The sequence below is a fragment of the Klebsiella sp. 2019SCSN059 genome (assembly GCF_021739525.1).
Classification (GTDB): Bacteria; Pseudomonadota; Gammaproteobacteria; order Enterobacterales; family Enterobacteriaceae; genus Klebsiella; species Klebsiella quasipneumoniae.
In genome coordinates this window covers 1-114,911 of record NZ_JAKKOM010000013.1, presented here as the reverse complement: position 1 = coordinate 114,911, position 114,911 = coordinate 1, and the positions used below count along the sequence as shown (strand labels likewise).

Sequence of the window (114,911 nt, the reverse complement as noted above, 5' to 3'; positions counted from 1 at the left end):
CGCGTGTTCAAAAAATGCACCGGCGCCAGCCCGAGCGAATTCCGCGCGGGATGTGAATAAAAAGTAAAGAAAGTGAAATGATGACCCGCTTAAATGTCACAGCCAGTAAACTATTAAGACAATTGGTGGCTTGACGACGGCGCGATGGCTTCGGAGAATCCGGGCTTCGTTTTTTAACCGGGTACATTATGCAAGCATTGCTCGAACACTTTATTACCCAATCCACGGTCTACTCGCTGTTAGCCGTGATGCTGGTGGCCTTTCTCGAGTCGCTGGCGCTGGTGGGGCTTATCTTACCCGGAACGGTGATGATGGCCGGCCTTGGGGCGCTGATTGGCGGCGGTGAGGTTAACTTCTGGCAGGCGTGGCTGGCGGGGAGCGTGGGCTGTCTGCTGGGCGACTGGATCTCATTCTGGCTCGGATGGCGCTTTAAAAAGCCGCTGCACCGCTGGTCGTTCATGAAGAAAAACCGCGCCCTGCTGGAGAAAACCGAGCATGCGCTGCACCAGCACAGCATGATCACCATCCTGATTGGCCGCTTTGTCGGGCCGACGCGTCCGCTGGTGCCGATGGTCGCCGGGATGCTCGACCTGCCGGTGGCCAAATTCGTGCTACCAAATATTATCGGCTGCCTGCTCTGGCCGCCGCTCTATTTCCTGCCTGGCATTCTCGCCGGGGCGGCGATTGATATTCCGGCCGATGAAAACAGCGCCAGCTTTAAATGGCTGCTGCTGGGGGCGGCGCTGCTCGCCTGGCTGGCAGGGTGGCTGTGCTGGCGGCTGTGGCGGAGCGCGAAAACGTCTGGCGATCGGCTGACCCGCTGGCTGCCGCGCGGGCGTCTGCTGTGGCTGGCGCCGCTTATGGTCGCGCTGGCGGCAACGGCGTTAACGTTTGTCTTCCGCCATCCGCTGATGCCGGTCTATCTGGCGATCCTGCACAAGGTTATTGCGCGCTGATCCCCATCAGATAAGAGGCGCTGCTGTGGCCGCTTAACAGCTCGGCGGTAGCGCCATCCCAGACAATGCGCCCTTCGGCGACCACAATCGAGCGCGGCGCAATGCGCGCGGCATCTTCCACGCTGTGCGAGACCATCAGCAGGGTGAGCTGCTGCTGCTCGCAGACATCAGCCACCAGCGCCAGCATCTCCTGGCGCAGCGCCGGGTCGAGCGCTGAGAAGGGTTCATCCAGCAGCAGCACCGGCTGCTGGCGCACCAGACAGCGGGCCAGCGCCGCGCGCTGCCGTTGACCGCCGGAGAGCTCTCCCGGCAGGCGTTCAAGCAGGTCATCAATTCCCATCTGGGCGGCAATCGCCACGACTTTCTGCTGCTGTTCGCGGCTCAGTTTCAGGCCAGGGTGGATCCCGAGACTGATATTCTGCCGAATGGTCAGATGGTTAAACAGGTTATTCTCCTGGAACAGCATCGAAACCGGACGCTGCGCCGGCGGCGTCGCGTGATGCGTCTCGCCGTTAATCTGCAGGCTGCCGCTGGCGGGCGGCAGAAAACCGGCGATCAGATTCAGCAGGGTGCTCTTTCCGGCGCCGCTGGGGCCGAGCACCGCGATGCGCTCGCCGCGCGCGACGTCGAGAGTAAAGCGCATCGGCAGATGCTGGTACAGCCAGGTCACATCATTGAGTTTTAGCATCACGCCCCGGAAGTTTTTCAATCAGCGTAAATAATAAGAAACAGAGCAGCAGCAGAAGCAGGGCGGTGACGGCGCCGTCCTGGCTGCGGTAGGCGCCTATCTGCTGGTACAGATAGAAAGGCAGGGTGCGGAACGCCTCGTTGCCGAACAGCGCCACCACGCCGAAGTCGCCAATCGACAGCACGCAGGCGAAGGCTAACGCCTGGGCCAGCGGGCGCCGGAGCGCGCGAAGTTCGATGACCCGCAGCCGCGCCAGGCCTTCGATCCCCAGCGACTGGCAGAGCATGCTGTAGCGGACGGCAATGTCGCGCATCGGGTTTTCCAGCACTTTAAGCGCGTAGGGGATCGCCATCAGAGCATTGGTAAAGATGACGATGCCGTCGGCGGACTCCGGCAGGCCGATGCTGTTATTGAGCAGCAGGAAGAAGCCGGTAGCCAGCACAATGCCCGGCATGGCAAGGACCAGCATGCCGCTCAGCTCCATCGCCTGCCCGGCCAGCGGCCGCTGACGGGCGCGCAACTCGCGACTGCTCCATAGCAGCATCATCGTCAGGGTCACGCTCAACAGCCCGGCGGCAATGGCGATGCGCAGGGAAGTCGTCAATGCCTGCCAGAGGGCGGGCTGCGCCAGCACGTCCAGCATGTTGCGGTTGATCCCGTCGACGATGACCGCCAGCAACGGCGGCAGCAGAAGCAGCAGGGCGGCGCCGATCAGCAACCCATCGCTCAGCCGGCTATGCAGGCGATCGTCAGGGTCGCGCCAGCCGCGGACATGGCTGACGCCGATAGCCACCGCTTTACTGAGACGCTGGCTGAGCAGCACCAGCCCGAGGCAGCAGAGCATCTGGATCAACGCCAGCATCGCCGCTCGCGCCGGATCGTAGTCAAAGCTCAGCGCCTGGTAGATAGCCAGCTCAATGGTGGTGGCCTTCGGGCCGCCGCCCAGCGACAGCACGGTGGCGAAGCTGGCAAAGCAGAGCATAAAAATCAGCGCGGCGACGGCGGGAATATGCCGGCGCATCCATGGCCATTCGACGAGGCGGAAGAAGGCATAGCCGCGCATGCCAAGCTGGGCGGCAATTTGCCGCTGCTCGCCGGGAATGTTCTCCAGCGCCTGCAGCAGCAGGCGGGTGGCCATCGGCATATTGAAAAAGACGTGCGCCAGCAGGATGCCCTGCAGGCCGTAAGGCGAGAAATCCCACTGCCAGCCGAAAGCGTGAAACAGCGAGGCCAGCCAGCCCTGGCGGCCATAGACGCTGAGGATGCCGAACACCGCCACCAGCACCGGCAGGATCAGGGTCATCGCGCACAGGCGCAGCAGCAGGGTGCGGCCGGGGAAGCGACGCCGATAAAGCGCGCGGGCGAGAAAGACGGCCGGGCCCACCGAAAGCAGCGCTGAGAGCGACGCCTGCCAGAAGGAGAAGCGCACCACGTGCCAGAGGTAGCTATCGCTGAAGATCGTCTGCCAGCCCGTACCGGGCGCGCTGAACCACAGCGCCAGAAACGCCGCCAGCGCGACGGCGCAGAGCAGCGTGGCGGCGAACAGGCCCGGCAGCAGCCCGCTAAGGTTTAGCGGCTGACGGCGCGTTGCCATGCGCTAATCCAGGTCTGACGCTCGCTGGCGACCTGCTGCGGGGTAAACGTCAGCGTGGTCTGCGGCTTCACCAGGGTTGCAAAACCGGCCGGCAGCGCGACCTGGGTCACCGGATACATCCAGTTGCCGGTGGGGATGGCGTTCTGGAAGCCAGGAGATACCATAAATTTGAGGAATTTTTCCGCCAGTTCCGGCTGCTTGCTGGCGGCGGTGCGGGCGGCAACTTCGACCTGCAGATAGTGGCCTTCGGCGAAGTTCGCCGCCGCATAGTGGTCTTTTTTCTCTTCAATAATGTGGTAGGCCGGCGAGGTGGTGTAGCTCAACACCAGGTCGCTTTCGCCTTTCAGGAACAGACCGTAGGCTTCGCTCCAGCCCTTGGTGACGGTAACGGTCTTCGCCGCCAGCTTCTGCCAGGCCTCGGGCGCTTTATCGCCATAGACTTTTTGCATCCATAGCAGCAGCCCCAGCCCCGGGGTGCTGGTGCGCGGATCTTCATAGATGACGCGCCACTTCTGCGGGCTCTCGACCAACTCTTTCAGGCTTTTCGGCGGATTGGCCAGTTTGTTTTTATCATAGACAAAGGCGAAATAGCCGTAATCGTAGGGGACAAAGGTGTCGTTATCCCAGCCGCCCGGCACGCTGACCGCGCTGGCGGGAACGTGGCTTTTAGCGAACAGCTGACTCTGCGCCGCGGCTTCCAGCAGGTTGTTATCCAGGCCCAGCACGACGTCAGCCTTGCTGTTCTTGCCTTCCATGCGCAGACGATTCAGCAGCGAAACGCCATCTTCCAGCGCGACGAACTTCAGCTCGCAGCCGCAGTCCGCTTCAAACGCTTTTTTGACCGCCGGGCCGGGGCCCCAGTCGGCAGAGAAGGAGTCATAGGTATAGACGGTGAGGACAGGCTTAGCCAGAGCGGGCATGGCGACCAGCGCCAGCAGCGGGAGTAATTTTTTCAACACTTTGCACCTCAGAAAAAAGGGGTGGCAAAGGATTTTGAGTGAGCCTCAAATCCCTTCGCCGGCGTTATCCGGATCAGGTTCGACGGGTATTTTCTCAGCCCATACGCTTCATCCTTCAAGCCGCATCTGCGTTAGCTTCGCGCGTTCACCCCAGTCACATAGTTATCTATGCTCCAGGGGATTCACCCGCTTGCTGCCTTGATGCAACTTGAATGATATTGCGTATGTTTATTAGCACCCCGTTGAGAACGGCCTTAGTGTAATGATTTTGTCAGATGACGGAAAGCGCTTACGGCTCCGGCGGCGCAAACCATGCGGATTTAAAATCGAACCAGCCGAGGGTGTTCATCCGCACGCCGCGCATACTGCGCTGCCCCTGAATCATCAGCCAGTGATGGATCAGCGGCACGATATGCTGGCTGGCCAGCAGGCGCTGACTCCAGGTAGCCGGATTAAACTCTCCCGCGCGCCAGCGGCTGGCGTCTTCCTGCCAGTCGATGGGGATGCAGCGCTGAATCAGCGGGACTTCGTACAGATAGGCGAATAGCGAGAATTCGATTGGCAAGGTGAAGTTAACGCTGTTGAGCCAGATATCGCTGACCACCTCGCCGCGATGCCAGGCATCGTACTCCAGCTCCTGGATCTCCAGCTTCACCTGATGCGCCGCCAGCAGGTCGCGCATGATCCCGCCGATCACCCGATGTTCGACGTGATCGCGGTAGTAGGTGAGGGTGACCGTCTCCAGGCCCGCCGGCTTGTCGCAGGCGTGGTTGCTGGCGTGATGCCAGCGCGGCAGCAGGCCGTAGGCGGGAAACCAGTTGCCCTGGTAAAGCTCGCCCGCGTGGTAGAGCAGGTTCGCGGGCTGAAACAGATAGCTTAACCAGCGGCGCACCGCCTCGTTGGCGCCCAGCGGGCTTCGCGAGTCGAACAGCAGGTAGTAGCACCCCTCTTCCAGACGACTCTCCACCGCCTTTTCGCTTTCGGTATTGCCCTGCAGCGTCAGGCCGCCGTTGGGCTCTTCGCTAATTTCCGGTAGCACCCAGACGTTCACCTCATCGATCAGCGCCCGGTAGCCAAAATAGTCCTCAAAGGCGTGGATCTTGAGCTGGTTCTGATTGTTGCGCACCACCGCATACGGGCCGGTGCCGACCGGCATCGAAGAAAAGTGGTTCATGGTCCGCCACTCCTGCGGCAGCACCATCGCCGGCACCTGGCCCAGCAGCCAGGGCAGCCAGCGGTCGGGCTGGCGCAGATGAATATCCAGGGTCCAGGCGGTGGGCGACTCAATGCGTTCGATATGCGAATAGAGCGGCAGGGCATTGCTGCGCTGCAGAGAAGCGATCACATCGGTCATCTCCAGCTCACGGCCATGGTGAAAATGGATGCCTGGCCGGAGGAAAAAGCGCCAGTGGGTGGGCGTCAACTGCTGCCAGTGGTGGGCAATATCGGCTTCCAGTTCCCCATTTTCCTCATTTACCCGCGTCAGAGCGCTGAATATTTGCCGGGCGATATGGGTTTCCGAACGCCGCAGCGCGCTGCCGGGCAGTAAATTCTTCATTGGCCGGTAGTAGAGCACGCGCAGGATGTGCCGCCCCTGGCGGAAGCTGCGCCCGAGATGCGAGACCAGCATCTGACGGACGGCGGCTTTATCGCCGACCAGCTGTACCAGCTGATCGATGCGATCCTGTTCAAGCAGATCTTCGGCACGCTGCTGCTGCAGGGCGAGGCCGGTATAGAGAAAGGTCAGCCGCGAGCGTTTTCCGCGGCCAGCCTCCGCCTCCCAGGTCAGCCAGCCGCGGGACTCCATCATATTGAGCAAGGTGCGCATGTGGCGGCGCGAGCAGCTCAGCATTTCCGCCAGCTCGTTGAGGGTGGTCTCCTGCGACTTGCCGTCGCAGCACTGCCATAGACGGATGAACTGTTGTTGCAGACGGCCGGAAGACATAAAAGGGGAACTCCTGCGCAAAACTCAGCAATTTATTACTCCCCATATTAAGCCAATAATGAATCCCGATGAAGCGAGGAGGTGAATATGATGAGGTCTACCGCAAAATCGTTCTACCAGCGCTACTTTTCTGCGACGCAGGAAGCGTCCTGGCTGGCCCGCCTGATGGCAGGACGACAGCAGGAAATTCTGGGTGAACTGATGCAGTGGGGAGTGACGTCAAAGACCTCGGATCATTGACTTGCAGACATCATGTGTGACTGAGTATTGGTGTTATACTCGTCGTTTTTCAAGCTGCAGGTGCGCGCGCTCGCCCGGGTCTATCGCTGTCGATACTCCCAGAGCCCTATGTTCTGGCCGCGTGAATCGCCCCTACGGGACTCACCCTTTCGGAGCCAGCGCAAAAACGGTTAACCGTTTGTCCTGCAACGTGAATTCCACAGAGTATAGAATCACCCGCCAGCAGAAAGCCTCTGCTGGCTTTTTTCGTTTACTTCGCGTGTGTTAAGGACATTTCATGCTGTGGTTGATGACGATGGGACGACGGCTAAACGGCGTCTATGCCGCCTTTATGCTGGTTGCTTTTATGATGGGCGTGGCGGGCGCATTGCAGGCGCCGACGTTGAGTTTGTTTCTCAGCCGCGAAGTGGGGGCGCAGCCGTTCTGGGTGGGCCTGTTCTACACCGTGAATGCGATAGCCGGGATCCTGGTGAGTCTGGCGCTGGCCAAGCGCTCCGATAGCCGCGGCGACCGGCGGCGGTTAATTATGTTCTGCTGCCTGATGGCGGTAGGCAATGCGCTGCTGTTTGCCTTCAACCGCCACTATCTGACGCTGATCACCTGCGGGGTGATGCTGGCATCCATCGCTAACGCCGCCATGCCGCAGCTCTTTGCCCTGGCGCGGGAGTATGCCGACAGCTCGGCGCGGGAAGTGGTGATGTTCAGCTCGGTCATGCGTGCCCAGCTGTCCCTGGCGTGGGTGATTGGCCCGCCGCTGGCCTTTATGCTGGCGCTCAACTATGGCTTTACCACCATGTTCTCCATTGCGGCGGGCATCTTTGTGATCAGCCTGGCGCTGATTGCCGTCAAACTGCCCTCGGTTCCGCGCGTGGAGCAGCCCTCGGAAGAGGCGGAGGCGCTGGCGCAGGCCGGCGGCTGGCAGGACAAGAACGTACGCATGCTGTTTATCGCCTCCACCCTGATGTGGACCTGCAACACCATGTATATCATTGATATGCCTCTGTGGATCAGCAGCGATCTCGGGCTTCCCGACAGCCTGGCCGGGATCCTGATGGGCACCGCCGCCGGGCTGGAGATTCCGGCGATGATCCTCGCCGGCTACTACGTGAAGCGCTTTGGTAAACGTAAAATGATGGTGGCGGCGGTGGCGGCCGGTGTGCTGTTTTATCTGGGGCTGATCCTGTTTCATGGCCGTACGGCGCTGCTGGCCCTGCAGCTGTTCAACGCCATCTTTATCGGCATTATCGCCGGGATCGGCATGCTGTGGTTCCAGGATTTAATGCCGGGGCGCGCGGGGGCGGCGACCACCCTCTTTACCAACAGTATTTCCACTGGCGTGATCCTGGCCGGCGTGATGCAGGGGGCGCTGTCGCAGAGCTATGGCCACGCCAGCGTCTACTGGACGATCGCCGCGATTTCGCTGGTGACGCTGTTTTTAACCAGCAAGGTAAAGGATATCTGACCGTCCTCTTCGCCCCGGCGTGCAATTCGCCGGGGCCGCCGGGTTTACTTCAGTTCGATTCGCTTAATGTCGCCGATGATAAAGATGTAGGCAATCACGCCGATCAGCGCCGTCAGGCCGACGTAGATCAGTGCGTAAAAGAAGTTACCCGTAGCGGAGATAATCACGCCAATTATCAGTGGGGCTATAATCGACGCCATATTAGCGCAGAAATTAAATATACCGCCGGTCAGGCCTGCCATATTTTCCGGGGCAATATCAGAAATTAACGTCCAGCCCAGGCCAACCATTCCCTGGCCAAAAAACGCCACCGACATGATAATAATAACGGTGCTGTTGGCGCTCACCCAGTTCGCCGCAATAATACAGCTGGAGAGTAATAATCCGGAAATTATTGGTAACTTCCGACTGATGTTGACGGAGCCGGTTCGCTTCAGCAGTCGGTCCGAGATCCAGCCGCCGAAGAGGATGCCGATGGCGGCGGCGAGGAACGGCCAGGTAGCGAAGAAGCCAACGTGCAGCCAGGGAAGATGGCGCTCGTTGGCCAGATAGCTGGGAAACCACGTCAGGAAAAACACCAGCGTGGTGTTGCCGGCAAACTGACCCAGACTGGCGCCGAGGATCTGGCGACAGCCCAGCAGGCGCCTGGCGTCACGCCAGTTAAATGGAACGTTCTGGATTTTATTGTCAATGCCGTTTGCGCCGATATAATCCAGCTCCGCTTGATTAGCCGTGCGCGATTCATGGGGTTCGTGATAAAAACGCCACCACACCAAAGTAAATAAAATACCTAATCCGCCGGTGAGGAAAAAAAGCGTTCTCCAGCCATGATGTTCGAGGATTAAAAATAACAGCGGCGAGAAGGCCGCCAGTCCTATATATTCACCAACCGTATATGTTGCCGTCGCGCGCGCGCGCTCATGCTGCGGGAACCAGGTGCTGACGATGCGGCTGTTGGCCGGGAAGCAGGGCGCTTCACTGACGCCGAGTCCCAGGCGCAGAAGCAGCAGAGATTTAAGCCCGAGGGTGAAACTTTGCAGCAGGGTAAACAGCGACCAGAAGAAAATTGACAGGGCATAGGTCAGTTTGTTGCCGAAGCGGTCTAAAAACATGCCGCCGGGGATCTGCGCCAGGGCATAGGTCCAGGCAAAGGCGGAGAAAATGATGCCCATCATCGCCGGATCGATATGAATTTCCTGGGTTAACTGTGGGGCAACGATACCGAGGATGGTGCGGTCGAGATAATTGATCATCGTTCCGACGGACAACAGCAGTAAAATAACTATCCGAACGCGGCTTCTTTTTTTCGTCCCCGATGAGGAAGTGAGGACTTCCTGAGAGTTTGACATACTCATAGTGAGTTCCTTTAAAGTTTAAAATATTTTTGCATATATTTGTATATGCAAAAATATCTCCGGGAACTATAGGTAGTATCTATGAATGGCAACGCTTTGTGGCACATTCATCCGCTTCAGAAAATAATATTTGATGCACCGCCAATATTTTCCCGCGCGTGCGCATTATTGGTGGCTTGCATGGTATATTAGCATCAGTGGATTTATTCTTATATTATACGGGCAAAAATAATGAACCTAAAGCAACTTTATTATTTTAAACGTCTGTCTGAAACTGAACATTATACCGAAGCAGCCTCCAGTCTGTGCATCACCCAGCCTTCGCTAAGCCATGCGATATCAGAGCTGGAGAAGGAGTTAGGGGTCGCGCTGTTCGCCAGACAGGGACGGAACGTTAAAATTACGCAAAACGGCAAGCGTTTTCTGCCGTATGTCGAAGATGCGCTGGCCTCACTGGAAAATGGCCGCACAGTTTTGCAAAAAAACGGCGCTGAAAATAAAGAAAACATTCGTATCGCCTTTATTTACACGATGGGCGAATATGTTGTTCCGCAGTTAATTAATAAATATTCTCTTTCACCTGAATTTCACAACGTGACTTTTTCTTTTACTCAAGGGACCTCGCTGACGCTGTTGCAGGAGCTGAAAGCGGGAAAAGTCGATCTGGCGATCTGCTCTTATATTGCCGATGAACCCGATATCGATTTTATTCCGGTTATTCAGCAGGAGCTGGTGGTGGTGACCGCCAGGGATCATCCGCTGGCCCGGCTGTATGAACATGAAGTCGACCTCGTGGAGACGATTCATTATCCCTATATCTATTTTTCAGAAAATAGCGGCTTACGTCCGTTTATCGATAATGTATTTATGCAGCAAAAGCTGGTGCCGGAGATTGCCTGCTACGTGGAAGAGGATACCGCGATGGCCGGGCTGGTCAGCATTGACTACGGGATCGCGATCATGCCGCGGATCTCGGCGCTCTCCCATTACAACGTCCATATCCTGAAGATTAAAAACACCCTCCCTCCGCGCTATATCTATCTGGCGACCATGAAAGACCGCGGACTTTCCCCTGCGCTGCAGTCGTTTAAAAATGTGGTCATCCACGACAGCCAGAAGATCTGTTAGCAAATAGCCCGGAGAAGTCCTCCGGGCTAAGGGGTTATCAGGAGAGAATATCCATCACTTCACGCAGCTTGTCGATGGCGATCTGTCCCGGCGCGGAAGCCTGACCCACCGTACCGAAGGTCATGGCTGAGCCAAAAAGACGTCCGGTCACCCGGCTGACGCCGCCCGATTTTCCCATCGACATGGTGATCAGCGGGCGGGTGGCATACTTCTCTTTCATGGTCAGCGTGGCGGCGAGCAGGGTCAGAACGTCCTGCGGCGATTGCGGCATCACCGCGATCTTCGGCAGATCGGCGCCCAGATCCTGCATGCGGCGCAGGCGATAGATGATATCTTCCTGGGCGGGGGTCTTATGAAAATCATGGTTACTCATGATCACTTTGACGCCCGCGGCATGCGCATCGTCAACCAGCGCGCGGATCTGCGCTTCATCATTGAACAGCTCGATATCGATGACATCAACCAGGCCACTGTGCGCCGCTTCGCGGTTGAGCGCGAAGTAGGCCTCGTCGCTGAGCTCGGTCTCGCCGCCTTCTTTCTTGCTGCGGAAGGTGAACAGCAGCGGCAACGCTTTCAGCGCGCCACGGATTTCCGCCAGCGCGGCCATCACCTGAGCCATCTCTCTCACCTGAGTAAAGTGGTCAACGCGCCATTCGATGATATCGGCGCCGGCGTCGACCAGGCCGTGGGCGTTACCCAGTATTTCATCCAGCGTTTTGCCGATCAGCGGTACACAAATTAAGGTTTCCCCTTCCTGGAAGGTGATGTTCTTTACGGTAACTGCATTTGTCATGTAGGCATCCATTATTATTCGCGTTGAACCTCAGGCGGTGACTGCGGTGGGTGATACTTTTTGCGCCGCCCGAGCCTGCAGTTGACGATAGCCGATGTACAGGGCGATCACAAAGCCGATCACGGCGATCGCAAAATCAAACCACATAATGCTGGCAATACTGATCTGCGAAAGTTTGGCGGTGATCAGCGGGATCGTGAAGCTGGCGATACTGCCGGCGGTGTAGAAGATGCCGGTTGCCTTGCCTTTCCCGTTCGGGAAGCTCATCGCCATGATCGTCGCTCCCAGCTGTAGCACTCCGCCCGCGGCGGCAAAGCCGATGACAAAGGCGAAGCCGGTAACCATCATCGGCGTCGGGAACAGGCATACCAGCAGCAGCGAGACCATCGACAGGCCAGTATAGATGATCATGGCGACGGCGGAGCTGAACACCTCTTTGACGAAGGCGGCGGTCACGAAGACGCAGACCAGCGACCCGACGGTATAGATGCTGAGCAGCTTAATCGCCGAGGCATAGGGCAGGCCGACCACGAACTGACCGTACTGCGCCAGCCACTGGCTGACCAGATAGAAGGTCGCCATGCCGATGTAGCCGTACAGGGTGAAGATCACCATATCCAGTTTGTTGGCCTGCGGACGGGCGGAGGTTTCCGCCTGTGGCCCTGGGGTGGCCTCTTTTTTCGCCGCCTGGCTATCCGGGAACGGCATTTTGAGCAAATAGAGGCCGCTCACAACAAACAGCGCCGCCGCAATCACGAACGACCAGCCGAACCACAGATTCGCCCAGATCAGGAAGCTGATAATGAACGGCAGCAGGAACTGTCCGGCGGAGACGAAGGCTTTGATCAGCACGTTGGCCCGGCTGGCGGAGTGCGGGAAAGATTCCATCAGCGCGGGATAGGTGCCGGAGTCGAGGAAGCTGTTCGCCAGGCCCGCCATAATGCCGAAGACATAGGCCAGATAGATATTTTTGGTCAGCAGAATGCCGATAAAAAAGATCAGATAGCTGAGGATCCCCAGATAGATAAAGGGCTTACGACCAAAGCGATCCGACAGAAAGCCGGTCACGATGGTCGCCAGTTTGCCGATCCCTAACGAGGAGATCACCACTGATACGCCGGCAGCGTCTGTTCCCCACTGCTCCTGGAGATGGGCCATGTTGAGGGTGATCAGCAGCACCCCCATGCCATGAATCAGGTAGTTGAGGTACAGCCCTGCCGCGGTAGGGACGTATTTATTTTTCATCGCTTGCCCCTTAGAACAGGATGCTTTTGATGTAATCAACCGGCATCTGTTTACCCGTCCAGATTTCGAACGCGCGCGCGCCTTGCCACAACATCATCCCGAGGCCGTTTAGCGTACGGCAGCCTTTTTTCTCAGCCACTTCCAGCAGGTGGGTTTTGCGCGGGTTGTACACGACGTCGGAGACGATCAGGTCCGGACGCAGGAAGCTGTCGTCCGGGAGCAGCATCTGGCCTTCGAACGGCTTCATGCCGACCCCGGTGGCATTGGTCAGGATCACGCTGCTGTCGATTTCGGCACGCAGTTTGTCATGATCGTCGAGATCGAACAGATGGATCTCGCAGCGCGTGTTGTTGCGGATCTTGGCTACCGTTTCTTCGGCGTTGGCGAAGAATTTATCGCGACGGTTGAAGATCGAGATCGCCTTCACGCCATCCAGTGCCGCCTGGACGCAGAGCGCGGTCGCCGCGCCGCCGGCGCCGAGCACGGTCATCTTCTTGCCAATAATATCGATACCCGCTTCGCTAAGGGCGCGCATATAGCCGGTGCCGTCGGTAATATGCCCGGTCAGTACGCCGTCGTCATTGACCACGGTATTCACCGCCCCGACCAGCTGCGCCGCCGGCGAGAGCTTATCAAGATACTGGCAAATCTCGGTTTTGTTCGGCATAGAGACGTTAAAGCCGCGCAGCTTCAAAGCCCGGAAGCCCTGCACAACGTCTTTCAGCTCCTGATTACCGACTTCAAAAGCCAGGTAGACGTAGTCCAGCCCGAGATGGGCGAAAGCCTCGTTGTGCATGGTGGGCGACATGCTGTGGCGAATCGGGGTGGCGATCAGACCAATCAGCTCAGTGTGTCCAGTAATACGTTCTGCCATGACAAAAATCCTCAATAAGTTAGAAAGGGAATTCGTTGTGCTTCGCGGCTGCCCAGCGCACCCATGTCTTCGAGGGTGTCCAGCACGTTGCGGCCTTCGCGGATGCCGTCGATAATGCGTCGCGCCATCACGCTGTCGCCGATATTCATGATTTTGACGTTATTGGCATTGGCCCAGCGCTCGATCTCGTCGAGACCCGTCCGGTTGGCACGCATCCCCAGGCAGACAAAGCCGTAGTCGAAGGGGATATCGAAGGTATGCTGTGTATTTTTCACCTGGAAATGGTCGGCAGCCACCGCCATCAGTTGCGTATTCATGTGCTGTTCGACCTGGTGCTCGTCGAGCATGGTCAACATGGCATTCCTGGTAATGATGTCGAGATCGCGACCGGCGGCGTCCTGCATTTCGATTAATACCGCTAGCGCGCCGCGAGCGGTAAAGTATTCGATGACGTCAAGGCCAACGGCGCCCGCGCCGACAACGGCGATGCGTTTGCCCTCGACATGGGTAAATTTCGCCAGATTGTCGATCATGCCGGTAATGGAAAAGACCTTGCCTTCCTCGGCGTCAATATTCTCCCGCAGTCCTGCAATAGGCGGCAGCAGGGGGGTTGAGCCGGTGGCATTGACGATCAGATGCGGACGCAGGGCGGAAACCGAGGCCACGTCTGCCCGTTTGCCGACCTGCAGCATCAGGTTATCCAGCGCGGCGATGCGGTTTTTCATAAACTGCGGGAAATCCGCGATGCGTTTTTTCTCCGGCAGACGGGCGATATCGCTGGCGAGACCGCCGACGTGATTTTTCGCCTCCAGCAGCCAGGTGTGGCAGCCGACTTCCGCCGCGGTGCAGGCGGCCTCCATCCCGGCAGTGCCGGCGCCGATGACGACCACGTTCGTTTCGCGATTAACGCGCCGCGTTTTGTAGGTATCGCCGTGAATGATGTCCGGGTTAATTGAACAGCGCAGCGGGCGCGAGCGGGCGATGCGATGGTCGGCGCAGCCGATGTTGCAGGAGATGCATTTGCGCATCAGGCGTTCTTTACCGCTTTGCACCTTCTGCACCCACTCCGGCTCGGCAATCAGACCGCGACCAATGGCAATGAGATCGGCATCGCCGCTGGCGAGGATATCCTCGGCCACCTGCGGGGTACGGATATTGCCGGCGATGACCGTGGGCTTATGGAATTTATCGCGCACCGCGCGGGAGAGATAACGCTTCCAGCCATCCTCCAGCGACATCTGGTCGATTTGCAGATTCAGGTTGTCGTTCTGCGCCGCCGAGACGTTGATGATATCGACCTTCTCCTGGCAAAGCTCAAGGATGCGCAGAGAATCTTCGAGGGTATTGCCGCCCTTGAGGAAGTCGTCGGCGCTAATGCGCAGGCTGACCGGAAAACGCGGCCCGACGCAGGCGCGAACTTTATCGACAATCAGACTTAATATCCGGGTGCGGTTTTCGACGCTGCCGCCAAATTCATCGGTGCGCTTGTTAAATAACGGCGATAAAAACTGGCTAATTAAATAGGAGTGGCCGGCATGAATTTCGACGCAGTCAAAACCCGCGCGACGAACGCGCTCTGCGGCGTCACCGAATTTTTCCACCGCGTGATAAATTTCCTCATGGGTCATTGGCCGCGGAATATTACCGTGCTTTTTCGAGGGCGTCGTCGAGGAGGAGAGCGGTGTCTGACCTTCGAGGCGGTAGGCATAAGCCGAAGCGCCTGCGTGATTTAACTGAATGGATACGCAGGCGCCATGTTTATGCAGGGTCTCGGTTAATTTAAACAGCCGTGGGATATATTGATCGTTATCGATCCGCAGCTGGGTGGTGCCGTTGGAGGCGAAAGGAAAATCAATACAGATGTTTTCGATGGTGATAAGCCCGGTGCCGCCTTTGGCCCGCAGTTCGTAGTATTCCAGCTGTTCCTGCGAGACCTCGCCATTGAGCGTGGCCATATTGGTGCCCATCGGGGGCATAATAATGCGGTTTTTTAGCGTCATGCCGTTGATGGTCAACGGACTGAAAAGGTGCGGATAGTGGCTCATCTCTTCTCTCCACAGGAGGCCGGGAAGCCGCTATGCGGGGGCCCGGGCGTGTCCTTAGTTAATATTTCTCTGTGGGAAAAGATAGCGAGGCGAAAAACCGAAAAATAATGCTTTTTTTTGCTGTGAGCTATAGGGGTTCTCTATGAGATTAACGCTTTTTTTACATTGTTATATTTTTATATTAAACACTCGTACCTTATTTTTACTTGCAGTGAAGGGATAATACATAAACCGCGCAGGTCAGGGGGAGGAAAGCGGAATCATTCGTCTTTATCGCGTGGGGCAGGCCAACGTCATGGGCTGACGATCGGCGAAGCAATATTGTTTTTTGTGCGTGAGATCGCAATTTTCTGCCGCAATAAACTAAAAAGCCCGGTCAAATGACCGGGCGCGAAGATTAATTCATAAACGCCGGCAGCTTGTGCTCATAGTCGGAAATAGCCGCTTCATGTTGCAGCGTCAGGCCGATGCTATCCAGGCCATTGAGCATGCAGTGGCGACGGAAATCGTCGATCTTAAAGCTGTAGGTTTTATCCCCCGCTTTAACCACCTGCGCTTCCAGGTCCACTTCAAACGTAATGCCCGGGTTGGCCTGCACCAGTTTGAACAGCTCGTCGACCTGCTCATCGCTCAACGTCACCGGCAGCAGCTGATTGTTGAAGCTGTTGCCATAGAAAATATCGGCAAAGCTTGGGGCGATAACGACTTTAAAACCGTAATCGGTCAGCGCCCACGGCGCATGCTCGCGCGAGGAGCCACAGCCGAAGTTTTCCCGCGCCAGCAGGATAGATGCGCCTTTGTACTCAGGAAAGTTCAGCACGAACTCCGGGTTCGGCTGTTGACCTTTATCGTCGAGGAAGCGCCAGTCGTTGAACAGGTGCGCGCCAAAGCCGGTGCGGGTCACTTTCTGCAGAAACTGCTTGGGAATGATCGCGTCGGTATCGACGTTTGCAGCATCCAGCGGAACCACCAGGCCGGTATGTTGGGTAAATTTCTCTGCCATGATGGTCTCCTTACTTCAGATTACGGATATCGGCGAAATGGCCGGTCACAGCTGCCGCCGCGGCCATTGCCGGGCTCACCAGGTGCGTGCGTCCGCCGCGGCCCTGGCGGCCTTCAAAATTACGGTTGCTGGTGGAGGCGCAGCGCTCGCCCGGGTTCAGGCGATCGTTGTTCATCGCCAGACACATAGAGCAGCCCGGTAAGCGCCACTCAAAGCCGGCTTCGATAAAGATCTTATCCAGGCCTTCCGCTTCCGCTTGCGCTTTCACCGGACCGGAACCCGGCACCACCAGCGCCTGGACGCCCGGCGCCACTTTACGCCCTTTGGCGATTTCCGCCGCCGCGCGCAAATCTTCGATACGCGAGTTGGTACAGGAGCCGATGAATACTTTATCGATAGCCACTTCCGTCAGCGGAATGCCGGATTTCAGCCCCATATAGGCCAGCGCTTTCTCGGCGCTGGCGCGTTCCACCGGGTCGCTGAACGACGCAGGATCGGGGATATTATCGCTGACCGAAATCACCTGGCCCGGGTTGGTGCCCCAGGTCACCTGCGGGGCAATCTCAGCCGCCTGCAGCGTCACTACGGTGTCAAATGTGGCGCCGTCGTCGGTTTTCAGGGTTTTCCAGTACGCCACCGCATCGTCAAAATCTTTGCCTTTCGGCGCGTGCAGACGGCCGCGTACGTAATTGAAGGTGGTTTCATCCGGCGCGACCAGGCCCGCTTTCGCGCCCATCTCGATCGCCATGTTGCACAGGGTCATGCGGCCTTCCATGCTCAGATCGCGGATCGCTTCGCCGCAGAACTCCACCACGTGGCCGGTGCCGCCGGCGCTGCCGGTTTTACCAATGATCGCCAACACGATATCTTTGGCGGTGATGCCCGGCGCCGCTTTGCCTTGCACTTCGATTTTCATGGTTTTCGCACGACCCTGTTTCAGGGTCTGGGTCGCCAGCACATGCTCCACTTCGGAGGTGCCGATGCCGAAGGCCAGCGCGCCAAAGGCACCGTGGGTGGCGGTATGGGAGTCGCCGCACACAATGGTCATCCCCGGCAGGGTAACCCCTTGTTCCGGGCCCATCACGTGAACGATGCCCTGGTACGGGTGGTTCAGATCGTACAGCTCAACGCCGAACTCTTTACAGTTCTTAATCAGCTCCTGCATCTGAATGCGGGCCATCTCGCCGGACGCGTTAATATCTTTGGTCTGCGTCGAGACGTTGTGATCCATGGTGGCGAAGGTTTTACCCGGCTGGCGCACCTGGCGGCCGTGGGCGCGCAGGCCGTCAAAGGCCTGCGGGGAGGTGACTTCATGCACCAGATGGCGGTCGATATACAACAGCGGAGTTTCGTTTTGCGCCTCATACACCACGTGCGCATCAAACAATTTTTCGTATAACGTCTTCGCCATGATTACACCCCTTCTGCGACATAGCGGGCAATGATATCGCCCATTTCATCAGTGCTGACCGCTGCCGTGCCGCGCGCTAAATCGCCGGTACGAACGCCTTCCTCCAGAGCGCGGTTAATCGCGCTTTCAATCGCGCTCGCCGCCTCGTCAGCGTCGAGGCTATAGCGCAGCAGCAGCGCCAGGGAGAGGATCTGCGCGATCGGGTTAGCGATATTTTTGCCGGCGATATCCGGCGCCGAGCCGCCTGCTGGCTCGTACAGGCCGAAACCTTGTTCGTTGAGGCTGGCGGACGGCAGCATGCCCATCGAGCCGGTGATCATTGCGCACTCGTCGGAGAGGATGTCGCCGAACAGGTTGGAGCACAGCAGCACGTCGAACTGGGACGGATCTTTAATCAGCTGCATGGTGGCGTTATCGATATACATATGCGCCAGCTCAACGTCCGGATACTCCTTGCCGATCTCGGTGACGATTTCGCGCCACAGAATGGACGACTGCAGGACGTTGGCCTTATCGATGGAGGTCACTTTGTGACGACGTTTACGGGCGGATTCAAACGCGATGCGCGCGATACGTTCGATTTCAAAGCGGTGATACACCTCGGTATCAAAAGCTTTCTCATGCTGACCGCTGCCTTCGCGACCTTTCGGCTGGCCGAAGTAGATGCCGCCGGTCAGTTCGCGAACGCAGAGAATGTCGAAGCCGTTGGCGGCGATGTCGGCGCGCAGCGGGCAGAACTCTTCCAGCCCCTGATACAGTTTGGCCGGGCGCAGGTTGCTGAACAGTTTAAAGTGTTTACGCAGCGGCAGCAGAGCGCCGCGCTCTGGCTGTTCTGCGGGCGGCAGGTGTTCCCACTTCGGGCCGCCGACGGAGCCGAACAGGATCGCGTCCGCCTGCTCGCATCCGGCGACGGTCGCCTGCGGCAGGGGAGTTCCCTGACGGTCGATGGCCGCGCCGCCGACGTCGTACTGGCTGGTGGTAATGTGCATGGCAAAACGTTGGCGCACGGCTTCCAGTACTTTCATCGCCTGGTTCATCACTTCCGGGCCAATGCCATCACCCGGCAAAACGGCAATATGGTAATTCTTCGACATTACACGGTTTCCTTATTGTTCTCTTTATTCTGAGCTTTGCGTTGCAATTCTTTTTCGACTTCGGCGGCGCGCCAGATGTTGTTCAGCACGTGAACCATCGCTTTGGCTGACGACTCTACGATATCCGTTGCCAGACCAACGCCGTGGAAACGGCGGCCGTTGTAGTCAACGACGATATCCACCTGGCCCAGGGCGTCTTTGCCGTGGCCTTTCGCGCTTAAGCCATATTTCACTAATTCAATGTTGTAATCGGTGACGCGGTTAATCGCCTGGTAGATAGCATCAACCGGACCGTTGCCGTTGGCGGCTTCCGTTTTGATCTCATCCCCGCAGACCAGTTTGATCGAGGCGGTCGCGATATCGCTGGAGCCGGACTGAACGTTGAAGTAATCCAGGCGGAAATGCTCCGGCTCTTCCTGCTGCTTGTTGATAAAGGCCAGCGCTTCCAGATCGTAATCGAAGACCTGGCCTTTTTTGTCCGCCAGCTTCAGGAACGCGTCGTACAGGTGATCCAGGTTGTAATCGCTCTCCTGGTAACCCATCTCTTCCATCCGGTGTTTCACCGCCGCGCGACCGGAGCGGGAAGTCAGGTTCAGCTGTACCTGGTTCAGGCCGATGGATTCCGGGGTCATGATTTCGTAGTTTTCGCGGTTCTTCAGCACGCCGTCCTGGTGGATACCGGAGGAGTGGGCGAAGGCGCCGGTGCCGACGATGGCTTTGTTCGCCGGGATCGGCATGTTGCAGATCTGGCTGACGGTCTGGCTGGTGCGCCAGATTTCATGGTGGTTGATATTGGTGTGCACGTTCATGATGTCTTTGCGCACTTTAATCGCCATGATGACCTCTTCCAGCGCGCAGTTGCCGGCGCGCTCGCCGATACCGTTCATCGCGCCTTCTACCTGGCGGGCTCCGGCGTGGACCGCGGCGAGGGCGTTGCCGACGGCAATACCCAGGTCATCATGGGTATGGACGGAGATAATGGCTTTGTCGATATTCGGTACGCGCTCATACAGGCCGCTGATAATGTTGGCGTACTCGAACGGCATGGTGTAGCCGACGGTATCCGGAATATTAATGGTGGTGGCGCCAGCGTTAATCGCGGCTTCCACGACGCGAGCCAGGTCAGCAATCGGCGTACGGCCGGCGTCTTCACAGGAGAACTCGACATCGTTAGTGTAGTTGCGCGCCCGCTTCACCATATAAACCGCACGCTCAATGACCTCATCCAGGGTGCTGCGCAGTTTGGTGGCGATATGCATCGGCGAGGTGGCGATGAAGGTGTGGATACGGAACGCTTCGGCCACCTTTAAGGATTCCGCCGCCACGTCGATATCTTTCTCGACGCAGCGCGCCAGGGCGCATACGCGGCTGTTTTTGATGGTGCGCGCGATGGTCTGCACGGATTCAAAATCGCCCGGAGAAGAAACCGGGAAACCGACTTCCATCACGTCAACACCCATGCGCTCAAGGGCCAGAGCAATCTGCAGCTTCTCTTTGACACTCAGGCTTGCCTGTAACGCTTGTTCGCCATCACGTAAGGTCGTATCGAAAATAATGACTTGCTGGCTCATGGTTTGGATCCTTAGTCTGTGTCCTGGCGCCTTGTTGACGAGCATAAAAAAACCCGCGCCAAGGCGCGGGTTTTATAGTCTTGCTGGAAGATGACTTAACGCTGAACGTCGCCCAACAGCCTACCGCGCAAATGGCATGCGTTTAGTAGTAGTAGGCTGGTGATGCGAGTGGTGCGAATCATTGCGTCAAACTCCAGATGAAATCGTTATGCTTTTAGAGTTACTGGATAGCCGTTTCAAAGTCAACCCCTGGCATGGAAAAAGCGTTTTTGGTCCGCAGCGTGAATTAGCTAATTGTGCTGATGTTAGCCCTTTTTTGCCGAAGATCCTATTTTGGACCTGCGGGGGCGCACAGGGATATGTTTCATTTGAAAATGTACTTTGCATTAAAGGCCTCGCTCACGATGCGCCGCGAGCGAAGCGGTCAAAAATCGCTATCTGAATGAAATAATTATATTTATTTTTCGTGTGAATATGTCTACCCCTTAGCGGATCTTTTTTCAATGATAAATAGTTGTTAATTTTATGGGGTGGAAAATAAAATACTTTATTATTGCTTAAGTTACAGTTAACCATTGGTGTTGTTTTTATTTTTTTGGATTATGGTTAGACTCATCTTCATTAAGTAACTCATATTGTTTGAGCAGTTTATTAATTCCGGTGGTACCGGTTTGACACTGCCACTCATAGCCTTGATATATTCCTAAAATACACCTTTGCTATTTTGCAAATGTCATTGGCATGATAAATGATATTTTCGGCGCTAATTATAGCGGTTTAGTAAAGGGAATTCATCGTGACGGCGGAACTAGATATGTTAATTGAAAGTCCAGAATATAAATCAGCCCCCGGACAGGAAGTCGTAAAACCTCAACTACGGATGGTTGATCTCAATCTGCTTACCGTTTTTGATGCGGTTATGCAGGAACAGAATATTACCCGTGCCGCCCATACGCTCGGCATGTCTCAACCGGCGGTGAGCAACGCGGTTTCACGTCTGAAAGTGATGTTTAATGATGAGCTGTTTGTACGCTATGGCCGCGGTATTCAGCCGACGGCGCGGGCCTATCAGCTGTTTGGCTCAGTGCGTCAGGCGCTGCAGCTGGTACAAAACGAATTGCCAGGCTCCGGTTTTGAACCCTTGAGCAGTGAGCGTGTTTTCAATCTGTGCGTCTGTAGCCCGCTGGATAACATCCTGACGTCGGTAATTTTTAATAAAGTCGCCGAAATCGCGCCCAATATTCATTTAGTCTTTAAATCAGCGCTTAATCAAAATACGGAACATCAGTTACGTTATCAGGAAACGGAATTTGTGATCGGTTATGAAGAGTTTCGTCGTCCTGAGTTTGCCTGTGTACCGCTATTCAAAGATGAAATGGTTCTGGTGGCTAGTCGCAACCATCCGCGTATCTCCGGACCGGTGATGGAGGCTGATATTTATCGCGAGGAGCATGCCGCGGTGGCTCTCGATCGGTATGCCTCATTCAGTCTGCCGTGGTATGACACGGCCGATAAACAAGCGCGCATCGCATATCAAGGTAATGCGATGGTCAGCGTATTAAACGTGGTGTCGCAAACGCAGATGGTGGCCATTGCGCCGCGCTGGCTGGCAAATGAGTTTGCCGATAAGTTAGCGCTGCAAATATTACCTCTGCCGCTGAAGGTGAATAGCCGGACCTGCTATCTCTCCTGGCACGAAGCGGCGGGTCGCGATAAAGGTCATCAGTGGATGGAAGAGCTGCTGGTGGATATTTGTCAGCGCTGAGCCGATGGCAATAAGCATGAAAGGGGCTTCGGCTCCTTTTTTTATATGATTTAATTACAATAATGCAGAATTTTATGCTGTTTACCCTTTCGGTTGCTCTCCGCCCGTTAACAAAAAATGGATCAATTCCTGCTATCGCGCCTTTTCTCCGAGTATTTACTATTCTCTTTTCTTATATCTGAAGCATTCCACCATATTTTCCTCTCTCCGCTTGTTTTTCTTCTTATTCTACTTAGAAAGCATCTCCGGTGGCGAATTGCCTGCCTGCTGGCGAGCAGTTATGGTAGTGGCATGCAGTCCATTCACCTCAGTGCGGAGGGGTACTCCTTCGCATCGTGCGAGCGCGCGGAAATTGAGTTCCGCTGTCGTAAAACAATAAGCCTGGAGGCAAACCATGGAGATGTTGTCAGGAGCCGAGATGGTCGTCCAATCGCTTGTCGATCAGGGCGTCAAGCAAGTATTCGGCTATCCCGGAGGCGCAGTCCTCGATATCTATGATGCGTTACATACCCTTGGCGGTATCGATCATGTGCTGGTTCGCCACGAGCAGGCGGCGGTGCATATGGCGGATGGCCTGGCGCGAGCGACCGGGGAGGTCGGTGTGGTGCTGGTGACCTCAGGGCCTGGGGCGACGAACGCCATCACCGGTATCGCGACGGCCTATATGGACTCTATCCCGCTGGTGATCCTCTCCGGGCAAGTGGCGACATCGCTTATCGGCTACGATGCCTTCCAGGAGTGCGACATGGTGGGGATTTCCCGCCCGGTGGTGAAGCACAGTTTCCTGGTGAAGCAGACCGAAGATATTCCCGGCGTGCTGAAGAAAGCCTTCTGGCTGGCGGCCAGCGGTCGCCCCGGGCCGGTGGTGGTCGATCTGCCGAAGGATATACTCAATCCGGCGAAGAAACTGCCGTACGTCTGGCCAGACGCGGTCAGCATGCGCTCGTATAACCCGACGACCAGCGGTCATAAAGGCCAGATCAAACGCGCCCTGCAGACCCTGGTGGCGGCGAGCAAGCCGGTCGTCTACGTCGGCGGCGGGGCGATCAATGCGCATTGCGAACCTCAGCTGCGCGAGCTGGTGGAAAAGCTGAAGCTGCCGGTGGCCTCCTCCCTGATGGGGCTGGGCGCTTTCCCGGCGACGCACTCGCAGGCGCTGGGGATGCTGGGCATGCACGGCACTTATGAAGCCAACATGACCATGCACCATTCAGACGTGATTTTTGCCGTCGGCGTTCGCTTTGACGATCGGACCACCAATAACCTGGCCAAATACTGTCCGAACGCGACTGTGCTGCATATCGATATCGATCCGACCTCAATCTCGAAAACCGTGCCAGCAGATGTGCCGATCGTCGGCGATGCCCGACTGGTGCTGGAGCAGATGCTGGAGCTGCTGGAGCAGGAAGAGGCGCAGCAGCCGCTGGACGACATTCGCGACTGGTGGCAGCAGATTGAGCAGTGGCGCGCCCGCCATTGCCTGCGCTACGACGACCAGAGCGACAAGATCAAACCGCAGGCGGTGATAGAAACGATCTGGCGCCTGACTCAGGGCGATGCCTATGTCACTTCCGATGTGGGTCAGCACCAGATGTTCGCCGCCCTCTATTACCCCTTCGACAAGCCGCGGCGCTGGATTAACTCCGGTGGCCTCGGCACCATGGGCTTTGGCCTACCGGCTGCGCTGGGGGTCAAAATGGCTCTGCCGGACGAAATGGTCGTCTGCGTGACCGGTGACGGCAGTATCCAGATGAACATTCAGGAACTCTCTACTGCGCTGCAGTATGAGCTGCCGGTCCTGGTGCTTAACCTTAACAACCGCTATCTGGGGATGGTGAAGCAGTGGCAGGATATGCTCTATTCCGGGCGCCACTCGCAGTCCTATATGGAGTCGCTGCCGGACTTCGTTCGTCTGGCGGAAGCCTACGGCCACGTTGGGATCCGCATCAGCGAGCCGCAGGAGCTGGAGACGAAGCTTGCAGAAGCCCTGGAGCAGGTGCGACAGCGCCGGCTGGTGTTTGTCGATGTCACCGTCGACGGCAGTGAGCATGTGTACCCCATGCAGATCCGCGGCGGCGGCATGGATGAAATGTGGTTGAGCAAAACGGAGAGGACCTGATTATGCGCCGGATATTATCGGTATTACTGGAAAACGAATCGGGCGCATTGTCCCGCGTTATCGGCCTCTTTTCCCAGCGCGGCTATAATATAGAAAGCCTGACTGTCGCCCCGACGGACGATCCGACCCTCTCCAGGATGACCATCCAGACCGTGGGCGATGAAAAAGCGATCGAGCAGATTGAAAAGCAGCTGCACAAGCTGGTGGATGTCCTGCGGGTCAGCGAGCTGGGGCAGGGGGCTCATGTCGAACGCGAAATCATGCTGGTGAAGGTCCAGGCCAGCGGTTACGGCCGTGAAGAAGTGAAGCGCAACACCGAAATCTTTCGTGGACAGATTATCGACGTGACGCCTTCTATCTATACCGTTCAACTCGCCGGCACCAGCGATAAGCTCGACGCTTTCCTGGCCTCCCTGCGCGATGTCGCTCGGATCGTGGAAGTGGCTCGCTCCGGCGTGGTCGGCCTGTCTCGCGGTGATAAAATCATGCGCTGAGGATCGGGAACTGATGCAAAAATAGCCCGGCAGCGACTGTCGGGCTTTTTTTTTGCGAAATCAGTAGGAACTGTAAGCGAAAGCGGTTGCTGCGCTAACTATTCTGCGCTTAGATGTTATAAAAAGGGTTCCATACCTGAATAATGGTTATGTTTGGCACTTCTTACCCAAGGGGCAATTGTGAAACTGGATGAAATCGCCCGGCTGGCCGGTGTTTCAAGAACCACCGCGAGCTATGTGATTAATGGCAAAGCGAAGCAGTACCGCGTAAGCGACAAAACGGTCGAAAAAGTGATGGCTGTCGTGCGAGAGCACAACTATCACCCGAATGCGGTCGCTGCTGGCCTGCGTGCAGGACGCACACGCTCTATCGGTCTGGTGATCCCGGATCTGGAGAACACCAGCTATACCCGCATTGCAAATTATCTGGAGCGGCAGGCGCGCCAGCGCGGCTATCAGTTGCTGATTGCCTGCTCGGAGGATCAGCCCGATAACGAAATGCGCTGTATCGAGCATCTGCTACAGCGCCAGGTGGACGCCATCATTGTTTCCACCTCGCTGCCGCCGGAGCACCCTTTTTATCAGCGCTGGGCTAACGATCCGTTTCCGATTGTCGCCCTCGACCGCGCCCTTGACCGCGAGCACTTCACCAGCGTCGTCGGCGCTGACCAGGATGATGCCGAGATGCTCGCCGCCGAGTTGCGGACTTTTCCCGGCGAAACGGTGCTTTATCTGGGCGCGCTGCCGGAACTGTCGGTGAGCTTCCTGCGCGAGCAAGGCTTCCGTAAAGCCTGGCAGGACGATCCGCGTGAGGTGCATTATCTCTATGCCAACAGCTACGAGCGAGAAGCGGCGGCCCAGCTGTTTGAGAAATGGCTTGAAACCCATCCGATGCCGCAGGCGCTGTTCACCACCTCTTTCCCGTTGCTGCAGGGCGTCATGGATGTGACGCTGCGCCGTGAGGGTAAACTGCCTTCCGAGCTGGCGATCGCCACCTTCGGCGATAATGAGCTGCTCGATTTTCTGCAGTGTCCGGTACTGGCCGTGGCCCAGCGCCATCGCGATGTCGCTGAGCGGGTGCTCGAGATCGTCCTCGCCAGCCTCGATGAACCGCGCAAGCCGAAGCCGGGCCTCAGCCGTATTCGTCGTAATCTTTATCGCCGCGGCAGCCTGAATCGCCGTTAAGGGCGCAATATCGTCAGCACCCAGGATTAATCCTGGCAGGCCTGCCAGAGAGCAGGCCGCTGGCGATAAATCAGGCAACTGACGTCCAGAATGCAAAACTGAATATATTTCAGACAAATCCCTAAACTTCTTTACGCGTTATTTTGTTTTATTCGCTGGCAATCGTTTTGCGACTCAAAACGGGACACAAAAAATGATTGTGCCGGCTTTAATTGTATTATTTTGTTACATTCACCAAGTTAATTGCTGAATTAACACCCATTTTGTTAGCCCCAACCTTTCTCTCCTGCCTTATCCCGCGCCTGGTCAGCCCTTCAGCCAGCAACAGGTACTGTTAACGGCCGGCATAATGGCCTAAAATGCCGCTCGCGTCGCAAACTGACACTTTATATTTTCCCGCCGAAGATATTTTGATGTTTATAACTGTTACGAGTTTGTTGGTTATTTTCTTACACGTATTCATAACGTTAATTTGCCTCGCCTGTTGATGATTTTTTCATCAGGGCTAATGTCGGCTGTAAATAATGGGTTTTTGAGCTCCGTTGGCATTCGTGCTGGCTTGACAAGCTTTTCCTCCGCTCCGTAAACTCCTTGTGGTGGGAATTTGTGGGATAAAGTGGCGAAAAGGGGTGAGGCTGGCATGTTCCGTGGAGCAACGTTAGTCAATCTCGACAGCAAAGGCCGCCTGGCCGTGCCAACGCGCTATCGCGATGGGCTGATCGAGGACGCTGCCGGTCAATTGGTATGCACCATTGACATTCATCACCCGTGCCTGCTGCTTTATCCATTGCCTGAATGGGAAGTCATCGAGCAGAAATTGTCGCGTTTATCGAGCATGAATCCCGTTGAGCGGCGCGTACAGCGTTTGCTTCTGGGTCATGCCAGCGAATGTCAGATGGATAATGCCGGTCGCTTGTTGATAGCGCCGGTGTTACGGCAGCATGCCGGGCTGACAAAAGAAGTGATGCTGGTCGGGCAGTTTAATAAATTTGAACTGTGGGACGAAACGACCTGGTATCAACGGGTCAAGGAAGATATCGACGCTGAGCAGTCCGCGACCGGTGAACTGTCGGAGCGCCTGCAGGATTTGTCTTTATAAAAATGATGGAAAATTTTAAACACACTACGGTACTTCTGGATGAAGCCGTCAACGGCCTCAATATTCGTCCAGACGGTATCTATATTGATGGTACCTTTGGTCGCGGCGGTCACTCGCGCCTGATCCTCTCCCAACTGGGAGCGGAAGGACGCTTGCTGGCAATCGATCGCGATCCTCAGGCGATTGCCGTCGCGCAAACCATCGATGATCCCCGCTTTTCCATCGTACATGGTCCATTTTCACAGCTTGCTGAGTACGTCGGCGAGCGCAATCTTACCGGTAAGATCGACGGCATTCTGCTCGATCTTGGCGTCTCTTCCCCGCAGCTTGACGATGCGGAACGCGGCTTTTCCTTTATGCGCGACGGGCCGCTGGATATGCGCATGGATCCGACCCGCGGTCAGTCCGCGGCCGAATGGCTGCAGACCGCTGAAGAAGCGGATATCGCCTGGGTGATTAAAACCTTCGGCGAAGAGCGTTTCGGTAAACGGATCGCCCGCGCGATCGTCGAACGTAATCGCATTGCACCGATGACCCGCACCAAAGAGCTGGCGGAGGTCATCGCCGCGGCGATGCCGGTAAAAGATAAGCACAAACATCCCGCGACCCGTACCTTCCAGGCGGTGCGCATTTGGGTAAACAGTGAACTGGAGGAGATAGAGCAGGCGCTAAAAAGCTCGCTCAGCGTGCTGGCCCCGGGCGGGCGGCTGTCGATCATTAGTTTTCATTCGCTGGAAGATCGCATTGTAAAGCGCTTTATGCGTGAGCAAAGCCGCGGTCCGCAGGTTCCGGCGGGAATACCGATGACCGAATCGCAGCTCAAAAAACTGGGCGGCCGTGAGTTACGAGCACTAGGCAAGTTGATGCCGGGCGAAGAAGAGGTGGCAGAGAATCCACGTGCCCGTAGTTCAGTGCTGCGTATCGCAGAGAGGACGAACGCATGATCGGCAGAGTGACAGAGGCCTTAAGCAAAGTTAAAGGGTCGATTGGAAGCAACGAGCGCCATGCTTTGCCTGGCGTGATCGGGGACGACCTTCTGCGGTTTGGGAAACTGCCACTCTGCCTGTTCATTTGCATCATTATTACGGCGATTACCGTGGTCACCACCGCGCACCACACGCGCCTGTTGACCGCGCAGCGTGAACAACTGGTTCTGGAACGCGACGCCCTGGACATTGAGTGGCGCAACCTGATCCTCGAAGAGAACGCGCTCGGCGATCACAGTCGGGTTGAACGGATCGCGACCGAGAAGTTGCAGATGCAACACGTCGATCCATCACAAGAAAATATCGTTGTACAGAAATAAGGATTATTGCGACGGATGAAAGCAGCGCCAAAAACGCCAAAAGCAAAACGTCAGGAAGAACAGGCCAACTTTATCAGTTGGCGTTTTGCGTTGCTGTGCGGCTGCATTCTGCTGGCGCTGACTTTCCTGCTGGGGCGCGTTGCCTGGCTACAGGTGGTCAGCCCGGATATGCTGGTGCGTCAGGGCGATATGCGTTCCCTGCGCGTACAGGAAGTGTCCACCGCGCGCGGGATGATTACCGACCGCTCCGGACGTCCACTGGCGGTCAGCGTGCCGGTGAAAGCTATCTGGGCCGATCCGAAAGAACTCCATGATGCCGGCGGGGTAACACTGGATACGCGCTGGAAGGCGCTGGCGGATGCCCTCAATATGCCGCTGGATCAGCTGGCGACGCGGATCAATACCAATCCGCGGATGCGTTTCATCTATCTGGCGCGTCAGGTTAACCCTGACATGGCCGACTACATCAAAAAACTGAAGCTACCGGGCATTCATCTGCGTGAAGAATCCCGTCGTTACTACCCTTCCGGGGAAGTGACCGCTCACCTCATCGGTTTTACCAACGTCGACAGCCAGGGGATTGAAGGGGTCGAAAAAAGCTTTGATAAATGGCTCACCGGCCAGCCGGGCGAGCGTATCGTGCGTAAAGACCGCTATGGCCGGGTAATTGAAGACATCTCTTCCACCGACAGCCAGGCGGCGCACAACCTGGCGCTGAGTATCGACGAGCGTCTGCAGGCGCTGGTCTATCGTGAGCTGAACAACGCCGTGGCCTTTAACAAAGCCGAGTCCGGCAGCGCGGTGTTAGTGGACGTGAACACCGGCGAAGTGCTGGCGATGGCCAACAGCCCGTCCTACAACCCAAACAACTTCGCCGGCACGGCGAAAGACACCATGCGTAACCGCGCCATCACCGACGTCTTCGAACCCGGTTCGACGGTGAAGCCGATGGTGGTGATGACGGCGCTGCAGCGCGGTATCGTCAACGAAAATACCGTGCTCAATACCGTGCCTTATCGAATTAACGGCCACGAAATTAAAGACGTGGCGCGCTACAGCGAATTGACCCTGACCGGGGTGCTACAGAAGTCGAGTAACGTCGGTGTTTCTAAGCTGGCGTTAGCGATGCCGTCCTCAGCGTTAGTAGATACTTACTCACGTTTTGGGCTTGGAAAGGCGACCAATTTGGGGTTGGTCGGAGAACGCAGTGGCTTATATCCTCAAAAACAACGGTGGTCTGACATAGAGAGGGCCACCTTTTCTTTCGGCTACGGGCTAATGGTAACCCCGTTACAGTTAGCGCGAGTCTACGCAACGATTGGCAGCTACGGCATCTATCGCCCGCTGTCGATTACCAAAGTTGATCCACCGGTTCCGGGCGAGCGTGTCTTCCCGGAATCACTCGTTCGTACCGTCGTTCATATGATGGAAAGCGTGGCGCTGCCCGGCGGCGGCGGCGTGAAAGCGGCGATCAAAGGCTATCGCATCGCGATTAAAACCGGTACGGCGAAAAAAGTGGGGCCGGATGGCCGCTATATCAACAAATATATTGCTTACACCGCAGGCGTTGCGCCCGCCAGCCATCCGCGCTTTGCGCTGGTGGTGGTGATCAACGACCCGCAGGCAGGTAAATACTACGGTGGCGCCGTTTCCGCGCCGGTGTTCGGTGCCATCATGGGCGGCGTATTGCGCACCATGAACATCGAACCGGATGCGCTGGCAACGGGCGAAAAAAGTGAATTTGTAATTAATCAAGGCGAGGGAACAGGTGGCAGATCGTAATTTGCGCGACCTTCTCGCTCCATGGGTGCCAAACGCACCGGAGCGCATTCTGCGAGAGATGACGCTGGACAGCCGGGTGGCGGCTTCCGGCGATCTCTTTATCGCGGTACAGGGTCATCAGGCGGACGGGCGTCGTTATATCCCGCAGGCGATAGCGCAAGGTGTGGCTGCCATTATTGCTGAAGCGCAGGGCGAAGCGAAAGACGGTGAGATCCGTGAAATGCACGGCGTGCCGGTTATCTACCTGAGCCAGCTTAACGAACGTTTATCGGCGCTGGCCGGGCGTTTTTATCATCAGCCGTCGCAGCAGCTGCGTCTGGTGGGCGTGACTGGTACCAACGGCAAAACCACCACCACCCAGCTTCTGGCGCAATGGGCGAAACTGCTCGGCGAAACCAGCGCGGTGATGGGGACCGTCGGCAACGGGCTGCTGGATAAAGTGGTGCCGAGCGAAAACACCACCGGCTCTGCGGTCGATGTTCAGCACGTGCTTTCCGGCCTGGTCGAGCAGGGGGCAACCTTCGGCGCGATGGAAGTCTCTTCCCACGGGCTGGTGCAGCACCGCGTGGCGGCCGTGCAGTTTGCCGCCTCGGTATTTACCAACCTGAGCCGCGACCACCTCGACTACCATGGCGATATGGCGCACTACGAAGCGGCGAAATGGCTGCTGTACTCCACCCACCATTGCGGCCAGGCCATCGTCAACGCTGACGATGAAGTCGGTCGTCGCTGGCTGGCGAAGCTGCCGGACGCGGTGGCGGTGTCGATGGAAGATCATATCAATCCGAACTGCCACGGCCGCTGGCTGAAGGCCACCGCGGTCAACTATCACGACAGCGGCGCCACCATCCAGTTTGACTCCAGCTGGGGCAACGGTGAAATCGAAAGTCGCCTGATGGGCGCCTTTAACGTCAGCAACCTGCTGCTGGCGCTGGCCACGCTGCTGGCGCTGGGCTATCCGCTGGCCGATCTGCTGAAAACGGCGGCTCGTTTACAGCCGGTATGCGGCCGTATGGAAGTGTTCAGCGCGCCCGGTAAACCGGCCGTGGTGGTGGATTATGCCCATACGCCTGACGCGCTGGAAAAAGCGCTGCAGGCCGCGCGCCTGCACTGCAGCGGCAAGCTGTGGTGCGTCTTCGGCTGCGGCGGAGACCGCGACAAAGGCAAGCGTCCGCTGATGGGGGCGATTGCTGAAGAGTTCGCCGATATCGTGGTCGTCACTGACGACAACCCGCGTACCGAAGAGCCGCGGGCGATTATCAACGATATTCTGGCCGGCATGCTCGATGCAGGTCATGCAAAAGTGATGGAAGGCCGTGCGGAAGCGGTGACCAACGCCGTGATGCAGGCGCAGGAGAACGACGTGGTGCTGGTGGCGGGTAAAGGCCATGAAGATTACCAGATCGTCGGCAACCGTCGTCTGGATTATTCCGACCGCGTCACCGTCGCGCGTCTGCTGGGAGCGGTAGCATGATTCGCTTTACGTTAAGCCAGCTCGCCGCGATCGCTCATGGCGAACGGCAGGGTAGCGATATCGCTATCGACGAGGTGACCACCGACACCCGTAAAGTCACGGCGGGCTGCCTGTTTGTGGCGCTGAAAGGCGAGCGTTTCGACGCCCATGATTTTGTCGAACAGGCGAAAGCGGCAGGCGCCAGCGCGCTGCTGGTGAGCCGTCCGCTGCCCTGCGATCTCCCGCAGGTGATCGTGAAAGATACCCGGCAGGCTTTCGGCGAGTTGGCCGCCTGGGTACGTCAGCAGGTGCCGACCCGCGTCGTCGCCCTGACCGGCTCGTCCGGTAAAACCTCGGTCAAAGAGATGACCGCGGCGATCCTCAGCCAGTGCGGCAACACGCTGTATACCGCCGGCAACCTGAACAACGATATCGGCGTACCGATGACCCTGCTGCGTCTGACCAAAGAACATCAGTACGCGGTGATTGAGCTTGGCGCCAACCACCAGGGCGAAATCGCCTGGACCGTCAGCCTGACGCGTCCGGAAGCGGCGCTGGTCAACAACCTTGCCGCCGCGCACCTTGAAGGTTTCGGCTCGCTGGCGGGCGTGGCGAAGGCGAAGGGCGAAATCTATACCGGTCTGCCGGAAAACGGCATCGCCATTCTCAATGCCGACAACAACGACTGGCTGAACTGGCAGGCGGTGATTGGCGATCGCAAAGTGTGGCGCTTCTCGCCGAACGCGGCCAACAGCGATTTCACCGCGACTAACGTGCAGATCACCAGCCACGGCACCGAATTTACGCTGCAGACCCCAACCGGCAACGTTGACGTACTGCTGCCGCTGCCGGGACGCCACAACATCGCTAACGCGCTGGCGGCGACCTCGCTGGCGATGGCGGTAGGCGCCGATCTGGCGGCGGTGAAAGCCGGTCTGGCGCAGCTGCAGGCCGTTCCGGGACGTCTGTTCCCGATCCGCCTGACCGAGAGTCAGCTGCTGCTGGATGACTCCTATAACGCTAACGTCGGTTCGATGACCGCGGCGGTGCAGGTGCTGTCAGAGATGCCCGGCTTCCGGACGATGGTGGTCGGCGATATGGCGGAGCTTGGCGCGGAAAGCGCGGCTTGCCATCGTGAAGTCGGCGAAGCGGCGAAAGCGGCAGGGCTGGATTGTGTTCTCAGCGTCGGCGCCTTGAGCGCGGATATCAGCCGCGCCAGCGGCGTGGGCGAACATTTTAACGATAAAGCCGCCGTGGTGGCTCGCCTGCGCGAGCTGCTGGCGGAGCATAAGATAATGACCATTTTAGTGAAGGGTTCACGTAGTGCCGCCATGGAAGAGGTAGTACGCGCATTACAGGAGACTGGGACATGTTAGTATGGCTGGCCGAACATTTGGTCAAATATTATTCCGGCTTTAACGTCTTTTCGTATTTGACGTTTCGCGCCATCGTCAGCCTGCTGACCGCGCTGTTCATCTCTCTGTGGATGGGCCCGCGCATGATCGCCCGTCTGCAAAAACTCTCCTTCGGCCAGGTGGTTCGTAACGACGGTCCGGAGTCTCATTTCAGTAAGCGCGGCACCCCGACCATGGGGGGGATCATGATCCTCACCGCGATCACCGTGTCGGTGCTGCTGTGGGCTTACCCGTCCAACCCGTACGTCTGGTGCGTGCTGACGGTGCTGATCGGCTACGGCATTATCGGCTTCGTTGATGACTACCGTAAAGTGGTGCGCAAAGACACCAAAGGCCTGATCGCCCGCTGGAAGTATTTCTGGATGTCGGTGATCGCGCTGGGCGTGGCGTTCGCGCTCTATCTGGCCGGGAAAGACACCCCGGCGACCGAGCTGGTGGTGCCGTTCTTTAAAGACGTCATGCCGCAGCTGGGGCTGTTCTATATCCTGCTGGCCTACTTCGTGATCGTCGGCACCGGCAATGCGGTTAACCTGACCGACGGTCTCGACGGCCTGGCGATCATGCCCACCGTCTTCGTCGCGGCGGGTTTTGCGCTGGTGGCGTGGGCGACCGGTAACATGAATTTCGCCAACTACCTGCACATCCCCTATCTGCGCCACGCCGGCGAACTGGTGATCGTCTGTACGGCGATCGTCGGCGCGGGGCTGGGCTTTCTGTGGTTTAACACCTATCCGGCGCAGGTCTTTATGGGCGACGTCGGTTCGCTGGCGCTCGGCGGCGCGCTGGGCATTATCGCCGTGCTGCTGCGTCAGGAATTCCTGCTGGTGATTATGGGCGGCGTTTTCGTGGTGGAGACCCTGTCGGTGATCCTGCAGGTCGGCTCCTTTAAGCTGCGCGGTCAGCGTATCTTCCGCATGGCGCCGATCCACCACCACTATGAACTGAAAGGCTGGCCGGAGCCGCGCGTTATCGTGCGCTTCTGGATTATTTCGCTGATGCTGGTGCTGATTGGCCTGGCGACGCTGAAGGTGCGTTAATCATGGCAGATTATCAGGGTAAAAAAGTCGTCATTATTGGGCTGGGCATGACCGGCCTGTCATGCGTGGACTTTTTCATGGCGCGCGGCGTAACCCCGCGCGTGATGGACACCCGCGTCGCGCCTCCCGGGCTGGATAAATTGCCTGAATCGGTCGAATGCCATGTCGGCGGCCTCAATGATACCTGGCTGCTGGCGGCGGATCTGATTGTCGCCAGTCCCGGCATCGCGCTGGCTCATCCTTCGTTGAGCGCGGCGGCGGACGCTGGTGTAGAGATCGTTGGCGATATCGAACTGTTCTGCCGCGAAGCGCAGGCGCCGATCATCGCCATTACCGGCTCGAACGGCAAAAGCACCGTCACCACCCTGGTGGGCGAGATGGCGAAAGCGGCCGGGGTTAACGTCGGCGTGGGCGGCAATATCGGCCTGCCGGCGCTGATGCTGCTGGATACCGATCGTGAGCTGTATGTCCTGGAGCTCTCCAGCTTCCAGCTGGAAACCACCTCCAGCCTGCAGGCGGTGGCGGCAACCATCCTCAACGTGACTGAGGACCATATGGACCGCTACCCGCTGGGGCTGCAGCAGTATCGCGCGGCGAAGCTGCGGATTTACGAGAATGCAAAGACCTGCGTGGTCAACGCGGACGATGCGCTCACCATGCCGGTACGCGGCGCGGACGATCGCTGCATCAGCTTTGGCGTCGATGTCGGTGACTACCACCTTAACCGTCAGCAGGGCGAGACCTGGCTGCGCGTTAAAGGTGAGAAAGTCCTCAATGTAAAAGAGATGTCTATCACGGGTCAGCATAACTACAGCAACGCCCTGGCGGCGCTGGCGCTGGCCGATGCCGCGGGCCTGCCGCGTGCCAGCAGCCTGAAGGCGCTGACCACCTTTACCGGCCTGGCGCATCGCTTCCAGCTGGTGCTGGATCACAACGGCGTGCGCTGGATTAACGACTCGAAGGCAACCAACGTCGGCAGTACCGAGGCGGCGCTGAACGGCCTGCAGCTTGATGGCACGCTGTATCTGCTGCTGGGCGGCGACGGCAAGTCCGCTGATTTCACCCCGCTGAAGCGCTACCTTGGCGGCGATCGTATCCGCCTGTACTGCTTTGGTCGCGACGGCGCCGAGCTCGCCGAGCTGCGTCCTGAGGTGGCGGTACAAACTGAAACCATGGAACAGGCGATGCGTCAGATTGCGCCCCTGGTGAAAGCGGGCGACATGGTTCTCCTGTCGCCGGCCTGCGCCAGCCTGGATCAGTTTAAGAACTTTGAACAACGGGGCGAGATGTTTGCCCGCCTGGCGAAGGAGTTAGGTTGATGCGTTTCTCTCTCCCACGCCTGAGAATGCCGCAACTGAGCTTGCCTCGGTTGAGACTGCCGCGACTGCCGGGGATGTTTATCTTCGCCTGGCTGTTCGCCGCGCTGAAAGGCTGGGTGATGGGCTCGCGCCCAAAAGATAACGACAGTCTGGTGATGTATGACCGGATGCTGCTGTGGCTGACCTTCGGCCTGGCGGCGATCGGTTTTATTATGGTGACCTCGGCGTCAATGCCGGTGGGGCAGCGTCTGGCGAACGATCCTTTCCTCTTCGCCAAGCGTGACGGCCTGTACATTGTGCTGGCCTTTGTCCTCGCGCTGGTGACGCTGCGACTGCCGATGGATTTCTGGCAGCGCCACAGTACCGCAATGCTGATCGCCTCGATCGTTATGCTGCTGATCGTGCTGGTGGTGGGTAGCTCGGTAAACGGTGCATCGCGCTGGATCGCCCTCGGTCCGCTGCGCATTCAGCCGGCGGAGTTCACCAAGCTGTCGCTGTTCTGCTACATCGCCAACTATCTGGTGCGTAAAGCTGACGAAGTGCGCAACAACCTGCGCGGCTTCTTAAAACCGATGGGCGTGATTTTCGTGCTGGCGATCCTGCTGCTGGCGCAGCCTGACCTCGGTACGGTGGTGGTGCTGTTCGTCACCACGCTGGCGATGCTGTTCCTCGCCGGCGCCAAGCTGTGGCAGTTCATCGCCATTATCGGCATGGGCATCTCGGCGGTGGTCCTGTTGATCCTCGCCGAACCGTACCGTATTCGCCGCGTGACCTCCTTCTGGAACCCGTGGGAAGACCCGTTCGGCAGCGGCTACCAGCTGACCCAGTCGCTGATGGCCTTTGGCCGCGGCGAGATGTGGGGGCAGGGACTCGGAAACTCGGTGCAAAAACTGGAGTATTTGCCGGAAGCGCACACTGACTTTATCTTCGCCATCATCGGCGAAGAACTCGGTTATATCGGTGTGGTACTGGCGCTTTTAATGGTATTCTTCGTCGCTTTCCGCGCCATGTCGATTGGCCGAAAAGCGCTGGAGATCGATCATCGCTTCTCCGGCTTCCTCGCCTGTGCGATTGGTATCTGGTTTAGCTTCCAGGCGTTAGTTAACGTCGGGGCGGCGGCGGGGATGCTGCCGACGAAAGGTCTGACGCTGCCGCTGATCAGTTATGGTGGTTCCAGTCTGCTGATTATGTCGACGGCCATCATGTTGTTGTTGCGAATTGATTATGAAACGCGTCTGGAAAAAGCCCAGGCGTTTACACGGGGTGTTCGATGAGCGGTCAGGAAAAGCGGTTGATGGTGATGGCGGGCGGTACCGGCGGGCATGTGTTCCCGGGACTGGCGGTCGCGCACCATCTAATGGACCAGGGCTGGCAGGTTCGCTGGCTGGGTACCGCCGATCGTATGGAAGCGGATTTAGTGCCGAAAAACGGCATCGAGATTGATTTTATCCGTATCTCCGGCCTGCGTGGCAAAGGGATTAAAGCACAGCTGCTGGCGCCGGTGCGGATCTTCAACGCCTGGCGTCAGGCGCGGGCGATCATGAAGCGTTTCCAGCCGGACGTGGTGCTGGGCATGGGCGGCTATGTGTCCGGGCCTGGCGGTCTGGCGGCGTGGTCGCTGGGGATCCCGGTGGTCCTCCACGAGCAAAACGGCATTGCCGGCCTGACCAACAAGTGGCTGGCGAAGATTGCGAAGAAAGTGATGCAGGCGTTTCCCGGCGCCTTTCCGCATGCGGACGTGGTCGGGAATCCGGTGCGCACCGATGTGCTGGCGCTGCCGCTGCCGGGGCAGCGTCTGGTGGGCCGTCAGGGGCCGATTCGCGTACTGGTGGTCGGTGGCTCTCAGGGCGCGCGCGTCCTGAACCAGACCATGCCGCAGGTGGCGGCGAAGCTCGGCGATACGGTGACCATCTGGCATCAGAGCGGTAAAGGCGGCCAGCAAACCGTGCAGCAGGCCTATGCCGCCGCGGGGCAGCCGCAGCATAAAGTGACGGAATTTATTGATGATATGGCCGCGGCGTATGCCTGGGCAGATGTCGTGGTTTGCCGTTCCGGCGCGCTGACGGTCAGCGAAATCGCGGCCGCGGGCTTACCGGCGCTGTTTGTACCGTTCCAGCACAAAGATCGTCAGCAGTACTGGAATGCGCTGCCGCTGGAGAAAGCCGGCGCGGCGAAAATTCTCGAACAGCCGGCGTTCACGGTAGAGGCGGTAGCCTCTACTCTGGCGAGCTGGGATCGGGAAACCTTGCTGGATATGGCGGAACGAGCGCGTGGCGCTTCGATTCCGGACGCTACCGAGCGGGTAGCAGAAGAGGTCAGCGCCGTAGCTTTGGCGCGCTAATTGCGGTGATTTTCACCGCCCGAATACAGAAGTTGATGGCGTAAAGAATGAATACACAAGATTTGGCAAAACTGCGTTCCATAGTGCCCGAGATGCGTCGCGTCCGGCACATTCACTTTGTCGGCATCGGCGGTGCCGGTATGGGCGGTATTGCCGAAGTGTTGGCTAATGAAGGTTACCAGATCAGCGGCTCCGACCTGGCGCCGAATCCGGTGACCCAGCAGCTGTCGCAGCTTGGCGCCACCATTTATTTCAACCATCGCCCGGAAAACGTGCGCGATGCCAGCGTTGTGGTCGTTTCCAGCGCGATTTCTGCGGATAACCCGGAAATCGTCGCCGCGCACGAAGCGCGTATCCCGGTGATCCGTCGTGCGGAAATGCTGGCGGAGCTGATGCGCTTCCGTCACGGGATCGCGATTGCCGGAACTCACGGCAAAACCACTACCACCGCGATGGTGTCCAGTATTTACGCCGAAGCCGGGCTGGATCCGACCTTCGTCAACGGCGGGTTGGTGAAAGCGGCGGGCGTTCATGCGCGTCTCGGCCATAGCCGTTACCTGATTGCGGAAGCGGATGAGAGCGATGCGTCGTTCCTGCATCTGCAGCCGATGGTCGCGATTGTGACCAACATCGAAGCCGACCATATGGATACCTACCATGGCGACTTCGAAAATCTGAAGCAGACCTTTATTAATTTCCTGCACAACCTGCCGTTCTACGGACGCGCGGTAATGTGCGTGGACGATCCGGTTATTCGTGAACTGCTGCCGCGCGTCGGCCGGCAGATCACCACCTACGGTTTCAGCGACGACGCCGACGTTCGCGTAGAAGACTACCGTCAGGTTGGGGCGCAGGGGCATTTCCGCCTGGTGCGTCAGGATAAAGAACTGCTGCAGGTGACACTCAATGCCCCGGGACGCCATAACGCGCTGAACGCGGCGGCGGCTGTCGCCGTGGCGACGGAAGAGGGGATTGACGATCAGGCGATCCTGCGCGCGCTGGAAAGCTTCCAGGGTACCGGTCGTCGCTTCGACTTTCTTGGCGAATATCCGCTGACGGAAGTCAACGGCAAAGCGGGCAGTGCGATGCTGATCGATGACTACGGTCACCACCCGACGGAAGTCGACGCCACTATCAAAGCGGCGCGTGCCGGCTGGCCGGATAAAAATCTGGTGATGGTATTCCAGCCGCACCGTTATACCCGTACTCGCGATCTGTACGATGATTTCGCCAACGTGCTGACCCAGGTCGATGCGCTGCTGATGCTCGATGTCTACCCGGCAGGCGAAGCGCCGATCCCGGGCGCCGACAGCCGCTCGCTGTGCCGTACGATCCGTGGTCGCGGTAAAGTCGACCCGATTCTGGTATCCGACCCGGCGCAGGCCGCGGGGATGCTGGCGTCGGTGCTGACCGGCAACGATTTAGTGCTGGTGCAAGGTGCCGGAAACATTGGAAAAATCGCCCGTCACCTGGCTGAAATCAAACTGATCCCGCAAAAAACGGAGGAGGAGCGCCATGGCTGATAAAATCGCGGTGCTTTTCGGTGGAACCTCCGCTGAACGTGAAGTGTCGCTGAATTCAGGCGCCGCGGTGCTGGCCGGGCTGCGTGAAGCCGGGGTGGATGCCCATCCGGTTGACCCGCGCGATGTCGATATTACCCAGTTGAAAAAGCTGGGCTTTAAGAAAGCGTTTATTGCACTCCACGGCCGCGGCGGGGAAGATGGCACGCTGCAGGGGCTGTTGGATCTGATCCAGCTGCCTTATACCGGCAGCGGCGTGATGGCTTCGGCGATTTCAATGGATAAACTGCGCAGCAAATGGCTGTGGCAGGGGGCCGGATTACCGGTCGCGCCGTGGGTGGCGCTGACCCGCGCCCAGTTTAGCGCCGGATTATCTGCTGATGTCGAACAGCAGATTGCGGCGCTGGGTCTGCCGCTCATCATCAAGCCCAGCCGCGAAGGCTCCAGCGTTGGGATGTCGAAAGTCAGCGAAAGCTGTGATTTAGCGAGTGCACTCGCGCTGGCTTTTCAGCATGATGATGAAGTTTTGGTCGAAAAATGGCTCAGTGGGCCGGAATTTACCGTCGCCATCGTCGGTGAAGAAATTTTACCGTCAATACGTATCCAGGCGGCTGGAACCTTCTATGATTATGAGGCGAAGTATCTCTCTGATGAGACGCAATATTTCTGCCCAGGATTGGAAGATCCAGCGCGTGAGTCAGCCATTCAGAGCCTGGTGCTTAAAGCCTGGAATGTTCTGGGTTGCAAAGGCTGGGGCCGTATTGACGTGATGCTGGACAGCGATGGCCAGTTTTATCTGCTGGAAGCGAATACTTCCCCGGGCATGACCAGCCATAGCCTTGTACCGATGGCGGCGCGTCAGGCAGGAATGAGCTTCTCCCAGCTTGTTGTACGAATTCTGGACCTGGCGGGGTGATATGTCGCAGGCTGCGCTGAATACGCGGAACCATGAAGAGGACGTTTCTTCTTCGCGTCGGAGTAATGGAACGCGGCTGGCAGGGATCGTTTTCCTGCTGGCGGTGCTGTTTACCGTGCTGGTCAGCGGGTGGATGGTTCTTGGCTGGATGGAAGACGCGCAGCGTTTACCGCTGTCGAAGATGGTGGTGACCGGCGAGCGTCACTATACGCGCAATGATGACATCCGCCAGGCGATCCTGGCGCTGGGTTCGCCGGGCACCTTTATGACTCAGGATGTGAACATCATTCAGAGTCAGATTGAACGTCTGCCATGGATTAAGCAGGCGAGCGTCCGAAAGCAGTGGCCCGATGAATTGAAGATTCATCTGGTTGAATATGTGCCGATTGCACGCTGGAATGATCAACATATGGTGGATGCAGAAGGAAATGCCTTCAGCGTGCCGGCGGATCGCACCAGCAAACAGAATTTACCGATGTTATATGGCCCGGAAGGCAGCGAGAACGAAGTGCTGCAAGGGTACCGTGACATGGGGCAGGTGCTGGCAAAGGATAAATTCACGTTGAAAGTGGCGGCAATGACCGCCCGTCGTTCCTGGCAGTTGACGCTTAATAATGACATTAAGCTCAACCTTGGCCGTGGCGACACCATGAAACGGCTTCAGCGCTTTATGGAACTCTACCCGGTTCTTCAGCAGCAGGCGCAGACCGACGGCAAACGGATTAGCTACGTTGATTTGCGTTATGACTCGGGTGCGGCAGTGGGCTGGGTACCTGCTCCCGCAGAGGAAACTAATCAACAACAGAATCAGGCACAGGCAGAACAACAATGATCAAGGCGACGGACAGAAAACTGGTAGTTGGACTGGAGATTGGCACCGCCAAGGTGGCCGCTTTAGTAGGGGAAGTTCTGCCCGACGGCATGATTAATATCATCGGCGTGGGCAGTTGCCCATCGCGTGGTATGGATAAAGGCGGTGTGAACGACCTCGAGTCGGTGGTGAAATGCGTACAGCGCGCCATCGACCAGGCCGAACTGATGGCGGATTGCCAGATTTCATCAGTTTATTTGGCTCTTTCGGGTAAACATATAAGCTGTCAGAATGAAATCGGGATGGTACCGATTTCGGAAGAAGAAGTGACGCTGGATGACGTCGAGAACGTGGTCCATACCGCGAAGTCGGTTCGCGTACGCGATGAGCACCGCGTCCTGCACGTGATTCCGCAGGAATACGCCATTGACTACCAGGAAGGGATAAAAAACCCGGTAGGGCTGTCCGGCGTGCGTATGCAGGCGAAGGTACATCTGATTACCTGCCATAACGATATGGCGAAAAACATTGTTAAAGCGGTGGAACGTTGTGGTCTGAAAGTTGACCAACTTATTTTCGCCGGTTTAGCGGCCAGTTATTCCGTATTAACAGAAGACGAACGTGAGCTGGGCGTCTGCGTGGTGGATATTGGCGGAGGTACAATGGATATCGCCGTCTATACCGGCGGCGCGCTGCGTCACACCAAAGTGATCCCGTACGCGGGCAACGTGGTGACCAGCGATATCGCCTATGCCTTCGGTACGCCGCCGAGCGACGCCGAAGCCATTAAGGTTCGTCACGGTTGCGCGTTGGGTTCCATCGTCGGTAAAGACGAAAACGTCGAAGTACCGAGCGTAGGCGGACGGCCGCCGCGTAGCCTGCAGCGTCAGACGCTGGCTGAGGTGATTGAACCGCGCTATACCGAACTGCTTAATCTGGTCAATGAAGAGATCCTGCAGCTGCAGGAACAGCTCCGCCAGCAGGGGGTTAAACACCATCTGGCGGCGGGGATTGTGTTAACCGGCGGCGCGGCGCAAATTGAAGGTCTGGCGGCCTGTGCGCAGCGCGTGTTCCATACTCAGGTGCGCATTGGCGCGCCGCTGAACATCACCGGTTTAACGGACTATGCCCAGGAGCCGTATTATTCGACGGCGGTGGGGCTGCTGCACTACGGAAAAGAGTCACATCTGAGTGGTGAAGCGGAAGTCGAAAAACGCGTGACGGCGTCGGTGGGCTCGTGGATTAAGCGACTCAACAGCTGGCTGCGAAAAGAGTTTTAATTTTTTAAGAGAACGCAGACAATTAGCGTTCTCAGGCGACAGGCACAAAACGGAGAGAAACTATGTTTGAACCTATGGAACTGACCAACGACGCGGTGATTAAAGTCATCGGCGTCGGTGGCGGCGGCGGTAATGCCGTTGAACACATGGTGCGCGAGCGCATTGAGGGTGTTGAATTCTTCGCGGTGAACACCGATGCGCAGGCGCTGCGTAAAACGGCTGTTGGCCAGACTATCCAGATCGGTAGCGGTATTACTAAAGGTCTGGGCGCTGGCGCGAACCCGGAAGTCGGCCGTAATGCGGCGGACGAAGACCGTGAAGCGCTGCGCGCGGCCCTTGATGGCGCAGACATGGTGTTCATCGCGGCAGGCATGGGCGGCGGTACCGGTACCGGCGCGGCGCCTGTTGTTGCCGAAGTGGCTAAGGATCTGGGGATCCTCACCGTGGCGGTGGTCACTAAGCCGTTTAATTTTGAAGGCAAGAAGCGCATGGCGTTTGCTGAGCAGGGGATCACCGAGCTGTCCAAGCACGTTGACTCACTGATCACCATCCCGAACGACAAGCTGCTGAAAGTACTTGGCCGCGGCATTTCTCTGCTTGACGCGTTCGGCGCGGCAAACGACGTCCTCAAAGGCGCGGTGCAGGGTATCGCCGAACTGATCACCCGTCCGGGCCTGATGAACGTCGACTTCGCGGACGTCCGTACCGTGATGTCAGAAATGGGCTACGCGATGATGGGCTCCGGCGTGGCGAGCGGTGAAGACCGTGCGGAAGAAGCGGCTGAAATGGCTATCTCTTCTCCGCTGCTGGAAGATATCGACCTGTCCGGCGCGCGCGGCGTGCTGGTTAACATCACCGCGGGCTTCGACCTGCGTCTGGATGAGTTCGAAACCGTGGGTAACACCATCCGCGCATTTGCTTCGGATAACGCCACCGTGGTTATCGGTACCTCTCTGGACCCGGATATGAACGACGAACTGCGCGTCACCGTAGTGGCGACCGGTATCGGCATGGACAAGCGTCCGGAAATTACCCTGGTGACCAACAAACAGGTTCAGCAGCCGGTGATGGATCGCTACCAGCAGCACGGTATGTCCCCGCTGACGCAAGAGCAGAAGCCGGCGGCAAAAGTGGTGAACGACAATACGCCGCAAACCGCGAAAGAGCCGGATTATCTGGATATCCCAGCCTTCCTGCGTAAGCAAGCCGATTAAGAATCGACTGGAAGTTGGGCATCTGCGCTCTTTGTGCTAAACTGGCCTCCCGATAGTGGTGTACACTTCGGTTGGATAGGTAAATTGGCGAGATTATACGATGATCAAACAAAGGACTCTTAAACGTATCGTTCAGGCGACTGGTGTCGGTTTGCATACCGGCAAGAAAGTCACACTGACGTTACGCCCTGCGCCGGCAAATACCGGGGTCATCTATCGTCGCACCGACTTGAATCCACCGGTAGATTTTCCGGCTGATGCCAAATCTGTGCGTGATACCATGCTCTGTACTTGCCTGGTTAATGAGCATGACGTGCGGATTTCTACGGTTGAACACCTGAACGCCGCATTGGCTGGCCTGGGTATCGACAACATTATTGTTGAAGTCGATGCACCGGAAATCCCGATTATGGACGGCAGTGCGGCTCCGTTCGTTTATTTGTTGCTGGACGCCGGCATCGATGAACTGAACTGCGCCAAGAAATTTGTACGTATCAAAGAGACGGTTCGCGTCGAAGATGGCGACAAATGGGCTGAATTCAAACCGTACAATGGTTTTTCGCTGGACTTCACCATCGATTTTAACCATCCGGCGATTGATGCCAGCACCCAGCGCTATACGCTGAACTTCTCGGCCGATGCGTTCATGCGTCAGATTAGTCGTGCGCGTACCTTCGGTTTCATGCGCGATATCGAATATCTGCAGTCCCGCGGCCTGTGCCTGGGCGGCAGCTTCGATTGTGCCATCGTTGTTGACGATTATCGCGTACTGAACGAAGACGGTCTGCGCTTTGAAGACGAATTTGTTCGCCACAAAATGCTGGATGCGATCGGTGACCTGTTTATGTGTGGTCACAACATTATCGGCGCATTCACGGCGTACAAATCGGGTCACGCGTTGAATAACAAACTGCTGCAGGCTGTTCTGGCAAAACAGGAAGCCTGGGAGTATGTGACCTTCGAAGACGACGCAAAACTGCCAATGGCGTTCCGCGCACCGTCGATGGTTTTGGCGTAAGCCTGACCATTCAGTAAATTCGACTGGTAACCTGGTACTCTCTCCGACCAGGGAACCAGTCGTTTTTCTTTTATAGCCTCTTCCCGTTATTTTTCGCTGCGATTTCTGGGTAATAATTAGCGCGCGTTCGCTGCTTTATTAAGCGTTTTCCCCGGGCAACAGCCTTCATTCATGCTGCCTCAGCGCGCTATTAATGTTAGTATTTGAGCGCAAAATTATTTCTCCGGGTTGCTTTACCCCGTGGACATCATGCTGTCCTGCGAAAAACGTTAATAAAGAGACAGCCTGAACGACAACGGGTATACCAAAGAAAGGTAATGAACGTGAGTGGATTGCTGACGCGCTGGCGACAGTTTGGCAGACGGTATTTTTGGCCGCATCTCCTGTTGGGGATGGTCGCGGCCAGCCTCGGCCTGCCTGCGTTAAGCAACGGCCATGAGACCGCGACGCCAGCGAAGGCGACCGCCAGCAACCATAATCCGAGCAAAGTTAATTTCTCCCAGCTGGCGCTGCTGGAGACGAATCGCCGGCCAAACTTTACCGTCGACTACTGGCATCAGCACGCCATTCGCACCGTTATTCGTCATCTCTCTTTCGCCATGGCGCCGCAGGCCTTGCCGGTGGCGGAAGAAGCGTCCCCGCTGCAGGCGCAGCATCTGGCGCTGCTCGACACGCTCAGCGCGCTGCTGACGCAGGACAGCACGCCGCCGGTGGTGTTCCGCCAGGCGGCGTATATCCCTTCCTCATATTCTGCCTTCCGCGTCAGCGCCTGGATAAGCCAGGTGGCGGGGATCCGCGCAGGGCCTCAACGTCTCAGCTGAAAATAACCACGGACTATCCTATTTTTTGTGACTCCGCACCGCGGGGCGTTTGAGATTTTATTATGCTTATTAAAATGTTAACCAAGGTTTTCGGCAGCCGTAACGACCGTACGCTGCGTCGTATGCGCAAAGTCGTCAATATCATCAACGGTATGGAACCGGCGATGGAAAAACTCTCTGATGACGAGCTGAAAGCGAAAACCGCTGAATTCCGCGCGCGCCTGGAAAAAGGCGAAGTGCTGGAAAACCTGATCCCTGAAGCTTTCGCCGTCGTTCGCGAAGCCAGTAAGCGCGTGTTCGGCATGCGCCACTTCGACGTCCAGCTGCTGGGCGGTATGGTGCTTAACGATCGCTGCATCGCCGAGATGCGTACCGGTGAAGGTAAAACCCTGACCGCGACCCTGCCGGCCTACCTCAACGCGCTGACCGGCAAAGGCGTTCACGTGGTGACCGTCAACGACTATCTGGCCCAGCGTGACGCCGAAAATAACCGCCCGCTGTTCGAATTCCTCGGCATGACCGTTGGCATCAACATGTCCGGCCTGCCGGCGCCGGCGAAGCGTGAAGCCTACGCTGCCGATATCACCTATGGCACCAACAACGAATACGGCTTCGATTACCTCCGCGACAACATGGCCTTCAGCCCGGAAGAGCGCGTTCAGCGTAAACTGCACTATGCGCTGGTGGATGAGGTGGACTCCATCCTGATCGATGAGGCGCGTACCCCGCTGATCATTTCCGGCCCGGCGGAAGACAGCTCTGAAATGTACCGCAAGGTCAACAAGATCATTCCACACCTGATCCGTCAGGAAAAAGAGGATTCGGACACCTTCACCGGCGAAGGCCACTTCTCGGTGGATGAAAAAGCGCGTCAGGTTAACCTGACCGAACGCGGTCTGGTGCTGATTGAAGAGCTGCTGGTACAGGAAGGCATTATGGATGAAGGTGAGTCCCTGTACTCCCCGACCAACATTATGCTGATGCACCACGTCACCGCCGCGCTGCGCGCCCATGCGCTGTTCACCCGCGACGTTGACTACATCGTTAAAGATGGCGAAGTTATCATCGTTGATGAGCACACTGGCCGTACGATGCAGGGCCGCCGCTGGTCCGATGGCCTGCACCAGGCCGTTGAGGCCAAAGAGGGCGTGGAGATCCAGAACGAGAACCAGACCCTGGCCTCTATCACCTTCCAGAACTATTTCCGTCTGTATGAGAAACTGGCGGGGATGACCGGTACCGCCGATACTGAAGCCTTTGAATTCAGCTCCATCTACAAGCTGGATACCGTGGTCGTCCCGACCAACCGTCCGATGATCCGTAAAGACATGGCGGATCTGGTCTATATGACCGAAGCGGAAAAAATTCAGGCGATTATCGAAGATATTAAAACCCGTACCGCAGCCGGTCAGCCGGTGTTGGTGGGGACAATCTCGATCGAGAAATCGGAAGTGGTTTCCCGTGAGCTGACCAAAGCTGGCATTAAGCACAACGTTCTGAACGCCAAGTTCCACGCCAGCGAAGCGGACATCGTCGCCCAGGCAGGCTATCCTTCCGCGGTGACCATCGCTACCAACATGGCGGGCCGTGGTACCGATATTATGCTCGGCGGTAGCTGGCAGGCGGAAGTCGCGGCGCTGGAAAACCCAACGCCTGAGCAGATTGAACAAATCAAAGCCGACTGGCAGGTGCGCCACGATGCGGTACTGGCCGCAGGCGGCCTGCACATCATCGGTACCGAGCGTCATGAATCACGCCGTATCGATAACCAGCTGCGCGGCCGTGCCGGTCGTCAGGGGGATGCCGGTTCTTCCCGCTTCTACCTGTCGATGGAAGATGCCCTGATGCGTATCTTCGCCTCCGATCGCGTATCCGGCATGATGCGTAAACTGGGGATGAAACCCGGCGAAGCCATTGAGCACCCGTGGGTCACCAAGGCTATCGCTAACGCACAGCGTAAAGTCGAGAGCCGTAACTTCGATATTCGTAAGCAGCTGCTGGAATATGATGATGTGGCCAACGACCAGCGCCGGGCAATTTACACCCAGCGTAACGAACTGCTGGACGTGTCTGACGTCAGCGAAACCATCAACAGCATTCGCGAAGACGTGTTTAAGGCGACTATCGATGCCCATATTCCGCCGCAGTCGCTGGAGGAAATGTGGGATATCGAAGGCCTGCAGGAGCGTCTGAAAAACGACTTCGACCTCGACCTGCCAATCAAAGAGTGGCTGGATAAAGAGCCGGAGCTGCATGAAGAGACCCTGCGCGAACGTATTCTGCAGAGCGCGGTAGAAACCTACCAGCGTAAAGAAGAAGTGGTTGGCGCCGAAATGATGCGCCACTTCGAGAAAGGCGTGATGCTGCAGACCCTGGATTCGCTGTGGAAAGAACACCTGGCGGCGATGGACTACCTGCGCCAGGGTATCCACCTGCGCGGCTATGCGCAGAAAGATCCGAAGCAGGAGTACAAGCGCGAATCGTTCTCTATGTTTGCCGCGATGCTGGAGTCACTGAAGTATGAAGTGATCAGCACCCTGAGCAAAGTGCAGGTGCGGATGCCGGAAGAAGTCGAGGCGATGGAGCAGCAGCGTCGTGAAGAGGCCGAGCGCCTGGCGCAGATGCAGCAGCTCAGCCATCAGAGCGATGATGAAGCCGCTGCACAGGATCTGGCGGCGCAAACCGGCGAACGTAAAGTGGGGCGTAACGATCCCTGCCCGTGCGGCTCCGGTAAAAAATACAAACAGTGCCATGGCCGTCTGAGCTAAGGGCTGATAAAAAAACAAAGGCGCAGAGTTCTGCGCCTTTTTTATGGAGCTGCTTCAATGAAAAAACTGCAAATCGCCGTAGGGATAATTCGCAATCCAGAAGGCGACATCTTTATTACCCAGCGCGCCGCCGATGCCCATATGGCGAATAAACTGGAGTTCCCGGGCGGGAAGATTGAATCTGCTGAAACGCCAGAGCAGGCGTTGATCCGCGAGCTACAGGAAGAGGTGGGGATTACGGTCACCACGTTTTCACTATTTGATAAGCTGGAGTATCAGTTCCCCGATCGCCACATTACGCTGTGGTTTTTCCTCGTGGAAAGCTGGGAAGGCGAGCCCTGGGGCAAAGAGGGGCAGCCGGGACAGTGGATGGCGCGGCAGGCGCTGGATCCGGCGGCGTTTCCCCCGGCGAATGAACCGGTTATCCGCAAACTTATCGCCCAGGGCTGAGCCCCGGGTCGGGAGACTAACCCAACAGGCGTTGGGTTAGCGTGCCGTCAAATCAGGGCTGCTGCTCGCTCCAGTCATCGCTATCGGAGAGATCGCCCGCGCTGGGGATGCGCTTCTCCTCTGCTGCCCATTCTCCCAAATCGATCAGCTGGCAGCGCTTGCTGCAGAACGGACGATAGGGGCTTTGTTCGCCCCATACCACATTTTTGCCGCAGGTCGGACAATTGACGATAGTCTCTTCTGACATGTTATCTCCTTAACAGCAGGCCAGTTCAAAATCAAAGCGCTCCGGCACGATCCCATACTCACTGTCCAGCGGCAGGAAGCGGATGGCGAAACGGCTCTTATGGCCGGAGATCTGCGGATAAAGCTGGTGGGACAGATCGAGACGCAGGCGCAGCAGATCGGCATCTTCGCCATTATCCTGATAAAAGCCATTGAGGCTGGTCTGTTTGCGAAACTGCCCGGAGTTACGGATCAGATCGAGGATCAGGCTCAGGGACTGGACCAAAGGATCGAGGCTGGCAAGCCAGCTGGCCACCTGCTCGTCACGATGCGCCTGCGGCATATGGAGCCAGATATGCAGGGTCGGTAAATCGAAGCTGCAGCAGCCTCCAGGGATACTCAGACGCTGGCGCACTAGCGCAATCAGGCGATCTTCACGCAGAAACTGACCAATGCGCGGCGCGGCCATCAGGGTGCTGGAAGACTGCTTGAGCTGCTGGCGCAGCGCGTTAATACGCTCCTGATCGACTCCCGGCACTTCTGCCCAGGACTGGAGCTTACGCTGCTGGCGCTCCAGCTCTTTGACCAGATCGGTACGCACCTCGCCGCGCTCCAGGACATCCAGCAGATCGCCGGCGTTACGGAAAAAATGGAGCGCATCGGCATGGCTGGCAATCATCGGATGGAAAGCCATCTGCTGGATCAGAAATTCGATGCGCAGCCAGGTGCGCATTTTCTCATTAAGAGGATGTTCAAACAGAACGGGGGTATGCATTACGAGTTTTCCTGTGAGGCGGCCTGCGATGCCAGCGTTAAGTACTTTTCGTGCAGGCGGGCAACATCCGATGCCACTGCATCCGGCGTGCCAGTGTTTTCAATAACATCGTCCGCGACGGCCAGGCGCTGCTCGCGCGTGGCCTGGGCGGCAAGAATATGTTCAGCATGTTCGCGGCTGACCTTATCGCGCAGCATGGTGCGTTCGATTTGCGTCTCTTTTGGCACATCGACGACCAGGACGCGATCGGCCTGGCTGGACAGGCGGTTTTCGACCAGCAAAGGTACGACCCAGAGGAGATAAGGGGAGGTGGCGGCCTGCATCTGGCGGCGCGTTTCCTGCTGAATTAGCGGATGCAATAGCGCGTTGAGCCAGGCTTTTTCCTCCACCTGAGCAAAAATTTTTTCCCGCAGCAGACGGCGGTTTAGCGTGCCGTCGGGCGCGATCATCTGTGGCCCGAAGTGGCCGGCAATGGCCTGGAGCGCCGGGGTGCCGGGTTCGACTACCTGGCGGGCGATAACATCGGCATCGATAACGTTAATCCCGAGCTGCGCGAAGGCGTCGGCAACCGTACTTTTACCGCTGCCAATCCCGCCTGTTAACGCGACTGTGTACCCCATATCTTCTGACCCTGAAACGGATTGCTCGTATTTTTTGGTATTCAGACAGCGAGGACGGGCAGTATGCCGGAGAGGCGACAGCGATCTTGTCGTGATGGCCCCGTGCCAACCGGGAGCGCCGTCCGCTATTCTGTTTATTTTAATCAAGCAAATCAAATGGTTAAAAATAATGCACTGGCGGGTGGAGACATAAGCGTTTTTTTCTCCATTCACCAGGTAAATTTATACGATTGTAGCGTAAAAAAAGTGAAAATCGCAGTCTTGCGCGGGCCTGATTCGTGCGTATGATAACGTCACTGGAGTTGTGCTCTTACATTAATGCCATTAACCCCAGGAATTCGCACATGCGTATTGAAGAAGATCTGAAGCTTGGTTTCAAAGACGTTCTTATCCGCCCGAAACGCTCTACCCTCAAAAGCCGTTCTGATGTTGAGCTGGAACGTGAATTCACCTTTAAACATTCAGGCCTGACCTGGTCCGGCGTGCCGATTATTGCGGCAAACATGGATACCGTCGGCACCTTCAGCATGGCGAAAGCGCTGGCCACTTTTGGCATTCTTACCGCAGTACACAAGCACTACACCGCAGAAGAATGGCAGGCGTTTGTCCAGAGCGTATCCGCAGACGTTCTCAAGCATGTGATGGTTTCCACCGGTACTTCCGACGCGGATTTCGATAAAACGCAACAGATCCTCTCTGAGAACCCACAGTTGAATTTTGTGTGCATTGACGTCGCCAATGGCTACTCTGAACACTTCGTTCAGTTTGTGGCGAAGGCGCGCGAAGCCTGGCCGCAAAAAACCATTATCGCCGGGAACGTGGTCACCGGTGAAATGTGCGAAGAGCTGATCCTTTCCGGCGCCGATATCGTCAAAGTTGGCATTGGCCCGGGGTCCGTTTGCACCACCCGTGTCAAAACCGGGGTCGGCTACCCGCAGCTCTCCGCCGTGATCGAGTGTGCTGATGCCGCACACGGCCTTGGCGGCCAGATCATCAGCGATGGCGGTTGCACCATGCCGGGCGATGTGGCGAAAGCCTTCGGCGGCGGCGCTGATTTCGTGATGCTCGGCGGTATGCTGGCGGGCCACGAAGAGAGCGGCGGTACTGTGGTTGAAGAGAACGGTGAAAAATTCATGCTGTTTTACGGTATGAGCTCCGAGTCGGCGATGACCCGCCATGTGGGCGGTGTCGCGAAATACCGCGCGGCGGAAGGGAAAACCGTGAAGCTGCCGCTGCGTGGCCCGGTGGACAATACCGCGCGCGACATTCTCGGCGGCCTGCGTTCAGCCTGCACCTACGTTGGCGCCTCGCGACTGAAAGAGCTGACCAAACGCACCACCTTTATCCGCGTTCAGGAACAAGAGAACCGGGTATTCAACAGCCTGTAACCGGCTGCGCTGGCGCCTGCGCGGTGCCAGCGTTTCTCATCCTCCCGCCCCGCCAATGGCATCGCCCAGGTGAAAAACGGGCAAATACATCGCCACCACCAGGATCCCAACCAGCGAGCCGGTTATTACCAGCATCAGGGGTTCCAGATGCGCAGCCAGACTGTCGGCTCGCTGATGGGTCTGCTCACGATGATGATGCGCCAGGTTTTCCAGCATCTGATCCAGCGCCCCCGCGCTTTCCCCCGTACGGATGAGCTGCAGACACAGCGGTGTAAAACCGCCGCAGCGGCTTAACGCCTGCCAGATCGGATCCCCCTGAACGATCAGCGCGCGGGCCTGCGCCAGGCGCTGGCGCCACAGCGGGCACGACAGGGTCTCTTCAACGCTTTGCAGCCCGTGCAGAAAGCTGATACCGGCGCTTTGGGTTAACGCCAGAACGGTGAATATCAGGCTCAGCTGTTGGCCGCCGATCAGGGGGCCGACGAGAGGGAGCGCGTTAAGCAGCTGCTGGCGACGCAGCAGCCAGTCGGCGCGCTGCCGGACCAGCTGGTTGAGCAGCAGCGGGCTCAGCAGAAAGGCCAACAGCAACGGCCAGCCGCGGCTCAGCATGTCGCCTGCCGCAATAACCATTCGCGTCAACAACGGCAGCGGCGTATTGAACGTCTGGTAGATGGCGGTGAATTCGGGAAGGACAAAATAGAGCATTCCAAGCACCACCAGCAGCGCCAGAGTGAGCACGATTAGCGGGTAGCGCAGCGCCTTTTTGACCTTGCCGGCAAGCCGCTGCTGCTCCTGCTGCTGGTTGGCCAGCTGCTGGCAGCAAATATCGAGCTTGCCCGTCAGTTCGCCGGTGCTAATCATCGCCAGATACAGTGGCGGAAAAGCCTGCGGCCACTGCGCCAGTGCGGCAGAGAAGGCTACGCCCTGGGCCAGTTCGCGGCCCAGCGCCTCAAGCAGCGCCTGCCACTGCGCATGCGGTTGCTGCTGCGCCAACAGCGATAACCCTTCCGCCAGCGGTAGCCCGGCCTGCAGCAGGGTTGCCAACTGGCGGATGGTTTCGCTGCTGTAGCGCGGGCGCCACAGGCTTTGCTTCACCGAACAGCGGCGTATAGCCAGCGGCATGATGCGCTGCTGCTGGAGGTGATGCAGCACCTCCGGACGACTGGCTTGCCATAGCATCCCCTGACAAGGAGCGCCTTGTGCATCGACGCCTCGCCAGCGCCAGAGACGCTTAGTCGCCATGGGGGATCCCCAGCACCCGCACCACCTCTTCGAGGCTCGTCAACCCCTGTTCGATAGCCTGACATCCGCTTTCAAAAAGCGTCATCATGCCCGCGGCTCGCGCCAGAGATTCGATCTCAAGGGCGTTAAGTCCCTGGACTATCCCCTGACGTAGCCCCGGGGTGACAGGCAAGACCTCAAACAGCGCCAGACGGCCATGATACCCGTGATAACAGTTTTCGCAGCCTGCTGCCTGCCAGCGCGGCAGCGGGCGGGGCCACAGACTGTGCGGCAGGTCTGCGGCGCTGCCGGCATTGCGCCGGCAGTGGGGGCACAGCTTGCGGACCAGACGCTGGGCGATAACCAGCGAGAGCGCAGAAGAGATCATCCAGCGGGCGATGCCCATTTGCTGCAGGCGAGTGAGGGTTTCGCTGGTGGAATTGGTGTGCAGGGTAGAGAGCACCAGATGGCCCGTTTGAGCGGCTTTCAGCGCGATTTCAGCGGTTTCGGCATCGCGGATTTCACCCACCATCACAATATCCGGGTCCTGGCGTAACAGGGCGCGCAGCACGCTGTGAAAGGTCAGCCCGGCGCGCGGATTGATTTGCGTCTGGTTCATCCCGGCGATAGGGATCTCCAGAGGATCCTCGACGCTACAGATGTTCACTTGCTCCCGGTTTCGAGCCTGCAGGGCGCTGTAGAGGGTCACCGTTTTCCCGCTTCCGGTTGGGCCAGTGACCAGCAGCAGCCCCTGCGGCTGATTCAGGGCCTGGCGAAAGGCCGCCAGCTGAGAGGATGAGAGGCCGAGAGCCTCCAGATCCAGCGCCTGGTCAACCTGATGCAGAAGGCGCAGGACAATTTTCTCGCCATAGCGGCAGGGCAGGGTGGCGATGCGAAAGGAGAGCGGCCGTCCGGCGAGGTTCAGCGCGAACTGGCCATCCTGCGGCAAACGATGCTCGGCGATATCGAGATTGGCCATCACCTTGAGACGTGCGATAACCGGCGCGGCCAGCTCGGGCGCCAGCAGCGGCAGAGCGTGTAGCACGCCATCGACACGCAGGCGGATCCTTAAGTGCGCTTCCGTGGGCTCGATATGAATATCGGACGCCCGCTGACGCAGGGCCTGCTCGAGGATCTGGTTGACCCGCTCGGCGATGTTTTCCGGCCCTGCATTTTGCGCCAGCAGCGCCTGCTTTTCCTGGACTTGCAGGCGCTTATCCATCTGCTCCTGGCTCCAGCATTCAATATCGATCCGTTTTTGCGTCGCGAAACGCAGCGCCTCCATTAGCTCTGTCGGTGGGGTATCGACCACCGCAATGGATATCGTCTGCTCATCGCTGTGCAGCAGCAGGGCGTGATGGCGACGACAGAGAGGGATCAGCTGTTCTGTTTTCATATTGTCGCCCTCACTTCACCCGGAAGACGTCTTCGCAGGCCTGCTGAAGTGCGCTGTTGTCGGTGATAGTGCAGACCCGCTGCCAACCGGTGACGCCTTCGGCGTTATCCCAGGTCGGGGTCAGGGTGACGCCCAGTCCGTTGAGACTTTCCTGGCCGGTGAGGGTAACGACGCCTTTGGCCACGCTCATGGCGGAGAGGTAGCGGGTGGTTGTTGGCGAGGGGATGCCATTGCTGCCGCCGTCGCATGTCGTCAGGCCGCCATGATCGAGCGCGCAAAGTTCGATTGCCGTCCGGTAGGGGACAAAGGTCTGCAGCAGGTCGGTGAGGGCGGCTTTACGCAGGTAGTTCTGGTAGGCCGGGATACCGATGGCGCTGAGAATGGCGATGATGCCGATGACCACCATCAGTTCAATCAGGGTAAAACCTCGTTGTTTATCCATAAGTCGCTCCTTGTTGTGACAGGAGCACTGTGACGGGATTCTGGGGGGCAGGCGAGGAGACGAAAACGATCCGGGAAACCGGGTTCCAGGGTTTTTACCGGTATTGCATGGCGAGCAAGAGCGACTGCGAGTCGGGTCGCAAATTCAGGCCTTCACGCCCGGAAGCGTGAAGGCCAAATCCTCAGCGGAAACGCATCGACAGGTCGAGCGCCTGCACATGTTTGGTCAGGGCCCCGACGGAAATATAGTCGACCCCGGTCTCGGCAAATTCGCGGATGGTGTCAAAGGTGACGTTGCCGGAGACCTCCAGCGCCGCCTGGCCAGCGGTGATTTTCACCGCCTCGCGCATCAGGTCGGTGGTGAAGTTATCGAGCATAATGATATCGGCCCCGGCTTTTAACGCCTGCTCCAGCTCATCCAGCGTTTCCACTTCCACTTCCACCGGCACATCAGGATGCAGCCAGAAAGCCTTCTCCACCGCCTGACGGATCGAGCCGGAGGCGATGATGTGGTTTTCTTTAATCAGGAAAGCGTCGAACAGCCCCAGACGGTGGTTGGCGCCGCCTCCGCAGAGAACCGCGTATTTCAGCGCGGTACGCAGCCCTGGCAGCGTTTTACGCGTATCCAGAAGTTGGGTTTTGGTGCCGGCCAGCAGGTCGACATAGCGGCGGACGACGCTGGCGATGCCGGAGAGGGTTTGCACAAAGTTCAGCGCCGTACGTTCGCCAGTGAGCAGAATGCGCGATGGGCCTTCCAGCTCGAACAGGGGTTGATCGGCTTTGACCGCGTCGCCATCGGCGACGTGCCAGGTGATAGTCACGTCGTCACCGGCGAGCTGAATGAAGACTTCTTCCACCCAGCGTTTACCACAGAAGACGCCATCTTCGCGGGTAATGACCACCGCATGGGAGCGTGCATCCTGCGGCAATAATTGTGCGCTAATATCGTTGCTGGCGTCGACTTCGCCGCCCAAATCTTCCCGCAGGGAGTGTGCGACAGCATCGGTAATATCGAGATTAATTCGTTCCAGCAGCACGTCACGGCGGCGGTCGGGGTTGTAACGACGAGGCGACATGATAAAGCTCCAGATAGATAAGATTCAGAAGTGGGAAACATGCTAACCTGAACGACGTTTCAGTACCATACACACTTCATCCTTTGGGCCGGCGTGTGGCCCGGAAGCATGAGTTCGCGAAAGGAGATCCCGCATGCAGTTGAACGAGGGATGGCTGGTCGGCGCGCGTCGGGTTCCCTCGCCGCACCATGACTGCCGTCCGGATGAAGAAGCCCCTTCCTTACTGGTGGTGCATAACATTAGCCTGCCACCAGGTGAATTTGGTGGTCCATGGATTGACGCGCTGTTCACCGGCACCCTGGATCCGCACGCGCATCCTTTCTTTGCCGAGATCGCTCATCTGCGCGTTTCGGCGCATTGTCTGATTCGGCGTGATGGTGAAATCGTGCAGTATGTGCCTTTCGATAAGCGTGCGTGGCATGCGGGGGTCTCCTGCTATCAGGGGCGCGAACGCTGCAATGACTTTTCCATCGGCATAGAGCTGGAAGGCACGGATACCCTGGCGTATACCGATGCGCAGTACCAGCAGCTGGCGGCGGTGACGGATCTGCTTATCACTATTTATCCTGCCATCGCCACAAACATCACGGGACATAGCGATATCGCGCCCGTGCGCAAGACAGACCCGGGACCGGCCTTTGACTGGAAAAAATTTCGTGCGCTGCTCAGCGCGCCGTCAGAAAAGGAGACCTCATGACGCTGTTTACTACGCTGCTGGTGCTTATCGCTGAACGCCTGTTTAAACTGGGCGAACACTGGCAGCTTGATCATCGGCTGGAGGTGGTGTTCCGCCGGATAAAACATTTCTCGTTGCCGGGAACGCTGCTGATGACCCTGGTCGCCGTCGCGGTGGTCTACCTCGTTCAGCGCTTGCTGCAGGGGCAGCTGTTCAACGTACCGCTGCTGGTGTTCTGGATCTTGCTGGGTCTGCTGTGCATCGGCGCCGGCAAGGTTCGGCTGCACTATCATGCCTATCTGAAAGCGGCGTCGCGCAATGACAGCCGCGCCTGCGATGCGATGGCCAGCGAGCTGACGTTGATCCATGGCGTCCCGCCGGGCTGTGATGAGCGCGAGTACCTTAGCGAACTGCAAAATGCGCTGTTATGGATTAACTATCGTTACTACCTGGCGCCACTCTTTTGGTTTGTGGTGGGTGGGGCGTGGGGGCCGCTGACGCTTATCGCTTATTGCGTTCTGCGTGCCTGGCAGACATGGCTGGCGCGCTACCAGACGCCGCATCATCGTTTGCAGTCTGGAATCGATGGTATCCTGCATATTGTCGACTGGCTGCCGGTGCGTCTGGTGGGGGTTGTCTATGCCCTGGTGGGGCATGGAGAGAAAGCGCTTCCGGCGTGGTTTGCATCGTTAGGCGACCGCCATTCGTCGCAGTATCAGGTATTGACCCGCCTGGCGCAGTATTCCCTGGCCCGTGAACCGCACGTGGATAAAGTGGCGACCCCAAAGGCCGCGGTGTCGATGGCCAAGAAAACCTCGCTGGTGGTGGTGGTGATCATGGCGCTGCTGACGATTTACGGCACCCTGGTGTAACGGCCTGCGCCCGTACTTTATCTGTCAGGATACCCCACCTGCGGGGCTTTGATTGCCGGATGGCGCTGCGCTTATCCAGCCTGGGGCTCACACCACGCAGGCCGGCAAGCAACAGCGCCGCCGGGCGCTATATCTGACGCCGCGCTTGTCATGTTGCCGGGGGGCGGCTTCGCCTGACCCGGCCTGGAGAACCCGCACCTGCGGGCAGCATACCGAACCGCTACAGCGTATCCGCCGGCGGGATGCCGAAGTCGGGCATGCCGTCCTCTCTCCAGGCGACGAGTTTTAGCCGCGTATGACGATTGGGATCATACAGCGGGTCGCCTTCAATCTCGGTGTAATTCCGCGCGTGATATACCAGCACATCTTCTCCCGCCGGCGTTTGGGTAAAACTGTTATGGCCCGGGCCATACTGGCGGTTTTCATAGCTGGTCCGGAACACTGGCTGCGAGGCTTTATGCCAGTTTTCCGGCTGCAGCGGATCGGCCTCCCGGTCGATCCAGAGCAATCCCATGCAGTAGTTTTCATCGGTGGCGCTGGCGGAATAGCTGATGAAAAGCTTATCGCCATGCACCAGCACCGCGGGTCCTTCATTGACCTTAAATCCCCGGCACTCCCAGTCGAACTCCGGCTTGCTTAGCATGACCGGCTCGCCTTTTAGCGTCCACGGGTTGGCCATTTCAGCGAGATACAGGTTTGAGTTGCCCTCGATATGCGGAGATTTTTGCGCCCACAGATACCAGCGTTTGCCCTGATGGATAAAGGTGGTGGCATCGAGGGCGAAGGTATCGAAAGGCGTCACCACCTGGCCTTTTTCCTGCCAGCGGCCGGTCAGCGGATCGCTGTCGGCGCACTCGATAACGAACATGCGATGCTGGAACATGCCCAGCGCATCCAGATCGTGGGTATGGGTGGCGGCAAAATAGATATACCACTTACCGTCTATCTCATGTAGCTCCGGCGCCCAAATCAGCTGGCTCATCGGCCCGCTTTGCGGTGCGCGCCACACCACCACTGGCTCAGCATCGCGTAACCCCTCAAGGGTTGCCGCGCGCCGGATCTCCAGCCGGTCGTATTCCGGCACTGAGGCAATAAAGTAGTAATGATTCAGGTGGCGCAGAATAAAGGGATCTGCGCGCTGCTCAATAAAGGGGTTTGGCCAGTTGTTCATCAGGCTTTCCTTACGTGTTCACTGGTTTTCAGTTCCTGGTATTCATTCAGCTCGCTGTAGTTGCTGCGGCGCTTCTCTAAATCGCTCTGAATCTGGCGCATCAGGGTGCGGTCAACTTTAAGCAGGCGCACCACGCCGGCGGTGATCAGGTAGCCGACGCCGGGGATGACCGAGAACAGCAGCACGATGCCGTTGAGGGCCGAGGCGCTCTGCGCTTTGGCGCCGGCGTCGTAGCCGTACCATGACAGCAGGAATCCGACCATCGCCCCGGCGACCGCCAGGCCGACTTTAAGGAAAAACAGATTGCCGGAGAAGCTAATACCGGTGATGCGCTTGCCGGTTTTCCACTCGCCGTAGTCGTCAACATCGGACATCAGCGACCAGTGCAGCGGGGAGGGGATCTGATGCAGGATATTGAGCAGGAAGTAGAGCACCATAATCAGCGTGGTGGCGTGCGGATTAAAGAAATAGAAGGCGCAGGAGAAGATCGCCAGCACGATGTTGGTCCAGAAGAAGACCTGCAGTTTGCACCAGCGGTCGGTGAGGACTTTTGCCAGCATGCTGCCAATCATCATCCCGACCACGCCGAGGCTGATAAACAGCGTGGCAAAATGGGTGCTTTGCCCCATCACCCAGGTAACGTAGTACATGGTGGCGGCCATGCGGATAAAGCCCGGACAGACGTTGCATAGCGTGAGCAGCAGGATGCGTACCCACTGGTCATTTTTCCACACGTCTTTGAGATCTTTTTTCAGTTCATCATTGGTCTGCACTGCCGGGTGGATGCGTTCGCGCACGGTGGCGAAGCAGAACAGGAACATACACATGCCGATAAAGGCCAGCACGGTCATTGCCATCTGATAGCCTTTCGCTTTATCGGCGCCGCCGAACCAGTCGGCCATGGGCAACAGCGTCAATGACAGCAGCAGCGTGGCGATACCCACCATCACGAAACGATAGGACTGGCAGGCAACACGTTCTTTCGGGTCGGCGGTCATCACCGTTCCCAGCGAGCAGTAGGGTATATTAATCGCGGTATAGGTAATCGACAGCAGAAAGTAGGTGACAAACGCATAGATGACTTTGCTGTTATAGGTCCACTCAGGAGTGGTGAACATCAGCACGCTGAACAGGGCGTAGGGGAAGGCAATCCACAGCAGCCATGGACGAAAGCGGCCATATTTACTGCGGGTGCGGTCGGCGAGGGCGCCCATGATCGGGTCGGTCACCGCATCGATGACGCGCACCGACAGCAGCAGTACGCCCACCAGCGCCGGCGCCAGGCCGAAGATATCGGTATAAAAATAGTTAACAAACAGCATGATGGCGCCAAAGATGATATTGCATCCGGCATCCCCCATCCCATAACCAATCTTTTCTTTTATTGAAAGTCTATTGTCTGCCATGTGCGGTCTCTCCGTTGCAGTATGGAGAGAATTATTGGCTGCTATCGAGAGAATTACGTTGCAGGAACGCGTTGACGATATGGATAAATAAGCTATGGAAGGGAAAGTGTGAAGCAGATAACAATGCTCTGCGCCCGTTATTAAGGGAGGGCGCAGAGCAAAGAGAATTATTGATGAGATGTATTATTGTGCTTTTACGGTGGCGGCGGCTTTCTGTTTAAACAGATAACCCACGCCCAGCACTGCGATCCATACCGGGATCAGCCAAACGGAAATCGCCATCCCCGGGGTCATCAGCATAATGATCAGCACCGCGGCCATAAACAACAGGCACACCCAGTTACCCAGCGGGTAGAAGAGGGCGGGGAAGCGGGTGGTGACGCCCTGCTGCTGTTTGGCGCGACGGAATTTGATATGCGCGAGGCTGATCATCGCCCAGTTGATCACCAGGGCGGAGACCACCAGCGCCATCAGCAGGCCAAATGCGGATTCCGGCGCCAGGTAGTTGATCAGCACACACAGGGCGGTGACCACGGCGGAGACGAGAATGGTATTGACCGGCACGCCGCGTTTGTCGACGCTGAGCAGCGCTTTCGGCGCGTTCCCCTGCTGGGCAAGGCCGAACAGCATACGGCTGTTGCAGTAGACGCAGCTGTTATACACCGACAGGGCCGCCGTCAGCACCACCACGTTGAGGGCGTTTGCCACCAGCGTATCGCCAAGCTCATGGAAAATCAGGACGAACGGGCTGGTGTCCGCGGTCACGCGCGTCCACGGCAGCAGCGAGAGCAGGACCGCCAGCGAACCAACATAGAAGATCAGAATACGGTAGATAACCTGGTTGGTGGCTTTCGGAATGCTTTGCTCCGGGTTATCCGCTTCCGCCGCGGTGATACCCACCAGCTCGAGACCGCCGAAGGAGAACATAATGATCGCCATCATCATCACCAGCCCGGTAAAGCCGTGCGGCAGGAACCCGCCTTGATCCCACAGGTTACGTACCGTCGCCTGCGGGCCGCCGTTGCCGCTGAACAGCAGCCAGCCGCCGAACAAAATCATCGCCACGACGGCGACCACTTTGATAATGGCAAACCAGAACTCCATTTCACCGAACACTTTCACGTTGGTCAGGTTAATGGCGTTGATGGCGATGAAGAAAACCGCCGCTGAGGCCCAGGTCGGGATTTCCGGCCACCAGAACTGGATATATTTGCCGACGGCGGTCAGTTCCGCCATGGCTACCAGGACATACAGCACCCAGTAGTTCCAGCCGGAGGCGAAGCCGGCAAAGCCGCCCCAGTATTTATAAGCAAAGTGGCTAAACGAACCGGCTACCGGCTCTTCCACCACCATTTCGCCCAGCTGACGCATGATCAGAAAGGCGATAAAACCGGCAATCGCATAACCAAGAATGATACCCGGGCCGGCGGACTGAATGACGGACGCGCTCCCCAGAAACAGGCCGGTGCCGATAGCCCCGCCCAGCGCGATGAGCTGGATATGGCGGTTTTTGAGGCCGCGCTTCAGCCGATCGCCGTGCTGTTGACCTTCCATATGAAACCTCGTGTGTGGTTATTTTTTGTGTACGTCATCCGTCAGGTTGCTGCTTCACTGCTGTCCCTGCCAGAAAGCATAGCCAGCGAAAATTTGGGCGAAGTGGCCCACTTTTTACCTGAGTGATGGCGCGCACATATTGTTGTGTTTGTGTATTTTTGGACTTCCGTTTCTGTATTGTTTTGTTTACGGAAGGCGATGCAGTAATTCAGAAAAAGGCCTTTCGTCTCAGGGAGAATAGTGGTAAGCGCGTTTGAATGCACCTGCTTTATGAAGGGATGATGACCATGTGTTTAAAAAGACATCAATAGACACATTCAGTATTATTCCGACGCATTGTTCTCATTTGGTTATTTATTCGTATTTACTGCCTTTATATTCACTTATCTGGTCGTTGAATCGGTTCAGATAGCGTAATTTTTCGTTTCCATTAAGTTAATGCTACCTCTTTATGAGTAAACGTAACATTTGTGCAAGGTTACATTTCTGAAATGTTATTTCTGTAAGGTTGTTAAAATGTCCGTGGTTTACTGATTTCAATCAAAACCTGTATGGACAGAAGGTGAATACTTTGTTACTTTAGCGCTACGAACTTTAAATTGGTAAGACCAATTGACTCCGGGCTAATGGCAGAGACAGGGAATATGGCCTACAGCAAAATCCGCCAACCAAAATTATCCGATGTGATAGAGCAGCAGCTGGAGTTTCTGATCCTTGAGGGGACTTTGCGCCCCGGTGAAAAACTCCCGCCTGAACGCGAACTGGCCAAACAGTTCGACGTTTCCCGCCCCTCGCTGCGTGAGGCGATTCAACGCCTCGAAGCCAAGGGCCTGTTGCTTCGTCGTCAGGGAGGTGGAACGTTTGTACAGAGCCGCCTGTGGCAGAGCTTCAGCGATCCGCTGGTCGAGCTGCTGTCCGATCACCCTGAATCCCAATTCGATCTGCTTGAGACCCGTCACGCGCTGGAAGGCATTGCGGCTTATTACGCGGCGCTGCGCAGCAATGATGAAGATCGCGACCGTATCCGCGAGCTACATCAGGCTATTGAGCGGGCTCAGCAGTCGGGCGATCTGGACGCCGAGTCCGGCGCCGTCGTCCAGTATCAAATCGCCGTCACCGAGGCGGCACACAATGTGGTTTTGCTCCATCTGCTAAGGTGTATGGAGCCGATGCTGGCGCAAAACGTGCGTCAGAACTTTGAATTGCTGTATGCCCGCCGGGAAATGCTCCCGTTGGTCAGCAACCATCGCACTCGCATTTTCGAGGCGATAATGGCCGGGGAGCCGGAGCAGGCGCGTGAGGCGTCGCACCGTCACCTGGCGTTCATTGAGGAAATTTTGCTGGACCGTAGCCGTGAGCAGAGTCGTAGAGAACGCTCGCTGCGTCGTTTACAGCAACGAAAGGACGAGAACTCCGGTTCTTAAGCGCCATTTTTAGAGCGCGGCAACTAAACGCAGAACCTGTCTTATTGAATTTTTGGTTGTTCAAAGGTGAAGAACGAAGAGTTCAATGGGACAGGTTCCAGATTAATCAACGATTAGATAGATAAGGAATACCCCCCATGTCAGAACGTTTACCAAATGACGTGGATCCGATCGAAACTCGCGACTGGCTACAGGCGATCGAATCGGTCATCCGTGAAGAAGGTGTTGAGCGCGCTCAGTATCTTATTGACCAACTCCTTTCTGAAGCCCGCAAAGGCGGGGTGAAAGTGGCTGCTGGCGCATCGACCGGCGGTTACGTAAACACTATTGCCGTTGAAGATGAACCGGAATATCCGGGTAATCTGGATCTGGAACGTCGTATCCGTTCTGCGATCCGCTGGAACGCCATCATGACCGTTCTGCGCGCATCGAAAAAAGATCTCGAACTGGGCGGCCACATGGCTTCTTTCCAGTCTTCCGCAACCTTCTACGAAGTGTGCTTCAACCACTTCTTCCGCGCACGCAATGAGCAGGATGGCGGCGACCTGGTGTACTTCCAGGGTCACATCTCTCCGGGCGTTTATGCGCGTGCTTTCCTGGAAGGTCGTCTGACTGAAGAGCAGATGAACAACTTCCGTCAGGAAGTTCACGGTAAAGGTCTGTCCTCTTATCCGCACCCGAAACTGATGCCGGAATTCTGGCAGTTCCCGACCGTTTCTATGGGCCTGGGCCCAATCGGGGCGATTTATCAGGCTAAATTCCTGAAATATCTGGAACACCGTGGTCTGAAAGACACCTCCAAACAAACCGTTTACGCGTTCCTGGGCGACGGTGAGATGGACGAGCCGGAATCTAAAGGCGCGATCACCATCGCGACCCGTGAGAAGCTGGACAACCTGGTCTTCGTTATCAACTGTAACCTGCAGCGTCTTGATGGCCCGGTCACCGGTAACGGCAAAATCATTAACGAACTGGAAGGCATCTTCGCGGGCGCTGGCTGGAACGTTATCAAGGTTATCTGGGGCGGTCGTTGGGATGAGCTGCTGCGTAAAGACACCAGCGGTAAGCTGATTCAGCTGATGGAAGAAACCGTTGACGGTGACTACCAGACCTTCAAATCCAAAGACGGCGCTTATGTGCGCGAGCACTTCTTCGGTAAATATCCGGAGACCGCCGCGCTGGTTGCCGACTGGACTGACGAGCAGATTTGGGCTCTGAACCGCGGCGGCCACGATCCGAAGAAAGTTTACGCTGCACTGAAGAAAGCGCAGGAAACCAAAGGCAAAGCGACCGTCATCCTCGCCCATACCATCAAAGGTTACGGCATGGGTGATACTGCTGAAGGTAAGAACATCGCTCACCAGGTTAAGAAAATGAACATGGACGGCGTTCGCTACGTCCGCGATCGTTTCAACGTGCCGGTTGCCGATGCCGATCTGGAAAAACTGCCGTACGTAACCTTCCCGGAAGGTTCCGAAGAGCACACCTATCTGCACGCTCAGCGTCAGAAACTGCACGGCTATCTGCCGAGCCGTCAGCCGAACTTCACTGAGAAGCTGGAGCTGCCGACGCTGGAAGATTTCCGTCCGCTGCTGGAAGAGCAGAATAAAGAGATCTCTACCACTATCGCGTTCGTTCGTGCCCTGAACGTGATGCTGAAGAACAAATCCATCAAAGACCGCCTCGTGCCGATCATCGCCGACGAAGCGCGTACTTTCGGTATGGAAGGTCTGTTCCGTCAGATCGGTATCTACAGCCCGAACGGTCAGCAGTACACCCCGCAGGACCGTGAGCAGGTTGCTTACTACAAAGAAGACGAAAAAGGCCAGATCCTGCAGGAAGGGATCAACGAGCTGGGCGCAGGCGCATCCTGGCTGGCTGCGGCGACCTCTTACAGCACCAACAACCTGCCGATGATCCCGTTCTACATCTACTACTCGATGTTCGGGTTCCAGCGTATCGGCGACCTGTGCTGGCAGGCAGGCGACCAGCAGGCTCGCGGCTTCCTGATCGGTGGTACTTCCGGTCGTACGACGCTGAACGGCGAAGGTCTGCAGCACGAAGATGGCCACAGCCATATTCAGTCTCTGACTATCCCGAACTGTATCTCTTACGATCCGTCCTACGCCTACGAAGTGGCGGTCATCATGCATGACGGCCTGGAGCGTATGTACGGTGAGAAACAAGAGAACGTTTACTACTACATCACGACCCTGAACGAAAACTACCACATGCCGGCGATGCCGGAAGGCGCCGAGGAAGGTATCCGTAAAGGTATCTACAAACTCGAAACCATCGAAGGTAGCAAAGGTAAAGTTCAGCTGCTGGGCTCCGGTTCTATCCTGCGTCACGTCCGTGAAGCAGCGCAGATCCTGGCGAAAGACTACGGCGTGGGCTCTGACGTGTACAGCGTCACCTCCTTCACCGAGCTGGCGCGTGATGGCCAGGATTGCGAACGCTGGAACATGCTGCACCCGCTGGAAACCCCGCGCGTGCCGTACATCGCTCAGGTGATGAACGACGCTCCGGCTGTGGCATCCACTGACTATATGAAACTGTTCGCCGAGCAGGTTCGTACTTACGTACCGGCTGACGATTACCGCGTACTGGGTACCGATGGCTTCGGTCGTTCCGACAGCCGTGAAAACCTGCGTCACCACTTCGAAGTTGATGCTTCCTATGTGGTCGTTGCAGCGCTGGGCGAACTGGCTAAACGTGGTGAAATCGATAAGAAAGTGGTCGCTGATGCTATCGCGAAATTCGACATCGATGCAGAAAAAGTTAACCCGCGTCTGGCGTAAGAGGTAAAAGAATAATGGCTATCGAAATCAAAGTACCGGACATCGGGGCTGATGAAGTTGAAATCACCGAGATCCTGGTCAAAGTTGGCGACAAAGTAGAAGCTGAACAGTCGCTGATCACCGTAGAAGGCGATAAAGCCTCTATGGAAGTCCCGTCTCCGCAGGCTGGCGTCGTGAAAGAGATTAAAGTCTCCGTCGGCGACAAAACCGAGACTGGCAAACTGATTATGATTTTCGATTCCGCCGAGGGTGCAGCAGCCGCTGCACCTGCGCAGGAAGAGAAGAAAGAAGCCGCTCCGGCCGCTGCTGCGCCAGCCGCCGCCGCGGCAGCGAAAGAAGTGCACGTCCCGGATATCGGCGGCGATGAAGTTGAAGTCACCGAGATCATGGTTAAAGTGGGCGATACCATCGCCGCTGAGCAATCCCTGATCACCGTAGAAGGCGATAAGGCCTCTATGGAAGTACCGGCGCCGTTCGCGGGTACCGTGAAAGAGATCAAAATCAACACCGGCGATAAAGTATCCACCGGCTCCCTGATCATGATCTTCGAAGTCGCGGGCGCTGCGCCTGCGGCCGCTCCGGCACAGGCTGCCGCTCCGGCTGCCGCGGCACCGGCTGCTGCTGCCGGCGCGAAAGACGTTAACGTCCCGGACATCGGCGGCGACGAAGTTGAAGTCACCGAAGTGATGGTGAAAGTCGGCGATAAAGTGGCTGCTGAGCAGTCCCTGATCACCGTCGAAGGCGACAAAGCGTCTATGGAAGTGCCGGCGCCGTTCGCGGGCACCGTCAAAGAGATCAAAATCAGCACCGGCGATAAAGTCAAAACCGGCTCCCTGATCATGGTCTTCGAAGTGGAAGGCGCTGCGCCTGCCGCCGCTCCGGCTCAGGCTGCTGCACCGGCACCGGCTGCTGCGCCGGCTCAGGCTGCTAAGCCTGCCGCGGCGCCGGCTGCGAAAGCAGAAGGCAAAACCGAATTCGCTGAAAACGATGCTTACGTTCACGCGACTCCGCTGATTCGCCGCCTGGCGCGCGAGTTCGGCGTTAACCTGGCGAAAGTGAAAGGCACCGGCCGTAAAGGTCGTATCCTGCGCGAAGACGTTCAGGCCTACGTGAAAGAAGCCGTTAAACGCGCTGAATCCGCACCGGCGGCTGCCGCTGGCGGCGGTATCCCGGGCATGCTGCCATGGCCGAAGGTTGACTTCAGCAAGTTCGGCGAAATCGAAGAAGTGGAGCTGGGCCGTATCCAGAAAATCTCTGGTGCTAACCTGAGCCGTAACTGGGTCATGATCCCCCACGTTACCCACTTCGATAAAACCGATATCACCGATCTGGAAGCGTTCCGTAAGCAGCAGAACGCCGAAGCTGAGAAGCGTAAACTGGACGTGAAATTCACCCCGGTTGTCTTCATCATGAAAGCTGTGGCCGCTGCGCTTGAGCAGATGCCGCGCTTCAACAGCTCGCTCTCCGAAGATGGTCAGCGCCTGACGCTGAAGAAATACATCAACATCGGTGTGGCGGTTGATACCCCGAACGGTCTGGTGGTTCCGGTCTTTAAAGACGTGAACAAGAAGAGCATCACCGAGCTGTCTCGCGAACTGACCACCATCTCGAAGAAAGCGCGCGATGGCAAACTGACGGCGGGCGAAATGCAGGGCGGTTGCTTCACCATCTCCAGCATCGGCGGCCTGGGTACGACCCACTTCGCGCCGATTGTTAACGCGCCGGAAGTGGCCATCCTCGGCGTGTCTAAGTCCGCGATGGAGCCGGTATGGAATGGTAAAGAGTTCGTGCCGCGTCTGATGCTGCCGATCTCTCTGTCCTTCGACCACCGCGTGATCGACGGTGCTGATGGTGCCCGCTTCATTACCATCATCAACAACACCCTGAGCGACATTCGCCGCCTGGTGATGTAATCGAAAAAGCCGGCCTGACGGCCGGCTTTTTTCTGATAACCTCAGGCTGTTTGGGATTATCAGCAACAAAGGACAAAATCGTTTGCCGTTTGTTGTTTAAAAATTGTTAACAATTTTGTAAAATACACGCGGATAGAACGTCCCGGTGGACTTGGGCGTAAGAATAATAGCGTCAGACCCGCCGGATATAAATTACAGAGGTCATGATGAGTACTGAAATCAAAACTCAGGTCGTGGTACTTGGGGCAGGTCCTGCAGGCTACTCTGCAGCTTTCCGTTGCGCTGATTTAGGTCTGGAAACCGTCATCGTAGAACGTTACAGCACCCTCGGTGGGGTGTGCCTGAACGTGGGTTGTATCCCTTCTAAAGCGCTGCTGCACGTGGCAAAAGTTATCGAAGAAGCGAAAGCGCTGGCCGAACACGGCATCGTTTTCGGCGAACCGAAAACTGATATTGACAAGATCCGCACCTGGAAAGAAAAAGTCATCACTCAGCTGACCGGTGGTCTGGCTGGCATGGCCAAAGGGCGTAAAGTGAAGGTGGTTAACGGTCTGGGTAAATTCACCGGCGCTAACACCCTGGAAGTGGAAGGCGAAAACGGCAAAACCGTGATCAACTTCGACAACGCCATCATCGCGGCGGGTTCCCGTCCGATTCAACTGCCATTTATCCCGCATGAAGATCCGCGCGTATGGGACTCCACCGACGCCCTGGAGCTGAAATCCGTACCGAAACGCATGCTGGTCATGGGCGGCGGTATCATCGGTCTGGAAATGGGTACCGTATACCATGCGCTGGGTTCAGAGATTGACGTGGTTGAAATGTTCGACCAGGTTATCCCGGCGGCCGATAAAGACGTGGTGAAAGTCTTCACTAAACGCATCAGCAAGAAATTCAACCTGATGCTGGAAACCAAAGTGACTGCCGTTGAAGCGAAAGAAGACGGTATTTACGTTTCCATGGAAGGCAAAAAAGCGCCGGCGGAAGCACAGCGTTACGACGCCGTACTGGTGGCTATCGGTCGCGTACCGAACGGCAAAAACCTCGACGCAGGCAAAGCGGGCGTGGAAGTGGACGATCGTGGCTTCATCCGCGTTGACAAACAAATGCGCACCAACGTGCCGCACATCTTTGCTATCGGCGATATCGTCGGTCAGCCGATGCTGGCGCACAAAGGCGTACATGAAGGTCACGTTGCCGCAGAAGTTATCTCCGGCCTGAAACACTACTTCGATCCGAAAGTGATCCCGTCCATCGCCTACACCGAGCCAGAAGTGGCATGGGTCGGCCTGACTGAGAAAGAAGCGAAAGAGAAAGGCATCAGCTACGAAACCGCCACCTTCCCGTGGGCGGCTTCCGGCCGCGCTATCGCTTCCGACTGCGCAGACGGTATGACCAAACTGATCTTCGACAAAGAGACCCACCGTGTTATCGGCGGCGCGATTGTCGGCACCAACGGCGGCGAGCTGCTGGGTGAGATCGGCCTGGCTATCGAAATGGGCTGCGACGCTGAAGACATCGCGCTGACTATCCACGCTCACCCGACTCTGCACGAGTCTGTTGGCCTGGCGGCAGAAGTCTTCGAAGGCAGCATCACCGACCTGCCGAACGCCAAAGCGAAGAAAAAGTAACTTTTTCTTTCAGGCAAAAAGCATAAGCGGCTCCCGGAGCCGCTTTTTTTATGCCTGATGTTTAGAACTATGTCGCTATTCATAAACCGCTACACCTCATACATACTTTGTAAATAGTCACTCAGTAAACTTATAGGTAGTTAACGATATCGATGAGGTGTGTGATGAAACGCTTTTTAACCACTGCGCTGGTCGCAGCAACGTGCTTATCCGGTGTAGCCTGCGCGGCTGACGCCACGATTCCGTGGGCGGATAACAGCGGCGGCACGGAAACGACCCATATCGCGGCGATGGGCCAGGATCTGAATGCCCAGCATCAGCAGGTGACGAAGACCAGTGAAGGGGTATGGGCGGCGAATTCCGGCAGCATCAGCGCTGACGAAGCGGCATTGTCCAGTACGAAACCAGCCTTTGCCGGCGATCCGTCACTGATGCCCCACCAGGGCTAAGTGAATGAAAACGCCCGGTTGCGTATTCGTAACCGGGCGTTTTTTTATGGATTGACCACCTGCCAGCCGGCGTCAGCGTCGGGGGCAAAGCGCGTTATCGCCTGGGCCTTTGCCGCACTCTCTTCACCGAGATTGGCCTGATAAACCGTATCGTGCTGATCAATCATAAAGCTCATCACGCCGGTTTCCCCCCACGCCACCGGCCACGCCAGCAAGGCGACGCTCTGCTCATCTCTACCGGTGATAATGCGGAAGCGGTAGCCATGGTAGCCGCTGCCGGGTACCGTCGGGCTAAAGGCGGGCCCAAGCGGGCTTGGCGCTTCGCCCGGTGAGGTGGGCCAGTACAGACCATCTTTTTTGCCTTCGCTACTGATGATTTTCTGCGCCCAGCGGTGGTTCAGTTGATAGTAATCCTGCTGGGCGTCAACGTAGGCGTGCATGGCGGCTATCGCCGACAGTTCATTACGGCCAATAGCGCGGGTAAGGATCTCCTCTTCGCCAGCGGCCATATCAAAGCGCCAGCCCTGGGATGATTTAACGATGGGGACGGGCAGACGCCATGCTTCGCTACCAACGTCGAGCCAGGCGTTATCACCCTGCTGCACAATCACATGTTTCACCTGCCAGTCGCGCTGGAAGCGGTCGACGGCAGTGGGGTCGATCCCGTCGGGGGGTAAAAAATGCTGCCAGTTATCGCCAAGCACCTCGCTCAGCGCCGCGTCATTTTGCTGGCCGATCGCCTCGGCCAGCGCGCTCGCGGCCTGCTCGGGGGTGGCATATTGCTGCTGGGCGAAGGCGGCAAGCGGTGACAGCATTAACGTGAACAGGGCAATAGGTAATGGGTTTCTCATTCTGCTCATCCTCAGCGGCGGCGTAGTTCATGGTGTTCAGAAAGACGCTCTCTGGCGCCGTCGCGCTGCTCGCGGTTTACGCTGGAAAACTGACGACTCTGTCGTCCCCGTTCCTGCTGAGCTTGCCAGGAGGGGGCGCGGCTTTCGTTGCCGCTAAGGGCGCTGGCGCGCAGATGATTGACCGTCTGCTGGCGCTGGGCGGGCGTGGCGGAATGGAGTTGCTGCCGGCGCTGTTGCTGCTGCGGTGTAGCATTCTGCTCGTGGTTCTTAATGGTTTCCCTACGCTGCTGTTGCTGCGGCGTAGGGTTTTTCAACTGCGCTTTCGCCGCATCTCGACGCTGCTGGGTTGATGTCGGCGCGCTGTCGTAACCGCGGTAGTTGCTGCGCTGGGTGGCTTGTTTCAACTGCGCCGAGGCCGCCTGACGCTGGGCATCGCGCGAGGGGGTGTTTGCCGCCAGGTTGCCTGCCGTGGCGGTCGACGCGCTGCGCTGCTGAAGCTGGGTCATTGCCGCCTGGCGCTGCGCCTCACGATCGACCGGCGCATGCTGGGTCGCGCTCAGTCCGCCGGATACGTTGGTCTGATGAAAGCGCTGGGCGACGGTATTATCGGGGTATGGCACGTGACCGCGATAGGCGGGATTGTGCTGCCAGTTTACGTGGTCGCCCGGCAGGTTTTGTCCGGTAATGCGGTTAAAATTATTCACATTGATATTGATGTTATCGCCATTATGCGAGTAATCCCCGCGGTGGTAGTCGTCATCGTGATGGTGGTAGTCATCATCATCATCCCAGTCGATGCTGCTGAACAGCGCCCAGGTGGTCGCCACGCCCAGGCTGTAACCGAAGCCTTTGACGAAGCTATCGGTAAACTGCTCCCCGGGAGGGGGCGGCAGATAGACCGGAGGATAGGCGCTGTTCGGCCAGGTACCATAGACGGTGGAGGGGTTGTAGTTGGGAACATAGACCACCTGCGGGTCGGTCGGTTCTATTTTTATGACCTGGGTCGGCGCAGGCGCCGCCGCGGTAGTGCTTGACGTTGATACGGTGCTGCTTTTCGAAGTGGTGGCCGGCACAGGCGCCGATGCGGCGACAATCACTTTTTGCTGCGGCGTGGATTTCAGCGTCCCTGTCTCCTGGGCGATGGCACGCAGGCGCTGCACCGCGTCCATCACATCATGCGGCTGGGCCAAAAACGCATTACCCAGATTTTCCACCCAGGGCGGATTCTCGCCCATCATCGCCAGCAGGGCAGGGAAAGCGACAAGCGATTTGACGCTGGGATCCCACGGCTGGCTGGCAACTGCCTGAACGGCGGGATCCCCTTTCATGGTGGGGTTATCCTGGGACCACTGCACCGCCTGCATGACGTTGTCCGGGTAGGTGGAAGCCATCAGCACCTGCGACAGCAGACTGTCCGGGTAGAGCGCGATGGGGGCAACCCACTGGTCAATCTGCGCCTGGGTGTAGGTGGCGGCCACCGGCTCCGCGGCGGCGGGTGCGGCTGGCGTTGGCGCTGGCGCAGGCTGCGCCGTCGGCTGAGTGACCGTCTCTGGAGTACGGCTTTGCACATAGAGTGTTCCCGCCGCCGCGAGTAAGCCAGCGCTACAGAGCAGGGTGATAATATGGGGTTTGAACGGCAGTGACATAGAAGCTCCTGACCCAAAAAGTAACCCATCTCGCTAAAGTATCGGCGAAAACGGCGCGTTTGCTGAGTATAAGTAAGCGGTATGGCTTTTTATTGATGATTGTTGGGATCGGCCCATGGCGTTGTACGCGGAAAGGAATTTTTGTCGCGGGATTTGAACAGAAAGCCTGCAATATCCTGCCCTTAACGATTCAGCTAAATTTTAATGTTGCTTTTTTGTAAACAGATTAACACCTTTCAAAAATCCTGCTATGCTGCCGACGCGGTATCGGGCATTTACCCTACAAACTGCTGTCTCACAGGAGCGTGAAGAAAATCGCCCAGCCACTAAATCCTTCAAGATGCGTCAAGGCGGCAAACTGCCAATACCGAAGCAGATTGATTGAAGAGGTGTAGGCCGCATTATGACAATGAGAAGCGAGGAGAACCGTCGTGCTAGAAGAATACCGTAAGCACGTAGCTGAGCGTGCCGCCATGGGGATTGTTGCCAAACCCTTAGATGCAACCCAAATGGCCGCGCTGGTAGAACTGCTGAAAAACCCGCCTGCGGGCGAAGAAGAATTCCTGTTAGACCTGCTGATTAACCGTGTACCGCCGGGCGTCGACGAAGCCGCCTATGTTAAAGCTGGATTCCTTGCCGCGATCGCCAAAGGCGAAACGACCTCCCCCCTGGTTACCCCTGAAAAAGCCGTTGAACTGCTGGGCACCATGCAGGGCGGTTACAATATCCACCCGCTGATCGATGCCCTGGACGACGCGAAACTGGCGCCGATTGCCGCGAAAGCGCTGTCCCATACTCTGCTGATGTTCGATAACTTCTACGACGTGGAAGAGAAAGCGAAAGCGGGTAACGAGCACGCTAAACAGGTTATGCAATCCTGGGCCGACGCTGAGTGGTTCCTGAACCGCCCGCAGCTGGCAGAGAAAATCACCGTTACCGTTTTCAAGGTCACTGGCGAAACGAACACCGATGACCTGTCTCCGGCGCCGGATGCCTGGTCGCGTCCGGATATCCCGCTGCACGCCCTGGCGATGCTGAAAAACGCCCGCGAAGGCATTGAACCGGATCAGCCGGGCGTGGTTGGCCCGATCAAACAGATCGAAGCCCTGCAGCAGAAAGGCTACCCGCTGGCCTACGTCGGCGATGTGGTCGGGACCGGCTCTTCACGTAAATCGGCCACCAACTCGGTGCTGTGGTTTATGGGCGACGATATCCCGAACGTGCCGAACAAGCGCGGCGGCGGCCTGTGCCTGGGCGGCAAAATCGCGCCAATCTTCTTCAACACCATGGAAGATGCGGGCGCGCTGCCTATCGAAGTGGATGTGTCAAACCTGAACATGGGCGACGTCATCGACGTTTACCCGTTCAAAGGCGAAGTGCGTAATCACGAGACCAACGAACTGCTGGCCAGCTTCGAGCTGAAAACCGATGTGCTGATCGACGAAGTCCGTGCCGGCGGCCGTATCCCGCTGATCATCGGTCGCGGCCTGACCACCAAAGCACGTGAAGCGCTGGGTCTGCCGCACAGCGATGTCTTCCGTCAGGCGAAAGACGTGGCGGAAAGCACCCGCGGCTTCTCTCTGGCGCAGAAAATGGTTGGCCGCGCCTGCGGCGTTGCCGGTATCCGCCCGGGCGCCTACTGCGAGCCGAAAATGACCTCCGTCGGTTCTCAGGACACCACCGGTCCAATGACCCGTGATGAACTGAAAGACCTGGCGTGCCTGGGCTTCTCCGCTGACCTGGTGATGCAGTCCTTCTGCCACACTGCGGCCTATCCGAAGCCGGTTGACGTCACCACGCATCATACTCTGCCGGACTTCATTATGAACCGCGGCGGCGTCTCGCTGCGTCCGGGCGATGGCGTGATCCACTCCTGGCTGAACCGCATGCTGCTGCCGGATACCGTGGGCACCGGCGGCGACTCCCACACCCGTTTCCCCATCGGTATCTCCTTCCCGGCGGGCTCTGGTCTGGTGGCCTTCGCCGCCGCGACCGGCGTGATGCCGCTGGATATGCCGGAATCGGTGCTGGTGCGTTTCAAAGGTAAAATGCAGCCGGGCATTACGCTGCGCGACCTGGTCCACGCGATCCCGCTGTACGCCATCAAGCAGGGCCTGCTGACCGTTGAGAAGAAAGGTAAGAAAAACATCTTCTCTGGCCGCATCCTTGAGATTGAAGGTCTGCCGGATCTGAAAGTGGAGCAGGCGTTCGAGCTGACCGATGCCTCCGCTGAACGTTCTGCTGCAGGTTGCACCATCAAGCTGAACAAAGAGCCGATCGTTGAGTATCTGAACTCCAACATCGTCCTGCTGAAGTGGATGATCGCCGAAGGCTACGGCGACCGCCGTACCCTGGAGCGTCGTATCCAGGGCATGGAGAAATGGCTGGCGGATCCGCAACTGCTGGAAGCCGATGCTGACGCGGAATACGCGGCAGTGATCGACATCGATCTGGCGGATATCAAAGAGCCGATTCTGTGCGCGCCGAACGATCCGGACGATGCCCGCCTGCTGTCTGACGTACAGGGCGAGAAAATCGACGAAGTGTTCATCGGCTCCTGCATGACCAACATCGGCCACTTCCGTGCCGCCGGTAAGCTGCTGGACAGCCACAAAGGCCAGTTGCCGACTCGCCTGTGGGTGGCGCCGCCAACCCGTATGGACGCCGCGCAGCTGACCGAAGAAGGTTACTACAGCGTATTTGGTAAGAGCGGGGCGCGTATCGAAATCCCTGGCTGTTCCCTGTGTATGGGTAACCAGGCGCGCGTCGCCGACGGTGCGACGGTGGTTTCCACCTCTACCCGTAACTTCCCGAACCGTTTAGGTACCGGCGCTAACGTCTATCTGGCCTCTGCCGAGCTGGCAGCGGTGGCTTCTCTGCTCGGTAAACTGCCGACGCCGGAAGAGTACCAGACCTTCGTGGCGCAGGTGGATAAGACAGCGGAAGATACCTATCGCTATCTGAACTTCAACCAGCTGGATCAGTACACTGAAAAAGCTGACGGCGTGATCTTCCAGACCGCGGTGTAAAACCAGTCGGTCAGCCCGGCTGACCGTTTGGTTACAAACTCCCCAATGCCCGGTGAACATTGCATCACCGGGCATTTTTATTTCCAAACCTCCTGCCTGTTACGCTTTTTTTCTTTCGGTCTGCTGCGATAATTACTCCATGGGTACAGTGCAGCGGTGACGCATTGCCCTTGCAGAGGAAAAGACGATGGACTACGAATTTCTGCGCGATATTACCGGAGTGGTAAAGGTGCGAATGTCGATGGATCACGAGGCGATTGGCCACTGGTTCAACGAGGAGGTGAAAGACAATCTTGCTCTGCTTGACGAAGTGGAGCAGGCTGCGCGCACCGTGAAAGGCAGTGAACGTTCCTGGCAGCGTGCCGGACATGAATATACGCTGTGGCTGGATGGCGAAGAGGTGATGATCCGCGCCAATCAGCTGGAATTTTCCGGGGACGAAATCGAAGAGGGGATGAGCTACTACGACGAAGAAAGCCTCTCTCTGTGTGGTGTTGAGGATTTCCTGCAGGTGGTTGCCGCCTATCGTGAGTTTATGCAGCAGCGTTGATGACTCGTTTTGCGCCGGGCTGCGGAAAACCGTAGCCCGGCTAAGCGTCGCGTGCGCAGGGCACATCTCCGGGTCGCGACGAGTACCTTTCCCCGCTTCCAGCCGGCGCAGAACCCAGGCCCGGCAAGCAAAAGCGCCGCCGGGCATTTGACGTATTACACGGCAGGAATATTGCGGCCGTAGTAAATCTCGCGCATCTCTTTCCACAGCAGGTCGGTAATGACCTTGCGCTCTTCAGCGGTCAACTCTTCCGGTCGGGTATGGAACATGTAATGCTTAAGGTCGAACTCCTTAAGCAACATTTTGGTATGGAAGATATTTTCCTGATAAACGTTGACGTCGACCATGTCATACAGCGACTTCATATCGTCAGACATAAAGTTCTGAATTGAGTTGATTTCATGATCGATAAAATGCTTCATCCCATTGATGTCGCGGGTAAAGCCGCGCACGCGGTAGTCAATGGTCACAATGTCCGATTCCAGCTGGTGGATCAGATAGTTCAGCGCTTTGAGCGGTGAAATAACCCCGCAGGTAGAGACTTCGATATCGGCGCGGAAGGTGCACAGGCCGCCTTCCGGGTGGCTCTCCGGATAGGTATGCACGCAGATATGGCTTTTATCGAGATGGGCGACCACGGTTTCAGGCAGCGGGCCGGGGTGTTCGGTCTGGTCGATAAGCCGCGGGTCGACGGGCTCTTCGCTTACCAGAATGGTCACGCTGGCGCCCTGGGGTTCATAATCCTGGCGGGCGATATTCAGGATATTAGCGCCAATAATAGAGCAGGTTTCGCTCAGGATCTCTGTCAGGCGATTGGCATTATAAAGTTCGTCGATATAGGCGATGTAGCCGTCGCGCTCTTCTGCCGTTTTGGCGTAACAGATATCGTAGATACAAAAACTCAGGCTTTTGGTCAGGTTGTTAAAGCCGTGCAGCTTCAATTTTTTCAATTTAGTTCACCCCCTTATTTCGCTTCACGGTGCGGACAGAGCATCATGCAGATATTGTGGTAAGGCGAAGGCCGCCGTATGGATTGCCGGATTGTAGTAGCGGCAGGTCAGGTTGGCTTTGTGAAAGCGCGCCTGAATGATTTCGCTGGAAAGATGGCGCAGCGCCTCGTTGTCGCTCGCCCAGGCAAAGGTCATTATCCCGCCGTAATAGGTCGGAATCGCCGCCTGGTAGAAGCTGACGTCGCGAAAATAGTGGCTCAGTTTGCGATGGCTACCGACCGCTTCATCCTGCTGCAGGAAGCAGACGCCGTTCTGCGCAACGAAAATCCCTCCCGGATTCAGGCAGCGTTTGCAGCCTTCATAAAAAGCCGAGGTGAAGAGGCTTTCCCCCGGGCCAATAGGGTCGGTACAGTCCGAAATGATCACATCAAACGTTTGCGTCGTCTGATTAACAAAATTGACGCCATCATCAATCACCAGCGTAAAGCGCGGATCGTCATAGGCGCCGGCGCTATGGTTGGGCAGGTACTGGCGGCAGAATGAGACCACCCCGGCGTCGATTTCCACCATGGTGATGCTTTCGATGCTGCGATGACGAGAGACTTCGCGCAGCATCGCGCCATCGCCGCCGCCGATGATCAGGACATGCTTGGCGTTGCCGTGAGCCAGCAGCGGCACGTGGGTCATCATTTCGTGATAGATAAACTCATCGCGTTCGGTGGTTTGCACGACGCCATCCAGCGCCATCACCCGGCCAAAGGCGCGGTTGTCAAAGATGATCAGATCCTGATGATCGGTTTTTTCGTGGTACAGCACGTTATCAACGCTAAAGTACTGACCAAAATGGTCATGCAGCGTTTCATGCCACAGTGGATTATCGGCCACGGTGAGGCTCCTCCTTCGTTAACATCTGTTACACCCGTAAAACGAGTGCAACATCATAGACAACTATAGATGAGGATGCACGGCGGTTATTGCAGCAATGCGGCAGGAATAACAGCACCGCCCGGAGAGGGCGGTGGGGAGACAGGGCTATTTTACCGGCGCGGGTTGGCTATCCACTATCCGCACGGAATAGACCATGGTGGCGCCTGGGGGGATCTTCGGTGGCAACCCTTTACTGCCATAGGCTTTGTCGGGCGGGACGACCAGCGTCACGGAGCCGTGGTTCTGCAGGCGCTTCAGCGGCCCGCGAAATACCGGGGGATAGGCATCCAGTTTCTGGGTAAGCGCCTGATCTTTCGTCTCCATATCATTGATCACCGTTCCGTCCGTCAGCATCTCTTTGATCACCACGGTCACCAGATCGTTGCCGCTAATTTTTCCTTTACCCGGGTAATCGATACGGCTGTAGACGCCCTCTTTGAAGACCACACCTTTTTTGCGCGCAAACGCCTGCTGGTATTTCTGACCGGCGCTGATGTTTTTCTGCTCGATTTTATTCAGGTTCTGGAAAACCTGCTGTGAAATGTCAAACAGCGCTTTGTTACGCTCCTGTTCGCCGAGGCGAAGCTGGCCGCTGAAAGCATCTTCGATGCCCTGCAGCACCAGGCCAGCGTCGACGTTAACTCCCTGAGTGCGACGAGTCGTGAGGACATTAAGCGCCTCTGTACCCATCGAGGCGCCGATGGCGTAAGCCTGCTGTTCACCTGGCGCGCTGAGTTTGGCGGCGGTTTTGCCGGTGGTATTTCTCGGCGGGACCGTCAGCTGCGTCCGCAGCAGCTGGATTTCATCCTCTTTCATCCGCAGCTGGGCGTTATCTTTGTCCGCCTGCAGGCGATAGGCCGCCACTATGGTCGCCATCTCGGGGGGCTCATCTTTTGCCGCCACGGCGGCATCGGCGCGGCTCGATGGCGCTTTCTCCGCCGCGGCGAGCCGGTTAGCCAGCGACTGCTTATCGGCGTTAAGGGCTTTGATCTGGTCGAGGGCGGTCTGCTTCTCTTTTTCCGCCGCCGCCAGCCGGTTGACCAACGGCTGTTTGTCGGCGTTAAGGGCTTTGATCTGGTCGAGGGCGGCCTGTTTCTCTTTTTCGGCCGCTGCCAGCCGGTTGACCAGCGGCTGTTTATCAGCGTTAAGGGTTTTGACCTGGTCGAGAGCAGCCTGCTTCTCTTTTTCCGCCGCCGCCAGCCGGTTAGCCAGAGACTGCTTATCGGCGTTAAGGTTTTTGACCTGGTCGAGGGCGGTCTGCTTCTCTTTTTCCGCCGCCGCCAGCCGGTTGACCAACGGCTGTTTGTCGGCGTTAAGGGTTTTGACCTGGTCGAGGGTGGTCTGCTGCGCCTTCTCTGCCGCGGCGAGCCGGTTAGCCAGCGTCTGCTTATCTGTATTCAGAGCGGTGAGGCTGGCGCTGAGCCGTTTATTTTCAGCTGCGGCTTGCTGAAGCTGTGACGTTAATTGTTGGATCTGCTTCAGCGCGGCGGCCTGACTTTGCTGCAGAGTCGTATTCTGGGCTGCGCTTTCTTTTTTAATTAACGCCTCATTTTTCGCGGTGGCGGCGGTTAAGGCGATCTGTAATTCTTTTATTTTGTTATTTAAGGCCGCTTGCTCATTCGCGATGGAGGTTTCTGTGGCCGGAGTGTTAGCAAGCTGTTTTTTTAATTGCTGAATAGTTTTATCTTTTTGCTCAATCGTCGCCTGCTGGTTGACGATTCTTTTTTGCAATTGTGCGGTATTGGGTGTCTTTATTTTATTATCCGCAGGTTGACGATCGCCTGACGTTTGCTTTGCGGTTGCAGCATCGCTTTTTTCATGCGCCTGGGTTTGCTGCTGGGCGTAGTCAAGAAACGCCGGCGCGGCGCCGGCGAAGAAAGGTGTTGAAAGCGCCAGCGCCGCGACGAGCATCAGCAGGGGCGCGTTGAGGGTCAGCGTGGCGGCTCTGTTCATGGCTGCTTGCTTTCACCCCGCTGTACCAGGCTATCGATTAGCGTTTTCTGAATATCGGCGCACAATTTGATGGATTTAAACTGATACATGGAGTCAATGCCAAGCCGGGTGGGATCCGCCACTTTCTCGCGCACGCTGTTGTATTGTGACGCCGCACGCACTAAGGCGTTGAAGTCATTGCTGAGTTTGGTTGCCTGCTGTGGGTTAACCTCTTTTAGCGAGTCCAGCGCCTGTCGGCAGGATTCAATGCGCGCTTGTTCGCTGGCCGCTCGCTCCTGCTCTGCCTGCTGCTGCGACGTTAGCGGGGTGGTGAGCGGTTTTACCTGCTGGCGAGAGGCGGTATTGCTACAGCCGGCTAATAACATAGCGGCAAGTGGAATAATACGAAGAGTCAGCGAGATATTCACAATTTCAGTCCATGAAGTAGATATATTTTCAACGGATTCTAAAAGGCTGCTTTTTATTTTGCAATATATCGTTAGGGATATTTTATTGTTTTTATCTGCCAGGGCTGTTAGTACGGGTTTAATTTATTTATTGGCTTGATGTATTGCGAGGTAGATAAAATTTATTTTGTATAAAATAATAATGGTAAATATTAAAGGCGGGTGAGTCGGGGAAAAGCGCGGCGCGTTGCCGCCCGCGCGGGAAATTATTTGACGTAAGCCAGCAGGCTAAGTGAATCGCGGGCCAGCGCTTTACATTTTTTCGCCGTCGGAAGGTTAATGCCGCTGAGATCGCGATAGCTGTCTTCGCCAAGCGCTTTCATGTTGTAGCTGTCGTAGTTGCTCAGGTCCCATTGGTTCTGCTGGGCAAAGAACACCAGGGCGCGACGGATCTGCGTGTTGGGCAGGTTCTGGTAGCCACAGTCGTTTTTCAGAAACACAAAAACCGCGGTTAAATCAGCCATGTCTTCCGCTTCTGATTCGCTGAGCGCGTAGCTGTTGGCGGAGAGAGTAAGCAGGCTGCCGAGTACCATTGTTCTGAAAAGCGTCTTCATTTTTTCTACCGTTAGATCACCGACGCTTCAAATTAGCATACTTCTTTACACAGCGCCGATCTTTATTCTTACTCTTCTGCTTGACCTTCCCGTTACGGTAGGGTTTAAGCTCAAATATTCGCCCGCAGAATAAAAGGATGTGAATATGCAACGTCGAGACTTCCTCAAACTGACCGCCGCGGTCAGCATGGCCAGCGCGTTACCGCTTTGGAGCCGTGCGGTCTTTGCGGCCAGTCGCCCGGCCCTGCCGGTACCGCCGCTGTTGACGGCTGATGCGCGCAATCGTATCGCGCTGACCATCCAGGCGGGCAAAACGCAGTTTGGCGCTTTGAACGCCACCACCTGGGGGTATAACGGCTCGCTACTGGGTCCCGCGCTGCAGCTGACGCAGGGGAAGGCTATCACGGTGGACATTACCAACCAGCTGGCAGAGGAGACGACGCTGCACTGGCATGGTCTGGAGGTACCGGGCGAGGTCGACGGAGGACCGCAGGGGGTCATCGCCCCGGGCGCCACTCGGACGGTGAGCTTCACGCCAACGCAGCGGGCGGCCACCTGCTGGTTTCACCCGCATCAGCACGGGACCACCGGTCGGCAGGTGGCGATGGGGCTGGCGGGGCTGGTGCTGATCGAGGATGAAGAGAGCGGACGCCTGCTGTTGCCGAAGCAGTGGGGAATCGATGATGTACCGGTGATTGTGCAGGACAAGAAGTTTACCGCCGCTGGCGAAATTGATTATCAGCTGGATGTGATGAGCGCTGCCGTCGGCTGGTTTGGCGATACGCTGCTGACCAATGGCGCTCTCTATCCTGAACATGCCGCCCCGCGCGGCTGGCTACGTCTGCGCTTGCTGAACGGCTGTAATGCCCGTTCCCTCAATTTTGCGACCAGCGATAAGCGCCCGCTGTACGTGGTGGCCAGCGATGGCGGTCTGCTGGCAGAGCCGGTGAAGGTCAATGAGTTGCCGGTCTTGATGGGGGAGCGTTTTGAGGTGCTGGTGGACACCAGCGACGGCAAACCTTTTGATCTGGTGACCCTGCCGGTGGGTCAGATGGGCATGGCCATTGCGCCTTTTGATAAACCACAGCCGGTACTGCGCGTCCAGCCGCTGGTCATTCCTGCCTCCGGTAAGCTGCTGGATACCCTGGCCGCTATGCCGGCGCTACCTTCTCTGACGGGGCTGACGCAGCGTCAGCTCCAGCTGTCGATGGATCCGATGCTCGACAGGATGGGCATGCAGGCGCTGATGGAGAAATATGGCGATCAGGCGATGGCAGGAATGGATCACGGCATGATGGGGCACGGCGGGATGGGCGACATGGGGAATATGCACCACGGCGACATGAGCAACATGAACCACGGGTCCGGCATGGATCATGGCATGTCGTCGGGCAAAGGATTTGATTTCCATAACGCCAACCGCATCAACGGCAAAGCCTTCGACATGAATGTGCCGATGTTCGCCGCCGCCAGAGGCCAGTATGAGCGCTGGGTGATTTCGGGTAAGGGCGACATGATGCTGCATCCGTTCCATATCCACGGCACCCAGTTCCGCATCCTGAGCGAAAACGGCAAGCCGCCAGCGGCGCATCGTCGCGGCTGGAAAGACACCGTGCGTGTGGAAGGGGACGTGAGTGAAGTATTAGTGAAGTTTGATCATCCGGCGCCGAAGGAGTTTGCCTATATGGCCCACTGCCACCTGCTGGAACATGAAGACACCGGGATGATGTTGGGGTTCACGGTTTAGGGCGGTATAACCCTGGCGCGTGGGAGAGGGGATAAAGACAAAAAAAAACGGCAACTTTCGTTGCCGTTTTGCGTTTTATTTCGCCTCATCCGGGAGCGCATAGGCGACGATATAATCGCCCATTTTGGTACCGAACGAGCCGTGACCGCCGGCAGAGATGACAACATACTGTTTGCCATTCACTTCGTAGGTCATCGGGGTGGCCTGACCGCCGGCTGGCAGACGGGCTTCCCACAGCTTCTCACCGTTGCTCATATTGTACGCGCGCAGGTAGTTATCCGCGGTCGCGCCGATGAACAGAACGTTGCCCGCCGTGGAGATCGGACCGCCCAGCATCGGCATACCCATGGTGAATGGGAGTTTAACCGGCATCGGGAACGGCAGGCTGTCCTGCGGGGTACCGATACGTTTTTTCCATACCACTTCGTTAGTTTTCAGATCCAGCGCGGAGATATAGCCCCAGGCCGGCTGTTTGCACGGCAGACCGAACGGCGATAGGAACGGGTTCAGGGTGACGCCGTACGGGACGCCGTACTGCGGCTGCACGCCGGACTCGGTGCCTGAGCCTTTCGCATCTTTCGGCGGCTCCATTGGGTTGCCCGGGCCGCGTGGGATCAGTTTAGAGACGAACGGCAGCGCCATCGGATTGGCGATAGCCACCTGACGGTTCGGATCGACGGAGATACCGCCCCATTCAAACATCCCCAGGTTACCCGGGAAGACGAGGGTGCCCTGCTCAGATGGCGGGGTGAAGATACCCTCATAGCGCATCTGATGGAAAATCACGCGGCACACCAGCTGGTCGAACATGGTGGCGCCCCACATGTCCGCCCCGGTCAGATCTTTCTTCGGACGGAAGCTCAGATCGGAGAACGGCTGGGTTTTGGCGACGTAATCGCCTTTGGCGGCGCCCTGCGGAACCGGTTTTTCCGGGGCCGGGACCACCAGCTCGCCGTTACGGCGATCCAGCACGAAGATGTTGCCGGTTTTCGCCGGAGCATAGACGACCGGCACGGTTTTGCCATTGACTTCAATGTCAGCCAGCGTCGGCTGGGAAGGCATGTCCATATCCCACAGGTCGTGGTGGACGGTCTGGTAGCTCCAGGCCAGCTTACCGGTGGTGGCGTTCAGCGCGACAATCGAGCTGGCATAGCGCTCTTGCTCCGGCGTGCGGTTACCGCCCCAGATATCCGGAGTGGTCACGCCCATCGGCAGATAGACCAGATCCAGTTTGGCGTCGTAGGCGGCAGGCGCCCAGGAGTTGGGTGAGTTGAGCGTGAAGTGATGCTCATCGCTTGGGATGGCGTTCGGATCTTTCGCGCCCGGATCGAAGGCCCACAGCAGTTTACCGGTATTCACATCAAAGCCGCGGATCACGCCTGACGGCTCGCGGGTAGAGAAGTTATCGGTAACTGCGCCGGCAATCACGATGGTCTTATCGGTGATAATCGGCGGGGAAGTGGGTTCATACATGCCCGGCGTGGTCACCGGCATGTTGGTCTGCAGGTTGAGAATACCTTTGTTGGCAAAGGTTTCGCACAGCTTACCGTTGTCGGCGTTCACTGCGAACAGGCGACCATCGTTCACCGGCAGGATAATGCGGCGCGGACAGTCGGCGACGACGTCGGCAGGGGCGTTATCCGCTTTCGCTTCGTGATACGAGACACCGCGGCAGGTGACGTGCTGGAACGACGGGTCGGCGTTCAGCTGCGGGTCAAAATGCCACTTCTCTTTACCGGAGGCGGCGTCAAGCGCGAACAGACGCTGGTGGGCGGTACACAGGAAGAGCGTGTCGCCGACTTTAATCGGCGTCACTTCGTTAGTGATTTCACCCGGATCGTTCGGCTGTTTCAGGTCGCCGGTGCGGAACACCCAGGCTTCCTTCAGGTTCTTCACGTTGTCGGCGTTAATCTGCTTCAGCGGGGAGAAGCGCTGGCCTTCCTGGTTGCGGCCATAGGCCGGCCAGTCGCCGTCGGCAACGTTGGAAATCGGCGCCGCCGGGGTGGCGTCGGCGCTCAGAGTGCCGTTGATCTCCTGCGGGTCGTTAAAACCAGCCCAGGTCAGCATGCCGCCGCTGATCAGCAAGGCGACGACCAGCGCGCCTACGGCGCCAGCGGAAGGCACCGGCAGACGACGCCAGACAAAGGGCAGGATCAGCCAGATACCAAAGAAGACGAGGATATCGCTACGCGGCGTCAGCGCCCAGAAGTCGAAGCCGACTTCCCAGACGCCCCAGATCATGGTCGCCAGCAGCAGCGCGGCGTACAGCCACAGCGCAGCGCGCTTGCCGCGGAACAGCATCACGGTCACGCCCAGCATCACCAGACCGGCGACGGGGTAGTACCAGGAGCCGCCAAGCACGACCAGCCATGCTCCGCCGATTAAAAGATAGAGGCCGCAGAACGCTGCAAATAGCGCAGTCAGCGTCACCAGGAGCCTTGATTGTTGAGACTTTGTTTCAGCCATAGAAAGTTACTCATGTGTTTGTTAATTTTTTAACTGCAATTAATTATAGGATTTAACAAGTGTGATCGGAATCACAAATATGGCTTTATTAATCCCTGCACCGCAGATTTCTTTTTGCTGGTATACTGGATGGCTTGCCGGTCATCGTCGGGGCGAAAGCAGCGGCTTTGATGATTTATATTTAGAATCAAATGGTTAGTCTTATGAAACATACTGTAGAAGTGATGATCCCGGAATCCGAGATCAAAGCGCGCATCGCGGAACTGGGTCGTCAAATCAACGAACATTATCAGGACAGCGGCAGCGAAATGGTGCTGGTGGGGCTGCTGCGCGGCTCGTTTATGTTCATGGCCGACCTGTGCCGTGAAGTGCAGGTGCCGCATGAAGTCGATTTTATGACCGCCTCGAGCTACGGCAGCGGCATGTCCACTACCCGTGATGTGAAAATCCTCAAAGATCTGGACGAAGACATCCGTGGTAAAGACGTTCTGATCGTGGAAGATATCATCGACTCCGGCAATACCCTGTCTAAAGTGCGTGAGATCCTCAGCTTGCGCGAGCCGAAGTCGCTGGCCATTTGTACGCTGCTGGATAAACCAAGCCGCCGTGAAGTGAATGTCCCGGTAGAGTTCGTCGGTTTCGCCATTCCGGACGAGTTCGTGGTGGGCTACGGTATCGACTACGCTCAGCGCTACCGCCATCTGCCGTATATCGGCAAAGTCACCCTGCTGGACGAGTAAGGGGATATCCCACTCTGGCGCGCGCGCCAGAGTGGCTAAGTCTGAAGGCTATTTGTGGTTGATGTGCTTGATCTTGAGGTTGGAGATCCCGTGGCGATAGCGCTGTTCAAGGGTTTCCCGGCTCACGGCGGTCACATCCAGATCGCGCAGCAGTCCGTCGTGAATGCCATATGCCCAGCCGTGGATGGTCACCTTCTGTCCGCGCTTCCACGCCGATTGCATAATCGTCGAATGTCCCAGGTTGTACACCTGTTCCATTACGTTCAGTTCACAAAGGGTATCCAGCCGGCGCTCCTCCGGCATTTCCCCCAGCAGCGAGCTGTGTTTAAACCAGATATCGCGGATATGCAGCAGCCAGTTGTCGATGAGCCCCAGCTCCGGGTTCTCCACCGCCGCCTGTACGCCGCCGCAGCCGTAGTGGCCGCAGATAATAATGTGCTCGACTTCGAGAACATCGACGGCATACTGCACCACCGACAGGCAGTTGAGGTCGGTGTGGATCACCAGATTCGCCACGTTACGATGCACAAACAGTTCGCCTGGCTCCAGGCCGGTGAGTCGCTCAGCGGGAACGCGGCTGTCAGAACAGCCAATCCACAGGAAGCGCGGTTTCTGCGTTTGCGACAGTTTCTCAAAAAAGCCGGGGTCCTCTTCCACCAGCATTTTTGACCATAGTGCATTGTTGCTGATGAGTGTATCTATATCATTCATGGACGTTATCGGCCTGTAACCAAGTAAGTGCGTTGCGCTAATATAGGGTAAGCTCACCTTTTTTAAAACCATCTTAACCCGTGATACTTCCGGCTGCAGATGCGCTGGCCGCGCCACTACAGCGCAAACGTCAGTCAGGCGGGTTAATGACGTGTCATGACACGAGAAGAGATATTTAATGACCATTGCTCTGGAATTAAAACAGCTCAAAAAAACCTACCCCGGCGGGGTTCAGGCGCTGCGGGGAATTGACCTGCAGGTTGAAGCGGGGGATTTCTATGCCCTGCTGGGCCCGAACGGGGCGGGAAAATCCACGACGATCGGCATCATCAGCTCGCTGGTGAACAAAACCTCCGGTCAGGTCAATGTCTTTGGCTACGATCTGGAGAAAGACGTCGTCAACGCCAAGCGCCAGCTTGGCCTGGTGCCGCAGGAGTTTAACTTTAACCCGTTCGAGACCGTGCAGCAGATCGTCGTTAACCAGGCGGGCTACTACGGCGTTGAACGTAAAGAAGCCATCGCCCGCAGCGAAAAGTACTTAAAACAGCTCGATCTGTGGGAAAAACGCAGCGAACGCGCGCGGATGCTCTCTGGCGGGATGAAGCGCCGCCTGATGATCGCTCGCGCGTTGATGCATGAGCCGAAGCTGCTGATCCTCGACGAGCCGACCGCCGGCGTCGATATCGAACTACGCCGCTCGATGTGGGGCTTCCTCAAGGATCTCAACGATCGCGGAACCACCATTATTCTGACCACTCACTATCTGGAAGAGGCCGAAATGCTGTGCCGCAACATCGGCATCATCCAGCACGGTACGCTGGTGGAAAACACCTCGATGAAAGCGCTGCTGTCGAAGCTGAAATCAGAGACCTTTATTCTCGACCTCGCGCCAAAAAGCCCGGTGCCGAAGCTCGAGGGCTACCAGTATCAGCTGGTTGATACCTCGACGCTGGAAGTGGAGGTCCTGCGCGAGCAGGGGATTAACAGCGTTTTCGCGCAGCTGAGCGCCCAGGGGGTGCAGGTATTGAGTATGCGTAACAAAGCCAACCGTCTGGAAGAGCTGTTTGTCACCCTGGTGCATGAGCGAAAAGGAGAGTCAGCATGATGCAGCTTTATTGGGTCGCGCTGAAAAGCATCTGGACCAAAGAGATCCACCGTTTTATGCGCATCTGGGTGCAGACGCTGGTGCCGCCGGTGATCACCATGACCCTGTACTTCGTGATTTTCGGTAACCTGATCGGGTCGCGCATCGGCGAGATGCATGGCTTTACCTACATGCAGTTTATCGTGCCGGGCCTGATCATGATGGCGGTGATCACCAACGCATACGCCAACGTCGCCTCGTCGTTCTTCAGCGCCAAGTTTCAGCGCAACATTGAGGAGCTGCTGGTGGCGCCAGTGCCGACGCACGTGATTATCGCCGGCTACGTGGGCGGCGGGGTGGCGCGCGGGCTGTGCGTGGGTATCCTGGTGACCGCGGTGTCGCTGTTCTTTGTGCCGTTCCAGGTTCACTCCTGGCTGTTTGTCGCCCTGACGCTGCTCCTCACCGCGGTGCTGTTCTCGCTGGCCGGACTGCTGAACGCGGTGTTTGCCAAGACCTTCGATGACATCAGCCTGATCCCGACCTTTGTGTTGACGCCGCTGACCTATCTCGGCGGGGTGTTCTACTCGCTGACCCTGCTGCCGCCGTTCTGGCAGGGGCTGTCGCATCTGAACCCCATCGTCTACATGATCAGCGGTTTCCGCTTCGGCTTCCTCGGTATCAACGATGTGCCGCTGGTGACCACCTTTGCGGTGCTGGTGGTCTTCATCGTCGCCTTCTATCTCCTCTGCTGGTCGTTAATCCAGCGCGGTCGCGGCCTGCGTAGCTGATACTCATCACGGTTAGCGCTTCCGGACGCCAATACGCGAAGCGCTAACCGCTTATCTTTGACCCCCATCACCGATACGCCATCTTCCCCTTGCTACATTGTTGGCTGGCTAAGGAGGGAAGCATGCTTGGTTGGGTCATTACCTGCCACGATGAGCTGGCGCAGGAGATGCTGGATCGTCTTGAACAAAAATTTGGTCCGCTGGCCCAGTGCCGGGCGGTCAATTACTGGCGCAATCTCAGCAGCAATATGTTGAGCCGGATGATGTGCGATGCGCTGCATGCCACCGACTCCGGGGACGGGGTCATTTTCCTAACCGACAGAACCGGCGCGGCGCCTTATCGGGCCGCGGCGTTGATGAGCCACAAACATACCCACTGCGAAGTGATCTCCGGCGTCAGCTATTCATTACTTGAGCGAATGTATCTGCTGCGGGACACGTTAAGCAGCGAGGCGTTTCGCCAGGCTATCGTCAGCGCGGGCGGGCCGATGGTGAGCAGCCTGTGGCATCAGCAGCAGAAGAACCCCCCGTTCCGGTTGCGTCATGATACCTTTGGAAATTAAGCAGCGGGACAGATGCCGCTTTTGTTACAATAACCGCCGTTGATGGTTTACCGGTTCGATGCGCATGCTTGTCCGATTTTTTACTCTGCTTCTTTTACTGACCTCACTCAGCGCCTCCGCCAGTCTGCTTAGTCAGCAGGGCAAACCTGTGCGCTATATGCAAACCACCGAAGACGCGGTGATCTGGGCGCAGGTGGGGAACCATGTGGTCAGCGTGGGCAATGTGCGTGCCGGGCAGATCCTCGCGGTTGTCCCGACGGCGGCTGATTACTATGAGTTTCGCTTCGGCTTCGGCACCGGGTTTATTGACAAGGGCCATCTGGAGCCAGTGCAGGGGAAGCAGCGGGTGGAGGACCGTCTGGGGGATCTCAATAAGCCGCTGAGTAACCAGAATTTACTCACCTGGAAAGATACACCGCTCTATGACGCTCCCTCAGTGAGCAGCGCGCCGTTCGGCACGCTGGCCAATAATCTGCGCTATCCGATCCTCAGCAAGCTGAAAGACCGCCTCAATCAGACCTGGTTTCAGATCCGCATTGGCGATCGGCTGGCGTGGGTCAGCAGTCTGGATGCGCAGGAGGATAACGGGATCCCCGTGCTGACCTATCACCATATTCTGCGTGACGAAGAGAACACCCGTTTCCGCCATACCTCGACCACCACCTCGGTACGCGCCTTCAATAACCAGATGACCTGGCTGCGGGATCAGGGGTATACCACGCTGACCCTGTATCAGCTGGAAGGCTACGTGCGCAATAAAATTAACCTTCCGGCGCGGGCAGTCGCCATTACCTTCGATGACGGTTTGAAATCGGTAAACCGCTACGCCTATCCGGTGTTGAAACAGTATGGCTTCCACGCCACCGCCTTTATTATCTCTTCGCGCATCAAGCGTCATCCGCAGCAATGGGATCCGAAATCGCTGCAGTTCATGAGCATTTCTGAGCTCCGGCAGATCCAGGACGTCTTTGACATTCAGTCGCATACCCACTTCCTGCACCGGGTGGACGCCGGCCGGCGGCCGATCTTATTCAGCCGCAATTACCATAATATTCTGTTTGATTTTGCCCGTTCGCGCCGGGCGCTGAGCCAGTTTAATCCACATGTGCTCTACCTTTCCTATCCCTTCGGCGGCTATAACGCCACGGCGGTGCAGGCGGCGAATGACGCCGGGTTTCATATGGCGGTGACGACGGTGCGTGGGAAGGTGAAGCCGGGGGACAATCCGTTTCTGCTAAAGCGGTTATATATCTTACGCACGGATTCGCTGGAGACGATGTCGCGGCTGATCAGTAACCAGCCGCAGGGGTAAACTTCGGCGCTGCGCCTGAGCGCTGCGCCGTGGTCATCAGGCGACCTGCACCGGAATCGCTTTCGCCTGGCGCTTCATTTCGTTGTCGCCTTCGAAATAGGCGATGTTGGGCTGCCAGCGGCGCGCCTCTTCGTCAGACATGGTGACGAAGCTGGCGATGATCAGGATATCGCCGACGCTGGCGCAGTGCGCGGCGGCGCCGTTAACGGAGATGATTCTGGAACCCCGCTCGGCGGCAATGGCGTAGGTGGAGAAACGGTTGCCGTTGGTGACGTTCCAGAGGTGAATGGTCTCATTCTCCAGAATACCGGCCGCATCCAGGAAATCCTGGTCAATGGCGCAGGAACCTTCATAGTGCAGGTCAGCCTGCGTCACTTTTACGCGGTGGAGCTTGCCCTGCAGCATATTACGCATCATAACTTCTACCCTTCAACCTTAATGTAGCAGAGCGGACACGACGTCCGCCCTGAGAAAAGCCCGGGCAAGTATTGCCCGATTTTTACCCGCTGTCTACTGACCGAGCGTGACGATCTGGTTGTCGATCAGGCGGGCCTGACCGAGCCAGGCGGCCATCAGGATCACCGCGCGCTGGCTGGCGTCGGTCAGCTCAAGCAGGGTGTCGGCATCGCGGATCTGAATGTCGTCGGCACGGAAACCTTTCTCGTTCAGTTCCTGCTCGGCGATAGCGATGATCTCGTCGAGCTGACGGTCGCCGGCGGCCAGTTTTTCCGCCACCGCGCTCAGCACTTTATACAGACCGGGGGCGATTTTGCGCTGGTCGGCGGTCAGATAGCCGTTACGCGAGCTCAGCGCCAGGCCATCCTTCGCGCGGACGATCGGCACGCCGATAATATCGATATCGTAGCCCATGTCGGCAACCATCTTGCGGATCAGCGCCAGCTGCTGGAAGTCTTTCTCGCCAAAGCAGGCGACGTCTGGCTGAACCAGGTTGAACAGCTTACTGACGATGGTCGACACGCCGCGAAAATGGCCCGGACGGCTGGCGCCTTCCAGCATAGTGGACAGGCCGGGGACGTCGACGTAGGTCTGGCCTTCGGTGCCCTGCGGGTAGACTTCCGCCGGCGTCGGCGCGAAGACAAAGTCGACATGACGCTTGTTCAGCTTTTCGCAATCATCCTGCAGGGTGCGCGGGTAGCGCGCCAGGTCATCGGCGCGGTCAAACTGCATCGGATTGACGAAAATACTGACCACCACCACGTCCGCGCTGGCTTTGGCTTCATCAACCAGCTTCATATGACCATCATGCAGGTTGCCCATCGTCGGGACCAGCGCGATACGCTTGCCTTCCTGACGCAGACGGCGGATATGCTGACGCAGCAGCAGCACGGATTCTATAATCAGCACAACAAGACTCCTTAATGGAAACTGTGTTCTTCGCCCGGATAGACCCCGGATTCGACTTCGGCAATATACTGCCGCACCGCGGCGCGGATGTCGCCCGCCTCGGCAAGGAAATTCTTGGCAAATTTCGGAATGTGGCCGCCGGTAATGCCGAAAGCGTCATGCATCACCAGGATCTGCCCATCGGTGACGTTGCCCGCGCCGATGCCGATCACCGGAATGGTCAGGGCTTCGGTGATGCGTTTCGCCAGGGCGACCGGGACGCACTCCAGCACCAGCAGCTGCGCGCCTGCCGCTTCCAGCGCTAACGCGTCTTCAAACAGGGTCTGCGCCGCATCGCCGCGGCCCTGCACTTTATAGCCACCGAATACGTTCACCGACTGCGGCGTCAGGCCGAGGTGGCCGCAAACCGGCACCGCGCGTTCCGCCAGCATCCTCACGGTCTCGGCCAGCCAGGCGCCGCCTTCGAGTTTGACCATATTGGCGCCGGCGCGCATCACGATGGCGGCATTTTCAAAGGTCTGCTCCGGCGTGGCGTAGGCCATAAACGGCAGGTCGGCGAGCAGCAGGCTGTTCGGCGCGCCGCGGCGGACGGCGCGGGTGTGATAGGCGATATCTTCCACGGTGACCGGCAGGGTGGAGTCGTGACCCTGCACCGTCATTCCCAGCGAGTCGCCCACCAGCAGCACATTAATGCCTTCATCGGCGAACAGCTTCGCGAAGCTATGGTCGTAGGCGGTAATGGTGGCAAAGCGCTTCTTTTCCTGTTTGCATTTCTGCAGCAGGGCAATGGTGGTCGGTTTCATAACATTTCCTGATGATGAAAGTCATATTAACCGGCATTCTAACAGCAGCATTTAGAGGGGCAATGATTTTGGGCAACCGATTACGACGATCGCCGTAAATGCTAAAAAAGGAGAGGGAATTACCAGATAGCGGGTTTTGTCGCGCCGAGATCATCCAGTACGGTACGCAGCGCAGGGCCGTCAGGAAAGCGGAGGTCCGGGGCGATCTCGAACAGCGGCCAGAGCATAAAGCCGCGGTTTTTCATATCGTAGTGCGGAACGGTCAGACGCTCGCTGTTAATGACCGCATCGCCAAACAGCATGATATCGAGATCGAGGGTGCGCGGCCCCCAGCGTTCGGCTTTGCGCACCCGACCCTGCTGCAGCTCAATGCGCTGGGTGTGATCGAGCAGCGCCTCGGGGGCCAGCGTGGTTTCCAGCGCGACGGCGGCGTTGAGATAGTCCGGCTGATCCTGCGGGCCCAGCGGCGGCGTACGGTAGAACGAAGAGACGTTCACCACGCGGCTGTAAGGTATTTCGCCCAGGGCGCGGATAGCCGCCTGCACCCGCGCCAGTGGCGAAGCGAGGTTACTGCCGAGGGCGATATAGACCAGGGTCATGCGTTACCCTGGCGCGGCGCGCGCTTGCGCGGACGGCGGTGGCGACGGCGCGGCGCCGGATCGTCCCCGAGGTCGTTGAGCATATCTTTTTGCGCCGGCGGCGCGGCGACCTGGAATTCGCCCCACCATTTGGTCAGACGCTGCAGTTCGCCGTTGTTTTCAGCGCCGGCGCGTAGCTCCAGCAGATCGTAGGCGGCGCGGAATTTCGGATGCTCCATCAGCTTCCAGGCGCGTTTGCCCTGGCGACGGGACATGCGCAGCTGCAGCTGCCAGATATCGCGGATCAGGGTGGTGATGCGCTTAGGGATCGCCAGCGTACGGCAGGCTTCGTCCAGTACGTCGTTCATCGCCAGCGCGAAGGCGTCATAGTACGCCAGACCGCTCTCCTGAGCGATTTTTTGCGCAGTTTCCAGCAGCGGATACCAGAACATCACCGAGAAGAGGAAGGCCGGATTGACGCGCATGTCGTTATGAATGCGGGTGTCGGTGTTCTTCAGCACCTGGTTGATGATCCGCTCCATCGGGCTATCGCCGCGCTCGGTAAAGTAGCGGGTGATGGTCGGGAACAGCGGCTGGAACAGGTTGTATTCCCGCAGCAGTAGGTAGGTCTGATAGCCATGCCCGGCCTGCAGCAGCTTGAGCACTTCTTCGAACAGGCGCGCCGGCGGCACGTCGTGGAGCAGGGCGGCCAGCCGCGGCAGCGGTTCGGCCGTTTCCGGGCTGATGGTCATATCCAGCTTGGCGGCGAAGCGCACCGCGCGCAGCATGCGTACCGGATCCTCGCGATAGCGGGTTTCCGGATTGCCGATCAGGCGGATCACGCCGTCCTGCAGATCCTTCATGCCGCCGACGTAGTCGCGCACGGTAAAGTCCGCCACGCTGTAATAGAGGCTGTTAATGGTGAAGTCGCGACGCTGGGCGTCCTCTTCGATCGAGCCGAAGATGTTATCGCGCAGCAGCATGCCGTTCTGGCCCCGCTGGGAGGTGACGCGATCGGTAGTGTGTCCTTCGTGATGGCCACGGAAGGTAGCGACCTCAATGATTTCCGGCCCGAACATCACGTGCGCGAGGCGGAAACGGCGCCCGACCAGACGGCAGTTGCGGAACAGCTTACGCACCTGATCCGGCGTGGCGTTGGTCGTGACGTCAAAATCTTTTGGCTTTTTGCCAAGCAGCAGGTCGCGGACGCCGCCGCCGACCAGCCAGGACTCGTAGCCCGCCTTGTTGAGGCGGTACATGACCTTGAGGGCGTTTTCACTGATATCTTTGCGGGAAATAGCATGCTGCTCACGCGGGATCACCGTCATAGGCGTTGGTTCGACGGCGGCTTCTGCCTCGCGCTCCTCACGGCTTAGCACCTTACGGCAAAAATTAGCGACTCGGGTAAAAATGGTGCACCTCGTAGTGTCAGACGGACTTCAGATCAACTGTACAGTGTAAAAATAGCGGCTAATCATAGCTCAGCGGGAGCCATTTGAGAATGCTCGATTTTCGCGGGCTGCCAGTTGGCGACGGCCTGGGCGAGTAAATCATCGACGCTCAGGGCCTGCCACTCCCCGGCGATCTCCTGATTCAGAAAGCGGAGCGCGCGGACGATTTCGGGGCGCGGATCGCCTTCCGGCAGCGCCGGCGCGTGGTTTTGTTTAGAGAGCTTATTGCCGTCGGCATTGAGGGCCAGCGGCAGATGGAGGTAGTCCGGCGCCTGCCAGCCAAAATGCTGATACAGCGAAATCTGCCGCACCGTCGGCTCAATCAGATCGGCGCCGCGGACGATCTCGGTGATCCCCTGAAAGTGATCATCGACCACCACCGCCAGGTTGTAGGCAAACAGCCCGTCGCGACGGTGGATAATAAAATCTTCACGCGCCAGCGGCTCGTTGGCGACCAGCGTGCCGCGCAGGCGGTCGGTGAACTGCAGAACCGGACGGGTCTGGCGCAGACGCAGCGCGGCGTTTTCCGCCCCCAGGCCAAGGTCGCGGCAGTGACCATCGTAGATCCCGCCTACGGCGTGGATCCGCGCGCGGGTGCAGGTGCAGTAATAGCTCAGCCCTTGCTCCCCCAGCCAGGCCAGTGCCTCGCGGTAGGCTTCGTGCCGTTGCGACTGCCAGAGCACCTCGCCGTCCCAGTGCAGACCGTAGTGGTCGAGCTGGCGCAGGATGGTGTCGGCGGCCCCGGGGACTTCGCGCGGCGGGTCGATATCTTCAATACGAACGCGCCAGATACCCTGGTTCGCGCGGGCTTGCAGGTAGCTGCCGAGCGCGGCGATCAGAGAGCCGAAGTGGAGTTCGCCGGAGGGGGAGGGAGCAAAGCGCCCTATATAGCGTGAGTCAGTCATGATACGGACAACAGAACCAGGCGGGAGAGACTCCCGCCAGAGAGTGAGGCAGCAGGGGATTAGCCCGCCATCTGTTTTTCGCGAATTTCCGCCAGGGTTTTGCAGTCAATGCACAGATCCGCTGTCGGACGCGCTTCCAGACGGCGAATGCCGATCTCCACGCCGCAGGATTCGCAGTAGCCGAAGTCTTCGTCTTCAACTTTTTTCAGCGTTTTCTCGATCTTTTTGATCAGTTTACGTTCGCGGTCGCGGTTACGCAGCTCCAGGCTGAACTCTTCTTCCTGGGCGGCACGGTCTACCGGGTCCGGGAAGTTAGCAGCTTCATCCTGCATGTGCGATACGGTGCGATCCACTTCATCCCTGAGTTGATTACGCCATGCTTCAAGAATACGCTTGAAGTGCGCCAGCTGGGCTTCGTTCATATACTCTTCGCCCGGTTTCTCTTGGTACGGCTCCACCCCAGCGATGGCGAGAATACTCAGGGACGATGTTTTACGGTTTTGCCCTTCTTGCATGTTGCTTCTCCTTAACACGCACTATCGATCCCCATGTGGGGGAAAATCAGGCCGCTATAAATAGCAGATGCTTTTCCGGATAGCAATTATCTAAACGTTACACTTGACAACCCTGTGAAGAAAAGCGTATTCGCGCTTGCGACCCGAACACTATTTAGCCACTTATTTACCGGGGTTTAACACCACGGCGATCGGCTTATTCAGAGTCATCCTCGTCGTAGAAAGTTCCGCTTTCCAGGCGAGAATTTCCACCCCCTTGTCGCGGGCTTCTGTTAACAGCTGTGCGTATCTGGCATCAATATGATGCGCGGGAGAGAAACGGTCAATTGCCGAATGCAGGACGGCAAATAAAATCACCGCGCGGTCGCCATTTGCCGCGACGGCCATCAGCTCCCGCAGGTGCTTCTGACCGCGCGTGGTCACCGCATCGGGAAAATAACCGTATTCTTTCTCCGCCAACGTAACCGATTTCACTTCAATATAGCAGTTTTGGCGATCATCTGCCTGTAACATAATATCGATACGGCTATTCTCTGCGCCATATTTCACTTCGCTTTTCAGCTGGTTATAGCCTGAAAGTTCAGGGATTATTCCGGCGGAAATCGCCTCTTTCGCCAGCGTATTCGCGCGCAGCGTATTGACGCAAATAACGGCGCCCTGCTGCGTTTCAGTTAATTCCCAGGTGTGGGCATATTTGCGCTTCACATTGTCAGAGGTGGAATACCAGACGGTGTCGCCCGGGGCGGCGCAGCCGGTCATCGCCCCGGTATTCGGGCAGTGGAGCGTCAGCTCGCGGCCATCGGGGGTCACCACGTCGGCAAGAAATCGTTTGTAACGTTTAAGCAAAATGGCGGGCTGCAACGGCGGATCAAACTGCATCAACTTTCCTTATCAAACGGATAATGTTCCAGCGCCGTGTAGCGCGTGCGCCCCCGGCTAAAGCTGGATTCATAGAGCACGAACTCGTTCACCGGAAACGTCCAGCGAAAGCCGGGCGGCGGGATCGGCACCGCCTGGCGGGCGTCGCGCCACAGGGTAATATGCGGATGAAACGGCTGCGGACTCTGATAGCAGCCGCTGCGCGCCGCCTGAGCGCGCAGCATGCTGGCGAGCTGCAGCAGGCCGCGCGGCGGCTGACGGGTCCCGAGCCAGACCACCCGCGAGCGCAGCCACTGTCCGGCATCGTCCAGCGTCAGGGTAAAGCCCGGCGGCTGGAGGCGGCCGGCGAGGGCGGTCAGCGCCCGCTGTTTTTCCGCGCTCACCTCGCCGAGAAACGCCAGCGTGAGGTGAAGGTTATCCGCCGCGACGGGCCTGCCGGCATCCTCCGGGAAGTGCGTTGCCCGCCACTGGACAATCTGTTTGCGGATGGCAGGCGGCAGTTCAATCGCAAAAAACAGCCTTTTCGGCTCAGACATGATAGAGACTCGGTAATGAATTAGGGGGATGCTACAATGCGAGCCCCTGAATGTTAACCCCCGGAGCCTTTTGTGTCCTCATTGCCGGTTGCCGCCGTCCTCCCAGAATTGTTATCCGCCCTGCAGCATGCGCCGCAGGTTTTGCTCAATGCGCCGACCGGCGCCGGGAAGTCGACCTGGCTGCCGCTGCAGATCCTTGCCGAGGGCAACATCACGGGACGCATTATCCTGCTGGAGCCGAGGCGTCTGGCGGCGCGCAATGTCGCGCAGCGGCTGGCTGAACTGCTCGGCGAAAAGCCGGGGGAGACCGTGGGTTACCGCATGCGCGCCGAAACCTGCGTCGGACCGCAGACCCGCCTGGAGGTGGTCACGGAGGGGATCCTGACGCGCATGATCCAGCGCGATCCCGAGCTGACGGGCGTGGGGCTGGTGATCCTCGATGAGTTTCACGAGCGCAGCCTGCAGGCGGATCTGGCGCTGGCCCTGCTGCTTGATGTCCAGCAGGGGTTACGTGACGATCTCAAACTGCTGATTATGTCGGCGACCCTCGATAACGAGCGCCTGCAGCGTCTGCTGCCGGAGGCGCCGGTGGTGGTCTCGGAGGGGCGCGCTTATCCGGTGGAGCGTCGCTTCAGCCCGCTCTCCGCGCACCAGCGTTTTGATGAGGCGGTGGCGGTAGCGGCGGCGGAGCTCCTGCGGCATGAACAAGGGTCGATGCTGCTGTTTCTGCCCGGCGTCGGCGAGATCCAGCGCGTTCTCGACCAGCTGACGGAGCGCGTGGCGGAGGATGTCATCCTCTGTCCGCTGTATGGCGCGCTGCCCCTGAGCGAGCAGCGCAAAGCGATCCTCCCGGCGCCGGCCGGGAAGCGCAAAGTGGTGCTGGCCACCAACATTGCCGAGACCAGTTTGACCATCGAGGGCATCCGCCTGGTGGTCGACAGCGCCCAGGAGCGGGTTGCCCGCTTTGACCCGCGCACCGGCCTGACCCGGCTGGTGACGCAGCGCATCAGCCAGGCATCGATGACGCAGCGCGCCGGACGCGCCGGTCGTCTCTCCCCGGGGATCTGCCTGCATTTGCTTGGCAAAGAACAGGCCGAACGAGCGGCGGCGCAGAGCGAACCGGAAATCCTGCACAGCGATCTGTCGGCGCTGTTGCTGGAGCTGCTGCAGTGGGGGTGCCACGATCCGGCTGCGCTGGCCTGGCTGGATCAGCCGCCGGCGGTGAACCTGGCCGCCGCGCGCCGCCTGCTGGAGGCGCTCTCGGCGCTGGACGGCGAGCGGCTGTCGGCGTTTGGCCGCAAAATGGCGACCCTCGGCAACGAGCCCCGGCTGGCGGCGATGCTGGCCGCTGCGCAGACCGATGACGAGGTGGCGACGGCGGCCAGGCTGGCGGCGATCCTCGAGGAGCCGCCGCGCGGCGGACTGGTGGATTTGGCCGCCGTTTTTTCCCGTCAGCAGGCCAACTGGCAGCAGCGGGCGCAGCAGCTGATGAAGCGTCTGGCCTGCCGCAGCGGACAGCCCGACGCCGGACGAATGGCCGCGCTACTGGCGTCGGCCTTCGCCGACCGCATCGCCCGTCGCCGCGGTCAGGAGGGACGCTATCAGCTGGCGAACGGCATGGGCGCGATGCTTGACGCCGACGACGCGCTGGGCCGCCATGAGTGGCTGATCGCCCCGCTGCTGCTGCAGGGCAGCGCCTCGCCGGATGCCCGCATGCTGCTGGCTCTGCCGGTGGATATCGGCGAGCTGATCGCCGCCCGTCCCGAGCTGGCGCAGCGTTCCGACACGGTGGAGTGGGATGAAGCGCAGGGGACGCTGAAAGCCTGGCGGCGGACCGTGACGGGCCAATTGGTGATCAAGACCCAGCCGCTGGCGAAGCCATCTGAGGCGGAGCTGCATCAGGCGATGCTCAATGGTATTCGTGAGAAAGGCCTTGCGGTGCTCAACTGGACGCCAGAGGCCGAGCAGCTGCGACTGCGGCTGCAGTGTGCGGCGCAGTGGCTGCCGGAAGAGGCATGGCCCGCGGTGGATGACGCTTCGCTGCTGGCCTCGCTGGAGGCATGGCTGCTGCCGCAGATGAACGGCGTTCACTCGCTGCGGGCGCTGAAGGCGTTGGATCTGCGTCAGGCGCTACAGGACTGGCTGCCGTGGCCGCTGCGCCAGAAGCTGGATCGCGAGCTGCCGACGCACTATACCGTGCCGACCGGCAGCCGTCTGGCGATCCGATACCATGCGGAGAACCCGCCGGCGCTGGCGGTGCGTATGCAGGAGATGTTCGGCGAGGCCACGACGCCGGTTATCGCCGAGGGGCGGGTGCCGCTGGTGCTGGAGCTGCTGTCGCCCGCCCAGCGTCCTCTGCAGATCACTCGCGATCTCAGCGCCTTCTGGCAGGGAAGCTACCGCGAGGTGCAAAAAGAGATGAAGGGACGTTATCCGAAACACGTCTGGCCGGACGATCCGGCCAACGCCGCCCCGACCCGGCGCAGCAAAAAATATTCGTAGCCCCAGGCGCCGGGCGGCATTCTGCCCGGCCAGGCGAACCACTCACGCTAGACCATCTGCTGCCAGAGAAAAACGCCCCCTCCCGCCAGCGCCAGCCAGGGGCCGAAGGCCAGCGGCTGCTGCAGCGACTGCCGGGTCCACAGGCGTTGCAGCAGGGTCCACGCCAGCCCGCTGGCCGAGGCGAGCAACAGCACCTGCGGCAGAGCCTGCCAGCCGCACCAGGCGCCCAGCGCCGCCAGCAGCTTAAAATCGCCATAGCCCAGGGCCTCTTTGCCGGTCAGCAGGCGGAACAGCCAGTAGACCGACCACAGCGCCAGATAACCGGCCATCGCCCCGGCGACCGCGTCCGGCAGCGCAATGTACACCTCGTTAAGATTAAACAGCAGTCCGGCCCACAGCAGGGGCAGGGTCAGGCGATCGGGCAGCAGCTGGGTCCGGGCGTCAATCCGCGCCAGTATCAGCAGGAAGGAGAGCAGCACCAGGCCGCCCGCCAGCGCCAGGCCCGGCGCGAGCAGCGCCCCGGCGAGGATAAACAGCAGGCCGGTAGCCAGCTCGGTCAGCGGATAGCTCCACGAGATGCGCGCCTGACAGCAGCGGGCGCGACGGCCTAGCCAGAGGAAGCTGAGCAGCGGGATATTGTCCCGCCAGGCTATCGGCTGGCGACACTGCGGGCAGGATGAGCCCGGCGTGCTGAGGGTTATCGGCTCGTCGTCCGCGGTTTGGGTCAGCATGCGCGGCAGACGGTAGATCACCACGTTGTAAAAGCTGCCCAGCGCCAGGCCGAACAGCAGCAGGAAACCATACCAGACAAGGGGAAAATGCAGCGATAATGCGGCTAATGTCGTCATTTTTGCTCCTTTAATCACCATTTTCCCTGCAGCTGCCACGGCGTCGGGCCCGGGGCGTTTTTCGCCATCGGGCGGGTGACCAGCAGCGCCAGCAGGGGCGGCATCCCCTGACGGGGCTGTAGCGTACCGCGAAACAGATAGCGGCCATCGGGCGACAGGGTTCCCTGGCCGCTGAGGCTCAACTGATGAGAATCCTGGCGGATGGCCAGCGCCACGGCGCCGTTCGCCGTACAGCTTAAGGCGCCACTGACCTGGGCCAGCTCCAGGCTACCGACCGGAGAGTGCAGCCGGGCCTGACGCCACTGCGCGCGTCCGGCGGTGATTTGCCGGCAGCGCCCCTCGCTGAAGTGCGCTTCGGCCAGGCTGAACGTGACCTCTCCCTCGGCGCTGACGGGCATAGTCGGCGTTAGCCAGCGTCCAAGCAGGCTGGCGGGGGCGGTGAGCCGCCCCTCCTGCAGACGCAGATCGCGGATGCCCCACAGCCGGGCCTGGCCCTCCACGCCGCGGGGATCGCTGAGCGCGACCTGCCAGCCAGCCAGGGTGAGCGACCACGTCAGCCGCTCAAGCCGCACGCCGCGCCAGGAGACCGACTGCGCCGCGCCGCGCCAGATGCTGCCGCTAAGGTTGGCCACCTGTACCTCAGGCGGCAGCATCGGGACTAACAGACGCGCCGGGGCGGTGGCGGTCAACCACAGCAGATAGAGCGCCAGCAGTAGCCCACCTGCGAGCCCGTTAGCTTTCATCGTCGCGCTCCAGCAGCAGATGGTTGACCGTGACCCAGCCCGGCCGCGACGGCTGCCCGGTTACGGACAGCGAGACCGCGTTGACGCCGCGCATCGCCGGGGCGTCCAGCCAGTCCATTAGCGCCTGGAAGGCGCAGGGCTGAAGGGTGACCTGCAGACGTTTCCCCTGCGGCTGCAGACGAACGACTTCCAGCCCGTGGCTCGCCGCCTCGCGCATCACCAGCGCGGTGAGCGCCTCTTTTGCCGCCGGCGCGGGCTGCTGGCTGAGCTGCTGCAGGCGCGGACCCTGCTGCGTCATCCAGCGCAGGCTGGCCTGCTCTTTCACCAGGGTTTGCCGCCACTGCGCCTCGCGGGCCCGCCAGGGCTGCCACAGCCCGTACCAGAGGGCGCAGGCTGTCAGCAATCCCGCCAGGCCGAGCAGCAGGCGCTGCTCGGATAGCGTGCGCTGCCGCCACCAGATGAGCAGATTAGCCATCGTTTTCCTCCAGCGTCAGCTGTCCCTCAATGCCATCCGGCCTGGTGGTCATGTCGCCTGGCCGGACGCGAAACCGCGGCTGCGCTCGCTGGGTAAACTGCTCCAGCGCCCGGGAAGAGGCCGCGGCGATATCCAGCTGCAGACGGTTGCCTGCGGCATCCCAGCTCAGCGCCCGCAGGCGGATCCCCGGCGTTTCGCTGATGATGTTTTGCAACGCGCTGAGGCGGTCGACGAGGGGGGCATGCTGCGCCTGACGGGCAAGGGTTTGCAGATGCTGCTGCATCTGCAGTCGCGGGTTAATCACCTTTTTCTCCGTTGGAAACCAGCGATGATAGTAGGCCCGGCTGGCCTGCCGGGCGGCCTCGGCCTGACGCGCCAGATCGCGATGATCCAGCACGCTGTTCACCGCCGCCAGCAGCGCCAGGGCCAGCGCGGCATACCGCGCCGGACGCCAGCTCGTCTGATCAGGCCGCCGACGGCGGACGGCGAACTCCCCCTGCAGCAGACTGAGCTTCTGCGCCGCCGGATGACTTGCGGCAAGGGAGAGCAGCGTCTGCGCAGGCTGCGCGCGCCACTCTCCCGGCGCCGCGGGGGGCGGCGAATAGCTGTCGATGACGTGCTCTTCCGCCTCGCCCTGCAGCAGCTCCGCCAGCCAGTGGCTTTCCGCCGCCATGCCGGCCCATGGCTGGTGGCGGATCAGCCACTGGTCGTCCGCCTGCACCGCGCTCCACGCCGGCGGTTGCCAGGGCAGGGCCAGCACATCGGGCGTCAACGCCAGGGGCCGTAGCGAGAGCGACTCGCAGCGCGCCAGCCAGTCGCGCATTTTTTGCCGCTGCACGGCGACGATCTCGCACTGGGCCTGCTGGCGGTGGAGCAGGGCAAAATGGGTGGCTTCCACCTCGTCGGCCAGCTGCTCTTCCAGCAGGAAGGGGGCCACCTGCAGCGGCGGTTTACGCAGGCCCGCCGGCAGGGTGAGGGTGTGAAACGCGCAGTCGCTGGCCGGGATCAGCACCCAGGCCGGGTAATGCGCCGCCAGTGTCGGGAAAGGGCTGGCGTCGTCAGCCGGCCACCGGCCGCTGGCTTCGTGGTGCGGCTCGCCGGGGGCGAAGAGTTGCCAGTGCAGCGGCGCCTGCCCGGGGGCGAAGCGCACGATCAGCATGGCCTGGGGGGAAGCGTTAAACTTATTCATCAACCACCATAGAAAGTCCGTATCGCCGCTGGACGACGGTAAAGGCGCGCCCCTCCTGTTGCAGGACGCTGTGCAGCTGAAAGCGAAGGTTGCCGGTCACAACGGTGAAGGCGGCGATAAAGCGTGTGCTGTGCACCGTCAGCCAGGGACGGGCGAGCGTGGTATCGGTTTTCTGCAGCGTCGGCTGCGCGAGAAAGGCGGCGACGCTGCTCCACCCGGTTCGCGGGCGGTTGTGCAGCAGCTGTTGCGCCTCCTGTAGCGTCAGATCGCCGGGAAAGAGGGCCTCCAGCAGGGCGGCCTGGGAGGGGCGCAGGGTGTTGACATTGACCTGCAGCGCATCATCCGGCTGGACGCAGACGAAGGGGAGCAGGCGCTGATAGAGCGCGGCGTCCATTCCGGCCAGCAGGCGCAGCTCGCTGACATCCTGCATCGGCTGGTTGGCGGCGAGATAGCCCGGGGTTTGCGCCATATAGACCTCGTCTTCCGCGCCGTTCAGCCGCGGCTGGCCGTCGCTGTCCGTCCAGTCGCCGAGGGCGGCGGCGATCTGGCTGGCGCGCAGCGGCGACTCGCCGAGCAGCGCCAGCAGCCGGGCGAAGACGTCGGTCGGGTAGGGCGTACCGCCGCTGGTCTCATCCGCGCGATGGTTGATGGCATTGAGATTAAAGCAGGCGTGCCCGTCGCGGATCGTGGCGAGGATTTCGCCATCGTCGAGGGTAAAGCGGCGCCCCTCCTGCGCCCAGGTTTGCGCCAGGTTCGTTTGACTGGGCGAGTCCAGCGCGTCGCGTTGCAGCAGCGCGGCGGCCATGTTTTCCGCCGCCAGGGCGTACCATCTGGCCTGCAGATTATCGAGGGTCACGGCGGTGTGTTGATACATGACCGAGGTGCGTTCGGTCATGGCGCTGGCGAGGATCATCATCAGGGCGAGGATGAACAGCACCATTAGGAGCGCGACGCCGCGTTGCCGATTTTTCACTGGCCGCCTCCCGGGGTGAGTAAAAACAGGCGGGTTATCTCCCCGCTGTTCGCCAGCGTCAGGGTGATCTCCAGCCCCTGCGGCAGCGACTGCGAGCGGTCCCAGGTTTCCTGCCAGCGCCCGTCGGCATAAAACCGCAGGCGAAACGCCGTCACCTCGCGCAGCAGCACCCGGACCGTCGGCTGGCTGCCGGTCAGCGGATCCTGCTGATCGAAGCTGAGTCGTTCAAGCTGCTGCTGGCGCAGGCGGTAGCTGACGTTCTGGATCTCCGAGCGCGGGAGGATCCCCAGCGGATTCGGCCAGCCGCTGCGGCTGAAGGCCAGCCCCCAGTCGTCGCTCTGCAACTGGAAACGTCCGGCGAAGAAAAGCGTGTCGCTGTTTCTGGCGCGACGGGGAATGATGTGCGTGACATCATCGGCGATCTGGCGAAAGGCGCGCTGGAGGGCGGCGATCTGCTGGCTCTTCTCGCGGGTCAGGCCATCGGCGCGGATGACGTTCTGCAGCACCATCACGGCGGCGGCGCTGAGGACGGCGAGGATAGCCAGCGCCAGCAGCGTTTCAATCAGGGTGAAACCGCGCATTTTCGTTATCATGGCGACGTCACCCAGGTGCGAAGCGTAGCCAGCGGCGCGGGATCGCTTTTTTGCCGCCGGACCTCCACGTCCAGCGCCCGCAGCTGCGGCAGCGCGGTTTCCACCCCCTGCCAGCGGACGAACCAGCGCGTCCCGGCGGCCTCCACGGTGGTTTCGGACCAGCTGAGGGCGGGCCAGCGTTTCTCCAGCCGCAGCTGCACCAGCTGATTATCCGCCAGCCAGCTGGCGAGGATTTTCTCTTCCATACGCCCAAGCTGGCGCGTCTGCTGCAGGGTGGACTGCATCACCGCCAGGCCGGCGAGGGCGAAAATCACCAGCGCGACCATCACTTCGATAAGCGTCATTCCGCTCTCGCGTTTCATGGCTGCTCCCGCGCCGCCAGCGGCTGACTGTCGCCCTGGGCGTCGATGTTGATGCCCGTCGCGGCGTCAATCCGCAGCTGAAACGGCGTGACTTCGCCGCCGGGGAAGATGATCACGTCGGGCTGCTCGCCCGGCGTCCACGCCTGGCCGTCGGGAAAGCGCAGCGTCAGCCTGGCCTGCGGGAGGGTTTCCGCCGTGGTGGCGCGCCCGGCCTGCAGCGGCAGCCACTGCGCGTTGCCCCAGCGGTCGTCAGCCGCCGCCGGGGCGCCTTCTTCTGCAGGCTGCAAACGCATAAACTGCCAGCGGTCAGGGTGGATGACGATCCCGAAGAGCTGGCCGGTTTGCTGCCCGCGCTCGCGGACAAAGTCCAGCTGCGCCTGAAAGCGCGCCAGGATCTGCGTGGCCTCCTGGGTGCGGGCGGAGGGAAACGCCAGCAGCACCATGCTGGCGCTGATGCCGATCAGCAGCAGGACCAGCATCATTTCCAGGAGGGTGAAACCGCGCTGAGACACTATTTCTTCCCGAGGGTCCAGTTGCCGATGTCGTCATTGGTGTCGGGCATCCCGTCCGGGCCGACGCTGAAGACGTCAATGGCGCCATGCTGACCGGGGCTTAACAGCTGATACTCATTTCCCCACGGGTCCTGCGGCAGGCGGCGGATATAGCCCCCTTCCGGGTAGTTGCGGGCATGCGGCTCGGCGGCCGGGGCGGTCACCAGCGCCTGCAATCCCTGTTCGGTATTCGGGTAGCGGCTGTTGTCCAGCTTATACATGTCCAGCGCCCCCTCGAGCGCCACCAGATCGCTGACCACCTTCTGGCGGTCCGCTTTCTCCTTGTTGCCCATCAGGTTAGGTACCACCAGGCTGGCGAGGATGCCGAGAATGACGATCACCACCATAATTTCCAGTAACGTGAAGCCGCGTTGCCGTTGCATAGTTTTCTCCATTAATACAGTCACATACTCATAAGGGTATTCAGTTGCAGGATCGGCTGCAGGATGGCCAGCACGATAAACAGCACCATGCCGGCCATGGTGACCACCAGCAGGGGTTCAAACAGGCTGAGGGACATCTGGATCTGCGCGCTCAGCTCCCGGTCCTGGTTCTCCGCCGCGCGCTCCAGCATGGCGGTCAGCTCACCGCTCTGCTCGCCGCTGGCGATCATGTAGCGCATCATCGGCGGAAACAGCGCTGTGGCCTCCAGCGCGCGATGCAGGCTGACGCCTTCGCGCACCGATTCGCTGGCGGTCTCCAGCTGGCTGCGCGCCCAGGCATTGCTGAGGACGCCGGCGCTGATGCGCATCGACAGCAGCAGCGGCACCGCGCTGGCGTTGAGAATGCTTAAGGTGCGGGCGTAGCGCGCGCTGTTGACGCTGCGCGTCACGCGGCCGATGACCGGCAGACGCAGCAGCGCCCGGTCCCAGGCGAGCCGCCGGGCGGGCTGGCGCAGCAGATAGCGCAGCCCCAGCAGCGCCAGGAATGACAGCAGCACCAGCCAGGGGCCCGCGCTGCGCACAATGTCGCTCAGGCTCATCAGCAGCCGGGTAGAGAAGGGCAGGGCCTGTTTTAGATGGACAAACTGCTCGACGACTTTCGGCACCACGGTGGAGAGCAGAATGGCGATCACGTTGATGGCGACCAGCGTCAGCACGATGGGGTAGATCATCGCCTGTAGCAGGCGGGCGCGAAGCTGCTGGCGCTGCTCGGTATAGTCCGCCAGCCGGTTCAGCACGCCGTCGAGATGGCCGGAGGTTTCGCCGGCCGCCACCATGGCGCAGAACAGGCCATCGAAGCAGGCGGGATAGGCGCGCATCGCCTCCGCCAGCGAATGGCCTTCAAGCACTTTGCTGCGCACCCCAGCCATTAACGTTCTCAGCGACGCCTTTTCGCACTGCTGGGCGACGGCATCGAGCGCTTTTTCCAGCGGAATGCCGGCGGCGACCAGGGTGGCCAGCTGGCGAGTGAGCAGGGCTAAATCACCGGCGCTGGTGCGCCGGGCGATCAGCCCGCCGCGCCACAGCCGGCTCGCCGGGTCGGCGGCGGCCACTTCCAGCGCCAGCCAGCCCTTGTCCCGCAGCAGCTGGCGGGCGTGGCGGGCGGAGTCGGCCTGTTGAACGCCGCGGCGGGTTTTGCCCTGCGCGTCCAGCGCCTGATAGCGAAAGAGGGCCATCTCAGACGCTGTCCGCCGTTTGCTGTTCGGTGACCCGCATCACCTCCTCCCAGCTGGTGATCCCCGCCAGCGCTTTATCGCGCCCGGCATGGCGCAGGGTCTGCCAGGCTGGCCCCAGCTGCTGGATCAGGGTGATCTCATTTTCGCCGCGGTGGATGGCGGCGCGGACGCGGTCGTCAATGAGCAGCAGCTCGTGAATGCCGGTGCGTCCGCGATAGCCGGTGAAATTACACCGGGCGCAGCCTTTTGGCTGCCACAGCGGCGTACCGGCCGGGACCGCCATCTGCCGGGCGGCGTCAGCATCCGCCTGCCAGGGCTGACGACAGTGCGGGCACAGCCGACGCACCAGCCGCTGCGACATCACCGCCAGCAGCGAAGTAGAGAGTAAAAAGGGCTCCACCCCCATATCCTGCAGGCGGGAAACGGCCCCCAGCGCGCTGTTGGTGTGCAGCGTCGACAGCACCAGGTGGCCGGTCAGCGAGGCCTGGACGGCGATCTGGGCGGTTTCGCCATCGCGGATTTCGCCCACCAGCACCACGTCCGGATCCTGGCGCAGTATGGCGCGCAGGCCGCGGGCGAAGGTCATCTCGACTTTGGCGTTGACCTGGGTCTGGCCGATACCTTCCAGCTCATATTCCACCGGATCTTCAATGGTCATGATGTTGCGCTCCCGGGCGTCGAGGCGGCTGAGGGCGGCGTAGAGCGTTGTGCTTTTCCCGGATCCGGTCGGTCCGGTGACCAGAATGATGCCGTGTGGCCGGGCGATCAGCGCGTCGACCTGGTCAAGCAGGGCGGGGGGCATGCCCAGCGTCTGCAGATCCAGGTTGACGCTGTTTTTGTCCAGCAGGCGCAGCACCACGCGTTCGCCGTGGCTGGAGGGCAGGGTGGAGACGCGCACGTCTATCGCCCGCCCGCCGATACGCAGCGCCATGCGGCCATCCTGGGGCACCCGTTTTTCGGCAATGTCCAGGCTCGCCATCACCTTGATGCGCGAAATGAGCAGCGCGGCCAGCCGCCGCTGCGGGCGCAGAATTTCCCGCAGCACGCCGTCGACGCGAAAGCGAATTTGCAAATGGCGCTCATAGGTTTCGATATGGATATCGGAGGCTTTCTCTTTGATGGCCTCGGTGAGCATGGCGTTGATCAGACGGATAATCGGCGCATCGTCTTCGCTGTCGAGCAGATCGTCGGTATCCGGCAGCTCTTCGGCGAGGGTATAGAGGTCAAGCTCATTGCCGATGTCGGCCATCATCCGGTGCGCTTCCGCCGAGTCGCGCTGATAGCTGAGCACCAGCACTTTCTCGAACGCTTCCGGCGCCAGACGGCTGACGCTCATCGGCCCGTCCGCCAGGCGGCGCGCTTCCAGCAGCGCCCGGGCGGCGGTATCAGCGCGGCACAGCGCTTCGCAGCGTTCGCCGTCGCTGAGCAGCACCAGATGGTGCGCGCGGGCCCACGCGAAGGGCAACAGCGGACGGCGTTCGGCGGCTGGCGTCATGGGCGGCCTCCGAGGTTAAAAGCGTCAATGGCGGCGCTAACCTGGCGGAAGGCCTGGGTCTCCTGCTGCGGATAGATGTGCAGCAGATCGTTGCTGAGCGATGCTTCGCTGCTCTCTTTGCCCCGCTGTTTGGTTTGCGCATCGTTGAAGGCCGTGTACTGGCCGGAGGAGGCCCGGCGGTACTCATCGCGGTCGCGAATAATGGTCGGGCGGATAAACAGCATCAGGTTGCGTTTCGACACTTTCTTGCTGTCGGAGCGGAACAGCGCGCCGATCACCGGGATGTCGCCGAGCAGCGGCACTTTGTCGGCGCTATCGGTGACGCTTTTATCCAGCAGCCCGCCAACCACCACCGTTTCGCCGCTGCCCACCAGCACGGCGTTATTCACCGTCCGGGTATTAAAGGTCGCTCCGAGATCGCTGCTGGTGCTGGAGGCCGAATCGGCGACGCTCGATACTTCCTGCTCAATCTCCAGCAGCACGGCATCGCCTTCGTTAATCTGCGGTTTCACCTTCAGCTTAATGCCCACGGTTTTGCGCTCGACGGTATTGAAGATGTTGTCGCCGGAGGTGGTTTGCGAGCCGGTTAACACCGGGACTTCCTGGCCGACGTTGAAGGTGGCTTGCATATTGTCGAGGGTGACGATGCTGGGGGTGGCCAGAATATCGTTCTTGGTACTGCTGGAGAGGGCGGTGAGCAGCATCGCCCAGTTCCCCTGGTAGAAGCCGGCGGCGATACCGTTAAACGAGCCGAGGGCGCTGGCCAGCGAGCTGCTGATGGTGCCGTCTTTGTTGTACTGGTTGGCGCCGGCGATCGCGGTGGAGATCGGCAATCCGCTGTTGGTAAACTGGGTCATGCCGGCGTTTTTATTGGCCCACTGGATACCGAGGTTGAGTCCGTCGGCATCCTGCACTTCGGCGATAATCGCCTCCACCAGCACCTGCGGGCGGCGGATATCCAGCTGGGCGATCACCCGCTCCAGATCGTTCATCACGTCCGGCGCCGCGGTGACGATCAGGGCGTTGGTCTGGCCGTGGGCTTTGATAATAATATTTTTATCGATCGCGGCCACCGGTTTGGCGCTTTGCTTATCATTCTGCAGCGAGCTGCTGATCCCGGTCAGGACCTCCACCAGATCGGCGGCTTTGGCGTACTTCAGGTAGATCACTTTGGTGTTGCCCTGCACCGCCTGCTGGCGGTCGAGCTGTTTGATCATGGCGATAATGCGCTGGCGGGAGTTTGGCTCGCCGCTCACTAGCACCGAGTTGGTGCGCTCATCGGCCACCACGTTCGCCACCATCGATCCCGGCAGCGCCGACTTGCTGGTGTCTTTATTGAGTTCGGTAACCAGTTTGACCACCTCCGCGGCGGAGGCCCAGGAGAGAGGCACGGTCACCACGCTGCGATCCCCGGCGTTGTCGACGCGTTCGACAATGGTCAGCAGGCGTTTGATCACCGCCGCGCGGCCGGTCATCAGCAGGACGTTGGAAGGTTCATAATGGACCACGCTGCCGGCGCCAGCGTTATCGTTCAGCTGGCGGAGCAGCGGCGCGAGATCGCGAGCGGCGACGTTGGTCAGGGGCACCACCCGGGTGACGACCTCATCGCCTTCGCCCGGCGCGGCCTCGCTGGCGACCGGAACGGCCGAGGTCTTTGCATCTTTGGCGCGGACCACCTTCAGCACGCCGTTATTCATATTAATCACGGCGAAGCCATATACATCCAGCACGCTGAGGAAGAATTGATAATATTGCTCTTCATTGAGCATATCGTAACTGCGCACGGTGATAGTGCCGCGTACGCTGGGATCGATAATCACCGTTTTATTCAGGTTTTTGCTGACGGTATTGATAAATTCCTGGATATCGGTGCCTTTAAAACTGGCGGAAAATTCCTCCGCGGCGGCCGGAGAAAATAGCAGCGGGGTTAATATCAGCAGCGCAGGAAGCATTTTTCGCAGGCGTTTCATGGTTGGCAATTATTCATCCCCCAGGGAGAAAGCAATATCGTGTCGTTGGCCTTCCCGCTCAACGGTTAGCGTTATTTCGGTCATATCGGCCAGATTCTGCAGCGCCTGTTGCGCTTGTTCCTGATCGCGTAAATCGATGCCATTTAAGGCGATCGCCAAATCATTTGCCTGCAGGCCGGCCTGGCGAAACAGCGAGGCGTCTTTGCCAGGGTTAAGTCGGTAGCCCTGCAGTTTGTCGCCGCTGAGTACCGGCGAAATCGTTAAATAAGTGAGGATATTTTGCGGCTGCTCACGGAGTCGCTTCATAAGGGGCGGACGGAGCGCGGCGGCGGGCGATGACGACGACGCGCGGGTATCGTTAAATAATAAAATGGCCTCCTGGCGCCCCTGATAGTTGACGATGATCCGGTCTGGCAGGATGGCAGCGATCTGTGCATCGTATCCCGGGGTGGTATCGCCGACGCTAAGGCTAACCTGCTGATTTCCTTTTTCAATAATCGCGATGGAACGCGCCGGGTTGCTGCTGGCGAGCAGCCCGGCCAGGCGTAGCTTCAGGCTGGAAACCGGCACCTGATCGAGGCTGGTGGCCTCCGCTGGCGCGGGGGGATTTTTCGTCGCCAGGCCAAACAGGGTAAACGCGGGCCGCACGTTTTTTAATTCCGGTTCCGCTGCCGGAGGCGCAGTTAACGGCAGGGCGGAAATATCCTCAGAACTGACAGGGAATACCACTCGCCAGGTTAATTTCGCCAGCTGCGGAATGGCGGTTATTAATATGATGAGCGTCACAATTCGGGGTAATAATTTAATTATCCCTTTATTTATATTTGTTAACCCCATCACAGAAATTGGCATTTTAATCCCTTTGCTAATTTATTTTTCTGCACGCTGGCGTAATACCCTACCGAAACAGGTAGGTGATTATTGGCTTTTGAATGAATTATTGCCGGAGAATGGCGATAAGCGTGGCGAATCATAATCAGTTTGCGGTTTGCGGTCGTCATTCCCTTTATTCATTTACTCCCCCGGCTTCCTACGCCCCCCTCTCATTTGTGGGGGATGATTGCGCCTGAGAAAGCAAAAATATCTAATTAGCGCGCTGTAAAGATATTCATCCTTTCTTACCTTTTATAATTTAATAAGCATATTAGGGACTATCGAATGCTCAGATATACCTGTCATGCCCTATTTCTTGGATCGTTAGTATTATTGAGTGGCTGTGATAACAGCTCTTCCTCCTCTTCCTCTGGCTCACCTGGCGAACCCGGTAATCCTGGCACGCCCGACCCGCAGGATGTCGTCGTCCGTTTACCGGACGTTGCCGTCCCTGGCGAAGCGGTACAGGCCTCTGCCAACCAGGCTGTCATTCACCTCGTCGATATCGCCGGCATCACCAGCAGCGCGCCGGCCGACTATGCCAGCAAAAACCTCTATCTGTGGAATAACGAAACCTGTGATGCGCTGAGCGCGCCGGTGGCGGACTGGAATGATGTCAGCACCACGCCGACCGGCAGCGACAAATATGGCCCTTACTGGGTGATCCCGCTGACTAAAGAGAGCGGGTGTATCAACGTGATCGTCCGCGATGGCACCAATAAGCTTATCGACAGCGACTTGCGCGTCTCTTTCAGTGATTTCACCGATCGGACGGTATCGGTCATCGCCGGCAACAGCGCGGTCTATGACTCCCGCGCCGACGCCTTCCGCGCCGCCTTTGGCGTGGCGCTGGCCGATGCGCACTGGGTCGATAAGACCACTCTGCTGTGGCCGGGCGGGGAAAATAAACCCATTGTGCGTCTCTATTACAGCCACAGCAGTAAGGTGGCCGCCGACAGTAACGGCGAATTTACCGATAAGTATGTCAAGCTGACCCCGACCACCGTCAGCCAGCAGGTGAGCATGCGCTTCCCGCATCTCGCCAGCTATCCTGCCTTTAAGCTGCCGGATGACGTCAACGTCGAGGAATTGCTGCAGGGCGAGACGGTGGCGATATCCGCCGAAAGCGACGGGATACTGAGCTCCGCCACCCAGGTGCAGACCGCCGGCGTGCTGGATGATACCTATGCCGCCGCCGCCGAGGCGCTGAGCTATGGCGCCCAGCTAACCGATAGCGGCGTGACCTTCCGCGTCTGGGCGCCCACGGCGCAGCAGGTCGAGCTGGTGCTCTACAGTGCGGACAAGAAAGTGGTTGCCAGTCACCCGATGACCCGCGACAGCGCCTCCGGCGCCTGGTCCTGGCAGGGAGGGAGCGACCTGAAAGGCGCGTTCTACCGCTACGCGATGACGGTCTACCACCCGCAGTCGCGCAAAGTCGAGCAGTACGAAGTGACCGATCCCTACGCCCACAGTTTGTCGACCAACTCGGAGTACAGCCAGGTGGTCGATCTGAACGACAGCGCGCTGAAGCCGGAAGGCTGGGACGGGCTGACGATGCCGCACGCGCAGAAAACCAAAGCTGACCTGGCGAAGATGACGATCCACGAATCGCATATTCGCGATCTCTCCGCCTGGGATCAAACCGTTCCTGCGGAGCTGCGCGGTAAGTATCTGGCGCTCACCGCCCAGGAGAGCAATATGGTTCAGCATCTGAAGCAGCTGTCGGCCTCGGGCGTGACCCATATTGAGCTGCTGCCGGTCTTCGATCTGGCGACGGTCAATGAGTTCAGCGACAAAGTCGCCGATATTCAGCAGCCGTTCAGTCGCCTGTGCGAGGTCAACAGCGCGGTGAAGAGCAGCGAGTTCGCGGGCTATTGCGACAGCGGTTCGACGGTTGAAGAGGTGCTGACTCAGCTGAAGCAGAACGACAGTAAGGATAACCCGCAGGTGCAGGCGTTGAATACGCTGGTGGCGCAGACCGATTCCTATAACTGGGGCTACGATCCGTTCCACTACACAGTACCGGAAGGATCCTACGCCACCGACCCGGAAGGCACGGCGCGCATTAAAGAGTTCCGCACCATGATTCAGGCGATCAAGCAGGATCTGGGAATGAACGTCATTATGGACGTGGTGTACAACCACACCAACGCCGCCGGCCCGACCGACCGCACCTCGGTGCTGGATAAGATCGTCCCCTGGTACTATCAGCGTCTGAACGAAACCACCGGCAGCGTGGAATCGGCCACCTGTTGCTCCGACTCGGCGCCAGAGCACCGGATGTTCGCCAAGCTTATCGCCGATTCACTGGCGGTATGGACCACCGATTATAAGATCGATGGCTTCCGCTTCGACCTGATGGGCTACCACCCGAAAGCGCAGATCCTCTCGGCCTGGGAGCGCATTAAAGCGCTGAACCCGGATATCTACTTCTTTGGCGAAGGCTGGGATTCCAACCAGAGCGATCGCTTTGAAATTGCCTCGCAAATCAATCTCAAAGGCACCGGGATCGGCACGTTCTCCGATCGTCTGCGCGACGCCGTGCGCGGCGGCGGACCGTTCGACTCCGGCGATGCATTGCGCCAGAACCAGGGCGTGGGCAGCGGGGCCGGCGTTCTGCCGAATGAGCTGACCACCCTGACCGACGATCAGGCGCGCCACCTCGCCGATCTGACCCGTCTCGGCATGGCCGGTAACCTTGCGGACTTCGTGCTGATCGACAAAGACGGCGCGGTGAAGAGAGGCAGCGAGATTGATTATAACGGCGCGCCTGGCGGCTACGCGGCTGATCCGACGGAAGTCGTGAACTATGTGTCAAAACACGACAACCAGACGCTGTGGGACATGATCAGCTACAAAGCCGCTCAGGAGGCGGATCTCGACACCCGCGTCCGGATGCAGGCGGTGTCGCTGGCCACGGTCATGCTCGGCCAGGGGATCGCCTTTGACCAGCAGGGTTCGGAGCTGCTGCGCTCCAAATCCTTTACCCGCGACTCGTATGATTCCGGCGACTGGTTTAACCGCGTGGATTACTCCCTGCAGGACAACAACTACAACGTCGGTATGCCGCGCAGCAGCGATGATGGCAGCAACTATGACATCATCGCCCGCGTGAAGGACTGGGTGGCCACCCCGGGTGAAGCCGAGCTCAAGCAGATGACCGCGTTTTATCAGGAGCTGACCGCGCTGCGTAAGTCATCTCCGCTGTTTACCCTCGGCGACGGCGCGACGGTGATGCAGCGTGTGGACTTCCGCAATACCGGTGCCGATCAGCAGACCGGTCTGCTGGTGATGACCATCGATGACGGGATGCAGGCTGGCGCCAGTCTGGACAGCCGCGTCGACGGCATCGTGGTGGCGATTAACGCCGCCCCGGAAAGCCGGACGCTGCAGGATTTCGCCGGCACATCGCTCCAGCTGAGCGCCATCCAGCAGGCGGCGGGCGACCGTTCGCTGGCCAGCGGCGTGCAGATTGCCGCTGACGGCTCGGTCACGCTGCCGGCCTGGTCGGTTGCCGTTCTCGAATTGCCGCAGGGCGAATCGCAGGGCGCCGGCCTGCCGGTGAGCAGTAAATAACGTGACGTGGGGCGCCCGTAAGGGCGCCTCTGGCTGATGACAAACCTGGTTTGATGCTGTGCCGCCTTTCTGCCGGGTGGCGGCTTTCGCCTTACCCGGCCTACGAAGGACTGCAATATCAAACCGTTATGCAGTTAGCTGTAGGCCCGCGCAAGCGCAGCGCCGCCGGGCAATCCCTGAAGATTGCGCTTTGTCAGCCGTTTGGGGCGCCCGTAAGGGCGCCTCTGGCTGATGACAAACCTGGTTTGATGCTGTGCCGCCTTTCTGCCGGGTGGCGGC

Annotated in this window: 103 protein-coding genes (1 of these 103 running past the window's edge); 47 read left to right on the top strand and 56 right to left on the bottom strand. The window is 58.5% G+C overall.

Features of this window, described 5'->3' with window-relative positions; all coding sequences use genetic code 11:
* Positions 1 to 60 carry the 3' end of an arabinose operon transcriptional regulator AraC gene (gene araC / locus L2I46_RS15450; RefSeq protein WP_004204301.1) on the top strand. The gene continues 786 nt to the left of window position 1, outside the view, so only the last 60 of its 846 coding nucleotides appear in the window; its start codon lies off the left edge, out of view; it ends in the stop codon at positions 58 to 60.
* A gap of 128 nt (positions 61 to 188) precedes the next feature.
* A complete protein-coding gene (locus L2I46_RS15445) occupies positions 189 to 956 on the top strand; it encodes a DedA family protein (protein WP_101862334.1) in 768 nt (255 codons plus the stop codon).
* Here L2I46_RS15445 and thiQ read toward each other — a convergent pair.
* From thiQ to sgrR, 4 genes are all read right to left on the bottom strand, one after another.
* Positions 943 to 1,644, bottom strand: a complete 702-nt coding sequence (gene thiQ / locus L2I46_RS15440) for a thiamine ABC transporter ATP-binding protein ThiQ (RefSeq protein WP_101862335.1) — start codon at positions 1,642 to 1,644, stop codon at positions 943 to 945. The genes L2I46_RS15445 and thiQ overlap by 14 nt on opposite strands.
* Complete coding sequence (gene thiP, locus L2I46_RS15435) at positions 1,628 to 3,238, bottom strand: thiamine/thiamine pyrophosphate ABC transporter permease ThiP (protein ID WP_085551410.1); 1,611 nt, start codon at positions 3,236 to 3,238, stop codon at positions 1,628 to 1,630. The genes thiQ and thiP overlap by 17 nt, the downstream gene beginning before the upstream one ends.
* On the bottom strand, positions 3,214 to 4,197 hold the full coding sequence (thiB, locus tag L2I46_RS15430) for a thiamine ABC transporter substrate binding subunit (protein ID WP_023291964.1): 984 nt from the start codon (positions 4,195 to 4,197) through the stop codon (positions 3,214 to 3,216). The genes thiP and thiB overlap by 25 nt, the downstream gene beginning before the upstream one ends.
* A gap of 289 nt (positions 4,198 to 4,486) precedes the next feature.
* Positions 4,487 to 6,142, bottom strand: a complete 1,656-nt coding sequence (gene sgrR, locus L2I46_RS15425; protein ID WP_044521013.1) for an HTH-type transcriptional regulator SgrR — start codon at positions 6,140 to 6,142, stop codon at positions 4,487 to 4,489.
* An 87-nt stretch (positions 6,143 to 6,229) separates the two neighbouring features.
* Here sgrR and sgrT point away from each other — a divergent pair, with 87 nt between their 5' ends.
* Entirely contained in the window at positions 6,230 to 6,382 is a 153-nt protein-coding gene (gene sgrT, locus L2I46_RS15420; RefSeq protein WP_004204309.1) for a glucose uptake inhibitor SgrT, read from the top strand.
* A gap of 277 nt (positions 6,383 to 6,659) precedes the next feature.
* Complete coding sequence (locus L2I46_RS15415; RefSeq protein ID WP_023291966.1) at positions 6,660 to 7,844, top strand: sugar efflux transporter; 1,185 nt, start codon at positions 6,660 to 6,662, stop codon at positions 7,842 to 7,844.
* A gap of 44 nt (positions 7,845 to 7,888) precedes the next feature.
* Here the strand turns inward: L2I46_RS15415 and L2I46_RS15410 are convergent, their stop codons facing one another.
* A complete protein-coding gene (locus L2I46_RS15410) occupies positions 7,889 to 9,199 on the bottom strand; it encodes an MFS transporter (RefSeq protein WP_023291967.1) in 1,311 nt (436 codons plus the stop codon).
* Between the two features lie 231 nt (positions 9,200 to 9,430).
* Here L2I46_RS15410 and L2I46_RS15405 point away from each other — a divergent pair, with 231 nt between their 5' ends.
* Entirely contained in the window at positions 9,431 to 10,327 is an 897-nt protein-coding gene (locus L2I46_RS15405; protein WP_004204315.1) for a LysR family transcriptional regulator, read from the top strand.
* A 37-nt stretch (positions 10,328 to 10,364) separates the two neighbouring features.
* Here L2I46_RS15405 and aroD read toward each other — a convergent pair whose 3' ends face one another.
* From aroD to leuL, 9 genes are all read right to left on the bottom strand, one after another.
* The gene (gene aroD / locus L2I46_RS15400) at positions 10,365 to 11,120 is read right to left on the bottom strand and encodes a type I 3-dehydroquinate dehydratase (protein ID WP_110211480.1); all 756 of its coding nucleotides are present in this window, start codon (positions 11,118 to 11,120) and stop codon (positions 10,365 to 10,367) included.
* A gap of 30 nt (positions 11,121 to 11,150) precedes the next feature.
* A complete protein-coding gene (locus tag L2I46_RS15395; protein ID WP_032453837.1) occupies positions 11,151 to 12,365 on the bottom strand; it encodes an MFS transporter in 1,215 nt (404 codons plus the stop codon).
* A 10-nt stretch (positions 12,366 to 12,375) separates the two neighbouring features.
* The gene (locus tag L2I46_RS15390) at positions 12,376 to 13,239 is read right to left on the bottom strand and encodes a shikimate dehydrogenase (RefSeq protein ID WP_017901194.1); all 864 of its coding nucleotides are present in this window, start codon (positions 13,237 to 13,239) and stop codon (positions 12,376 to 12,378) included.
* A gap of 11 nt (positions 13,240 to 13,250) precedes the next feature.
* Positions 13,251 to 15,284, bottom strand: coding sequence for an oxidoreductase (locus L2I46_RS15385; protein WP_236947998.1), 2,034 nt, complete (start codon positions 15,282 to 15,284; stop codon positions 13,251 to 13,253).
* Positions 15,285 to 15,681: 397 nt separating this feature from the next.
* Positions 15,682 to 16,287 carry a 3-isopropylmalate dehydratase small subunit gene (leuD, locus tag L2I46_RS15380; protein WP_023291972.1) on the bottom strand — a complete coding sequence of 202 codons (606 nt, stop codon included), beginning with the start codon at positions 16,285 to 16,287 and terminating at the stop codon, positions 15,682 to 15,684.
* A 10-nt stretch (positions 16,288 to 16,297) separates the two neighbouring features.
* Entirely contained in the window at positions 16,298 to 17,698 is a 1,401-nt protein-coding gene (gene leuC / locus L2I46_RS15375) for a 3-isopropylmalate dehydratase large subunit (protein ID WP_023291973.1), read from the bottom strand.
* 2 nt (positions 17,699 to 17,700) lie between these two features.
* A complete protein-coding gene (gene leuB / locus L2I46_RS15370; protein WP_023291974.1) occupies positions 17,701 to 18,792 on the bottom strand; it encodes a 3-isopropylmalate dehydrogenase in 1,092 nt (363 codons plus the stop codon).
* A complete protein-coding gene (leuA, locus tag L2I46_RS15365; protein ID WP_023291975.1) occupies positions 18,792 to 20,363 on the bottom strand; it encodes a 2-isopropylmalate synthase in 1,572 nt (523 codons plus the stop codon). The genes leuB and leuA overlap by 1 nt, the downstream gene beginning before the upstream one ends.
* Before the next feature lie 95 nt (positions 20,364 to 20,458).
* Positions 20,459 to 20,545: a leu operon leader peptide gene (leuL, locus tag L2I46_RS15360; RefSeq protein ID WP_017901192.1), complete on the bottom strand. Its 87-nt coding sequence runs from the start codon at positions 20,543 to 20,545 to the stop codon at positions 20,459 to 20,461.
* A gap of 614 nt (positions 20,546 to 21,159) precedes the next feature.
* Between leuL and leuO the strand changes: the two genes are divergently transcribed.
* The 23 genes from leuO to mutT all read left to right on the top strand — a co-directional run bounded on the left by leuO (position 21,160) and on the right by mutT (position 48,476).
* Positions 21,160 to 22,128: a transcriptional regulator LeuO gene (leuO, locus tag L2I46_RS15355; RefSeq protein ID WP_072140386.1), complete on the top strand. Its 969-nt coding sequence runs from the start codon at positions 21,160 to 21,162 to the stop codon at positions 22,126 to 22,128.
* Positions 22,129 to 22,522: 394 nt separating this feature from the next.
* Complete coding sequence (gene ilvI, locus L2I46_RS15350; protein ID WP_002888534.1) at positions 22,523 to 24,247, top strand: acetolactate synthase 3 large subunit; 1,725 nt, start codon at positions 22,523 to 22,525, stop codon at positions 24,245 to 24,247.
* 2 nt (positions 24,248 to 24,249) lie between these two features.
* Positions 24,250 to 24,741, top strand: a complete 492-nt coding sequence (gene ilvN / locus L2I46_RS15345) for an acetolactate synthase small subunit (RefSeq protein WP_002888536.1) — start codon at positions 24,250 to 24,252, stop codon at positions 24,739 to 24,741.
* Positions 24,742 to 24,921: 180 nt separating this feature from the next.
* Positions 24,922 to 25,926: a catabolite repressor/activator gene (gene cra, locus L2I46_RS15340; RefSeq protein WP_004145952.1), complete on the top strand. Its 1,005-nt coding sequence runs from the start codon at positions 24,922 to 24,924 to the stop codon at positions 25,924 to 25,926.
* 640 nt (positions 25,927 to 26,566) lie between these two features.
* Positions 26,567 to 27,025, top strand: coding sequence for a division/cell wall cluster transcriptional repressor MraZ (mraZ, locus tag L2I46_RS15335; RefSeq protein ID WP_004204327.1), 459 nt, complete (start codon positions 26,567 to 26,569; stop codon positions 27,023 to 27,025).
* Between the two features lie 2 nt (positions 27,026 to 27,027).
* Positions 27,028 to 27,969 (top strand): 16S rRNA (cytosine(1402)-N(4))-methyltransferase RsmH, encoded by a 942-nt coding sequence (gene rsmH, locus L2I46_RS15330; protein WP_004204328.1) that lies wholly within the window; start codon positions 27,028 to 27,030, stop codon positions 27,967 to 27,969.
* Positions 27,966 to 28,331, top strand: coding sequence for a cell division protein FtsL (ftsL, locus tag L2I46_RS15325; RefSeq protein WP_002888550.1), 366 nt, complete (start codon positions 27,966 to 27,968; stop codon positions 28,329 to 28,331). The genes rsmH and ftsL overlap by 4 nt, the downstream gene beginning before the upstream one ends.
* A 15-nt stretch (positions 28,332 to 28,346) precedes the next feature.
* Positions 28,347 to 30,113, top strand: a complete 1,767-nt coding sequence (locus L2I46_RS15320) for a peptidoglycan glycosyltransferase FtsI (protein ID WP_023291977.1) — start codon at positions 28,347 to 28,349, stop codon at positions 30,111 to 30,113.
* Positions 30,100 to 31,587, top strand: coding sequence for a UDP-N-acetylmuramoyl-L-alanyl-D-glutamate--2,6-diaminopimelate ligase (murE, locus tag L2I46_RS15315; RefSeq protein ID WP_023291978.1), 1,488 nt, complete (start codon positions 30,100 to 30,102; stop codon positions 31,585 to 31,587). The genes L2I46_RS15320 and murE overlap by 14 nt, the downstream gene beginning before the upstream one ends.
* Positions 31,584 to 32,942, top strand: a complete 1,359-nt coding sequence (murF, locus tag L2I46_RS15310) for a UDP-N-acetylmuramoyl-tripeptide--D-alanyl-D-alanine ligase (RefSeq protein ID WP_105491202.1) — start codon at positions 31,584 to 31,586, stop codon at positions 32,940 to 32,942. The genes murE and murF overlap by 4 nt, the downstream gene beginning before the upstream one ends.
* A complete protein-coding gene (mraY, locus tag L2I46_RS15305) occupies positions 32,936 to 34,018 on the top strand; it encodes a phospho-N-acetylmuramoyl-pentapeptide-transferase (protein ID WP_004204335.1) in 1,083 nt (360 codons plus the stop codon). Before murF ends, mraY begins: the two co-directional genes overlap by 7 nt.
* Positions 34,019 to 34,020: 2 nt before the next feature.
* Positions 34,021 to 35,337 (top strand): UDP-N-acetylmuramoyl-L-alanine--D-glutamate ligase, encoded by a 1,317-nt coding sequence (gene murD / locus L2I46_RS15300; protein ID WP_023291980.1) that lies wholly within the window; start codon positions 34,021 to 34,023, stop codon positions 35,335 to 35,337.
* Positions 35,337 to 36,611, top strand: coding sequence for a cell division protein FtsW (ftsW, locus tag L2I46_RS15295; RefSeq protein WP_004204337.1), 1,275 nt, complete (start codon positions 35,337 to 35,339; stop codon positions 36,609 to 36,611). The genes murD and ftsW overlap by 1 nt, the downstream gene beginning before the upstream one ends.
* On the top strand, positions 36,608 to 37,678 hold the full coding sequence (gene murG, locus L2I46_RS15290) for an undecaprenyldiphospho-muramoylpentapeptide beta-N-acetylglucosaminyltransferase (RefSeq protein ID WP_032429099.1): 1,071 nt from the start codon (positions 36,608 to 36,610) through the stop codon (positions 37,676 to 37,678). Before ftsW ends, murG begins: the two co-directional genes overlap by 4 nt.
* A gap of 47 nt (positions 37,679 to 37,725) precedes the next feature.
* Positions 37,726 to 39,201 (top strand): UDP-N-acetylmuramate--L-alanine ligase, encoded by a 1,476-nt coding sequence (gene murC / locus L2I46_RS15285; protein ID WP_236947997.1) that lies wholly within the window; start codon positions 37,726 to 37,728, stop codon positions 39,199 to 39,201.
* Entirely contained in the window at positions 39,194 to 40,114 is a 921-nt protein-coding gene (locus L2I46_RS15280; RefSeq protein WP_085551405.1) for a D-alanine--D-alanine ligase, read from the top strand. Before murC ends, L2I46_RS15280 begins: the two co-directional genes overlap by 8 nt.
* A 1-nt stretch (position 40,115) precedes the next feature.
* Entirely contained in the window at positions 40,116 to 40,946 is an 831-nt protein-coding gene (ftsQ, locus tag L2I46_RS15275; RefSeq protein ID WP_004204342.1) for a cell division protein FtsQ, read from the top strand.
* Complete coding sequence (gene ftsA, locus L2I46_RS15270; RefSeq protein ID WP_004204343.1) at positions 40,943 to 42,205, top strand: cell division protein FtsA; 1,263 nt, start codon at positions 40,943 to 40,945, stop codon at positions 42,203 to 42,205. Before ftsQ ends, ftsA begins: the two co-directional genes overlap by 4 nt.
* Before the next feature lie 62 nt (positions 42,206 to 42,267).
* Positions 42,268 to 43,419, top strand: coding sequence for a cell division protein FtsZ (gene ftsZ / locus L2I46_RS15265; RefSeq protein WP_002888628.1), 1,152 nt, complete (start codon positions 42,268 to 42,270; stop codon positions 43,417 to 43,419).
* A 100-nt stretch (positions 43,420 to 43,519) separates the two neighbouring features.
* Entirely contained in the window at positions 43,520 to 44,437 is a 918-nt protein-coding gene (gene lpxC, locus L2I46_RS15260) for a UDP-3-O-acyl-N-acetylglucosamine deacetylase (RefSeq protein WP_002888632.1), read from the top strand.
* Positions 44,438 to 44,760: 323 nt separating this feature from the next.
* Positions 44,761 to 45,258 carry a secA translation cis-regulator SecM gene (gene secM, locus L2I46_RS15255; RefSeq protein ID WP_196531386.1) on the top strand — a complete coding sequence of 166 codons (498 nt, stop codon included), beginning with the start codon at positions 44,761 to 44,763 and terminating at the stop codon, positions 45,256 to 45,258.
* Between the two features lie 62 nt (positions 45,259 to 45,320).
* Positions 45,321 to 48,026, top strand: coding sequence for a preprotein translocase subunit SecA (gene secA / locus L2I46_RS15250; protein ID WP_023291985.1), 2,706 nt, complete (start codon positions 45,321 to 45,323; stop codon positions 48,024 to 48,026).
* 57 nt (positions 48,027 to 48,083) lie between these two features.
* Positions 48,084 to 48,476: an 8-oxo-dGTP diphosphatase MutT gene (gene mutT / locus L2I46_RS15245; protein WP_004204347.1), complete on the top strand. Its 393-nt coding sequence runs from the start codon at positions 48,084 to 48,086 to the stop codon at positions 48,474 to 48,476.
* Positions 48,477 to 48,528: 52 nt separating this feature from the next.
* Here mutT and yacG read toward each other — a convergent pair whose 3' ends face one another.
* From yacG to coaE, 3 genes are read right to left on the bottom strand one after another with little or no spacing between them, the layout of a single operon-like run.
* A complete protein-coding gene (yacG, locus tag L2I46_RS15240; protein ID WP_004204348.1) occupies positions 48,529 to 48,723 on the bottom strand; it encodes a DNA gyrase inhibitor YacG in 195 nt (64 codons plus the stop codon).
* A 9-nt stretch (positions 48,724 to 48,732) separates the two neighbouring features.
* On the bottom strand, positions 48,733 to 49,476 hold the full coding sequence (gene zapD / locus L2I46_RS15235; protein WP_236947996.1) for a cell division protein ZapD: 744 nt from the start codon (positions 49,474 to 49,476) through the stop codon (positions 48,733 to 48,735).
* Positions 49,476 to 50,096, bottom strand: a complete 621-nt coding sequence (gene coaE, locus L2I46_RS15230; RefSeq protein WP_032453842.1) for a dephospho-CoA kinase — start codon at positions 50,094 to 50,096, stop codon at positions 49,476 to 49,478. Before coaE ends, zapD begins: the two co-directional genes overlap by 1 nt.
* A gap of 344 nt (positions 50,097 to 50,440) precedes the next feature.
* Between coaE and L2I46_RS15225 the strand changes: the two genes are divergently transcribed.
* On the top strand, positions 50,441 to 51,484 hold the full coding sequence (locus L2I46_RS15225) for a GMP reductase (protein ID WP_023291988.1): 1,044 nt from the start codon (positions 50,441 to 50,443) through the stop codon (positions 51,482 to 51,484).
* A 36-nt stretch (positions 51,485 to 51,520) separates the two neighbouring features.
* Here the strand turns inward: L2I46_RS15225 and hofC are convergent, their stop codons facing one another.
* The 4 genes from hofC to nadC all read right to left on the bottom strand — a co-directional run bounded on the left by hofC (position 51,521) and on the right by nadC (position 55,618).
* Entirely contained in the window at positions 51,521 to 52,726 is a 1,206-nt protein-coding gene (gene hofC, locus L2I46_RS15220) for a protein transport protein HofC (RefSeq protein ID WP_065804815.1), read from the bottom strand.
* Positions 52,716 to 54,101, bottom strand: coding sequence for a type II secretion system protein GspE (gene gspE / locus L2I46_RS15215; RefSeq protein ID WP_023291990.1), 1,386 nt, complete (start codon positions 54,099 to 54,101; stop codon positions 52,716 to 52,718). The genes hofC and gspE (L2I46_RS15215) overlap by 11 nt, the downstream gene beginning before the upstream one ends.
* Positions 54,102 to 54,111: 10 nt before the next feature.
* Positions 54,112 to 54,543, bottom strand: a complete 432-nt coding sequence (gene ppdD, locus L2I46_RS15210; protein WP_004204358.1) for a prepilin peptidase-dependent pilin — start codon at positions 54,541 to 54,543, stop codon at positions 54,112 to 54,114.
* Between the two features lie 181 nt (positions 54,544 to 54,724).
* A complete protein-coding gene (gene nadC, locus L2I46_RS15205; RefSeq protein WP_236947995.1) occupies positions 54,725 to 55,618 on the bottom strand; it encodes a carboxylating nicotinate-nucleotide diphosphorylase in 894 nt (297 codons plus the stop codon).
* A 133-nt stretch (positions 55,619 to 55,751) separates the two neighbouring features.
* Between nadC and ampD the strand changes: the two genes are divergently transcribed.
* Positions 55,752 to 56,315, top strand: coding sequence for a 1,6-anhydro-N-acetylmuramyl-L-alanine amidase AmpD (gene ampD, locus L2I46_RS15200; protein ID WP_023291992.1), 564 nt, complete (start codon positions 55,752 to 55,754; stop codon positions 56,313 to 56,315).
* A complete protein-coding gene (ampE, locus tag L2I46_RS15195; RefSeq protein WP_023291993.1) occupies positions 56,312 to 57,166 on the top strand; it encodes a beta-lactamase regulator AmpE in 855 nt (284 codons plus the stop codon). Before ampD ends, ampE begins: the two co-directional genes overlap by 4 nt.
* Positions 57,167 to 57,386: 220 nt before the next feature.
* On the opposite strand, the gene L2I46_RS15190 is transcribed toward ampE, so the two are convergent.
* From L2I46_RS15190 to aroP, 3 genes are all read right to left on the bottom strand, one after another.
* The gene (locus L2I46_RS15190) at positions 57,387 to 58,337 is read right to left on the bottom strand and encodes a glycoside hydrolase family 43 protein (protein WP_102002086.1); all 951 of its coding nucleotides are present in this window, start codon (positions 58,335 to 58,337) and stop codon (positions 57,387 to 57,389) included.
* Entirely contained in the window at positions 58,337 to 59,743 is a 1,407-nt protein-coding gene (locus tag L2I46_RS15185; protein WP_017901173.1) for a glycoside-pentoside-hexuronide (GPH):cation symporter, read from the bottom strand. The genes L2I46_RS15190 and L2I46_RS15185 overlap by 1 nt, the downstream gene beginning before the upstream one ends.
* Before the next feature lie 183 nt (positions 59,744 to 59,926).
* Entirely contained in the window at positions 59,927 to 61,297 is a 1,371-nt protein-coding gene (gene aroP, locus L2I46_RS15180) for an aromatic amino acid transporter AroP (protein ID WP_023291995.1), read from the bottom strand.
* A gap of 644 nt (positions 61,298 to 61,941) precedes the next feature.
* Between aroP and pdhR the strand changes: the two genes are divergently transcribed.
* From pdhR to L2I46_RS15155, 5 genes are all read left to right on the top strand, one after another.
* Positions 61,942 to 62,721 (top strand): pyruvate dehydrogenase complex transcriptional repressor PdhR, encoded by a 780-nt coding sequence (gene pdhR, locus L2I46_RS15175; RefSeq protein ID WP_002888699.1) that lies wholly within the window; start codon positions 61,942 to 61,944, stop codon positions 62,719 to 62,721.
* Between the two features lie 137 nt (positions 62,722 to 62,858).
* Positions 62,859 to 65,522 (top strand): pyruvate dehydrogenase (acetyl-transferring), homodimeric type, encoded by a 2,664-nt coding sequence (aceE, locus tag L2I46_RS15170; RefSeq protein WP_023291996.1) that lies wholly within the window; start codon positions 62,859 to 62,861, stop codon positions 65,520 to 65,522.
* Between the two features lie 14 nt (positions 65,523 to 65,536).
* Complete coding sequence (aceF, locus tag L2I46_RS15165) at positions 65,537 to 67,435, top strand: pyruvate dehydrogenase complex dihydrolipoyllysine-residue acetyltransferase (RefSeq protein ID WP_023291997.1); 1,899 nt, start codon at positions 65,537 to 65,539, stop codon at positions 67,433 to 67,435.
* Positions 67,436 to 67,641: 206 nt separating this feature from the next.
* Positions 67,642 to 69,066 carry a dihydrolipoyl dehydrogenase gene (lpdA, locus tag L2I46_RS15160; protein WP_002888731.1) on the top strand — a complete coding sequence of 475 codons (1,425 nt, stop codon included), beginning with the start codon at positions 67,642 to 67,644 and terminating at the stop codon, positions 69,064 to 69,066.
* 164 nt (positions 69,067 to 69,230) lie between these two features.
* The gene (locus L2I46_RS15155; protein ID WP_023291998.1) at positions 69,231 to 69,515 is read left to right on the top strand and encodes a hypothetical protein; all 285 of its coding nucleotides are present in this window, start codon (positions 69,231 to 69,233) and stop codon (positions 69,513 to 69,515) included.
* Between the two features lie 44 nt (positions 69,516 to 69,559).
* On the opposite strand, the gene L2I46_RS15150 is transcribed toward L2I46_RS15155, so the two are convergent.
* The gene (locus L2I46_RS15150) at positions 69,560 to 70,366 is read right to left on the bottom strand and encodes a DUF2950 family protein (protein WP_032453849.1); all 807 of its coding nucleotides are present in this window, start codon (positions 70,364 to 70,366) and stop codon (positions 69,560 to 69,562) included.
* Between the two features lie 11 nt (positions 70,367 to 70,377).
* Complete coding sequence (locus L2I46_RS15145; RefSeq protein WP_236947994.1) at positions 70,378 to 72,012, bottom strand: DUF3300 domain-containing protein; 1,635 nt, start codon at positions 72,010 to 72,012, stop codon at positions 70,378 to 70,380.
* Positions 72,013 to 72,443: 431 nt separating this feature from the next.
* Between L2I46_RS15145 and acnB the strand changes: the two genes are divergently transcribed.
* Complete coding sequence (gene acnB, locus L2I46_RS15140) at positions 72,444 to 75,041, top strand: bifunctional aconitate hydratase 2/2-methylisocitrate dehydratase (protein ID WP_004204372.1); 2,598 nt, start codon at positions 72,444 to 72,446, stop codon at positions 75,039 to 75,041.
* A gap of 187 nt (positions 75,042 to 75,228) precedes the next feature.
* Positions 75,229 to 75,591, top strand: a complete 363-nt coding sequence (gene yacL, locus L2I46_RS15135; RefSeq protein WP_004204373.1) for a protein YacL — start codon at positions 75,229 to 75,231, stop codon at positions 75,589 to 75,591.
* Positions 75,592 to 75,746: 155 nt separating this feature from the next.
* Here yacL and speD read toward each other — a convergent pair whose 3' ends face one another.
* The 5 genes from speD to L2I46_RS15110 form a co-directional block, all read right to left on the bottom strand.
* Positions 75,747 to 76,541, bottom strand: a complete 795-nt coding sequence (gene speD, locus L2I46_RS15130; protein ID WP_004204375.1) for an adenosylmethionine decarboxylase — start codon at positions 76,539 to 76,541, stop codon at positions 75,747 to 75,749.
* Between the two features lie 24 nt (positions 76,542 to 76,565).
* Entirely contained in the window at positions 76,566 to 77,426 is an 861-nt protein-coding gene (gene speE / locus L2I46_RS15125; protein ID WP_004204376.1) for a polyamine aminopropyltransferase, read from the bottom strand.
* Positions 77,427 to 77,573: 147 nt separating this feature from the next.
* The gene (locus L2I46_RS15120; RefSeq protein ID WP_236948000.1) at positions 77,574 to 78,764 is read right to left on the bottom strand and encodes an FKBP-type peptidyl-prolyl cis-trans isomerase N-terminal domain-containing protein; all 1,191 of its coding nucleotides are present in this window, start codon (positions 78,762 to 78,764) and stop codon (positions 77,574 to 77,576) included.
* 653 nt (positions 78,765 to 79,417) lie between these two features.
* Positions 79,418 to 79,828: a hypothetical protein gene (locus tag L2I46_RS15115; RefSeq protein WP_004204380.1), complete on the bottom strand. Its 411-nt coding sequence runs from the start codon at positions 79,826 to 79,828 to the stop codon at positions 79,418 to 79,420.
* A 245-nt stretch (positions 79,829 to 80,073) separates the two neighbouring features.
* On the bottom strand, positions 80,074 to 80,421 hold the full coding sequence (locus tag L2I46_RS15110; RefSeq protein ID WP_004204381.1) for a YacC family pilotin-like protein: 348 nt from the start codon (positions 80,419 to 80,421) through the stop codon (positions 80,074 to 80,076).
* A 145-nt stretch (positions 80,422 to 80,566) separates the two neighbouring features.
* On the opposite strand from L2I46_RS15110, the gene cueO reads away from it, so the two are divergent.
* A complete protein-coding gene (gene cueO, locus L2I46_RS15105) occupies positions 80,567 to 82,168 on the top strand; it encodes a multicopper oxidase CueO (protein ID WP_023292004.1) in 1,602 nt (533 codons plus the stop codon).
* A gap of 75 nt (positions 82,169 to 82,243) precedes the next feature.
* Here the strand turns inward: cueO and L2I46_RS15100 are convergent, their stop codons facing one another.
* Positions 82,244 to 84,634: a glucose/quinate/shikimate family membrane-bound PQQ-dependent dehydrogenase gene (locus tag L2I46_RS15100; protein ID WP_032455031.1), complete on the bottom strand. Its 2,391-nt coding sequence runs from the start codon at positions 84,632 to 84,634 to the stop codon at positions 82,244 to 82,246.
* Between the two features lie 79 nt (positions 84,635 to 84,713).
* Here L2I46_RS15100 and L2I46_RS15095 point away from each other — a divergent pair, with 79 nt between their 5' ends.
* Entirely contained in the window at positions 84,714 to 84,833 is a 120-nt protein-coding gene (locus L2I46_RS15095; protein ID WP_032426021.1) for a hypothetical protein, read from the top strand.
* Positions 84,834 to 84,837: 4 nt separating this feature from the next.
* Positions 84,838 to 85,374, top strand: coding sequence for a hypoxanthine phosphoribosyltransferase (gene hpt, locus L2I46_RS15090; RefSeq protein ID WP_004204384.1), 537 nt, complete (start codon positions 84,838 to 84,840; stop codon positions 85,372 to 85,374).
* A gap of 48 nt (positions 85,375 to 85,422) precedes the next feature.
* Here hpt and can read toward each other — a convergent pair whose 3' ends face one another.
* Complete coding sequence (gene can / locus L2I46_RS15085; RefSeq protein ID WP_004204385.1) at positions 85,423 to 86,085, bottom strand: carbonate dehydratase; 663 nt, start codon at positions 86,083 to 86,085, stop codon at positions 85,423 to 85,425.
* A 178-nt stretch (positions 86,086 to 86,263) separates the two neighbouring features.
* On the opposite strand from can, the gene L2I46_RS15080 reads away from it, so the two are divergent.
* The 4 genes from L2I46_RS15080 to L2I46_RS15065 all read left to right on the top strand — a co-directional run bounded on the left by L2I46_RS15080 (position 86,264) and on the right by L2I46_RS15065 (position 89,832).
* Positions 86,264 to 87,190, top strand: a complete 927-nt coding sequence (locus L2I46_RS15080; protein ID WP_004204387.1) for an ABC transporter ATP-binding protein — start codon at positions 86,264 to 86,266, stop codon at positions 87,188 to 87,190.
* Positions 87,187 to 87,957 (top strand): ABC transporter permease, encoded by a 771-nt coding sequence (locus L2I46_RS15075; RefSeq protein ID WP_004204389.1) that lies wholly within the window; start codon positions 87,187 to 87,189, stop codon positions 87,955 to 87,957. The genes L2I46_RS15080 and L2I46_RS15075 overlap by 4 nt, the downstream gene beginning before the upstream one ends.
* A gap of 122 nt (positions 87,958 to 88,079) precedes the next feature.
* Positions 88,080 to 88,520 carry a PTS sugar transporter subunit IIA gene (locus L2I46_RS15070; protein ID WP_023292007.1) on the top strand — a complete coding sequence of 147 codons (441 nt, stop codon included), beginning with the start codon at positions 88,080 to 88,082 and terminating at the stop codon, positions 88,518 to 88,520.
* Between the two features lie 58 nt (positions 88,521 to 88,578).
* A complete protein-coding gene (locus tag L2I46_RS15065; RefSeq protein ID WP_023292008.1) occupies positions 88,579 to 89,832 on the top strand; it encodes a polysaccharide deacetylase family protein in 1,254 nt (417 codons plus the stop codon).
* Positions 89,833 to 89,868: 36 nt separating this feature from the next.
* Here L2I46_RS15065 and panD read toward each other — a convergent pair whose 3' ends face one another.
* The 9 genes from panD to thpR form a co-directional block, all read right to left on the bottom strand.
* Positions 89,869 to 90,249, bottom strand: a complete 381-nt coding sequence (gene panD / locus L2I46_RS15060; protein ID WP_004204397.1) for an aspartate 1-decarboxylase — start codon at positions 90,247 to 90,249, stop codon at positions 89,869 to 89,871.
* Positions 90,250 to 90,342: 93 nt separating this feature from the next.
* Positions 90,343 to 91,197: a pantoate--beta-alanine ligase gene (gene panC / locus L2I46_RS15055; protein ID WP_004204399.1), complete on the bottom strand. Its 855-nt coding sequence runs from the start codon at positions 91,195 to 91,197 to the stop codon at positions 90,343 to 90,345.
* An 11-nt stretch (positions 91,198 to 91,208) separates the two neighbouring features.
* On the bottom strand, positions 91,209 to 92,000 hold the full coding sequence (gene panB / locus L2I46_RS15050) for a 3-methyl-2-oxobutanoate hydroxymethyltransferase (RefSeq protein ID WP_023292010.1): 792 nt from the start codon (positions 91,998 to 92,000) through the stop codon (positions 91,209 to 91,211).
* A gap of 119 nt (positions 92,001 to 92,119) precedes the next feature.
* Positions 92,120 to 92,599 (bottom strand): 2-amino-4-hydroxy-6-hydroxymethyldihydropteridine diphosphokinase, encoded by a 480-nt coding sequence (folK, locus tag L2I46_RS15045; protein ID WP_236947993.1) that lies wholly within the window; start codon positions 92,597 to 92,599, stop codon positions 92,120 to 92,122.
* Entirely contained in the window at positions 92,596 to 93,990 is a 1,395-nt protein-coding gene (gene pcnB, locus L2I46_RS15040) for a polynucleotide adenylyltransferase PcnB (RefSeq protein ID WP_071787251.1), read from the bottom strand. The genes folK and pcnB overlap by 4 nt, the downstream gene beginning before the upstream one ends.
* Before the next feature lie 62 nt (positions 93,991 to 94,052).
* Positions 94,053 to 94,934 (bottom strand): tRNA glutamyl-Q(34) synthetase GluQRS, encoded by an 882-nt coding sequence (gluQRS, locus tag L2I46_RS15035; protein WP_023292013.1) that lies wholly within the window; start codon positions 94,932 to 94,934, stop codon positions 94,053 to 94,055.
* Between the two features lie 59 nt (positions 94,935 to 94,993).
* Positions 94,994 to 95,449 (bottom strand): RNA polymerase-binding protein DksA, encoded by a 456-nt coding sequence (gene dksA, locus L2I46_RS15030; RefSeq protein ID WP_002888845.1) that lies wholly within the window; start codon positions 95,447 to 95,449, stop codon positions 94,994 to 94,996.
* 162 nt (positions 95,450 to 95,611) lie between these two features.
* On the bottom strand, positions 95,612 to 96,328 hold the full coding sequence (sfsA, locus tag L2I46_RS15025) for a DNA/RNA nuclease SfsA (protein WP_023292014.1): 717 nt from the start codon (positions 96,326 to 96,328) through the stop codon (positions 95,612 to 95,614).
* Complete coding sequence (gene thpR / locus L2I46_RS15020; protein WP_023292015.1) at positions 96,328 to 96,864, bottom strand: RNA 2',3'-cyclic phosphodiesterase; 537 nt, start codon at positions 96,862 to 96,864, stop codon at positions 96,328 to 96,330. The genes sfsA and thpR overlap by 1 nt, the downstream gene beginning before the upstream one ends.
* 72 nt (positions 96,865 to 96,936) lie before the next feature.
* Here thpR and hrpB point away from each other — a divergent pair, with 72 nt between their 5' ends.
* Positions 96,937 to 99,366 carry an ATP-dependent helicase HrpB gene (hrpB, locus tag L2I46_RS15015; RefSeq protein ID WP_044521056.1) on the top strand — a complete coding sequence of 810 codons (2,430 nt, stop codon included), beginning with the start codon at positions 96,937 to 96,939 and terminating at the stop codon, positions 99,364 to 99,366.
* A gap of 47 nt (positions 99,367 to 99,413) precedes the next feature.
* Here the strand turns inward: hrpB and L2I46_RS15010 are convergent, their stop codons facing one another.
* From L2I46_RS15010 to L2I46_RS14945, 14 genes are read right to left on the bottom strand one after another with little or no spacing between them, the layout of a single operon-like run.
* Positions 99,414 to 100,214 carry a prepilin peptidase gene (locus L2I46_RS15010; protein ID WP_023292017.1) on the bottom strand — a complete coding sequence of 267 codons (801 nt, stop codon included), beginning with the start codon at positions 100,212 to 100,214 and terminating at the stop codon, positions 99,414 to 99,416.
* Positions 100,215 to 100,228: 14 nt separating this feature from the next.
* A complete protein-coding gene (locus L2I46_RS15005; RefSeq protein WP_049014316.1) occupies positions 100,229 to 100,957 on the bottom strand; it encodes a type II secretion system protein N in 729 nt (242 codons plus the stop codon).
* Positions 100,947 to 101,432: a type II secretion system protein M gene (locus tag L2I46_RS15000; protein ID WP_023292019.1), complete on the bottom strand. Its 486-nt coding sequence runs from the start codon at positions 101,430 to 101,432 to the stop codon at positions 100,947 to 100,949. The genes L2I46_RS15005 and L2I46_RS15000 overlap by 11 nt, the downstream gene beginning before the upstream one ends.
* The gene (gene gspL / locus L2I46_RS14995; protein WP_236947992.1) at positions 101,425 to 102,621 is read right to left on the bottom strand and encodes a type II secretion system protein GspL; all 1,197 of its coding nucleotides are present in this window, start codon (positions 102,619 to 102,621) and stop codon (positions 101,425 to 101,427) included. The genes L2I46_RS15000 and gspL overlap by 8 nt, the downstream gene beginning before the upstream one ends.
* On the bottom strand, positions 102,614 to 103,594 hold the full coding sequence (gspK, locus tag L2I46_RS14990) for a type II secretion system minor pseudopilin GspK (protein WP_236947991.1): 981 nt from the start codon (positions 103,592 to 103,594) through the stop codon (positions 102,614 to 102,616). The genes gspL and gspK overlap by 8 nt, the downstream gene beginning before the upstream one ends.
* Entirely contained in the window at positions 103,591 to 104,187 is a 597-nt protein-coding gene (gene gspJ / locus L2I46_RS14985; RefSeq protein ID WP_023292022.1) for a type II secretion system minor pseudopilin GspJ, read from the bottom strand. Before gspJ ends, gspK begins: the two co-directional genes overlap by 4 nt.
* Complete coding sequence (gspI, locus tag L2I46_RS14980) at positions 104,184 to 104,549, bottom strand: type II secretion system minor pseudopilin GspI (protein ID WP_032452553.1); 366 nt, start codon at positions 104,547 to 104,549, stop codon at positions 104,184 to 104,186. Before gspI ends, gspJ begins: the two co-directional genes overlap by 4 nt.
* The gene (gspH, locus tag L2I46_RS14975) at positions 104,546 to 105,061 is read right to left on the bottom strand and encodes a type II secretion system minor pseudopilin GspH (protein WP_048336417.1); all 516 of its coding nucleotides are present in this window, start codon (positions 105,059 to 105,061) and stop codon (positions 104,546 to 104,548) included. The genes gspI and gspH overlap by 4 nt, the downstream gene beginning before the upstream one ends.
* On the bottom strand, positions 105,061 to 105,483 hold the full coding sequence (gene gspG / locus L2I46_RS14970; protein ID WP_002889054.1) for a type II secretion system major pseudopilin GspG: 423 nt from the start codon (positions 105,481 to 105,483) through the stop codon (positions 105,061 to 105,063). Before gspG ends, gspH begins: the two co-directional genes overlap by 1 nt.
* A 20-nt stretch (positions 105,484 to 105,503) precedes the next feature.
* The gene (gene gspF, locus L2I46_RS14965) at positions 105,504 to 106,718 is read right to left on the bottom strand and encodes a type II secretion system inner membrane protein GspF (protein WP_236947990.1); all 1,215 of its coding nucleotides are present in this window, start codon (positions 106,716 to 106,718) and stop codon (positions 105,504 to 105,506) included.
* A gap of 1 nt (position 106,719) precedes the next feature.
* On the bottom strand, positions 106,720 to 108,213 hold the full coding sequence (gene gspE / locus L2I46_RS14960) for a type II secretion system ATPase GspE (protein WP_044521064.1): 1,494 nt from the start codon (positions 108,211 to 108,213) through the stop codon (positions 106,720 to 106,722).
* A complete protein-coding gene (gene pulD, locus L2I46_RS14955; RefSeq protein ID WP_023292027.1) occupies positions 108,210 to 110,183 on the bottom strand; it encodes a GspD family T2SS secretin variant PulD in 1,974 nt (657 codons plus the stop codon). The genes gspE (L2I46_RS14960) and pulD overlap by 4 nt, the downstream gene beginning before the upstream one ends.
* A 9-nt stretch (positions 110,184 to 110,192) precedes the next feature.
* The gene (gspC, locus tag L2I46_RS14950) at positions 110,193 to 111,035 is read right to left on the bottom strand and encodes a type II secretion system protein GspC (RefSeq protein WP_236947989.1); all 843 of its coding nucleotides are present in this window, start codon (positions 111,033 to 111,035) and stop codon (positions 110,193 to 110,195) included.
* The gene (locus L2I46_RS14945) at positions 111,020 to 111,157 is read right to left on the bottom strand and encodes a hypothetical protein (RefSeq protein ID WP_032429281.1); all 138 of its coding nucleotides are present in this window, start codon (positions 111,155 to 111,157) and stop codon (positions 111,020 to 111,022) included. The genes gspC and L2I46_RS14945 overlap by 16 nt, the downstream gene beginning before the upstream one ends.
* A 184-nt stretch (positions 111,158 to 111,341) precedes the next feature.
* Between L2I46_RS14945 and pulA the strand changes: the two genes are divergently transcribed.
* Positions 111,342 to 114,632, top strand: coding sequence for a pullulanase-type alpha-1,6-glucosidase (gene pulA, locus L2I46_RS14940; RefSeq protein WP_023292029.1), 3,291 nt, complete (start codon positions 111,342 to 111,344; stop codon positions 114,630 to 114,632).
* The last annotated feature ends 279 nt before the right edge of the window (positions 114,633 to 114,911 follow it).

What these genes read in the sequence shown, in the direction of transcription:
- L2I46_RS15445 (WP_101862334.1), top strand. Translation starts at nt 189, where the DNA reads ATGCAAGCATTGCTCGAACACTTTATTACCCAATCCACGGTCTACTCG.
- thiQ (WP_101862335.1), bottom strand. Translation starts at nt 1,644, where the DNA reads ATGCTAAAACTCAATGATGTGACCTGGCTGTACCAGCATCTGCCGATG.
- thiP (WP_085551410.1), bottom strand. Translation starts at nt 3,238, where the DNA reads ATGGCAACGCGCCGTCAGCCGCTAAACCTTAGCGGGCTGCTGCCGGGC.
- sgrR (WP_044521013.1), bottom strand. Translation starts at nt 6,142, where the DNA reads ATGTCTTCCGGCCGTCTGCAACAACAGTTCATCCGTCTATGGCAGTGC.
- sgrT (WP_004204309.1), top strand. Translation starts at nt 6,230, where the DNA reads ATGATGAGGTCTACCGCAAAATCGTTCTACCAGCGCTACTTTTCTGCG.
- L2I46_RS15415 (WP_023291966.1), top strand. Translation starts at nt 6,660, where the DNA reads ATGCTGTGGTTGATGACGATGGGACGACGGCTAAACGGCGTCTATGCC.
- L2I46_RS15410 (WP_023291967.1), bottom strand. Translation starts at nt 9,199, where the DNA reads ATGAGTATGTCAAACTCTCAGGAAGTCCTCACTTCCTCATCGGGGACG.
- L2I46_RS15405 (WP_004204315.1), top strand. Translation starts at nt 9,431, where the DNA reads ATGAACCTAAAGCAACTTTATTATTTTAAACGTCTGTCTGAAACTGAA.
- aroD (WP_110211480.1), bottom strand. Translation starts at nt 11,120, where the DNA reads ATGACAAATGCAGTTACCGTAAAGAACATCACCTTCCAGGAAGGGGAA.
- L2I46_RS15395 (WP_032453837.1), bottom strand. Translation starts at nt 12,365, where the DNA reads ATGAAAAATAAATACGTCCCTACCGCGGCAGGGCTGTACCTCAACTAC.
- L2I46_RS15390 (WP_017901194.1), bottom strand. Translation starts at nt 13,239, where the DNA reads ATGGCAGAACGTATTACTGGACACACTGAGCTGATTGGTCTGATCGCC.
- L2I46_RS15385 (WP_236947998.1), bottom strand. Translation starts at nt 15,284, where the DNA reads ATGAGCCACTATCCGCACCTTTTCAGTCCGTTGACCATCAACGGCATG.
- leuD (WP_023291972.1), bottom strand. Translation starts at nt 16,287, where the DNA reads ATGGCAGAGAAATTTACCCAACATACCGGCCTGGTGGTTCCGCTGGAT.
- leuC (WP_023291973.1), bottom strand. Translation starts at nt 17,698, where the DNA reads ATGGCGAAGACGTTATACGAAAAATTGTTTGATGCGCACGTGGTGTAT.
- leuB (WP_023291974.1), bottom strand. Translation starts at nt 18,792, where the DNA reads ATGTCGAAGAATTACCATATTGCCGTTTTGCCGGGTGATGGCATTGGC.
- leuA (WP_023291975.1), bottom strand. Translation starts at nt 20,363, where the DNA reads ATGAGCCAGCAAGTCATTATTTTCGATACGACCTTACGTGATGGCGAA.
- leuL (WP_017901192.1), bottom strand. Translation starts at nt 20,545, where the DNA reads ATGATTCGCACCACTCGCATCACCAGCCTACTACTACTAAACGCATGC.
- ilvI (WP_002888534.1), top strand. Translation starts at nt 22,523, where the DNA reads ATGGAGATGTTGTCAGGAGCCGAGATGGTCGTCCAATCGCTTGTCGAT.
- ilvN (WP_002888536.1), top strand. Translation starts at nt 24,250, where the DNA reads ATGCGCCGGATATTATCGGTATTACTGGAAAACGAATCGGGCGCATTG.
- mraZ (WP_004204327.1), top strand. Translation starts at nt 26,567, where the DNA reads ATGTTCCGTGGAGCAACGTTAGTCAATCTCGACAGCAAAGGCCGCCTG.
- rsmH (WP_004204328.1), top strand. Translation starts at nt 27,028, where the DNA reads ATGATGGAAAATTTTAAACACACTACGGTACTTCTGGATGAAGCCGTC.
- ftsL (WP_002888550.1), top strand. Translation starts at nt 27,966, where the DNA reads ATGATCGGCAGAGTGACAGAGGCCTTAAGCAAAGTTAAAGGGTCGATT.
- L2I46_RS15320 (WP_023291977.1), top strand. Translation starts at nt 28,347, where the DNA reads ATGAAAGCAGCGCCAAAAACGCCAAAAGCAAAACGTCAGGAAGAACAG.
- murF (WP_105491202.1), top strand. Translation starts at nt 31,584, where the DNA reads ATGATTCGCTTTACGTTAAGCCAGCTCGCCGCGATCGCTCATGGCGAA.
- mraY (WP_004204335.1), top strand. Translation starts at nt 32,936, where the DNA reads ATGTTAGTATGGCTGGCCGAACATTTGGTCAAATATTATTCCGGCTTT.
- murD (WP_023291980.1), top strand. Translation starts at nt 34,021, where the DNA reads ATGGCAGATTATCAGGGTAAAAAAGTCGTCATTATTGGGCTGGGCATG.
- ftsW (WP_004204337.1), top strand. Translation starts at nt 35,337, where the DNA reads ATGCGTTTCTCTCTCCCACGCCTGAGAATGCCGCAACTGAGCTTGCCT.
- murG (WP_032429099.1), top strand. Translation starts at nt 36,608, where the DNA reads ATGAGCGGTCAGGAAAAGCGGTTGATGGTGATGGCGGGCGGTACCGGC.
- murC (WP_236947997.1), top strand. Translation starts at nt 37,726, where the DNA reads ATGAATACACAAGATTTGGCAAAACTGCGTTCCATAGTGCCCGAGATG.
- L2I46_RS15280 (WP_085551405.1), top strand. Translation starts at nt 39,194, where the DNA reads ATGGCTGATAAAATCGCGGTGCTTTTCGGTGGAACCTCCGCTGAACGT.
- ftsQ (WP_004204342.1), top strand. Translation starts at nt 40,116, where the DNA reads ATGTCGCAGGCTGCGCTGAATACGCGGAACCATGAAGAGGACGTTTCT.
- ftsA (WP_004204343.1), top strand. Translation starts at nt 40,943, where the DNA reads ATGATCAAGGCGACGGACAGAAAACTGGTAGTTGGACTGGAGATTGGC.
- ftsZ (WP_002888628.1), top strand. Translation starts at nt 42,268, where the DNA reads ATGTTTGAACCTATGGAACTGACCAACGACGCGGTGATTAAAGTCATC.
- lpxC (WP_002888632.1), top strand. Translation starts at nt 43,520, where the DNA reads ATGATCAAACAAAGGACTCTTAAACGTATCGTTCAGGCGACTGGTGTC.
- secA (WP_023291985.1), top strand. Translation starts at nt 45,321, where the DNA reads ATGCTTATTAAAATGTTAACCAAGGTTTTCGGCAGCCGTAACGACCGT.
- mutT (WP_004204347.1), top strand. Translation starts at nt 48,084, where the DNA reads ATGAAAAAACTGCAAATCGCCGTAGGGATAATTCGCAATCCAGAAGGC.
- yacG (WP_004204348.1), bottom strand. Translation starts at nt 48,723, where the DNA reads ATGTCAGAAGAGACTATCGTCAATTGTCCGACCTGCGGCAAAAATGTG.
- zapD (WP_236947996.1), bottom strand. Translation starts at nt 49,476, where the DNA reads ATGCATACCCCCGTTCTGTTTGAACATCCTCTTAATGAGAAAATGCGC.
- coaE (WP_032453842.1), bottom strand. Translation starts at nt 50,096, where the DNA reads ATGGGGTACACAGTCGCGTTAACAGGCGGGATTGGCAGCGGTAAAAGT.
- L2I46_RS15225 (WP_023291988.1), top strand. Translation starts at nt 50,441, where the DNA reads ATGCGTATTGAAGAAGATCTGAAGCTTGGTTTCAAAGACGTTCTTATC.
- hofC (WP_065804815.1), bottom strand. Translation starts at nt 52,726, where the DNA reads ATGGCGACTAAGCGTCTCTGGCGCTGGCGAGGCGTCGATGCACAAGGC.
- gspE (WP_023291990.1), bottom strand. Translation starts at nt 54,101, where the DNA reads ATGAAAACAGAACAGCTGATCCCTCTCTGTCGTCGCCATCACGCCCTG.
- ppdD (WP_004204358.1), bottom strand. Translation starts at nt 54,543, where the DNA reads ATGGATAAACAACGAGGTTTTACCCTGATTGAACTGATGGTGGTCATC.
- nadC (WP_236947995.1), bottom strand. Translation starts at nt 55,618, where the DNA reads ATGTCGCCTCGTCGTTACAACCCCGACCGCCGCCGTGACGTGCTGCTG.
- ampD (WP_023291992.1), top strand. Translation starts at nt 55,752, where the DNA reads ATGCAGTTGAACGAGGGATGGCTGGTCGGCGCGCGTCGGGTTCCCTCG.
- ampE (WP_023291993.1), top strand. Translation starts at nt 56,312, where the DNA reads ATGACGCTGTTTACTACGCTGCTGGTGCTTATCGCTGAACGCCTGTTT.
- L2I46_RS15190 (WP_102002086.1), bottom strand. Translation starts at nt 58,337, where the DNA reads ATGAACAACTGGCCAAACCCCTTTATTGAGCAGCGCGCAGATCCCTTT.
- L2I46_RS15185 (WP_017901173.1), bottom strand. Translation starts at nt 59,743, where the DNA reads ATGGCAGACAATAGACTTTCAATAAAAGAAAAGATTGGTTATGGGATG.
- aroP (WP_023291995.1), bottom strand. Translation starts at nt 61,297, where the DNA reads ATGGAAGGTCAACAGCACGGCGATCGGCTGAAGCGCGGCCTCAAAAAC.
- pdhR (WP_002888699.1), top strand. Translation starts at nt 61,942, where the DNA reads ATGGCCTACAGCAAAATCCGCCAACCAAAATTATCCGATGTGATAGAG.
- aceE (WP_023291996.1), top strand. Translation starts at nt 62,859, where the DNA reads ATGTCAGAACGTTTACCAAATGACGTGGATCCGATCGAAACTCGCGAC.
- aceF (WP_023291997.1), top strand. Translation starts at nt 65,537, where the DNA reads ATGGCTATCGAAATCAAAGTACCGGACATCGGGGCTGATGAAGTTGAA.
- lpdA (WP_002888731.1), top strand. Translation starts at nt 67,642, where the DNA reads ATGAGTACTGAAATCAAAACTCAGGTCGTGGTACTTGGGGCAGGTCCT.
- L2I46_RS15155 (WP_023291998.1), top strand. Translation starts at nt 69,231, where the DNA reads ATGAAACGCTTTTTAACCACTGCGCTGGTCGCAGCAACGTGCTTATCC.
- L2I46_RS15150 (WP_032453849.1), bottom strand. Translation starts at nt 70,366, where the DNA reads ATGAGAAACCCATTACCTATTGCCCTGTTCACGTTAATGCTGTCACCG.
- L2I46_RS15145 (WP_236947994.1), bottom strand. Translation starts at nt 72,012, where the DNA reads ATGTCACTGCCGTTCAAACCCCATATTATCACCCTGCTCTGTAGCGCT.
- yacL (WP_004204373.1), top strand. Translation starts at nt 75,229, where the DNA reads ATGGACTACGAATTTCTGCGCGATATTACCGGAGTGGTAAAGGTGCGA.
- L2I46_RS15110 (WP_004204381.1), bottom strand. Translation starts at nt 80,421, where the DNA reads ATGAAGACGCTTTTCAGAACAATGGTACTCGGCAGCCTGCTTACTCTC.
- cueO (WP_023292004.1), top strand. Translation starts at nt 80,567, where the DNA reads ATGCAACGTCGAGACTTCCTCAAACTGACCGCCGCGGTCAGCATGGCC.
- L2I46_RS15100 (WP_032455031.1), bottom strand. Translation starts at nt 84,634, where the DNA reads ATGGCTGAAACAAAGTCTCAACAATCAAGGCTCCTGGTGACGCTGACT.
- L2I46_RS15095 (WP_032426021.1), top strand. Translation starts at nt 84,714, where the DNA reads ATGGCTTTATTAATCCCTGCACCGCAGATTTCTTTTTGCTGGTATACT.
- hpt (WP_004204384.1), top strand. Translation starts at nt 84,838, where the DNA reads ATGAAACATACTGTAGAAGTGATGATCCCGGAATCCGAGATCAAAGCG.
- can (WP_004204385.1), bottom strand. Translation starts at nt 86,085, where the DNA reads ATGAATGATATAGATACACTCATCAGCAACAATGCACTATGGTCAAAA.
- L2I46_RS15080 (WP_004204387.1), top strand. Translation starts at nt 86,264, where the DNA reads ATGACCATTGCTCTGGAATTAAAACAGCTCAAAAAAACCTACCCCGGC.
- L2I46_RS15075 (WP_004204389.1), top strand. Translation starts at nt 87,187, where the DNA reads ATGATGCAGCTTTATTGGGTCGCGCTGAAAAGCATCTGGACCAAAGAG.
- L2I46_RS15070 (WP_023292007.1), top strand. Translation starts at nt 88,080, where the DNA reads ATGCTTGGTTGGGTCATTACCTGCCACGATGAGCTGGCGCAGGAGATG.
- L2I46_RS15065 (WP_023292008.1), top strand. Translation starts at nt 88,579, where the DNA reads ATGCGCATGCTTGTCCGATTTTTTACTCTGCTTCTTTTACTGACCTCA.
- panD (WP_004204397.1), bottom strand. Translation starts at nt 90,249, where the DNA reads ATGATGCGTAATATGCTGCAGGGCAAGCTCCACCGCGTAAAAGTGACG.
- panB (WP_023292010.1), bottom strand. Translation starts at nt 92,000, where the DNA reads ATGAAACCGACCACCATTGCCCTGCTGCAGAAATGCAAACAGGAAAAG.
- folK (WP_236947993.1), bottom strand. Translation starts at nt 92,599, where the DNA reads ATGACCCTGGTCTATATCGCCCTCGGCAGTAACCTCGCTTCGCCACTG.
- gluQRS (WP_023292013.1), bottom strand. Translation starts at nt 94,934, where the DNA reads ATGACTGACTCACGCTATATAGGGCGCTTTGCTCCCTCCCCCTCCGGC.
- dksA (WP_002888845.1), bottom strand. Translation starts at nt 95,449, where the DNA reads ATGCAAGAAGGGCAAAACCGTAAAACATCGTCCCTGAGTATTCTCGCC.
- sfsA (WP_023292014.1), bottom strand. Translation starts at nt 96,328, where the DNA reads ATGCAGTTTGATCCGCCGTTGCAGCCCGCCATTTTGCTTAAACGTTAC.
- thpR (WP_023292015.1), bottom strand. Translation starts at nt 96,864, where the DNA reads ATGTCTGAGCCGAAAAGGCTGTTTTTTGCGATTGAACTGCCGCCTGCC.
- L2I46_RS15010 (WP_023292017.1), bottom strand. Translation starts at nt 100,214, where the DNA reads ATGACGACATTAGCCGCATTATCGCTGCATTTTCCCCTTGTCTGGTAT.
- L2I46_RS15005 (WP_049014316.1), bottom strand. Translation starts at nt 100,957, where the DNA reads ATGAAAGCTAACGGGCTCGCAGGTGGGCTACTGCTGGCGCTCTATCTG.
- L2I46_RS15000 (WP_023292019.1), bottom strand. Translation starts at nt 101,432, where the DNA reads ATGGCTAATCTGCTCATCTGGTGGCGGCAGCGCACGCTATCCGAGCAG.
- gspL (WP_236947992.1), bottom strand. Translation starts at nt 102,621, where the DNA reads ATGAATAAGTTTAACGCTTCCCCCCAGGCCATGCTGATCGTGCGCTTC.
- gspJ (WP_023292022.1), bottom strand. Translation starts at nt 104,187, where the DNA reads ATGATAACGAAAATGCGCGGTTTCACCCTGATTGAAACGCTGCTGGCG.
- gspI (WP_032452553.1), bottom strand. Translation starts at nt 104,549, where the DNA reads ATGAAACGCGAGAGCGGAATGACGCTTATCGAAGTGATGGTCGCGCTG.
- gspG (WP_002889054.1), bottom strand. Translation starts at nt 105,483, where the DNA reads ATGCAACGGCAACGCGGCTTCACGTTACTGGAAATTATGGTGGTGATC.
- gspF (WP_236947990.1), bottom strand. Translation starts at nt 106,718, where the DNA reads ATGGCCCTCTTTCGCTATCAGGCGCTGGACGCGCAGGGCAAAACCCGC.
- gspE (WP_044521064.1), bottom strand. Translation starts at nt 108,213, where the DNA reads ATGACGCCAGCCGCCGAACGCCGTCCGCTGTTGCCCTTCGCGTGGGCC.
- pulD (WP_023292027.1), bottom strand. Translation starts at nt 110,183, where the DNA reads ATGAAACGCCTGCGAAAAATGCTTCCTGCGCTGCTGATATTAACCCCG.
- gspC (WP_236947989.1), bottom strand. Translation starts at nt 111,035, where the DNA reads ATGCCAATTTCTGTGATGGGGTTAACAAATATAAATAAAGGGATAATT.
- L2I46_RS14945 (WP_032429281.1), bottom strand. Translation starts at nt 111,157, where the DNA reads ATGATTCGCCACGCTTATCGCCATTCTCCGGCAATAATTCATTCAAAA.
- pulA (WP_023292029.1), top strand. Translation starts at nt 111,342, where the DNA reads ATGCTCAGATATACCTGTCATGCCCTATTTCTTGGATCGTTAGTATTA.